At 37.8% G+C, this 115,343-nt stretch carries 105 protein-coding genes and 2 pseudogenes (2 of these 107 running past the window's edge); 51 read left to right on the top strand and 56 right to left on the bottom strand.

Features of this window, described 5'->3' with window-relative positions; all coding sequences use genetic code 11:
* The 4 genes from rnc to A8B79_RS02240 all read left to right on the top strand — a co-directional run.
* A protein-coding gene (rnc, locus tag A8B79_RS02255; protein ID WP_066217450.1) for a ribonuclease III crosses the window boundary here: on the top strand, window positions 1-368 show its final stretch. 379 nt of this gene lie to the left of the window's left edge; 368 of the gene's 747 nt are visible here — the last part of the coding sequence; its start codon lies beyond the left edge, outside the window; the stop codon is at window positions 366-368.
* Window positions 369-835: 467 nt separating this feature from the next.
* Window positions 836-2,218 carry a magnesium transporter gene (mgtE, locus tag A8B79_RS02250; protein ID WP_066217448.1) on the top strand — a complete coding sequence of 461 codons (1,383 nt, stop codon included), beginning with the start codon at window positions 836-838 and terminating at the stop codon, window positions 2,216-2,218.
* Between the two features lie 15 nt (window positions 2,219-2,233).
* Complete coding sequence (locus tag A8B79_RS02245; protein WP_066217446.1) at window positions 2,234-3,082, top strand: thymidylate synthase; 849 nt, start codon at window positions 2,234-2,236, stop codon at window positions 3,080-3,082.
* A complete protein-coding gene (locus A8B79_RS02240; protein WP_066217444.1) occupies window positions 3,079-3,546 on the top strand; it encodes a dihydrofolate reductase in 468 nt (155 codons plus the stop codon). Before A8B79_RS02245 ends, A8B79_RS02240 begins: the two co-directional genes overlap by 4 nt.
* Before the next feature lie 68 nt (window positions 3,547-3,614).
* Here the strand turns inward: A8B79_RS02240 and A8B79_RS02235 are convergent, their stop codons facing one another.
* Window positions 3,615-4,145 carry a DUF421 domain-containing protein gene (locus A8B79_RS02235; RefSeq protein WP_066217442.1) on the bottom strand — a complete coding sequence of 177 codons (531 nt, stop codon included), beginning with the start codon at window positions 4,143-4,145 and terminating at the stop codon, window positions 3,615-3,617.
* A 204-nt stretch (window positions 4,146-4,349) separates the two neighbouring features.
* Between A8B79_RS02235 and A8B79_RS02230 the strand changes: the two genes are divergently transcribed.
* Together A8B79_RS02230 and A8B79_RS02225 are read left to right on the top strand one after the other, a co-directional pair.
* The gene (locus A8B79_RS02230; protein ID WP_066217440.1) at window positions 4,350-5,027 is read left to right on the top strand and encodes a class I SAM-dependent methyltransferase; all 678 of its coding nucleotides are present in this window, start codon (window positions 4,350-4,352) and stop codon (window positions 5,025-5,027) included.
* Between the two features lie 249 nt (window positions 5,028-5,276).
* Window positions 5,277-5,570 carry a GIY-YIG nuclease family protein gene (locus A8B79_RS02225; RefSeq protein WP_066217438.1) on the top strand — a complete coding sequence of 98 codons (294 nt, stop codon included), beginning with the start codon at window positions 5,277-5,279 and terminating at the stop codon, window positions 5,568-5,570.
* A 232-nt stretch (window positions 5,571-5,802) separates the two neighbouring features.
* Here A8B79_RS02225 and A8B79_RS02220 read toward each other — a convergent pair whose 3' ends face one another.
* The 6 genes from A8B79_RS02220 to A8B79_RS02195 all read right to left on the bottom strand — a co-directional run bounded on the left by A8B79_RS02220 (window position 5,803) and on the right by A8B79_RS02195 (window position 10,126).
* Entirely contained in the window at window positions 5,803-6,537 is a 735-nt protein-coding gene (locus A8B79_RS02220) for a DoxX family protein (protein WP_066217436.1), read from the bottom strand.
* Window positions 6,538-6,993: 456 nt separating this feature from the next.
* Complete coding sequence (locus A8B79_RS02215) at window positions 6,994-7,890, bottom strand: hypothetical protein (protein ID WP_066217432.1); 897 nt, start codon at window positions 7,888-7,890, stop codon at window positions 6,994-6,996.
* A 107-nt stretch (window positions 7,891-7,997) separates the two neighbouring features.
* Window positions 7,998-8,639 (bottom strand): MIP/aquaporin family protein, encoded by a 642-nt coding sequence (locus tag A8B79_RS02210; protein ID WP_066217430.1) that lies wholly within the window; start codon window positions 8,637-8,639, stop codon window positions 7,998-8,000.
* The gene (locus A8B79_RS02205) at window positions 8,636-9,280 is read right to left on the bottom strand and encodes a hypothetical protein (RefSeq protein ID WP_066217428.1); all 645 of its coding nucleotides are present in this window, start codon (window positions 9,278-9,280) and stop codon (window positions 8,636-8,638) included. The genes A8B79_RS02210 and A8B79_RS02205 overlap by 4 nt, the downstream gene beginning before the upstream one ends.
* Window positions 9,281-9,298: 18 nt before the next feature.
* The gene (locus A8B79_RS02200) at window positions 9,299-9,766 is read right to left on the bottom strand and encodes a DUF6428 family protein (protein ID WP_066217426.1); all 468 of its coding nucleotides are present in this window, start codon (window positions 9,764-9,766) and stop codon (window positions 9,299-9,301) included.
* Window positions 9,767-9,790: 24 nt separating this feature from the next.
* The gene (locus tag A8B79_RS02195) at window positions 9,791-10,126 is read right to left on the bottom strand and encodes an ArsR/SmtB family transcription factor (RefSeq protein WP_066217424.1); all 336 of its coding nucleotides are present in this window, start codon (window positions 10,124-10,126) and stop codon (window positions 9,791-9,793) included.
* A 332-nt stretch (window positions 10,127-10,458) separates the two neighbouring features.
* Between A8B79_RS02195 and purB the strand changes: the two genes are divergently transcribed.
* Window positions 10,459-11,751: an adenylosuccinate lyase gene (purB, locus tag A8B79_RS02190; RefSeq protein WP_066217422.1), complete on the top strand. Its 1,293-nt coding sequence runs from the start codon at window positions 10,459-10,461 to the stop codon at window positions 11,749-11,751.
* On the opposite strand, the gene A8B79_RS02185 is transcribed toward purB, so the two are convergent.
* The gene (locus A8B79_RS02185; protein WP_066217419.1) at window positions 11,752-12,876 is read right to left on the bottom strand and encodes a sterol desaturase family protein; all 1,125 of its coding nucleotides are present in this window, start codon (window positions 12,874-12,876) and stop codon (window positions 11,752-11,754) included. It lies immediately after the preceding gene.
* A gap of 45 nt (window positions 12,877-12,921) precedes the next feature.
* Between A8B79_RS02185 and A8B79_RS02180 the strand changes: the two genes are divergently transcribed.
* Window positions 12,922-13,989 carry a sensor histidine kinase gene (locus A8B79_RS02180; protein WP_066217417.1) on the top strand — a complete coding sequence of 356 codons (1,068 nt, stop codon included), beginning with the start codon at window positions 12,922-12,924 and terminating at the stop codon, window positions 13,987-13,989.
* 7 nt (window positions 13,990-13,996) lie between these two features.
* Here A8B79_RS02180 and A8B79_RS02175 read toward each other — a convergent pair whose 3' ends face one another.
* Genes A8B79_RS02175 through A8B79_RS02165 form a run of 3 tightly spaced genes read right to left on the bottom strand, consistent with a single transcriptional unit; the run spans window position 13,997 to window position 17,448 of the window.
* Complete coding sequence (locus tag A8B79_RS02175; RefSeq protein WP_066217415.1) at window positions 13,997-15,466, bottom strand: AMP-binding protein; 1,470 nt, start codon at window positions 15,464-15,466, stop codon at window positions 13,997-13,999.
* A gap of 24 nt (window positions 15,467-15,490) precedes the next feature.
* Window positions 15,491-16,564 (bottom strand): o-succinylbenzoate synthase, encoded by a 1,074-nt coding sequence (gene menC, locus A8B79_RS02170; protein WP_066217413.1) that lies wholly within the window; start codon window positions 16,562-16,564, stop codon window positions 15,491-15,493.
* Window positions 16,564-17,448: a 1,4-dihydroxy-2-naphthoate polyprenyltransferase gene (locus A8B79_RS02165; protein WP_066217411.1), complete on the bottom strand. Its 885-nt coding sequence runs from the start codon at window positions 17,446-17,448 to the stop codon at window positions 16,564-16,566. The genes menC and A8B79_RS02165 overlap by 1 nt, the downstream gene beginning before the upstream one ends.
* A gap of 274 nt (window positions 17,449-17,722) precedes the next feature.
* Here A8B79_RS02165 and A8B79_RS02160 point away from each other — a divergent pair, with 274 nt between their 5' ends.
* The 7 genes from A8B79_RS02160 to A8B79_RS02130 all read left to right on the top strand — a co-directional run bounded on the left by A8B79_RS02160 (window position 17,723) and on the right by A8B79_RS02130 (window position 24,198).
* Window positions 17,723-18,733: a glutamine synthetase beta-grasp domain-containing protein gene (locus A8B79_RS02160; RefSeq protein WP_066217409.1), complete on the top strand. Its 1,011-nt coding sequence runs from the start codon at window positions 17,723-17,725 to the stop codon at window positions 18,731-18,733.
* Window positions 18,734-18,832: 99 nt separating this feature from the next.
* The gene (locus A8B79_RS02155) at window positions 18,833-20,542 is read left to right on the top strand and encodes a peptidoglycan DD-metalloendopeptidase family protein (RefSeq protein ID WP_066217407.1); all 1,710 of its coding nucleotides are present in this window, start codon (window positions 18,833-18,835) and stop codon (window positions 20,540-20,542) included.
* Window positions 20,543-20,581: 39 nt separating this feature from the next.
* Complete coding sequence (locus tag A8B79_RS02150; protein ID WP_066217405.1) at window positions 20,582-20,920, top strand: tRNA-binding protein; 339 nt, start codon at window positions 20,582-20,584, stop codon at window positions 20,918-20,920.
* A 15-nt stretch (window positions 20,921-20,935) separates the two neighbouring features.
* Window positions 20,936-22,012, top strand: coding sequence for a tetratricopeptide repeat protein (locus A8B79_RS02145; protein ID WP_235603524.1), 1,077 nt, complete (start codon window positions 20,936-20,938; stop codon window positions 22,010-22,012).
* A gap of 72 nt (window positions 22,013-22,084) precedes the next feature.
* Window positions 22,085-22,537, top strand: a complete 453-nt coding sequence (locus tag A8B79_RS02140; RefSeq protein WP_066217398.1) for a DUF2141 domain-containing protein — start codon at window positions 22,085-22,087, stop codon at window positions 22,535-22,537.
* A 78-nt stretch (window positions 22,538-22,615) separates the two neighbouring features.
* A complete protein-coding gene (locus tag A8B79_RS02135; RefSeq protein ID WP_066217396.1) occupies window positions 22,616-22,867 on the top strand; it encodes a hypothetical protein in 252 nt (83 codons plus the stop codon).
* 116 nt (window positions 22,868-22,983) lie between these two features.
* Window positions 22,984-24,198: an ABC transporter permease gene (locus A8B79_RS02130; RefSeq protein WP_066217394.1), complete on the top strand. Its 1,215-nt coding sequence runs from the start codon at window positions 22,984-22,986 to the stop codon at window positions 24,196-24,198.
* Window positions 24,199-24,208: 10 nt separating this feature from the next.
* Here the strand turns inward: A8B79_RS02130 and A8B79_RS02125 are convergent, their stop codons facing one another.
* From A8B79_RS02125 to A8B79_RS02110, 4 genes are all read right to left on the bottom strand, one after another.
* Window positions 24,209-25,555, bottom strand: a complete 1,347-nt coding sequence (locus tag A8B79_RS02125; RefSeq protein ID WP_066217392.1) for a DUF4097 family beta strand repeat-containing protein — start codon at window positions 25,553-25,555, stop codon at window positions 24,209-24,211.
* On the bottom strand, window positions 25,552-26,046 hold the full coding sequence (locus A8B79_RS02120; protein WP_066217390.1) for a hypothetical protein: 495 nt from the start codon (window positions 26,044-26,046) through the stop codon (window positions 25,552-25,554). Before A8B79_RS02120 ends, A8B79_RS02125 begins: the two co-directional genes overlap by 4 nt.
* The gene (locus A8B79_RS02115; protein WP_066217386.1) at window positions 26,043-26,567 is read right to left on the bottom strand and encodes an RNA polymerase sigma factor; all 525 of its coding nucleotides are present in this window, start codon (window positions 26,565-26,567) and stop codon (window positions 26,043-26,045) included. Before A8B79_RS02115 ends, A8B79_RS02120 begins: the two co-directional genes overlap by 4 nt.
* 101 nt (window positions 26,568-26,668) lie before the next feature.
* Window positions 26,669-27,043 carry a hypothetical protein gene (locus A8B79_RS02110; protein ID WP_066217384.1) on the bottom strand — a complete coding sequence of 125 codons (375 nt, stop codon included), beginning with the start codon at window positions 27,041-27,043 and terminating at the stop codon, window positions 26,669-26,671.
* A 179-nt stretch (window positions 27,044-27,222) separates the two neighbouring features.
* Between A8B79_RS02110 and A8B79_RS02105 the strand changes: the two genes are divergently transcribed.
* Window positions 27,223-27,819 carry a hypothetical protein gene (locus tag A8B79_RS02105; protein WP_153038327.1) on the top strand — a complete coding sequence of 199 codons (597 nt, stop codon included), beginning with the start codon at window positions 27,223-27,225 and terminating at the stop codon, window positions 27,817-27,819.
* 40 nt (window positions 27,820-27,859) lie between these two features.
* On the opposite strand, the gene A8B79_RS02100 is transcribed toward A8B79_RS02105, so the two are convergent.
* Window positions 27,860-28,138, bottom strand: a complete 279-nt coding sequence (locus tag A8B79_RS02100; protein ID WP_066217561.1) for a GNAT family N-acetyltransferase — start codon at window positions 28,136-28,138, stop codon at window positions 27,860-27,862.
* A gap of 46 nt (window positions 28,139-28,184) precedes the next feature.
* Between A8B79_RS02100 and A8B79_RS02095 the strand changes: the two genes are divergently transcribed.
* Complete coding sequence (locus A8B79_RS02095) at window positions 28,185-29,042, top strand: hypothetical protein (RefSeq protein ID WP_066217380.1); 858 nt, start codon at window positions 28,185-28,187, stop codon at window positions 29,040-29,042.
* Between the two features lies 1 nt (window position 29,043).
* Here the strand turns inward: A8B79_RS02095 and A8B79_RS02090 are convergent, their stop codons facing one another.
* The 6 genes from A8B79_RS02090 to A8B79_RS02065 form a co-directional block, all read right to left on the bottom strand.
* A complete protein-coding gene (locus A8B79_RS02090) occupies window positions 29,044-29,553 on the bottom strand; it encodes a hypothetical protein (RefSeq protein ID WP_066217378.1) in 510 nt (169 codons plus the stop codon).
* Window positions 29,550-30,386 (bottom strand): 1,4-dihydroxy-2-naphthoyl-CoA synthase, encoded by an 837-nt coding sequence (locus tag A8B79_RS02085; protein ID WP_066217376.1) that lies wholly within the window; start codon window positions 30,384-30,386, stop codon window positions 29,550-29,552. Before A8B79_RS02085 ends, A8B79_RS02090 begins: the two co-directional genes overlap by 4 nt.
* Window positions 30,383-31,204, bottom strand: coding sequence for a 2-succinyl-6-hydroxy-2,4-cyclohexadiene-1-carboxylate synthase (menH, locus tag A8B79_RS02080; protein ID WP_066217374.1), 822 nt, complete (start codon window positions 31,202-31,204; stop codon window positions 30,383-30,385). The genes A8B79_RS02085 and menH overlap by 4 nt, the downstream gene beginning before the upstream one ends.
* Window positions 31,194-32,915 carry a 2-succinyl-5-enolpyruvyl-6-hydroxy-3-cyclohexene-1-carboxylic-acid synthase gene (menD, locus tag A8B79_RS02075; protein ID WP_066217373.1) on the bottom strand — a complete coding sequence of 574 codons (1,722 nt, stop codon included), beginning with the start codon at window positions 32,913-32,915 and terminating at the stop codon, window positions 31,194-31,196. Before menD ends, menH begins: the two co-directional genes overlap by 11 nt.
* The gene (locus A8B79_RS02070) at window positions 32,902-34,371 is read right to left on the bottom strand and encodes an isochorismate synthase (protein ID WP_066217372.1); all 1,470 of its coding nucleotides are present in this window, start codon (window positions 34,369-34,371) and stop codon (window positions 32,902-32,904) included. Before A8B79_RS02070 ends, menD begins: the two co-directional genes overlap by 14 nt.
* Window positions 34,372-34,480: 109 nt before the next feature.
* A complete protein-coding gene (locus A8B79_RS02065; RefSeq protein ID WP_066217370.1) occupies window positions 34,481-34,756 on the bottom strand; it encodes a DUF4290 domain-containing protein in 276 nt (91 codons plus the stop codon).
* Between the two features lie 146 nt (window positions 34,757-34,902).
* Between A8B79_RS02065 and A8B79_RS02060 the strand changes: the two genes are divergently transcribed.
* From A8B79_RS02060 to A8B79_RS02045, 4 genes and pseudogenes are all read left to right on the top strand, one after another.
* A complete protein-coding gene (locus tag A8B79_RS02060; RefSeq protein WP_066217368.1) occupies window positions 34,903-36,759 on the top strand; it encodes an aryl-sulfate sulfotransferase in 1,857 nt (618 codons plus the stop codon).
* Between the two features lie 27 nt (window positions 36,760-36,786).
* Window positions 36,787-37,293, top strand: a complete 507-nt coding sequence (locus A8B79_RS02055) for a hypothetical protein (protein ID WP_153038326.1) — start codon at window positions 36,787-36,789, stop codon at window positions 37,291-37,293.
* A gap of 76 nt (window positions 37,294-37,369) precedes the next feature.
* Window positions 37,370-38,350: pseudogene (locus A8B79_RS02050) on the top strand (PLP-dependent cysteine synthase family protein); the annotation flags it as partial.
* 9 nt (window positions 38,351-38,359) lie between these two features.
* On the top strand, window positions 38,360-38,680 hold the full coding sequence (locus A8B79_RS02045) for a DUF3467 domain-containing protein (RefSeq protein ID WP_066217363.1): 321 nt from the start codon (window positions 38,360-38,362) through the stop codon (window positions 38,678-38,680).
* Here the strand turns inward: A8B79_RS02045 and A8B79_RS02040 are convergent, their stop codons facing one another.
* Together A8B79_RS02040 and A8B79_RS02035 are read right to left on the bottom strand one after the other, a co-directional pair.
* Window positions 38,681-39,763 (bottom strand): LptF/LptG family permease, encoded by a 1,083-nt coding sequence (locus A8B79_RS02040; protein ID WP_066217361.1) that lies wholly within the window; start codon window positions 39,761-39,763, stop codon window positions 38,681-38,683.
* Window positions 39,756-41,177, bottom strand: a complete 1,422-nt coding sequence (locus tag A8B79_RS02035) for an LptF/LptG family permease (RefSeq protein WP_076782510.1) — start codon at window positions 41,175-41,177, stop codon at window positions 39,756-39,758. Before A8B79_RS02035 ends, A8B79_RS02040 begins: the two co-directional genes overlap by 8 nt.
* A 209-nt stretch (window positions 41,178-41,386) precedes the next feature.
* Here A8B79_RS02035 and sprA point away from each other — a divergent pair, with 209 nt between their 5' ends.
* On the top strand, window positions 41,387-48,589 hold the full coding sequence (gene sprA / locus A8B79_RS02030) for a T9SS outer membrane translocon Sov/SprA (RefSeq protein WP_235603522.1): 7,203 nt from the start codon (window positions 41,387-41,389) through the stop codon (window positions 48,587-48,589).
* A 180-nt stretch (window positions 48,590-48,769) separates the two neighbouring features.
* On the opposite strand, the gene A8B79_RS02025 is transcribed toward sprA, so the two are convergent.
* Genes A8B79_RS02025 through A8B79_RS02010 form a run of 4 tightly spaced genes read right to left on the bottom strand, consistent with a single transcriptional unit; the run spans window position 48,770 to window position 52,003 of the window.
* The gene (locus tag A8B79_RS02025; protein WP_066217359.1) at window positions 48,770-49,693 is read right to left on the bottom strand and encodes an LLM class oxidoreductase; all 924 of its coding nucleotides are present in this window, start codon (window positions 49,691-49,693) and stop codon (window positions 48,770-48,772) included.
* Window positions 49,694-49,696: 3 nt separating this feature from the next.
* Window positions 49,697-50,491 carry an SDR family NAD(P)-dependent oxidoreductase gene (locus tag A8B79_RS02020; protein ID WP_066217357.1) on the bottom strand — a complete coding sequence of 265 codons (795 nt, stop codon included), beginning with the start codon at window positions 50,489-50,491 and terminating at the stop codon, window positions 49,697-49,699.
* On the bottom strand, window positions 50,488-51,342 hold the full coding sequence (locus A8B79_RS02015) for a DUF4437 domain-containing protein (RefSeq protein ID WP_066217355.1): 855 nt from the start codon (window positions 51,340-51,342) through the stop codon (window positions 50,488-50,490). Before A8B79_RS02015 ends, A8B79_RS02020 begins: the two co-directional genes overlap by 4 nt.
* Before the next feature lies 1 nt (window position 51,343).
* Window positions 51,344-52,003, bottom strand: coding sequence for a nitroreductase family protein (locus A8B79_RS02010; RefSeq protein ID WP_076782508.1), 660 nt, complete (start codon window positions 52,001-52,003; stop codon window positions 51,344-51,346).
* 94 nt (window positions 52,004-52,097) lie between these two features.
* Between A8B79_RS02010 and A8B79_RS02005 the strand changes: the two genes are divergently transcribed.
* On the top strand, window positions 52,098-52,454 hold the full coding sequence (locus tag A8B79_RS02005; protein ID WP_066217353.1) for a winged helix-turn-helix transcriptional regulator: 357 nt from the start codon (window positions 52,098-52,100) through the stop codon (window positions 52,452-52,454).
* Between the two features lie 83 nt (window positions 52,455-52,537).
* Here the strand turns inward: A8B79_RS02005 and A8B79_RS02000 are convergent, their stop codons facing one another.
* The 6 genes from A8B79_RS02000 to rsmI all read right to left on the bottom strand — a co-directional run bounded on the left by A8B79_RS02000 (window position 52,538) and on the right by rsmI (window position 57,371).
* Complete coding sequence (locus A8B79_RS02000; RefSeq protein ID WP_066217351.1) at window positions 52,538-53,140, bottom strand: class I SAM-dependent methyltransferase; 603 nt, start codon at window positions 53,138-53,140, stop codon at window positions 52,538-52,540.
* Between the two features lie 25 nt (window positions 53,141-53,165).
* The gene (locus tag A8B79_RS01995) at window positions 53,166-53,573 is read right to left on the bottom strand and encodes a GNAT family N-acetyltransferase (RefSeq protein ID WP_066217349.1); all 408 of its coding nucleotides are present in this window, start codon (window positions 53,571-53,573) and stop codon (window positions 53,166-53,168) included.
* 22 nt (window positions 53,574-53,595) lie between these two features.
* The gene (locus A8B79_RS01990; protein ID WP_082894029.1) at window positions 53,596-54,066 is read right to left on the bottom strand and encodes a GNAT family N-acetyltransferase; all 471 of its coding nucleotides are present in this window, start codon (window positions 54,064-54,066) and stop codon (window positions 53,596-53,598) included.
* A 118-nt stretch (window positions 54,067-54,184) separates the two neighbouring features.
* Window positions 54,185-54,913, bottom strand: coding sequence for a hypothetical protein (locus tag A8B79_RS01985; RefSeq protein WP_066217343.1), 729 nt, complete (start codon window positions 54,911-54,913; stop codon window positions 54,185-54,187).
* Window positions 54,914-54,959: 46 nt separating this feature from the next.
* Window positions 54,960-56,519 (bottom strand): apolipoprotein N-acyltransferase, encoded by a 1,560-nt coding sequence (gene lnt, locus A8B79_RS01980; protein WP_066217341.1) that lies wholly within the window; start codon window positions 56,517-56,519, stop codon window positions 54,960-54,962.
* 168 nt (window positions 56,520-56,687) lie between these two features.
* Window positions 56,688-57,371: a 16S rRNA (cytidine(1402)-2'-O)-methyltransferase gene (gene rsmI, locus A8B79_RS01975; protein ID WP_066217339.1), complete on the bottom strand. Its 684-nt coding sequence runs from the start codon at window positions 57,369-57,371 to the stop codon at window positions 56,688-56,690.
* 101 nt (window positions 57,372-57,472) lie between these two features.
* Between rsmI and A8B79_RS01970 the strand changes: the two genes are divergently transcribed.
* Together A8B79_RS01970 and A8B79_RS01965 are read left to right on the top strand one after the other, a co-directional pair.
* A complete protein-coding gene (locus A8B79_RS01970; RefSeq protein WP_066217337.1) occupies window positions 57,473-57,856 on the top strand; it encodes a VOC family protein in 384 nt (127 codons plus the stop codon).
* A 495-nt stretch (window positions 57,857-58,351) separates the two neighbouring features.
* Window positions 58,352-58,684, top strand: coding sequence for a hypothetical protein (locus tag A8B79_RS01965; RefSeq protein WP_066217335.1), 333 nt, complete (start codon window positions 58,352-58,354; stop codon window positions 58,682-58,684).
* Here A8B79_RS01965 and A8B79_RS01960 read toward each other — a convergent pair.
* Window positions 58,677-59,366 carry a hypothetical protein gene (locus A8B79_RS01960; RefSeq protein WP_066217333.1) on the bottom strand — a complete coding sequence of 230 codons (690 nt, stop codon included), beginning with the start codon at window positions 59,364-59,366 and terminating at the stop codon, window positions 58,677-58,679. The genes A8B79_RS01965 and A8B79_RS01960 overlap by 8 nt on opposite strands.
* 336 nt (window positions 59,367-59,702) lie before the next feature.
* Here A8B79_RS01960 and A8B79_RS01955 point away from each other — a divergent pair, with 336 nt between their 5' ends.
* Window positions 59,703-61,481 carry a DEAD/DEAH box helicase gene (locus tag A8B79_RS01955; protein WP_066217331.1) on the top strand — a complete coding sequence of 593 codons (1,779 nt, stop codon included), beginning with the start codon at window positions 59,703-59,705 and terminating at the stop codon, window positions 61,479-61,481.
* On the top strand, window positions 61,478-62,374 hold the full coding sequence (locus A8B79_RS01950) for an ATP-grasp domain-containing protein (protein WP_066217329.1): 897 nt from the start codon (window positions 61,478-61,480) through the stop codon (window positions 62,372-62,374). The genes A8B79_RS01955 and A8B79_RS01950 overlap by 4 nt, the downstream gene beginning before the upstream one ends.
* Window positions 62,375-62,597: 223 nt before the next feature.
* On the opposite strand, the gene A8B79_RS01945 is transcribed toward A8B79_RS01950, so the two are convergent.
* From A8B79_RS01945 to A8B79_RS01925, 5 genes and pseudogenes are all read right to left on the bottom strand, one after another.
* Window positions 62,598-63,311 (bottom strand): DUF3307 domain-containing protein, encoded by a 714-nt coding sequence (locus tag A8B79_RS01945; protein WP_066217327.1) that lies wholly within the window; start codon window positions 63,309-63,311, stop codon window positions 62,598-62,600.
* Window positions 63,308-63,907: a SatD family protein gene (locus A8B79_RS01940; RefSeq protein WP_066217324.1), complete on the bottom strand. Its 600-nt coding sequence runs from the start codon at window positions 63,905-63,907 to the stop codon at window positions 63,308-63,310. The genes A8B79_RS01945 and A8B79_RS01940 overlap by 4 nt, the downstream gene beginning before the upstream one ends.
* A 134-nt stretch (window positions 63,908-64,041) precedes the next feature.
* Window positions 64,042-64,408: pseudogene (locus A8B79_RS01935) on the bottom strand (nuclear transport factor 2 family protein).
* Between the two features lie 15 nt (window positions 64,409-64,423).
* Window positions 64,424-64,990, bottom strand: a complete 567-nt coding sequence (locus A8B79_RS01930; protein ID WP_442855444.1) for a DUF4256 domain-containing protein — start codon at window positions 64,988-64,990, stop codon at window positions 64,424-64,426.
* A 6-nt stretch (window positions 64,991-64,996) separates the two neighbouring features.
* Window positions 64,997-65,389 (bottom strand): DUF1801 domain-containing protein, encoded by a 393-nt coding sequence (locus tag A8B79_RS01925; RefSeq protein ID WP_066217319.1) that lies wholly within the window; start codon window positions 65,387-65,389, stop codon window positions 64,997-64,999.
* A gap of 72 nt (window positions 65,390-65,461) precedes the next feature.
* Between A8B79_RS01925 and A8B79_RS01920 the strand changes: the two genes are divergently transcribed.
* Window positions 65,462-65,962, top strand: a complete 501-nt coding sequence (locus A8B79_RS01920) for an SRPBCC family protein (protein ID WP_066217317.1) — start codon at window positions 65,462-65,464, stop codon at window positions 65,960-65,962.
* A 218-nt stretch (window positions 65,963-66,180) separates the two neighbouring features.
* Here A8B79_RS01920 and hisI read toward each other — a convergent pair whose 3' ends face one another.
* The 4 genes from hisI to folE all read right to left on the bottom strand — a co-directional run bounded on the left by hisI (window position 66,181) and on the right by folE (window position 69,153).
* Window positions 66,181-66,663 carry a phosphoribosyl-AMP cyclohydrolase gene (hisI, locus tag A8B79_RS01915; protein WP_066217315.1) on the bottom strand — a complete coding sequence of 161 codons (483 nt, stop codon included), beginning with the start codon at window positions 66,661-66,663 and terminating at the stop codon, window positions 66,181-66,183.
* 80 nt (window positions 66,664-66,743) lie between these two features.
* On the bottom strand, window positions 66,744-67,013 hold the full coding sequence (gene yidD, locus A8B79_RS01910) for a membrane protein insertion efficiency factor YidD (protein ID WP_066217313.1): 270 nt from the start codon (window positions 67,011-67,013) through the stop codon (window positions 66,744-66,746).
* Window positions 67,013-68,467 (bottom strand): cysteine--tRNA ligase, encoded by a 1,455-nt coding sequence (gene cysS, locus A8B79_RS01905; RefSeq protein WP_066217311.1) that lies wholly within the window; start codon window positions 68,465-68,467, stop codon window positions 67,013-67,015. The genes yidD and cysS overlap by 1 nt, the downstream gene beginning before the upstream one ends.
* 5 nt (window positions 68,468-68,472) lie before the next feature.
* On the bottom strand, window positions 68,473-69,153 hold the full coding sequence (gene folE / locus A8B79_RS01900) for a GTP cyclohydrolase I FolE (RefSeq protein WP_066217309.1): 681 nt from the start codon (window positions 69,151-69,153) through the stop codon (window positions 68,473-68,475).
* Between the two features lie 237 nt (window positions 69,154-69,390).
* Between folE and A8B79_RS01895 the strand changes: the two genes are divergently transcribed.
* The 17 genes from A8B79_RS01895 to A8B79_RS01815 all read left to right on the top strand — a co-directional run bounded on the left by A8B79_RS01895 (window position 69,391) and on the right by A8B79_RS01815 (window position 94,163).
* Window positions 69,391-69,696 (top strand): Dabb family protein, encoded by a 306-nt coding sequence (locus tag A8B79_RS01895; RefSeq protein ID WP_066217306.1) that lies wholly within the window; start codon window positions 69,391-69,393, stop codon window positions 69,694-69,696.
* An 82-nt stretch (window positions 69,697-69,778) separates the two neighbouring features.
* A complete protein-coding gene (locus tag A8B79_RS01890; protein ID WP_066217302.1) occupies window positions 69,779-70,045 on the top strand; it encodes a Smr/MutS family protein in 267 nt (88 codons plus the stop codon).
* Between the two features lie 129 nt (window positions 70,046-70,174).
* Window positions 70,175-71,989, top strand: a complete 1,815-nt coding sequence (locus A8B79_RS01885) for a MutS-related protein (protein ID WP_066217300.1) — start codon at window positions 70,175-70,177, stop codon at window positions 71,987-71,989.
* A 129-nt stretch (window positions 71,990-72,118) separates the two neighbouring features.
* Window positions 72,119-73,195, top strand: coding sequence for a serine hydrolase domain-containing protein (locus A8B79_RS01880; protein ID WP_066217298.1), 1,077 nt, complete (start codon window positions 72,119-72,121; stop codon window positions 73,193-73,195).
* Window positions 73,196-73,389: 194 nt separating this feature from the next.
* Window positions 73,390-73,953 carry an RNA polymerase sigma factor gene (locus A8B79_RS01875; protein ID WP_082894028.1) on the top strand — a complete coding sequence of 188 codons (564 nt, stop codon included), beginning with the start codon at window positions 73,390-73,392 and terminating at the stop codon, window positions 73,951-73,953.
* Window positions 73,946-74,725 (top strand): zf-HC2 domain-containing protein, encoded by a 780-nt coding sequence (locus tag A8B79_RS01870; RefSeq protein WP_066217293.1) that lies wholly within the window; start codon window positions 73,946-73,948, stop codon window positions 74,723-74,725. Before A8B79_RS01875 ends, A8B79_RS01870 begins: the two co-directional genes overlap by 8 nt.
* Before the next feature lie 13 nt (window positions 74,726-74,738).
* Window positions 74,739-75,617: a DUF4097 family beta strand repeat-containing protein gene (locus A8B79_RS01865; RefSeq protein WP_153038324.1), complete on the top strand. Its 879-nt coding sequence runs from the start codon at window positions 74,739-74,741 to the stop codon at window positions 75,615-75,617.
* A 20-nt stretch (window positions 75,618-75,637) separates the two neighbouring features.
* Window positions 75,638-76,441 (top strand): DUF4097 family beta strand repeat-containing protein, encoded by an 804-nt coding sequence (locus A8B79_RS01860; RefSeq protein WP_066217288.1) that lies wholly within the window; start codon window positions 75,638-75,640, stop codon window positions 76,439-76,441.
* Window positions 76,442-76,562: 121 nt separating this feature from the next.
* On the top strand, window positions 76,563-79,346 hold the full coding sequence (locus tag A8B79_RS01855) for a DUF5916 domain-containing protein (protein ID WP_066217286.1): 2,784 nt from the start codon (window positions 76,563-76,565) through the stop codon (window positions 79,344-79,346).
* A gap of 72 nt (window positions 79,347-79,418) precedes the next feature.
* Entirely contained in the window at window positions 79,419-80,126 is a 708-nt protein-coding gene (locus tag A8B79_RS01850; RefSeq protein ID WP_066217284.1) for a Bax inhibitor-1/YccA family protein, read from the top strand.
* A gap of 351 nt (window positions 80,127-80,477) precedes the next feature.
* A complete protein-coding gene (locus A8B79_RS01845; RefSeq protein WP_066217282.1) occupies window positions 80,478-83,633 on the top strand; it encodes a TonB-dependent receptor in 3,156 nt (1,051 codons plus the stop codon).
* A gap of 16 nt (window positions 83,634-83,649) precedes the next feature.
* The gene (locus tag A8B79_RS01840; protein ID WP_066217280.1) at window positions 83,650-85,845 is read left to right on the top strand and encodes a hypothetical protein; all 2,196 of its coding nucleotides are present in this window, start codon (window positions 83,650-83,652) and stop codon (window positions 85,843-85,845) included.
* An 8-nt stretch (window positions 85,846-85,853) separates the two neighbouring features.
* Entirely contained in the window at window positions 85,854-86,855 is a 1,002-nt protein-coding gene (locus A8B79_RS01835; protein WP_153038323.1) for a PorV/PorQ family protein, read from the top strand.
* Between the two features lie 15 nt (window positions 86,856-86,870).
* Entirely contained in the window at window positions 86,871-88,136 is a 1,266-nt protein-coding gene (locus A8B79_RS01830; protein ID WP_066217278.1) for an IPT/TIG domain-containing protein, read from the top strand.
* Window positions 88,137-88,219: 83 nt separating this feature from the next.
* Complete coding sequence (locus A8B79_RS01825) at window positions 88,220-89,614, top strand: T9SS type A sorting domain-containing protein (RefSeq protein WP_066217275.1); 1,395 nt, start codon at window positions 88,220-88,222, stop codon at window positions 89,612-89,614.
* 72 nt (window positions 89,615-89,686) lie between these two features.
* The gene (locus A8B79_RS01820; protein ID WP_066217273.1) at window positions 89,687-91,675 is read left to right on the top strand and encodes a family 10 glycosylhydrolase; all 1,989 of its coding nucleotides are present in this window, start codon (window positions 89,687-89,689) and stop codon (window positions 91,673-91,675) included.
* Between the two features lie 55 nt (window positions 91,676-91,730).
* Complete coding sequence (locus tag A8B79_RS01815) at window positions 91,731-94,163, top strand: phosphodiester glycosidase family protein (RefSeq protein ID WP_066217269.1); 2,433 nt, start codon at window positions 91,731-91,733, stop codon at window positions 94,161-94,163.
* A 38-nt stretch (window positions 94,164-94,201) separates the two neighbouring features.
* Here the strand turns inward: A8B79_RS01815 and A8B79_RS01810 are convergent, their stop codons facing one another.
* On the bottom strand, window positions 94,202-95,362 hold the full coding sequence (locus A8B79_RS01810) for an acyltransferase family protein (protein ID WP_066217267.1): 1,161 nt from the start codon (window positions 95,360-95,362) through the stop codon (window positions 94,202-94,204).
* Window positions 95,363-95,462: 100 nt separating this feature from the next.
* On the opposite strand from A8B79_RS01810, the gene A8B79_RS01805 reads away from it, so the two are divergent.
* On the top strand, window positions 95,463-96,302 hold the full coding sequence (locus A8B79_RS01805; protein WP_066217265.1) for a BadF/BadG/BcrA/BcrD ATPase family protein: 840 nt from the start codon (window positions 95,463-95,465) through the stop codon (window positions 96,300-96,302).
* Between the two features lie 21 nt (window positions 96,303-96,323).
* Here the strand turns inward: A8B79_RS01805 and A8B79_RS01800 are convergent, their stop codons facing one another.
* Window positions 96,324-97,574 (bottom strand): HD domain-containing protein, encoded by a 1,251-nt coding sequence (locus A8B79_RS01800; protein WP_066217263.1) that lies wholly within the window; start codon window positions 97,572-97,574, stop codon window positions 96,324-96,326.
* A complete protein-coding gene (locus A8B79_RS01795; protein ID WP_066217260.1) occupies window positions 97,567-98,013 on the bottom strand; it encodes an acyl-CoA thioesterase in 447 nt (148 codons plus the stop codon). Before A8B79_RS01795 ends, A8B79_RS01800 begins: the two co-directional genes overlap by 8 nt.
* A 141-nt stretch (window positions 98,014-98,154) precedes the next feature.
* Between A8B79_RS01795 and A8B79_RS01790 the strand changes: the two genes are divergently transcribed.
* The gene (locus tag A8B79_RS01790; RefSeq protein WP_066217258.1) at window positions 98,155-99,237 is read left to right on the top strand and encodes a M20/M25/M40 family metallo-hydrolase; all 1,083 of its coding nucleotides are present in this window, start codon (window positions 98,155-98,157) and stop codon (window positions 99,235-99,237) included.
* On the opposite strand, the gene A8B79_RS01785 is transcribed toward A8B79_RS01790, so the two are convergent.
* From A8B79_RS01785 to A8B79_RS01745, 8 genes are all read right to left on the bottom strand, one after another.
* A complete protein-coding gene (locus A8B79_RS01785) occupies window positions 99,238-99,489 on the bottom strand; it encodes a hypothetical protein (RefSeq protein WP_066217256.1) in 252 nt (83 codons plus the stop codon).
* An 88-nt stretch (window positions 99,490-99,577) separates the two neighbouring features.
* A complete protein-coding gene (locus A8B79_RS01780; RefSeq protein ID WP_066217253.1) occupies window positions 99,578-99,769 on the bottom strand; it encodes a YwbE family protein in 192 nt (63 codons plus the stop codon).
* 39 nt (window positions 99,770-99,808) lie between these two features.
* Window positions 99,809-101,080 carry a DEAD/DEAH box helicase gene (locus A8B79_RS01775; protein WP_066217251.1) on the bottom strand — a complete coding sequence of 424 codons (1,272 nt, stop codon included), beginning with the start codon at window positions 101,078-101,080 and terminating at the stop codon, window positions 99,809-99,811.
* A gap of 160 nt (window positions 101,081-101,240) precedes the next feature.
* On the bottom strand, window positions 101,241-102,167 hold the full coding sequence (locus tag A8B79_RS01770) for an L-threonylcarbamoyladenylate synthase (protein ID WP_066217249.1): 927 nt from the start codon (window positions 102,165-102,167) through the stop codon (window positions 101,241-101,243).
* Window positions 102,168-102,989: 822 nt separating this feature from the next.
* A complete protein-coding gene (mfd, locus tag A8B79_RS01760) occupies window positions 102,990-106,310 on the bottom strand; it encodes a transcription-repair coupling factor (protein WP_066217243.1) in 3,321 nt (1,106 codons plus the stop codon).
* 138 nt (window positions 106,311-106,448) lie between these two features.
* Complete coding sequence (locus A8B79_RS01755) at window positions 106,449-107,078, bottom strand: hypothetical protein (protein ID WP_153038322.1); 630 nt, start codon at window positions 107,076-107,078, stop codon at window positions 106,449-106,451.
* A 116-nt stretch (window positions 107,079-107,194) separates the two neighbouring features.
* Window positions 107,195-108,190: a vWA domain-containing protein gene (locus A8B79_RS01750; RefSeq protein ID WP_066217239.1), complete on the bottom strand. Its 996-nt coding sequence runs from the start codon at window positions 108,188-108,190 to the stop codon at window positions 107,195-107,197.
* Complete coding sequence (locus A8B79_RS01745) at window positions 108,177-109,175, bottom strand: hypothetical protein (protein ID WP_066217547.1); 999 nt, start codon at window positions 109,173-109,175, stop codon at window positions 108,177-108,179. The genes A8B79_RS01750 and A8B79_RS01745 overlap by 14 nt, the downstream gene beginning before the upstream one ends.
* A gap of 165 nt (window positions 109,176-109,340) precedes the next feature.
* On the opposite strand from A8B79_RS01745, the gene A8B79_RS01740 reads away from it, so the two are divergent.
* Window positions 109,341-110,615: a peptidoglycan DD-metalloendopeptidase family protein gene (locus tag A8B79_RS01740; protein ID WP_066217238.1), complete on the top strand. Its 1,275-nt coding sequence runs from the start codon at window positions 109,341-109,343 to the stop codon at window positions 110,613-110,615.
* On the opposite strand, the gene A8B79_RS01735 is transcribed toward A8B79_RS01740, so the two are convergent.
* A complete protein-coding gene (locus A8B79_RS01735) occupies window positions 110,616-111,491 on the bottom strand; it encodes a DUF58 domain-containing protein (RefSeq protein ID WP_066217234.1) in 876 nt (291 codons plus the stop codon). It lies immediately after the preceding gene.
* Between the two features lie 306 nt (window positions 111,492-111,797).
* On the opposite strand from A8B79_RS01735, the gene A8B79_RS01730 reads away from it, so the two are divergent.
* From A8B79_RS01730 to A8B79_RS01720, 3 genes are all read left to right on the top strand, one after another.
* Window positions 111,798-112,277: a hypothetical protein gene (locus A8B79_RS01730; protein ID WP_066217232.1), complete on the top strand. Its 480-nt coding sequence runs from the start codon at window positions 111,798-111,800 to the stop codon at window positions 112,275-112,277.
* Between the two features lie 86 nt (window positions 112,278-112,363).
* Window positions 112,364-115,030, top strand: coding sequence for a DUF11 domain-containing protein (locus A8B79_RS01725; RefSeq protein WP_161485128.1), 2,667 nt, complete (start codon window positions 112,364-112,366; stop codon window positions 115,028-115,030).
* 82 nt (window positions 115,031-115,112) lie between these two features.
* A protein-coding gene (locus tag A8B79_RS01720; protein WP_066217228.1) for an OmpA family protein crosses the window boundary here: on the top strand, window positions 115,113-115,343 show its 5' end (the start). The gene runs 6,945 nt beyond the window's last position; the window shows 231 of its 7,176 coding nt (coding positions 1-231); it begins with the start codon at window positions 115,113-115,115; its stop codon lies off the right edge, out of view.

Here is a 115,343-nt window from a genome sequence, read left to right as displayed (position 1 = left end):
AGGTTAGCATTTCGAAAAGTATTCTGGCTGATGTTTTTGAATCTATAATAGCTGCAATTTATATTACAAAAGGATATGCAAATGCATTTATGTTTGTATCCGAAGTATTTGAAAAACAAGTAGATTTTAAGAAGCTGGTAAACCAAGTAGATAATTTTAAAAGTGCACTTCTTGAATATACTCAGGCTGAAAAAATGAGTTTACCTAGCTATAAGGTTGTGTCAGAATCCGGTCCCGGTCATGATAAAGTTTTTGAGATCATGGTTGTAGTAGACGGCAAAGAATTAGGTACAGGGCAGGGAAGGAGTAAAAAAAGCGCGGAACAGGAAGCCGCAAAAGTAGCCCTTAAAACTCTGGGTGATCGGTAGGTTTTTATCCAAAGTTAATTACTTGATAAGCCTATTAGAAGTTAGATAATTCACATACAAAAATTATCCAATACATAATCCCGACGATTTCAGAAAAAACTTCCAATTACACTGACCTTTAGAATCAATTCCATCACCCCGCTTTCAGCGAAATGATGGATCGCTACTTCTCCGTCTGTCGGGCACTGCACGGCTGACGGCTTTTAGTCGCTGAGATAGGAATGAGATCTTGGAGTTCACGCCAATAATTCTTGTTGGGATTTTTTGGTACTGGCGCCTGAGGGAGCTCAGTATCTGTACAAAAGTACACATAGCCAAGGAACTGAATCCTATAAACTAAATGTGGTATGTGTAAAGCAAGGTTGAATAAAAACCACAAACAAATCATCAATATCTAAACTTGTTTTTTGGTCGATTTAATACGATTCTTAGCCTGCTGAAAGAATCATTTTTTAAGTCCTCTGACTATGCTTGTGCAGCTTATAAAACCGGAATTCGAAGAACTTATCCAGGCAAAAGACTGGGTGGCTCTCAAGGATGTTCTGGCTGATGTTCCGGCTGCTGATATAGCCGACCTTTTGGTAGAACTTGAAGGAGATGTAGCGGTAGTTATTTTCAGGTTACTCAAAAAGCCCCTGGCAGCAGACGTGTTTTCTGCTCTTCCATCTGGTAAAGGAGTAGAACTTCTGGAACTCTTTAATCGCCAACAGTTGAGCGATGTAATGGTAAACCTGGAGCCTGATGAGCAAGTGTCTCTGATGGAAGAATTACCGGGTCACCTTACTCAACGTGTGATGAACTCGATGAATCTGGAAGACCAGAAGCAAGTCAAGAAGTTGCTTGGTTATCCGGAGGAGAGCGTTGGACGTTTGATGACACCAAGATACGTTCGTGTAAAGACAGACTGGACTATCGAGCGGAGTATGAAACACATCCGCAAATATGCAGAAGTAGCAGAGACCTTAAACCGTATTTATGTAGTTGATGACAAAGAATATCTGATCGATGATCTGCGGTTAACAGAATTGATACTTGCCGATCCTGAAGAGACCATCGAAACATTGATGGACAGATCATTCGAAACCCTGATGGCTTATGAAGATCAGGAAGAAGCGGTTAAAATGTTTGCCAAATATGACAGAGCAGCTTTGCCCGTTGTAGATACAGATGGGATCTTGGTTGGTATTGTTACTGTGGATGATGTGATCGACGTTGCTGAGGAAGAAGCAACCGAGGATATGCAGAAAATGGCGGGTATGGACGCGCTGGATGATTATTATTCTCAGACAACAGTTGGCAAGCTTGTGAAGAAAAGGATCACCTGGTTGATCGTGCTTTTTGTTGGACAGATTTTGACTGCACTCACTATGAGTGGTTATGAGGAAGTACTTCAGAAAATAGTTTTGCTATCTTACTTTGTGCCATTGCTGATTGCAAGTGGAGGGAATTCCGGCTCACAGGCTGCAACACTGATCATTCGTGCACTGGCAACCGACGATATTAAATCAGATGGATGGAAAATGGTTCTCAAAAAAGAAGGAAGTTCAGGCCTGATGTTAGGCTCCATACTTGGAGTTTTAGGATTTGCTACTTTGATCGTCTGGGGTTTAATTGATGGCGATCCGATGAATATGGAACTGGTGCTTAAGGCCAGTGTGGTTGCATCCAGTTTACTACTCATCGTTGTATTCGGAAATGTGATAGGAGCGATGCTTCCTTTTATATTATCTAAAGTTGGACTCGATCCGGCTGTTTCATCAGCACCTTTTGTTGCAACAATAGTGGATGTAAGCGGAATCATTATTTATTTTAGCATTGCTGTATTTTTACTCAGTGGAATTTTACTCTAATCGTTATATCAATCAATGAAAGCATATCTGGATCTTGTAAAAAACGTTCTTGAAAACGGCGTACGAAAAGAAAACAGAACAGGTACCGATACCATATCAAATTTCGCGGAATTCTATAAAGTAGATCTCTCAGAAGGATTTCCTTTGTTGACTACTAAAAAAGTATTTTTCCGATCTGTTATTCTGGAATTGCTTTGGTATTTACGCGGAGAAGATCACATTCGTTGGCTACGCGATGAAAACGATTGCCATATCTGGGATGCCTGGGCTGATGAAGACGGACATGTTGGCCCGATCTATCCTGTGCTTTGGAGACGATTCCCTTATCTGGAAAAAGAGAATGTAAATCTTGAAGGAATCGGAGGAGCTGTTGAAAGTGAAACCTGGGTTCGTAAAGAATTCGATCAGGTTCAACGTGCTATCGATATGCTCAAAACTAATCCAAACAGCCGAAGAATTGTGGTAAGTACCTGGCATCCGGGATTGTTGGGAGAAATGGCTCTTCCACCTTGTCATATCATGTATATTTTTAATGTGAGTAACGGAAAACTGAATTGTCACCTTACTCAACGTTCAGGTGATATTGCGCTGGGAATTCCATTTAATCTGGCTTGCTACTCAGCTTTAACGATGGCAATAGCACAGGAAGTTGGTTTAGAGCCCGGTACATTTGCTCACACCATCGTGGATGCTCACATCTATGTAAATCATGTGGACGGACTTAAAGAACAGCTTAAAAGAGAACCTCGTGAATTGCCAACTTTGGAAATAGCCAAAAAACCGGTTGATGAACTCACTTTCGATGATTTTAAACTTCATAATTACGATCCGGATCCGGTGATCAAATTTGAGGTTGCAGTATGATTTTGACCATTGTTGTAGCCCATGACCCGAATTTGGTAATTGGGAAAGAAGGTGGACTACCATGGCGCTATCCTGAAGATCTGAAGCACTTCAAACAAACCACCATGGGCGGAACAATGATCATGGGAAGAGGTGTGTTTGAAGAACTGAACGAGATCCCGCTTCCCGGCAGAAAAAATATCGTTCTCACCAGAACCAAGACCTACGATAATGTCGATACGTATACTTCCTTGCAAATTGCTTTAGATGAATTGGACGAAGAAGAAGTATTCATCATAGGTGGTGGAGTCTTGTATAGAGATGCGCTACCTATGGCCGATAAAATGATCGTAACACAGGTAAACAAAGAATACTATGGAGATACTTACTTTCCGGAATATCGCGATGATATAGGCAAAATCTGGATCGAAGCCGATCGCCGGGAAACCGATGACCTGACTTTTCTGGTTTTCGAGCGGGCCTGATCATACTCAATTAGCACGCTAACCACCATCCAAAGCTATTTGTGATGGATCAGCACGTTTGTTTTCTATTAAGGTTCTTTTCTAACTCCTTCAAGAAGAGCATCGTTAAAACCTTCTGAATCAGAAGTTGAAGATTTATGGAGTACAGAAATGTCTCCGGTTGATTCAAGTACCACTGCTAATACTTGGTTATAGTTTAATACATTAGCTTCCCTAAGCTTAGCAACCAATTGGGATTTTTCAATTCTGGCATATTTTAGATTTTTATCTAATATCTTATCGCCATTCATAAGCAAGAGGGGTTTATTGGATATTATACTGTTCAATGTAGGTACTCGCCTTTGTAGAAATGAGAAAACAAAAGTTAAAACCAACAAGCTGGCGATTGCAATTATTCCATGAACTATTGAAGTACTTGATGTGAGAGTAGATGAAATAATACTGCCAACTGCGATAGTAAAAGCAAAATCGTAAGCGGTAAATTTTGCAAACGATCTCAATCCTATCACTCGAGTCAGTATTATAATTGCAATGAATACTATTACACTACCGAACAAAGTTTCTAACAAGGGGTCATTAGTATTGTAAATCCAGTTCATAGTTCAATTTTAAGAATTGATATTTTAGCTTATTCTGAAGATTAGTATATAGCTAGCAGAGGATTAGAAAGCAAAGAGCTTATATTTTACAAGCAGATTGCCATTCAAGTTTTAAAGAAGACGTACGTCCATCACAATGGATACGATTTATAGAGTATTGTAAATAAATTTATAACTTTACTTTACGAAAGTGAACGAGTATTCATGAGCCAAAAATCTTGCAGAAATAAAAATTCGAAAAAACCATGGCCTACCAAAGCAGCAATGGCTCAGGTTTATGAAATGAATCTTTGGGGAGGAGAGAGTGACGAATTTTATTCAGGGGATGGCTCACATCTTTCTGAGTTAGTAGATCCGTATATCAATGTTGTAAGATCATTTTTGTCTTCTTTTGATAATTCACTAATAGTTTGTGACTTGGGATGTGGAGATTTCAATGTTGGGAAAGAGTTGGTACAACATTCAAAGAAATACATCGCTGTAGATATTGTCCCTGAATTGATCGAGAGAAATAAGCAGATGTTCAAAGCTGATCATTTGGAATTCCGGTGTTTGAATATAGCCAATGAGAACCTGCCTGCTGCTGATTGTGTGATACTCAGACAAGTTCTTCAGCACTTATCGAATTTCGAGGTAAAGAATGTAGTTCAAAAATTGAATGACTATAAATACGTGATTCTCACAGACCATATTCCTGAAGGAGACTTTGATCCAAACACAGATATCATCTCAGGACAGGGAACCAGGCTGAAAAAGAAAAGTGGTTTAAGAATATTGGAGTCCCCGTTCAATTTTAAAGTAAAAGAGAAGCAACTGTTATTATCAATTGTTTTGGATGACGGCAGAGGAATAATAGAAACTTGGCTTTATAGGGTTTTCTAGCATCTCAGAGTAATTCTAAAAGATCTTTTAAATTATACGGATTCAAGTAGGCGGTCTTTAAAGTCCTTCTGGTTAAGTGTATTTACACTAGTAGAGCCTTCAGGCTCGGCTTAAAGCACAGAGGTTAGTCATTCTTGTAGATGTTAGGTAATTCACTGACAGTTTATGAACAGTAAAATATATAAGGGTCATCCCGAACTTGTTTCGGGATCTTTGTAAGGAATTGCTCTTGAAACGGTCTTACTTACTATGAACAAAGGCTATGTGTACTTTCTTACTAACTACCGAAGAACTCCGATTTACATCGGAGTTACCAATAACATTCATTCAAGAGTGTGGAAACATAAACTGGGAGAAGGCTCTTTATTTACTTCAAAGTATAAACTAACCATTCTTATATATGCGGAAGAATACGATACTATAAGTGATGCTATAGCAAGGGAAAAGCAACTAAAGAATTGGCATAAACAGTGGAAATGGAATCTGGTAAAGCAAAACAATCCAACGTTAGAGGATTGGTATGATACCTTAAGAGGATGGTAAACAAGAACAGACTAAAAGTCTTTACGTAAGATCCCGAAACAAGTTCGGGATGACCAGCTTGGAATATTGAGGTTGGTATAAAGAAATTTTGTCATCGAATTATCTAACATCTACAATCCTGAACTTGTTTCAGGATCTTTGTGGTGTTTAGATTCGATTTACCAGACCAAATATTCCCGCACAAGTGTGACGCTTTCGCTAAGAAGGATGGGGATAACAGCCCTTTATTTTATTATTTATTTTCGTCCATTTGTTTCTTTTTCTCAGCAAATTCATCTAAACAATCATCCAAAATATCACCGTCTAAATGAACACATTCACAAAATTCATTTCCAATGTTCTCATATTCAGTACCGGCATATTGTTTATTACAATCAGATAATGAATTCCTTGGCATAATATCAAATCCATGCAGGAATGTTAAAATTGTTAGCGCGAAAGTTGCTGCAACTCCACCAAAGAATAAGAAAGGAAATTTGTTTTCGTATTTCTCCGGTCTTTTTACAATACCGAAATCAGATACTTTCTTGAATGGAAAAATGTACTTTAATCTGTCATAATTCCAAGCGAGTATATATAAATTAGCTAGAACCATTAAAGTTGAAGTGATAAACGAACCTTCAAATCTTAAGGCTATAGAAAGAATACATATATTTAAAATGATCGGGAAATAGAGTAGCGCACCTAAAGTTACTGTCCGTGGTATTAAAAGTAATATTGCTGCAAGAATTTGGGCAATTCCGATAAAGGGATAATAAAAACCTGTATGATGTAGAGCAGTTAAATATGCTCCCATTGGATGGATTTCCGATAAACCTCCGGCAAATCTTTCATCAATAATTTTCACGATTCCGGCAGCAATAAAAGCATAGGCTAAAATTATTCGACAAAAAATAGAGAAGTACCAATACCATCTGTTTTGCTTGACTTGATAATGCAATTCATCAAGCTTTGATCCTAGGCTCATAATTAGTTTATCCTGTAGTTTGATTCCAACTTGCTACATGTTGATCAGAAAGATCGCTTGCATTACAAAATCACCAAGGATTAATACTGAAGATCTTTCTTATCTCGCACTCTAAAAATTTGAAACTCTCAGATAATAGTTAAAAGTGCTTTGAAATACAAAGTGACTGAATAATCTTTATGAAAAAGGTTAATACTACTCCTGCTTCCTCAATAAAAACCAAGTCCCATTGACAAGAAATCAACAAGGATCGTTACGATGACATACATGAGTTAAAGCCCAGGGTCATTCTGAGCATACCTGCGAAGAATCTACACAACTGGTTTTTGATGAGATTTAAAAATCAGGGTCATCCTGAACTTGTTTCAGGATCTTTGTGGTGTTTAGATTCTATTTACTAGACCAAATATTTCCGCACAAGCGTGACGCTTGCGCTAGATTGGTGATTAAACATTGCTATCTTGGCTCAATATTGATCCTACTATCTATTGAATTTGAATGTTGAACAAATGGTACAATATTTTTGATTCCCCATTGGTTGCTTGTAGCAATAATCGAATCGGAAAGTTCAATTAATTCTTCTGGTTTTAAGTAATGTCTTTTATGTCCAGTTCTATCATAAATTTCTTGAGCGTTCTGCTTTGTATCGAAAACACCCATACTACCCTGAAGTACTTGTGGAAAATCTTTTTCAAGCTCTGCATAAGTCAAATCTGGATTTAACTCGACATAATACTTGATGATTTTATTAACAAGTCTTGACTTATTGTAAGTCTTACCTTTGAACTCAAATTTGGAAAAATCTCTATTTGTGTAGTTGTATTTAAAAAAGGTGTCAGTGGTTACAAAAATCTCATTCTCTAAGCTTCTAAAGCGTCGTATTATCATTCCTGCAATCGGAATTCCAGATGCAGTCACATAACCATCTTGAAGCTTTCTTTGTAGTTCAGGTGAAATTGAAGTGCCTACTAAAACTCCTACCCAATTTGGAGGACTTTCATTTTCATTCCAAAAGTCGGGATGATTAGTTAATAATTGGTCTTTTTCATTAAGATAATCCTCAAGTTGAATTAATGTAAGTTCGTTTATTTCCTGTATTTTTAGTTCAACTATTGCTAGATAGTCAAACCCGTATTTCACAAGTATGTCAATTCTTCCGTCTCTGTTAGATGTTTTCCTCCCGCTTTTTAGTGCAATTTCTGCATCCAAAACTTCTACATCTGCGAAATTTTCAGTGTCTAGTTTTAGAATATCTTCGTTTTCTATCAAATAAGCCTCCATGGCTAATTCTTTTAGAAATGGATAATCCTTTAGTTCAATATTGTTTGCTGTAATCTGTCTAAAGATTTCCAATTATTTTGGTTCTTGTAATAAAGGTTGATAATTAAGTTTCATTCACTTTTCTATTAAGAAATGAACCTAAAGTCTAGAATTCCCTACCGATAAGCAAAAACTAAAACCTACTCCTTCTCCCTCAACAAAAACCAAGTTCCACTAGCTAGAAGTGCGCCAATGATAGGTGCAACGATATACATCCAAAGATGAGTAAGATTTCCGGAAACGAGGGCAGGGGCGATGGAGCGGGCGGGATTCATAGAAGCGCCTGTGATCGGTCCGGCAAACATGGCTTCCAGTAAAACTACAAATCCCACAGCCAATCCGGTGAATTCAGTGACGGCTTTATTTTGACTTACAAACAAGATCACCACCATCAAAAAGTAGGTAAGAATGATTTCCAGAATAAAGGTTTGGTGCCATTCTCCGGCCGGGAGGGTAGCGCCCAATCCTTCGTGCTCCTGAAAAAGAAAGGCTAAGATCACGGAAGCAAAAATGGCTCCGCCAACCTGAGCAATGATATATGGAGCAACCTGTTTTTCGTTAAACCGATCGGTAACTGCAAAAGCAATGGAAACCGCCGGATTGATATGCGCTCCCGAAATTTTACCAAATGCATAGATCATCGCCGTAACGATCAATCCAAAGGTAATGGCTACTCCAACATGCGTTACCGTTCCTCCGGTTACATCATTGATCACAATAGCTCCGGTTCCGCAAAAAACTAAAGCGAACGTTCCTATGAATTCAGCAAAATATTTTCTCATTTCAACTCTACATTACTCATTACAAATAGCATTTCTGTACCGATCTGTTTACAGCGTTCATCGTATTTAGCATCCTGAAGATCGGTTCCGTCAAAAGCTTTGGGGTCTTCAAAAGGAAGAGCCAGCCTGAAATCTGTTCCGGGCACAAAAGGGCATCCTTGATCAGCTTCTGAACACACCATAATGGCAGCGAATTCTTTAGTAGGATTCGGAGATTCATCAAACCGGGTTGAGAAAGCTTTATATGCTTCCATTTCAACTTTCCAGGAAATTTGGTACTCAGGATTGGAGGCATCGGGATCTTCGGCTTCTACATTAAATCCGGCTCTGCGGACGGCATTTACCGCATTGGGATGAAAAGCAGTAGCTTCGGTTCCACCGGAAAAAGTTTCGATCTCAGGAAATCCGTAGTGATCAGCTCCAACCGCTAACCACAACTGCCCCAAATGACTTCTTCTGGAATTATGCGTGCAAATGATAATGGCTTTCGGAGTTTGATTCGAATTCCATTTTCCCGAAAGATATTCGCTTAAAGAACGTAATTTGTCTTTTCGCTCTTTGGGAATGGAATCAAAGTTTTGTTCCAGTTCTTTGGTGTAGCTCAATAGCTCATCAAAAAGGGGAGATGTAGTTGTGGTCATTTTTCGATCATTAAAAGATTAACAGCAACCACTTCCGGGAGCGCAGCACTCAGCTGTTTGAAGCTCGGATAGTTTAACTTTTGGTTTGGAAGCCGGAATGCCACAATTTTCCTTAGCCAGACAATCAGTGGCCTTGGAAGTCAGTAGGAAATTAGTTCCGTCAAAATCGAGACCGTATTTGCCAATGGTTTCGCCCTGGTATTCTACTTCGATATCCAGATCGGGAAGTCCTAAGGTCTTTTCAGATAGCTCAATGATGTGCAACAGTTTTTCCGGATGGATGCGGTGATCGTAATCATTAGCACTCCACAGCTGAAAGTTGATCACTTCCTCATTTCTGAGTGTTCCGCCGCAATCGATGAAGTTCTTGGTGATCATTCCAACTTCGGTCACGTGAAAATGTCTTGGCACCAATTCACCATTCGGTAATTGAAAAGCGATAGATTCCAGGTCGACAAGGGTGCGTTTAATTTGAGATAATTTCATGATTCTGTATTGATGAGTTTTAAATTAGCAGCAGTTTAAGTTTGTTCCGTTTATATCCTGATCCAGAAATTGAGCGATGATCGATTTCATCTCTGACCAGTTTTCTTTATTTATGCAATAGCACACACTGGTTCCTTCAATATTTCCCTGGATAAGCCCGAGATTCTTCAGCTCTTTTAAATGCTGAGAGATCGTAGGCTGGGCGAGACCAATTTCTTCAACCAAGTCACCGCAAATGCAGGAATTGGTAGAAAATAATTGTTGTAGTATGGCAACGCGGGCAGGATGAGCAAAGGCTTTTGCAAACACTGCGATCTTGTTTTGTTGCTCTGTAAAAATTTCGGTTTTGGTAAGTCCCATTACTTTTGTATTTGTTCATTGCAATATTACGATTAATTAAATTTTATTCCAACAAGTAATTTCTGATTCAAAAAAAATAATCGAATCGAGGCAATCTGTATTCAGAAACCTTATCTTAAAACAGAGTTTGATCTTAAACATTAGATTGAAATTAATTCCAAAGTCATTCCACGGCGAATGCCTGGAATCTAGATCTCATATTTGGCACTAATTGTTTTTAAATTCGATCCAGATTCCTGCCTGCGCAGGAATGACGAAATAGTGACATTTTGAGCAATTACTAAGATCGAACTCATGTCTCAATCATTTGAAAAACTAAACTAACTACTTTTATGATATCCCGATATTCCCGCAAAGAAATGGAAGACATTTGGACGGAAGAAAATCAATTTCAAGCCTGGTTGGAGGTTGAACTTGCAGCGTGTTGGGCATGGGCAAAATTGGGAACCATCCCTATGGAAGATGTGGATAAATTGTATGAAAAAGCATCTTTCAAGTTAGATAGAATAAAAGAAATTGAAGCCAAAACCCGTCACGATGTGGTGGCCTTTACCCGAGCGGTATCGGAAACGTTGGGCGAAGAAAAAAAATGGATCCATTACGGATTGACTTCCACGGATGTGGTAGACACAGCCTGGGGAGTTCGTTTAAAGCAAGCGAATAAGTTGATCAAAGAAGATCTGGAACGAATTATTTCAGTTCTGGGCGAAAAGGCGAAGGCTCATAAGTACACTGTGATGATGGGCAGAACGCATGGAATTCACGCGGAGCCAACTACTTTTGGGTTGAAGTGCGCCCTTTGGTATGCGGAAATGAAAAGAAATTTAGAGCGCTTCGAAAAAGCAGCTGCTGATGTTGAATTCGGAAAACTGTCCGGCTCGGTAGGAACTTTTGCTAACATTCCTCCGGAAGTAGAACAGTACACCTGCGAGAAATTAGGATTGACTCCGGCTCCGATTTCAACCCAGACCTTACAGCGAGACAGACACGCTTTTTACATATCAACTTTGGCTTTGATCGGTTCAACGATGGAAAAAATGGCGGTGGAAGTTCGTCATTTGCAACGCAGTGAAGTTCGTGAAGCTGAAGAAGCTTTCAGAAAAGGGCAGAAGGGATCTTCATCTATGCCGCATAAAAGAAACCCGATCAGTTCTGAGAATATAACAGGCTGCGCAAGAGTACTTCGTGGTTATATGGTAACTGCTTTTGAAAATATTCCGCTTTGGCACGAACGTGATATCTCACATTCATCTGCGGAGCGTATCATTCTTCCGGATGCGACTACATTACTGGATTATATGCTTTCACGTTTTTCTAATGTGATCGAAAATCTGGTTGTATTTGAGGAGAATATGGAAGCTAATATCTGGAAAACACAGGGATTGGTATTTTCTCAGCGTATTCTGAATAAACTGATTGACAAAGGCATCAACAGAGAAGAAGCGTACGACGCTGTTCAACCACTGGCGATGGAATCGTGGGAAAATCAAAAGTTATTCCGTCCATTGATCGATAACGACGAGTTTATTTCATCACAACTCAGCAAAGAAGAGATCGAAGATGCTTTTGATCTGAAACATCACACCAGAAATGTAGATGTTATTTTTGAAAGGGTGGGATTGTAATCAAGAAATCAGCACATAAGCCAAGGCAGGGATCAAGCTGAGTCTCAAGATTTCTACCCAAAAAACCCATTTACTTTTGGATTCAAACAGTATTCCTAACATAGCAGATGAGAAAATTATCCAGAAGGAATAAAGCGCTTTTCCCGGGATTGAAAAATCCGAAAAATTGAATAGAAAATAAGCGGTAATAGAAATAGCTATTACAAACTGAGCAAAGATATAGGTCTTCATCCATATAAAAGATACATCAGCATTGTACTTCTTAAAGTCACCGGTTACAGCTTCCGGTGTTTGTACTCCTCTAAGATAATCAGGTAACCACCCCGGTTGTTTGAACAACATGTTTTTGGTATCACTCCAGGATCTGGACTGCTTGGTGTAGCGAAAAAGATCTATATAATGAGCAAAATTAGCATATACCGGATTCCAGCTCCCTACGGGTTTGGTAATACCATAATTTGGACGTTCTTCCTCTTCCTTGAAGGTTCCGAACATTTTATCCCAGATTATAAAAACACCGGCGTAATTTTTGTCGATGTATTTCGGATCCCGACCGTGATGTACTCTGTGATGTGAAGGAGTGTTCATAATCTTTTCAAGCCATCCTATTCTGTTTATATGTTCGGTATGAATCCAGAATTGATAAAGCAGATTAAATCCTCCGATAAGCACAAACTGAATAGGATCAAAACCAAGAACAGCCAATGGTAAATAAAAAGGAGTACTCCAGATAAAAGCAGTAGAACTTTGCCTTAGAGCCACCGATAAATTAAAATCTTCACTTTGATGATGTACTACATGTCCACCCCAGAAAAGGCTGATCTGATGTGACATTCGGTGACTCCAGTAGAAGCAAAGGTCATAAAGAAAGAAAAGAATAATGAAAGAGATCCAGTGTTCAGGAATTTTATATACTGCAAAGTATTGGTAGGTAAAGGAATAGATACCGATTGTAACAATTTTGGTAAAAATATTGCTCACCTGATTCAAAACACCTAGATTGATGTTCGTGACCGCGTCATTTAAACGATAGGTTTTTTTCTTTGTAATGGCTTCGTACATCAGCTCTATACTCATAAGCCCGAAAAAGATAGGGATTGCAAAAATTACAGGATTAAAATTCATGGAAAGCTGTCGATAAGATTAGTAAATTCATCAAGTAAGGTTTTCATGGATAGTAAATTATCATTCTATAGTCTAATAAGTAAATTAAAATGGCCAAAAGGTTATACCGGGAAAATATTTCTGATAGCTTTCATCGGTACACATATCCCGTTAATAGGTCTGTTCATTTACCTTACTATTTATTTTCCGGTTGAGGAAAGAGTATCTATTTTACTTGTAGTATTAGTTGCTACAGTGGTTGGAGCTTCGGTAACGCTGTATTTTATTTTCCGTTTACTTGCGCCCATTTTAATGACCAATAAAGCGGTTATCAAATATAATTCTGATAAAAAGATCCCGTCTTTACCAAAGCATTTTGAAGATGAAGCTGGGGTTTTGATGGCTAATACTCAAAAGTGTATAGAGGAACTTGATGATCTGTTGAAGTTGAAAAACCGTTTAATAGCAATGGTTTCTCATGATTCTAAGACACCCATTGGATCCATAAAAATTGCAAATGAGTTGATCAAGGATGAACTGCAGGGAGATGATCCTGACCTGAAAGATATTTTCAAGTATATAGAATTGATTGAGATCAGTACCGATAGCCATGCAAGGTTTTTGGATAATATGCTTACTCTGGCCAGATTTGATGACGGTGAAATTCATCTGAATAAGAAAAAAATTGCTCCAGATATGATCTTTGATAAGCTGGAAAAAAATCATAAGATCTATTTTGAAATGAAGGGGATAGAATTCATTACCAATTCTGAACTTCCGGTTGGATCAAAACTCAATATTGATGTAGAGAAAATGATCTCTGTTTTAAACAACTTAATTCAAAACTCCATAAAGTTTACTAAACAGGATGGAAAGATCGAACTAAACATTAAGGAGAGCGAAGGTAAACATATATTTACGGTAAAAGATAATGGAGTCGGGATAGCTGAAGCTCATAAGGAAACTATTTTCAATGCATTTTCTGATTCATCACAAGGAACAAAAAATGAAATTGGTTCCGGTTTAGGGCTTTGGATCGTAAAGGTATTTACTGATTTACATAAAGGTGAGATCAATTTTGAAAGTGAGGAAGGGAAGGGTACAACATTTACGTTATCGCTTCCTAAACCTTAATTGAAGTTCACTTTTTTATGATCTGTTGGGCAAGTTCCCATCTTTTAACTTTACCCATCACGGTTTTTGGTAATTTATCTACCACCACTAATTCTTTAGGAATCTTGAAATCAGTGAGTTCTGAAGAAAGCATTTTCTTCATTTCATCAATATCCGGAGTTTGACCATTTAATAAAGTAATTACCGCGGTGACTTTTTGTCCCCATTCTTCGTCAGGAATTCCTATTACAACCGCTTCTTTTATCAGCGGCAAACGTTGAATTGCTTCTTCAACCTCAACAGGATTTACATTTTCTCCGCCGGTAATGATCAGATCTTCCCTTCTTGATTCTATAAAAAGCTGATCAAATCCATTTAGATGACCGTAATCTCCGGTTTTAAACCAATTATTTTTATCAAATACATTTTCATTTTCGTCTGTTTTATAATAACCGTCAAACACTTGAGGCCCTTTCAACCATATCATGCCCGACTGATTTTTTCCCAATACTTTTCCGTTAATATCTCTGACTTGTAATTGATTTGGGGGAAACGGTTTGCCTACACTTTTTAGGGGAGTATACATCCCGGAAGGAGTAGTCATTGCATTAGCTACAATTTGAGCACATGTTTCGGTCATCCCATAACTGGACACGATCGGGATACCTCTTTCAACAGATCTTTTCAGCAGTTGATGAGTAGTTGGTCCTCCTCCCAGTAAAATAGCTTTGAAATCTCTGTGGGTTTTAAATAATGGATTCTTTAAAAGTCTGGACAGCATTGTTGGTACAAGTGATGCGGCCTGAAATCTGGGATTTTCCGAAAGAAATTCAGTTACCATCTCTTCATTGAAACGCCCCATTCTGTAAATGGCAGAGCCATAGAGTAACGACCTGAATATTATGGAAATTCCACCTACGTGATTCAATGGAAGGCATAACAGCCAAAAATGATTAGGTTCAGGCTGAAAGTTTTTTGCAGATGCTTTTGCTGCTGAGATCATCTGACGTCTTTTCAACGGTACGATCTTAGATTTGCCGGTAGTGCCTGAAGTCAGGAAATATCCGAATATGGAACTGTCTTTGATCTTGGATGGCGTAGGCAGATCCAGATCTCTGATATCGAAAGTGAATGCATTCAGAAAGAAGTTCTCATCCATATGAATAACGTCTTCGCCCGAAAGTCTGTTTCGGTTTGCTGTGTCACAAAAGATCAGAGAAGGACTTAATTCCTGAACTATATTCTCAAGTTCTTTTTGAGAAAGCTTAGGACTTAATGGAATGATAGGAATCCCCAGGTTCCATGCTGCAGCAATAGAAAATATCAATAAGTCAGAAGATTCAGATAAAAAAGCGATAGGCCATTTAATGGAATCGGACTTTTGTTTGATGATATCAAGGAAAAACCCGGTAAATCTTTCCAGATCGCTATATGTATACATTCCATGTTCGGAAGTAAGAAAAACCTTTTGAGGTTCTGATTTTCCGAATTCAAACATATGTAATCTAGATTTAAACACTATTTATATAATCTCTTTCAAGTATTTATAATTCAAATCAATTCCAATGCCCGGTTTTTGGGGAATAACATAAGAACCCGAATTTATCTCAGTTTCGTCATTCAGATCGTGTGATAAAAGAGAACCCGTTGCTAATCCATGCGCATATTTTTTTGCGCCCCAACCCAGTGCTAAAATTGCCGTAATTATCCTTCCTATTTTACTTTCTAACGATGTGGTAAACACCATATCAATATAATGAGAGTTTGCCTGTTGCTTTGTTACGTAAATTTCCGAAAAACTACCGATCATCATTGGTTTTAAAACGAAAACATCAAACCCATTTTGCACTGATAGTACCCCGGCATCTTTTTTGTTCCGAATAGATTCATCGGCAGCTAATTTAATTGATGTTTCTTTTTTAAGAAGGCTCAGTTTATCAATTTCTTTAGTGATTAATGGCTCTTCGCAGTATTCAATATTTAAAGGCTCAAGTTGTGATAGGTTTGAAACGGCTTCATCAAAACTCCATGCTCGATTGCAATCTATTCTGATCTGAATTGAAGGGTGTTCAGATCTTAAGGCTTTCAGAAGTTGGAATTCATTTTCGAAGTCTCTGCCAACTTTAACCTTCAGAGTTTTAAAACCATTTTGGATCATCTTTGTTGCAGTGTTCAGTGATGATCTTACATCTTTTATACTCAATACTCCATTTGAAGTGACTTTTGATGTTGCCAATTCCGGAAATAAATATTCAGCTAGTGAAACACCTTTTCGTTTTGATAAATAATCATGATATAAAGTATCCAATCCAAATTTTAGCGATGGGATATTGTGTATTTGAGATAGTACATAAAAGAACTGAGGGAATTCACCTTTAATTAGAGCATTTTCTAAGGCCTCTTTATTGAGTTGAAGTACCGATATAACCTGATCTAAGCTAAAGTCAGAAAAGCCGGGTAGGGGGGCTAATTCGCCAAATGCCTGAATTCCGTCGTGATCAAACTCTACAATTATACCTTCTCTGAATTCATAAACTGCCCCTGATATAGAAAAAGGAGTTTGAAAAGGAATTTTATAAGTATAGTATTTGAGCATTATAAGATAATCCCGATAGAAAAAAGTAATCCGAATAAGGTCATAAATTTGGCAGTCTTCTCAAGCTGTTGATTCAGGTTTCGTTTTTCGGTTTCCGTCCAGATAGTTTTGGTATGTAACAACGCAATAGGTAGGATCAGAAATGGAAGAAAGATCCAGACTTCGTAATCAAGCTGAAAATAGAAGTGGGGAGGTATGGCAAATGCAAGTAAAAGCATAAGAGTGTATTCTACTTTAAGCATTGTTTCACCGAAAAGTACTCCCAATGTTTTTTTGCCTGCAATTTTATCTTGTTCAACATCCCTCAGATTGTTAACCACTAAAATATTAGTGCACAAAGCTCCCACTGCCAAAGAAGCCCAAAAAGTATCCACAGACCATGATAAAGCATTAACATAATAGGTTGTCATTACTGCAACTATTCCGAAGAAGATAAAAACAAACAAATCACCAAGCCCATTATAACCCAGCGGGAAAGGGCCTCCGGTATAAAGCACACCAAATAACAATGAAGACAGGCCAATGATCAAGACAACTGCCCCGCCAATCCACACCAAATAAAGACCAAATAAAAACGCCAAAGTCATACAAATGATAGTAGCGTTCAACATGGTTTTGGGAGAGATAAGTCCTTTTGCAGTAGCTCGTTCAAACCCTATTCTTTCTTCTGTATCTGCTCCTTTTACAAAGTCGAAATAATCATTAGCAAAATTGGTTCCGATCTGAATTAAAAAAGCACAGATAAGAGCAACAGTAGTTGCCATCCAGTTAATAAGTTCATGCTGATAAGCAATAGTAGCACCGACAAGAACGGGGACAAAAGCAGCGGCAAGGGTTTTCGGACGCGCAGCTTCTACCCAGATTTTTAAATTAGATGTGTTCAAAAATTAAAAATTACATGAAAATTTATGTGGAAACATTTTGAATATAAGATACCACTTTAGTTGAAGCCTAAAAAAGTGAAGTGAAAATCCTGTGCTGTTAAATTCTTAAGTCTGGAAGCGCTTTTGTTTTATATAAACGTAATTAAATTTGGTTAACGAAATCGTAAACCTTTTTTAATTAATTGTTAATAAAAAGATACCAAAATAATTGAGTCTTTTTTGATAAAGAACTTATCTTAAGCCGTCAATTTAAATTTTAAAAAATCATTACAAAATGTCTGCATCAAAACTCGAATATATTTGGTTAGATGGAACGGCTCCTACACAAGGACTTCGTAGCAAAACAAAAGTTCTTCACGATTTTTCCGGCAAACTTGAAGACGCACCAATTTGGTCTTTCGATGGAAGTTCAACTCAACAAGCGGTTGGTAATTCCTCTGATTGTTTGTTAAAACCTGTGGCAATTTACAGTGACCCAGCTCGTGTAAATGCTTATCTGGTTATGACAGAAGTTTTGAATGCAGACGGAACTCCGCACGAAACCAACGGAAGAGCAACCATTGATGATCACGACAATGATTTTTGGTTCGGTTTTGAGCAGGAATATTTTTTATGGGACCCGGAAACAAATATGCCTTATGGATTTCCTGTAGGTGGATATCCTGCTCCTCAAGGACCATACTATTGTGGCGTTGGAGCGGACAAGGCTTTTGGTAGAGATTTAGTTGAAGAACATTTGGATATTTGTCTTGAAGCAGGTTTGAATGTAGAGGGTATTAATGCAGAAGTAGCCGCAGGACAATGGGAGTTTCAGATTTTTGCAAAAGGTGCTGATGAAGCTGGGGATCAGATCTGGGTTGCTCGTTATTTGTTGGAAAGAACAGCCGAGCAATATGGTTTAACTATAAACTGGCATCCAAAACCACTTGGTAATACGGATTGGAACGGATCCGGAATGCATGCTAATTTTTCTAACTCAGTACTGAGAGAAGCTGGATCAAAAGATATTTACGATAAGATCTGTGACGCTTTTGCTCCCGTGGTTAAAGAGCATATGGCTGTATATGGAGCTTATAATGAAGAGAGACTTACAGGGAAACATGAAACAGCTGCTCATGATGAATTTAGTTATGGTGTATCTGACAGAGGTGCTTCTATACGAATTCCTATTGCCACAGTTGAGAATGGGTGGAAAGGATGGTTAGAAGATCGCAGACCGGCCTCAAATGCAGATCCTTACACTGCTGCAGCAAGGATTATAAAAACTGTTAAATCAGCTTCATAAGTTATTCACTCACTTATTGAAGTTTTCCTTAAAACTCTGTTAGCGAAAGTTGGCAGAGTTTTTTATTGTTAACTACTTTTTAATTTTAGCATTTAAGCTATGAAATACTCTTTGCTTTTCCTGTTTCTGATGACGTTACATTCAGCGTCGGCTCAATTCGTAAAACCGGACGGAGGTGGCTCTATCGATTTACCATCTGATCACCTAAGTACAGAACAGCGTTCAAAAATAATGCAAAACTTAGAGATCAAGTTGGATAGCTTGGAGAGAATAGGTGCTATTTCCAAAGCTAAAGCAATAGATGTTAGATTTTCATGGCCGCTAAGGGCAGAAAGCCATTTGTTCGATTTTGGATATCATGGAATTTCTAATTTTGTGGATCATAACTCTAAATTCCCAAGTGTACTGACAGATTATAATTGTGGAAGAAGAACCTATGATACTAATTCGGGTTATAATCATGCAGGAATTGATTTCTTTACATGGCCGTTTGGTTGGAATAAGATGGACAATAGTGAAGTGGCGGTACTTGCAGCAGCTCCGGGTGTTATCTTAGATGTAGCTGATGGAAATTTTGATAGAAGCTGTTCTTTCAATAATAATAGTTGGAACGCGGTTTATGTAAGGCATTCTGATGGAAGCGTTGCTTGGTATGGTCATCTTAAAAACGGTTCTGCTACTACTAAATCAATTGGTGAAGAAGTTGAAGAGGGAGAGTATCTGGGTATAGTTGGGAGTTCCGGAAATTCTACAGGACCTCACCTTCATTTCGAAGTTCATGATGCAAGTGGAAATGTTGTAGATCCATTTAAGGGCACATGTAATCAAATTGAAAGTAGCTTATGGCAATCTCAGCGCGATTATTATGATTCAGAGTTAAATGCATTGCATACTCAATCCGCAGGACCGGTATTTAATCAATGTCCAAGTCCCGAAACACCGAATTACAAAGATGGCTTTTTGATGGGGGATAACCTGGTGGCCGCAGCATATTACAGAGATCAGCTTCAAGGCCAGAATACAACCTACAAAATAACAACTCCGTCCGGTTCTACTTTCAGGAATTGGAATCATTCATTAAGCGAAATTCCTCATTATTCAGCTTCTTATTGGTATTGGAATTACCCGTTACCCACACAGGCTGAGATCGGGCTCTGGACTTTTGAAGCCGTTTTCCAAAATGAAATATACAGACACAACTTTTCCGTCAGTGATCCGGATACAAGGCCAATTTCAGTGTATCTTGAAAGCCCTCAAAATGGGGCTGAGGCTTTAGAAACTTCACAATTGTTACGATGGGTGCCTTTAGCAGATGCTGATGAATATGAGATCGTTATTTCGAAAGAAGACAACTTCAACCAACCTGTTGTTGAAGAAACCTTGTTGAACAGCAGGGACTTTGATTTTCAAAACCTCGATGAGAATACTGTTTACTTCTGGAAAGTAAGAGCAAGGAATGAACACGGCACAGGTTCTTGGTCAGAGACCCGAACATTTAATACCGGATTATCAACAAGCATAAATGATGAAAACACAGAACTGCCTGCTGAACCCGGACTGTCTCAAAATTATCCAAATCCGTTTAATCCGTCTACACAGATCTCTTACAAGTTACCCCGTTCAACATATGTACAATTGAAGGTTTATAATTTATTGGGAGAAGAGGTTGCAAGCCTGGAAAATAGCCAGAAAAGAGCTGGAACCCACTCAGTAACTTTTGATGCCTCGGGATTATCTAGTGGTATCTACTATTACAGATTACAAACTTCAGATTTTTTAGAAGTGAAATCTATGACGTTAATTAAATAATAATTTAGTCTTTGTTTAAAACCGGAACTTTCTAAAAATATGAAAGAAATATCATGGTCTGACTTTGAAAAAGTCGAATTAAGAGTTGGTACAATTACAGAAATCAAAGATTTTCCAGAAGCCAGAAAACCGGCTTATAAACTGACTGTAGATTTTGGGAAGGAGATAGGGATCAAAGAATCTTCAGCTCAAATTACTGATCACTATCAAAAAGAAGACTTAATGGGGAAGCAGATTATAGCCGTAGTCAATTTTCCTCCTAAACAGATAGGACCTTTTATGTCGGAGTGTTTGGTGACTGGCTTACCCGATAGCGACGGAAAAGTTATTCTGATCAGCCCTGATCAAGCTGTTGAAAACGGATCAAAGTTATATTAATCCTAAATATCTATGATGAAGAAACTCTTATATTTAATTCTTATTCCGATTTTGATCTCTTGTGGAAGTTCAAAATACGCTATTGAACAGCCCGGCGAGTTAATTGAAGATCAGCCATTAAACTCCCAGGAGGAAGGCTGGTTAAAATTAGGGATCATTAGTCATGATGAGGGAGACTACAAACAAGCCAAAGAATATTATAAGCGGATTCTTAAGCAAAAACCCTATTCAGCTTCTGCACTATATGAGATTTCATACTCTTCTATGGAATCAAACAATTTAGAGGAAGCACTCATGTATCTTAAGCAAGGTGAGCGTATTGATAGTGAGAGTTTGTATTTATTTTATCATATGCATGGTATCACACTCGATCAAATGGGAAAACCATATGAAGCTATTAAAGCTTTTAAGAAGGGGATAGAAGTCAATCCTGAATTTCATTTATTGCATTACAGTTTAGCTATTACATCCATAAACGTTGGTGATGAAAACCAAGGAATGCTCAGTTTACAAAATGCTATTTTATCTAACTTTGAACATTCAAGCAGTCATCTTCTGTTAGGAAATATGTACAGAAATCAAGGAAATTCAATTCCTGCAATACTTGCATATACCTACTTCCTTTTTTATGAACAAAATACTGCCAGAAGTGACGAGGTTTTTCAAGCGATAAACGGACTTTTTGATTCAGCTGAGAGAGATACAGCATCTAATGAAATTAATATCACTATAAACTCACTGTTGGGTGGTTCCGGCGATTCAGAGCAAATGAAAGGTCTTGAGATGGTACTTTCTATACATAGTGTAGCATCAAAGTATAGTGAGGATAATAAAAAACTTTCAGAAATTGAGTTTATCGCAGGTAGTTATGATTATATGTTAGGACTTATCGAAGAATCTCAGGATGATTATGAGGAGAAAGGCTTTGTTCGTGAACACTATGCACCGTATTTGATTCAAGTTAAAGAAGCGGGATATCTAGAAACCCTTGTCTATTTGTTATTTGAAAACTCGGGTTATGAAGGAGTGAAGAACTGGATCATTAATGATTGTGTGAAATGTGAAGAGTTTTATGAATGGACACCTGAATAATGAGGATTAGGAAACAATAATCCATTTTTTTGGTAGTAATAATCTGCTTAGTTTCAAAAAAAATAAATCATCATGAGACGATTACAGATAGTAGCGACATTATTTTTAGCAGCTATAATTTCAGGAACGAGTTTGAATGCTCAGGAAATTTCCTACCCTGAAAAAGATGTTTCAGAGTTCAGACTCTATATTGAAGGGATAAATGAATTGAAAGGGGAAATTCGAATTGCAATGTTCGACTCTAAAGAAAAATATACCAAAGATCCCATACATGCTATTGTTTTGCCCGTTGACAGTACCACAATAATATGGACTCAGGAAATGCTCCCATTCGGTGAGTATGCTATAGCTGTATATCATGATAAAAATGAGAACGGAAAAATAGACACAAATCTTCTGGGTATCCCAAAAGAGGATTATGGCTTTTCTAACAATGCAAGAGGGAGATTTGGTCCGGCATCGTGGCAAGATTCCAAATTCATAGTTGAAGACAATTTTTATTCCACTTCCATAAAAATTAAATAGACGTAAAAAGTATTTTGATTTTTGGTTTAGATTATTGATAATCTTCTAACTAGCTAATCAAAAAATTCGAGGTATGATATGGAAAATCACGAAACTGCACCCGTGATGTCAATGAAAGACTGGGTGATAACTCTTCTAATTACTTTTATCCCTTTGGTAGGATTTGTTATGCTGTTTGTATGGGGATTTAGTGACAGTGCAAATCCAAATAAAAAGAACTTTTCAAGAGCAGCATTAATAATGGTAGCAGTGTCTACTGTGCTTTACTTCATTCTATTTGGTTTAATTTTCGGTACCATGATGGCTGCCGGAGGATATGAAGGGTTATAAGGCGCTAACTCTAAACATTAAGTATTGAAAGCTCTGTTTGATGAAACAGAGCTTTTTTTATATCTGTAACTTGCCTGAAGCTCATCCGTAGTTGTGGTTCAAAAATAAAAGAGGATATGAGTCAGTTTTTTAAATCAATTTCTATAGCCCTTCATAATATTAGAGCGAACCCACTTCACACTTTCTTATCCACTTTAGGGATCATCATCGGGGTAGCTGCAATGGTTGGAATACTTGCATTAGGAGACGGGTTGGAACAAACGGGTAGAGAGCAAATAGCGAATACAACGTCACTTAATTTTATAACGGTAAACTCTAAGCGTGTAAAAGTGGTGGATGACATTCGTATTCAAATAAAAGACAGACCGGTATTCACTATAGAAAAAGTAAAAGAGCTAAGGTCTTTGGTTCAAGATAAAGCACTGTTAGAATATACAGGAACCCGAGCTACTGAAATTACTTATAAGGATTCTGTTTCAGGAATATACTTGCAAGGAACAATGGAACTAGGACTACTATTTTTGTCAGATAGTTTGGCTTTTGGAAGATACATTTCAGAAGAAGATGTGATCAATTCCGCAAAAGTAGTTGTTCTATCTTCTGAAATAGCAGAAAAGCTATCACCATCAAGTCAGGAATTAGTAGATAAAATGGTTGAAATTGAAGGTGTTGAATTCCGTATCGCCGGAATTTTGAAAGGGAGTTCTCAAAGTACTCAGAAAGTTTTTATCCCAACTTCAGTTTACACAAAGTTATCTGAGCAATACCCAAACATTATACTAAAAGCCAGAAAAGCTGAGCAGATTCCTGAAATTGAGAATGAAATAACAGAATGGTTAGACGGAAATTTCAAAGAAACCAGTAATGCTTTTATAATTTCCACAAACAGAGCCAGAGTTGAACAGTTTAGTCAGGGGATTTTGCTTTTTAAACTAATAATGGGAGCCATTACCGGTATATCTGTATTAGTAGGGGGAATAGGGGTAATGAACGTTTTGTTGATATCAGTTACGGAAAGAACAAAAGAAATCGGAATTCGAAAAGCCACAGGAGCTAAAAAGAAAGACATCGTACTTCAGTTTATGGCTGAATCAGTTACCATTTCGTTTGTAGGATGTATTATGGGTTGGATAGTTGGTATTGTGGGGATATTTATTTTTGTGCCTATAGTCAATTCGTTCACAGAGATCGGTGAGTTCAGGGCAGCAATAGGTACTGGAACAGTGCTATCTATTTTAGTAATAGCATTATTTGTTGGAATTGTTTTCGGAACCTATCCTGCATGGCGAGCAGCTCAACTAACACCTGTTGATGCTATTCGCCATGAATAGATAAGATCTTTTATTGATTTATTGTCACATTTCCATTTCGGGATTCTATATACATTCGGCCATTTCCATTTCCAACAGTTCCCTCTATTTTGGTTGAATTTCTTTCGTCAACAAGAGTAGCGTCATTAAGTTTGTAAGGATGTGATAGTCTTCCGTATGTCACATGAAAACTTACATTACCGGAAAAGGGAGAAGAAAGATTTAGCTTAATAGGAGTGTAAGACGATTCTATATTTATCAGGTTCAAATCGTTTAAAGCATTTATTTCGATATCTCCTGAACGGTTTTCCATTTGTATTTCGGAGCCTTTGAAATCATCTAGCTTGATCTTATTGTAATCTCCGTTTATGATAAAAGAGCCATCAATATCCTTGGCTGTAATTTTCCCTGAGCGATTTGTGATAGAAACATCATTCGAAATGTTTTCAAGTTCAATATTTAAATACCCTCCATTAACTATAACGCTGCCAAGAACATTACTCAATTCCAGTTTAGCAGATCTACTTTCAATCATTACTTTATCGCCTTTTAGATTCGAAGCTTTTACATTGGAATAGTCTCCCGAGATCAATACGCTTTCTGCATTGTCGATACTAATGGTTCCGTTTTTATTACTAATTTGAATATCACCACGTACATTAGTGAGCTCATAATTTGTATAATCACCATTCGCCCTGAAATCTGAATCCAGGTCAAATGCATTCACAGTCCCACTTTTATTTTCAATATTCAGAATACCTGTGATCTTAGAAAGATTCATTTTTGAGTAGTTACTTCTCACTTTCAGGTTTCCGGTTATATTTTTAGCATCTACTCTTGATGATCTGCTTGCGATATCCACATCACCATTGATCGAATTCACATCAATATTTCCATACTCATTAGATACAGTAACTGATTGGCCTATATTATTTAGTTTTACAGAGCCACTTCTGTTTTCAATTCTAGTGGTTCGTGTAATATTTGATACATCAATTTTAGAGTACCTGCTAACCAGTTCAAGTTCGATTTGAGAAGGAATATTAAGCGTTAGAATATTCTTTTTAATTCGGTAATTGACATTCTTCTTTTTATGAGCAGGAAACTCAATATTCAAATGACCACTACCCCCGTTATTGCTGAACTTCGGGTCAAAGTTTTCAAACAGATGGTTGTACGCTTGTTCGTTACCATCAAATTCATAGGTATATGTGATTTGCTCAGTATCTGAACCGGTTATATTTATGGTCATTCCTGCATCGATCCGAATTGTCAATTGATCAATATTTGGGGCATTAAAGGTTCCATCTTTATCACCACTTTGGGCTAAAAGTGATGTAGGGAGTAGAATGAATAGTAGTAGAGACAGGTATTTCATGATTGTTCCTCTTGGTTTAGTAAAATTTCTTTGTAGAAATCCAGTTTTGTGGCATAAAGCCTTTTCAAGCTGGTTTCCTTTGCAGGAGATGATCCATTTATCAGCATATCTGATTTAATCTCGTTGATGAGTTTATCAATTTCATCAATAGCTTCAGCAGTTGATTGGATGGAGTTTTTATTCTGTTCACTGGCTTGTTGAATCAGTAAAGGAGTAAGATCCTGTAATTGTTTGGTAGCGGTATTTAAAGTCTCATAAACCTGTTCTTCAGTAGAAGACCGGTCAAATAAATTATTGTAGGTAGAGATAATCCCGATTGAGGAAAAGATCAAAAGCACAGCGGCTACGTTTCCTAATGCAAAACTCTTCCAATGAAACAGGATATTGGGTTTATTTTTTATCGGAATACTTGCTTTTACTTTATTCCAGATCAATCCTTTTTGATTGCTGGAAGGCATGTCGTTTTCTGAGTAGAAATTTTCTTTTTTCATGATGAAACCAATGTTCTGAGTTCCTGTTTAGCTCTGTGTAAAATAACCCGTGATGTTCCTTCAGAAATGCCGATCATCTCTGCAATTTCAGCATGACTGTAATCCTCAGCGATATGAAGAAGGCAAATAACTCTTTTATCAGGAGCCAGCTGTCTGATTGCAGCTTTCGCTTTGTACCAAATGCTGGTTTCTTCAACAGGTTCGGAGTCTACGAGATCAATCTGTTTATCATCGATATTTTCAAAGTGGATTTTCTTCCTCATATCTGTCCTCATTTCATTTAACCCAATTGTAAACAGCCAGGTTTTAAAGCTGGATCTTTGACTGAATTGATCAAGTTTGTTAAAGGCCTTGATAAACGCTCGTTGTGTCCATTCTTCTTTTTGGGAGGTATTGTCTGCAAATTGGGATAAAAAGCAGTACAGCTCGTCCACGTGTAGTTCATACAAAGCTTTAAATGCTGATTGTTTTCCAATCAGGGCATTTTCAATAAGTTTTGTTTCGTTTTCTGAATTGATCAATACAAGTGTTTTTTGCTTAGATGCAGAGATACTCTAAAATGTTACAAAAAACTGAAATAAAGTTATTCCATAAAAAAAGGGGCGCTTGCCCCTTTGAAAATTTATTGATTTGGTCTTCTTCTGGAGAAGAGTTCATCTTTTAATTTGTCGTATTTCTTTTTCTGATCTTCAGTAAGTAATTCTGAAAATGCTTCGTCTCTTTGTTTTGAGATTGAATCCATCTTACTTCTGTCAGGTCTGTTTCCTGATGTTCTGAGTTTGTCCATGGATGTATAGAAATCAGTAAATATTTCTTTAGATGATTCCAACTGTTCCTTGGTTAAAGAAAGCTCTGAATTTACTTTTTCTAAAATAGTTTCTACACGTTCTTCAATTGGTGGTGGAGTTGCTCTGTTTTGTCCTTGTCTGTTTTGGGAAAAAACGGTACCTGATATAAGTACCATTAAAAGAGTGATGGATAAAGTTTTCATGGTCATTTAAAATTCGATTTGTTTTGGGTTTCAAACTGTTAGACGAATTTGTCAGGGAAAGCTTGCTTTCAGTTCAGAGCTCCGGCATAGCATAAGTATGCTAACACGAATATGTGGTTACTGAAGTTGTTATTTCACCGTTAATTGATTCAGGCAATAAAGCTTTCACTAAAAAGGGAGTAATCATGAAACGGTTAATATCAATCATCGCACTTATAGTATTTGTTTTTGGATTAGAAAACGTAACAGCACAAAAAGGTATTTCTTTCCAGGTATCCTATTATTCTGATACAAACGCGGGAAGATATGCAAATAAGGATATCAGAGAATTTCACGCATTTCAGAAGGACCTTGATGATTTTTATGAAGCGGCTCTTCGTGATAGAGTTCGAAAATCGAAAAGAATTAAAAAAGACATCCTTCGCAGAATGAGGAATGAAGTTAACGATACCAAAAATAGAATAAGGTATGTAAAGTACGAACTGGACTATTCTAACAACCAAGGATTAAGAAAAAAAGGAACTCGTAGTAATGAGTACAGTAAGAGAAATGGGAATACAGTTCATGTTAGTTATAAAACACTAGCGGCTCTGCAAAGACAATTGAATAAACAAAGCAGAATTGTTGTGAAACTGGAAAATATGTATTTGAATGATGGAAGAAACTTCTTCGCGCAAGCAAGAAGACATCAAAAACTAATGGAAGATTTCGCAGATATATTAAAAGACGATATAAATTATTCTTTTAAGGAATATCGAAATCGTAACAGAAGAGGTAGATAAGTAGCTTGAAAGGAGTTGTTATAAACAACAGCTCCTTTTTTTATGTTACATCCCTAATGTCTTTATTTTTTGAAAATACAGCTCTTGCATAAGGACAAAGAGGAAGAATTTTAAGATTATGTTTTCGTGCAAAATCTACAGAATGATAGACAAGTTTTTTCCCCAGACTTTCACCACGGTGCTTATCAGAAACTTCAGTATGGTCCAGTATAATTTTATCGTTACCTGCTTTAGAATAGGTTAGTTCTGCAATTTTTTCATCCTCTGCTAAAATATAAAATGAGCCTTTTGTTTCAGTTTCTTCGTGTTGTATTTTCATCTTCAATCCTAAAAAAATCATATTAACGGGTAAACGAATCTACTAAATGAATTTCAGAACTGTCTTATTTTTATTTTTAACGTTGAGTTTTGGCTTTAACTCAGATTCTTATTCCCAATCAACGAAAAAAGTAGATCTCGAAAAGTTTAAACGTATTGATGAACCGGCGCGAGATGAAGTATCAGGAATAGTAAAAGATTCAAGATTTAAGGATGTTTACTGGGTTCATGGAGATTCGGGAACCAAAAACCGTATTTATGCCATAAACAATGAAGGGGAAGTGCTTCCGGATAAGGATTCAAAAGGACTGGAGATCAAAGGCATCAAGAACAGAGATTGGGAAGATATCACAATTGATGAAAATGGAGATGTTTTAATTGCAGATGTAGGTAACAACTGTAGTTGCAGGTCTGATCAATCCATTATCAAGGTAAAAGCACCATCAACAACCGATCAATCAACCAAGGATTACGAAGTGTTCGAAATTTCTTATCAAAAACCGAAAGGATTCTTGTATAAGTTTATGAACTACTCTATGGATGTGGAAGCCGTTTTCTGGAAAGAAGGAGAATTATTTGCACTTACGAAAAGGTTCAGAGGACGTGAGACAAATTTATTTAAGCTTTCAAAGCTGGATTCTGAGGCTAATAATGAATTTCAATTGGTACAAAAAATAGACTTTGACGATGAGGTTACAGCGGCTGAGTATGCTTTTGGTAAGCTTGCAGTACTCACTTATAAGTCTTTATGGATCTTCAATGATGATGAAACTGAGGATATGTTTGATGGAGAAATTTCACATTATGAATTTGAAGCTGATCAGGTAGAGAGTGTTACTTTTATAGATTCTGAAACGGTCATGATCGTAGAAGAGAGTGGAGAAATTTACAGGTTAAAGCTATAAACTATCTCAGATCGTATTCCGGATTGTTTAAATTTTGTTGTTCAGAATAGGAGAGGTCTAAAACCTCGATCATTTCTGCTTTTTTAGGAAAAACCCTGATCATTTGTAAAAGACTAAGTGCTGCTATCACCACAAAAATAATATGAGTATTTAGCATTACGAAAACCATAGCTAGTAATGCGGCAGCTTCTAAAGTGACCGCCTGTATTAATTTACCTTCTCTGTAGACGGAAAGTTTTTTAGCAAAGTCCTGACTGCTTTTAACTTTGGAAATTTTCTTATTGAAAATCAATGAACCAAGGTAAGTCATAAGAAGGAAGAAAATGATACTCCCGGCAATAAAGTAAATCATAAGTTCCGGGGCGAACTCAACGAGTGGAAGAACATCCATAAAAAAGAGTACAGTGATAACAATGCCAAAATTGACGACACCAAGGATAAAAGCTCCAAACAGAATCTTTCCGGCTTTAAAATAACCATCTATAGTTGTGTCTTGCTTAGTCTGGTTCATGATGGATTCCTGTCAAATTTATCCCAGTTCGGCTTACGTTTTTCAAGGAAGGCATTCTTTCCTTCTTCAGCTTCGTCGGTCATATAAGCTAATCTGGTAGCTTCTCCTGCAAAGATCTGCTGGCCAACTAAGCCGTCATCAATAAGATTGAAAGCGTATTTGATCATTTTAATAGCAGTAGGGCTTTTACCTAAAATTTCCTGTGCCCATTCATAAGCAGTTGCTTCCAGTTCATCATGGGGAACTACGGCGTTTACCATTCCCATTTCAAAAGCTTCCTGAGCATTGTAATTTCTACCCAGAAAGAAGATCTCACGGCCTCGTTTTTGTCCAACCTGTCTGGCTAGAAGGGCAGAGCCGAATCCACCATCAAAGCTGGCTACATCTGCATCTGTTTGTTTGAAAATAGCGTGTTCCTTACTTGCTAAGGTCATATCGCAGGTAACGTGTAAACTATGTCCGCCACCAACTGCCCAACCCGGAACAACAGCGATCACAACTTTTGGCATAAACCGAATTAATCTTTGTAGCTCCAGAACGTTTAAACGATTTATTCCATCACCGGCCTGATATCCGGTTTTTGAACGCACTCTTTGATCTCCACCGGAACAAAATGAATACTTACCGTCTTTAGAAGAGGGGCCTTCAGCACTTAATAAAACCACGCCAATGTCATTGTCCTCTTTTGCATCAGAAAATGCTTCATACATCTCAAAAAGAGTTTTAGGACGAAAAGCATTTCTAACATCAGGTCTGTTGAAAGCAATTCTGGCAACGCCATTAAGCTTTCTATAAGTAATATCTTCGTATTCTTTTACTGTGTTCCAGTTCATTTGAGTGTATTGGTTTGTATAAATTTCTTAATTGTCTGAACAAGAGCTTCCGGCTGTTCTAAATGTACTCTATGATTCGCTTTTTCAAAAATCTTTAAAGAAGCCGGTTTGATCCGAGTTTGCATTGTACTCATAACGTTAACGAATTTTTGATCCCTTGCTCCGGCAATCAGCTTCACAGGCATTGATAAGATATTGAGATGCTCTTTAACGCAAGGCATAATCCCTGTACCGAAACCCAGCAAGGAATTGCTCATTGATACAGGATCTTGCCTTTTTTGGATCTCATTTATATCGTTTCTCATTTGCTCAGTTAAAAACTCCGATTCAAAAATCGGGAGCTTTTTCCATTCTTTCAGGAATTGATTGAAATTTCCAATTATTGAATCTGCACGCTGTCCATCTAAAGCTTGTCTGGCCTGGCGCTCTTGTTCATTCTCGATTCCAAAAGTAGTGCTTTCAAGTATCAAACCTTGTATCAGATCGGTGCGCTGTAAAGCTACTTGCAATGCCAGTCTTCCGCCCATGCTGTATCCGTAAAGGAAGAGAGGATATTGAAATTGTTCGGAAATTAGTTTGATCAGATCAGCTGATTGTTCTTTTGATGCAAACCGATAGTGCATTTCAGAGCCTTCTGTTTCTCCATGTCCTAACAGATCAATAGTAATTGGATTGCAAAATTCAGAAAGAGAAGGAATCAATTCCCGGAATGATATGTGGCTACCCATAAAACCGTGCAAAAGAACTAAATAAGGTAACTGTTCTTTGTTTTGATGAATTTCGTAGTGATATTGAATTCCTCTGATCTTAATCTTCATTCTGAGAAGATAAAGAGAAATTCCAAAGCTTGTGGCGTTCGATCATGGAATCATCAGCATCAGTTATACATTCAATTACATGAACTCCCGGTTTATCAACATAGCTTTCAAAAGCGTTGGCAAACTGTTCGGGTTTTGATACAAGAGTATGCCCCACATTAAATCCCCGGCATAAAGAAACGATCCGAACATCCTGAGGAGTCTCAAAAAGCTGATTATGTTTCTTTTTGAATTTATACACCGGCAACATTCGAAAAATAGTACCTCCTCCGTTATTCAGCACAACAATGATCAGTGGATCCTTAATGTTTTTTGCAAGTAACAGAGCGTTAATATCGTGTAGAAAAGCGATGTCGCCGATAAATAAAACGCCCGTTTTTTTCAAAACGCTGCTTAATCCTGCCGTTGTAGAAATAATTCCGTCAATTCCTGCAGCTCCACGGTTTACATAAATCTCTTGTCCTGAAAAGTCAGTAAACAGAGCCAGATCCCGAACAGGAAATGAGTTCGAAAGCATAACAAAACTCTTTTTAGGTATCAGATCACCTGCTTCCTTAAAAATGAATCCATCTGTAAGTGGAGTTGAAGGAAGTATATTGTCTACCAAAAATGAAGAATATTTCTTTGAGACTTTTTTCCATTCTTTAAGCCATTTAGGGGACACATTTCCATTAATATCAGGAATGGAAAGAGGACTTTTTAAATGGATGGTTCGGTCAGGTGGAGTATCTCCATCATTTGGCACTTTTATGCTTGCAAAGCTGATTTGATGAATATCATTACATTCTGAAAGTAATTCTTGCACACCTTTTGAAATTGGAAATGAACCCGCCCGAATTATAAGATCAGGCTTGAGTTGATCTCTGAAATCCGGATCTTTAAGAAAACCGGAGTATCCTGAAATAATATGTTTTGAGTTAGTAATGTTAGAACCCGGTTCTGCAATTACAGGAGCGGATAAAGCACGAGCAAGAGGGGTGATAAATCCAAGCTCAGTTCTGCAGGATTTGGGCCCGACAATTATTAAAGGTTTTTCAGCAGAAATTAATTGAGACCAGAACTTTTCTCCTAAAGTTGTTTCGTCTAAATCTTGAGAGTAATCTGTTTGAGCTCGCTTGGAATGATTGAGATTCTCTTTTTCAATAAGTTTTAAAAAATCATCTTCAGGTTCAAAGGGCTTATCAAAAGAGAAATTGATATGTGAGACACCGGTAAATTCAATTGCAGACTGAACAGCTTGTCTTGCTGCAACTTCAACTCTTTTTTGATTATCTGACGCAGGTCTTGGTTCACCGATCTCATGAAAGAAAACCGGTTGAGTACCAAAGATCTTAACTTGATCAATTGTTTGTGAAGAACCTAAGCCTCTTAAGTGAGGAGGTCGGTCAGCGCTGGCTATGATCATTGGTGTACCGGAGTTGGTAGCCTCATGAACTGCGGGACTATAATTGGCTAATGCTGTTCCTGATGTACAAACCAAAACACTGGGAATACCGGTAGCCTTAGCTTGTCCTAATGCTAAAAATGAAGCTGATCTTTCATCAATTGCTATTGTCTTGTTAATTCCGGGATGTGCAGAAAACGCCAAAGTAAGGGGAGTAGATCTTGATCCGGGAGAAATAACAACATCTCTGACACCTTCCGAAAACAGGGATCGGACAAAAAGAGTGCTCCAATAAAAAGCTAAATTTTGAGGCTCATTTTCTTGCATATTCAAGTGCTGAAAGCATTGGGATAAATTTAAGATTCGTTTCTTCCCATTCCTTTAATGGGTCAGAATCCTTCACAATACCACATCCTGCATAGAAATTCACTTCTTCTTTTTTAATAAGTCCACTTCTTATTGCCACCACAAATTCACCATCTCCGTTAGCGTTAATCCAGCCAATCGGTGCAGCATACCATCCACGATCAAAATCTTCAAATTGAGATATATATGGAATAGCCTGCTCCCTTGGATATCCGCCTACAGCGGGAGTTGGATGTAAATTCTTTAATACCTCAGTTTTGGAAACCCCATCCTTAATATGGGCGCGTATCGGGGTATATAAATGTTGAACATTGGTTAGCTTCTTTATGGAAGGTAACTCTGGGATATGTAGTGAGTCAGAATAGGTTTTCAAGCTCTGGTAAATAGCATTGATCACAAATTCATGCTCATTTCTATCCTTCCTGCTTTTAAGCAACTCATTTTCAAGCTTAACATCTTCCGAAGCTGTTTTTCCTCTTGGTGTACTACCTGCCAAACCTTCTGTGAGAATAAAATCTTTGTTGAAAGAAGCGAGTCTTTCCGGAGTACAGCCAATAAAGCTTGAATCTTCACTTTGTCGGATCAAAAAGGAATAACAGTCCGGATATTGGTGTCTCAGTCGATTTAGAATATGAGTATCACAAACCTGATCAGGAGTATCTATTTTTAATTTCCGGGCAAGTACAATTTTACTGTAACGGTTTTCATCGATCTGGTCGGTAGCTTTTGTAATTGAGTATTTCCAATTTTGAAAATCCGCTGAATCTGTATTCGGAAGCATAACAGAATGTTTGCCGTCGAAATCAGGTCCGACTTCATACGCCTCAGAAGAACATAGCTTATTCAGATATTCTAGTCTTTGATAGATCGAGTCGGTTAAACTTTTTTCGGTATCCGAAAAGTGAATATGAAAGGTTGTAGTTAGTAAGCAAAGAGATCCTTCTACAATTATTGACCATTCAGGAAGTGTAAAAGAAGATGCTCCAAACTCTGCCCAGTCCTTACTAATGTTATGGTCGTGGAAAGAAAACCCTCCGAATAAATGTGGAACTGTTTTAGAATGAGATAACTTCGAGTAGTGGAAGATCTCATTAATTAATTTTTTTCCATTCTGAGATGCTTCTCTGAATCTGGATTTACCGGTAGTTTTTACACGCGAAACTTCACCTGCAGCAGAGATGGAGAAATCCTCAGAAGGTTTTTCCCAATAATATTCAAAGTTCGATTTATCCGGGTTTTGTTCTAGAACTGCTAATACATCTACTTTTTGAATAGGGAAGGAAACAGAAAAATATTTTTTAATTCCTTTTTTCTGAAGCTCTATAGCTTTCCTTAACTGTATTGAAAGTTCTTTCCTGCTTATTTGATATTCAAATAAAGATGCTAAAGAATGATTTTGGAGTCGGTTTTGAGGCATAAAAGCCTTATCAACAATTAACTTTCAATTTAAATTGAAAATAAGAATTGATAGACGAAATACAAAGCAAACAATAGAATTTAGAACAAAACTAATTAACTAAGGCAGGCTATTGCGCGTCGTCATCCTCGCCGGATGCGAAAGGACTCTTAATACCTATTTCGTTCATATCATATTCAGCCAGCTCAAAGAAATATTCCCAGGCAGCTTCGCTTTTGCCGTTTTCGTCAACCCAGGTAGGGTGGCTTTGTTTAATTAATCCAACTGCTCTTTTAGCATATTTAATTCGCTCCTGATCATCTTTGATACGGGGAAGTGCAGCAATCATCAGGTCTAAGTTGTAGCCGCAGTCAAAGTCTTTTGGTTTTTTCTGGTCGATGAACATAAAGTAAAATAGATTGGATTTTGTTGTACCAATGATATGGATAAATAATCATACTGTAAATCAATAATATTAATGAGCATTAAGCATCTTCAGATATAATTTTATACATTTAAAACAATCATTTACAGTCAATTCTATATCAAAAAATGAATTTTAGCAGACTCTTAATAGGTTTATCTCTCATACTTTTTATCAGTTGTAAGAACAACGTTGTTAACGATCAAAATACAAATGCTTTACTTACCGAGTTTAGTATAAAAGAAATACCGAATGGCATGTTTGATATAGATAATGAAACCGGAATCGTAAAACTATCAAACAGGAATTCAGTTCAAATTCCTTCCGATATCTCCTCACTAACCGCGGTTTTTACAGTCTCTGGTGGAGCGGAATTATTCGTAGAAGATCAGGTTCAAATTTCAGGAGATGATACTAATTCTTTTGAACGTGGGTTGTTTTATAAAGTAGTATCAGAAGACGAGCTAACAAGTAAAGAATATTTTATATATCTGGACAAAGACTTGCCGGCAAAATACTTTCATGAAGATGATTTTGATCTTATCTATAACCCATCAGGATTTGCACCATTATCAGCAGCATTAGGTGTTGTTACAAGAGTTCCAACTTCTGTAAGATTTAAAGTATTAGGAGATATTCCGATCGAAAAAGAACTGGGTAGTTTCTCAATACATTTGATAGGTTTACACGGTTTATATGCTGATACAAATAATGAAGTTGAGATTATTTACGATGATGGAAACGGACTGACAGCTACAGATACTTTAGAAATTCAGACAGATCCGCTTCCTGATTTTTTCCCTGAAATAGAAATAGATGTTTTGGATGAATCCAGAATGGAACCGGGAATGCATTTCAGTGAAGTACATATTGGTAATCAAGGTACTTTTAATTCTTACCCGATGATATTTGATAATAACGGAGAAATCAGATGGTATGTAGATCTCAGTGACAGAAATGTAATTGTTTGGCCTATTCAATTTAATGATGATATGTCTTTTTATTCAGCCTCAGGAGTTACAATTCATGAATTCAATATGTTCGGAGAAGCGACCAATAACATCATTGTTGACTTCAATAATATGCATCATGAAATCATAAAGTTGCCTAATGGAAATTATCTGGCAGCAGTTTCAAAAGAGGACGAATATATAACTGATAGTGACAGTGTGGAATTTCGAAGTGTTGAAGATTTTGTCATAGAAGTGGATAAAAACAGCGGAGAAATATTAAGAGAATGGGACATGGCAGAGTTACTCGATATTGACCGAAGAGATTTTAACGATCCGGGAAATGGAGATTGGTTTCATATGAATGCAGTTTGGTATCATGAAGCGGATTCATCATTAATTATTTCGGGTAGAAATCAGGGAGTGGTAAAAGTGAGCTGGGATAATGAATTAGAATGGATTTTGGCTCCACATAAAGGATGGGGAAAAGCAGGCAGAAAAGGTGGAGGACCTGAGACTACTCCATTTCTTTTGACAGCTGTGGATGATAACGGAACACCCTTTAATCAAGATATACAAGACGGCACACTGGCAAGCAATGATTTTGATTGGACGTGGGGACAGCATGCACCATTAATTTTACCGAATGGAAATGTTTTGGTGTTTGATAATGGTGGATTCAATAGAAATTTCGGGAATTATACTTCAATTTTTTCTGCAGCTACAGAGTATGAAATAGATGAAGATAACAAGACTATTAAAGAAGTCTGGTCTTACGGTAAAGAACGAGGAGAATCTACTTATTCATTGATCATTAGTGATGTAGATTATTTGTCAGAAACAGGAAATATACTTTTTGCACCCGGAAATATTACCGAAGGTAACGGGAAGTCAAAAATTGTTGAAGTTACCTATCCAAGTAAAGATGTAGTTTTTGAATCTACTATGATCTTTAAAAACCAGCTAGGAAATGGAGCCGGTTTTGGGAATGTAGATATTTCTTACAGAGCTGAAAGAGTTTCTATATACAGATAACTTAAGTAGGACTTAACTACTTTAACTATGAATTATCTAAAGCTACCATATCAAATGAAGTTCTGTTCGGTATTTATATTGTTGACTGTATTGATTTGGGAGCCGGTCCATTCACAGGATAATTCAGACGACTCCGGAAAGCCTCTGCATGTACTTCAGTTTGAGATTTTAGGCCATGGCGGAATTTATTCATTGAATTTTGAACGAATAACTAACAGGCCGGCTGTTTTAAGAATGGGAATCTCATACCTGAATACCGATGGACATTTGGCTATCAAGGGCTTTACTTTTCCGATGTCTGTTACAGATCTACTTGCTATCGATAAAGATTCATTTGCAGAACTTGGTGCTTTTATGACATTAAGCACAATGGATCAGAAATTTGATGTATGGGTTGGTCCAACTTTTGGTTTTCGGGAGCAAAACATTCAAAGAGGAGATGGGATGGTCAGATTTTTCTTTTCTCCGGGTTATTCCATAAGACATAATGAGTTTTTCATTACCGGTGGTTTGTCTTTCGGAAAAGGATTGTAATAAAATCTGATGAGCTGTTCATTTCACTCCCTAATATTCCTTAGTTTTAAGGAAATAAATAATCTGGAAGAAACGAATGTATTATAACTCAGTAATTGAAGCGGTAGGGAATACTCCTCTGGTGAAACTTCAAAAAATAGCTAAAGATGTTCCCGGAACGGTATTAGCTAAAGTAGAGTATTTCAATCCCGGACAGAGTATTAAAGATCGAATTGCAATAAAAATGATCGATGATGCCGAAGCAAAAGGATTGATAAAACCCGGCGGAACTATTATTGAAGGAACTTCAGGAAATACAGGAATGGGGTTGGCTCTGGTTGCCATTCAAAGAGGGTATAAATGTATTTTCACTACTACAGATAAGCAAAGCCAGTCGAAGGTGGATATTTTAAAAGCGTTGGGTGCGGAAGTGATCGTTTGTCCGACCAATGTGGAAGCAGATCATCCGGATAGTTATTACTCAACTTCTAAGCGTTTAAGTGAAGAAACTCCTAATTCTTATTACCCTAATCAATATGATAATCTGAGTAACACTCAAGCGCATTACGAGAGTACGGGACCGGAACTTTGGGAGCAAACTGAAGGAAAAATCACTCACTTTGTGGCCGGGATGGGAACAGGAGGAACTATTTCAGGAACTGCTAAATTTTTGAAAGAGAAGAATCCGGATATTAAGATCATTGGTATTGACAGTGTAGGATCTGTGTATAAAAAGTATTTTGAAACAGGGGAGTTTGATGAAAATGAGATCAAACCTTACATGACGGAAGGGATAGGTGAAGATATTATCCCTGAAGCCATAAATTTTGATTATGTGGACGAAGTAATTCAGGTGAATGACAAAGATTCTGCATTGATGACCAGACGCTTGTCAAAAGAAGAGGGTTTATTTGTAGGTTGGTCTTGTGGTTCTGCTGTAAAAGGAGCACTGGATTATGCAAAAGAATATCCGTTAGGATCGAACGATGTAATGGTAATTATACTTCCTGATAGTGGAACCCGTTACATTGGCAAGATCTACAACGATGAATGGATGAAAAAACAAGGATTTTTAGATTAAAATATTATGGCTGAACAAAACCAAACGATGAACCCGGGACAAATGGAGATAGAACTCAAAGAAGAAGAGGCTACCGGGACGTATTCAAATCTCGTAATGATCACTCATTCTCCATCAGAATTTATTTTAGACTTTATCGCAGTAATGCCGGGTGTTCCAAAAGCAAAAGTAGTGAAGAGAATGATCTTAACTCCTGATCACGCTAAGAGATTAGCCGGTGCTTTAAACGATAATGTAAAGAAGTTTGAAGAGGAACACGGCGCTATTTCCTCTAGCAAAGAGAAGGTAGATATTCCAATGTACCGAGGACCTGTTCCGGAAGCTTGATCATTTCTTTGCTGAAATCAGCAGAAATACTCCTACTATAAAAAAGCATATGTGAGCTATTGAAGCGGCTAACAGAGGACTGATGGTTCCATAGTATCCGAATGGTTCTGCGATTTTCATGAATGCAAGATAAAGAAAGCTGATAGCGAGACCTGATGCAAGATAGATCCCTTTTCCCCCACGTCGTTTAACGGAAGCAACGGCAAAGCCCACAATGATTACAATGATAATTGAAAGGGGATAAACCAATCTGCCGTAAAATTGTACTTTAGGCAGGTTGATGTTACCTGCACCACTCCGTTCTATGGAGTCAATATATTCTACAGCTTCTTTGTAAGTGAGTTGATAGATATCTGATGTTGATCTGGAAAGGTCTCGTGGATAGATATTTAAAGTGGTATCTATTTCAGTGACTGAAGTTTCGGTATATCCGGTCTTTGAGAAATCGCGAATTTGAACAACTTTCAACTTCCAGAATTGCTCTTCATCATTCCATGCCATTTGTTGAGCAGTCATTGTTTTTTTTACGCCAGAACTATCACTATTTGTAAGCGTAATTCTATAAGCAATATTCTGCGTGTCATCGTAATAATTTACGCTCAAAATAGAATTCTTAGAAACTTGCCTGAAAATATTATTGCTGTCGATAGAGTCACTGCTTTTTCTGAGGTATTTAGATTCAAAAGCAGTTTTCTTCTTATTTGAGTTTGGGATCACATTTGAGTCCAGATAACTGACGGCGGCCGCACACAAGAAAGCGAATAACAAATAAGGCACGATCAATCTGTAAAGACTAATACCAGCTGCTTTCAAAGCGGTTATCTCTAATCTCTCGGTTAATTGACCGGTTATAAAAAGACAAGCTGTAAATACCGCTACGGGTAGTATAAGCCGGATCATTTCAGGAGTGTAATTCAAATAATAGTCACCCCAGATCTCAGCCATTGTGGCGCCTTTATCCGAATAATCATCACTATTCTCCGAGAAATGGATCATAATGAAAATGAATACTAGTATTACTATCACGAATAATGTGATTGATAACAATCTTAGTATAATATATCTGTCCAGCTTATTAATCATTTTTAGAGAATAAATCCTTTAATCGGAACTCAGTAGTTAGTCGAATCAAAAGCAGAATTCCAATGAAAGAGAAAACTACATTAAAGGTCCACATTCCTATGAAAGGAGTTACAAAAAGTCGGTCAGCTAGTTTCTCTCCCTGAATTAGGGATATCCAATAGAAAGTTAAAATAACGGTGCTGATAATTGCTGCTACTCCAAAGTTTCCTCTTTTTGTCATGATACCAATTGGTGCTCCAAGTAGGATAAAAACAATACACGCAAAAGGAATTGAGAATTTTTTATGAATCTCTACAAGGTAACGGTTTCTGGCTTTTTTTCTGAAATTGATGCTGGCCTGTACATTTTGGAGCGATGCTTTGTAGTTATTTAGATCAGTAACAGTAGCCTGAAAGAGTGATTTTTGCTCAGCAATGTTTTCCAGATTATTGGCTACTAATGAATTTGTGTTAAGAACTGTATCCTGTACATCATCATTTTGAACTGCTTTGCGTTCAGAACCCAACTCCGAAACATCTAAACTGGGAAGAGTATTTCTGAGTTCCAGCAGATCTTTAAAGTGATTGTTTATGTCTCTGCTCAATGAGTCTACTATGATCTTCATAGACTGTATGTTCATTGTACGATCACTTCTGTTCCGTCTTTTGGGATCCGATTTTTCAAATGCCAGATCAGCAAGATCAAAGGTGATCCTGTGCTCCTTGAATGTAGATATTTCAACGGTGGTTTTGCTTCGGCTGCGGGTAGCCGGAAACTTCTGCATATTTCCATCAAACAGGTATAATGAAAGCATCTCACTGTTTTCTGAAAGTAAAAAACCTTTCTCAGCTTTAATAAATGCTTCATCAGCGCTTCTTGTAGGTTCCTGAAATAACGTTATTCCGTACAGGCTATCTGTTTCACTATCAATGTTATCGACAAGGAAGATATATCCTTCTATACCATCGTAAAACTCGTTTGGTTTTAGATCGAAGCCCGGTTTTTTAAGCCTTATATCGATAAACAGGGATCTTGACTTATGATTTGCTTCCGGGAGCAGATCATTTGAAAACCAGGCAAGCCCAATACAAAGTGTAATACTTGTTATCAGAACAGGAAGTATAACTTTCATTGGATGTATACCGGATGCCCTGATTGCTGTGAGTTCCTGCAGCTCTGAAAATTTACCGAACGCCATTAATGTGGATACCAGTACAGCCATGGGAGCGGCAAGTACAACCATGTATGCCAAGTTTGTTATGATAAGCTCAAAAATAACCCGTAGTGGAATATCTTTTCCTATTAACTGATCTATATGCAGGATCAGGAATTGCATCAACAACAAAAACATCAAGGTAAGAAAGCAAAATAAAAATGGCCCTACATGCTTTTTAAGAAGGTCTATTTGTAGAGAGTTGACAAATTTTTTAAGCATTGAAAATTTTTGAAGTACTATTCTGTAATCCTACACGTAAAGAAAAGGAAATTATTGGACGAAAATATATAAAGGTTTGTAGATTTATACTTTTAAGATAAGTGAATATATGTTATTATCGTTGCCAATTCGAATACTAAAAGAAGTTGAACGGCCTATAAATAAATTGCTACAAAACTAAGTTTTAAATCCACAGTTTTAGCTGTCTTTTGAATCTATCTACCAGGCTTTTACTTACTTCAACGTTCTTGCTTTTTGCCGGGGTACTTTTAAATATACCCGCTGGCTATGCTCAGCAAAGAGCGGTTATTGACACCTCGAAAGTTGTTGCTGATACTTCTCTGACCGGGATAAAATTCTACTATCCTTTTAAAAGACAACCTTTTAGTAATTTTACTACCAGAAAGGTTCCTAAGATATACAGATTATCAGAAGGTGATTTTAATCAGGAAGTCACATGGGATTCTGTTTCCACTTACAAAGTTCAGCAAAAGATAAGCGGTACTTCAGTACTAATACCCGGTTACTATAATTTTGATAGTTTTGCAGAACAGAAAAAGGAAATTCAGAAAAAAGAACTCGCCTTACTACTAATACAAGAGGGAAAAAAAGAAGAACAACAGGGTAGAGGATTGTTAGATTTCAGTCTTAGAATACCCGGAGGTGAGAATTCTGCTTTTACAACGATATTTGGAAAACCGGAAGTAAATCTTCGTGTTAATGGTTCAGCCAATATGAATGTTGGAGCATCGATCCAAAAAGTGGAAGATCCAAACATTCCTGAGGATCAGCAAAAGAGAGTAGATCCTACTTTTAATCAGAATCTGCAATTAAATATTCAGGGTACCATTGGTGATAAACTTACCATTGCTACTGATTGGGATACAGAACGTGCCTTTGACTTTCAAAACAGGCTTAAGATCGCTTATACCGGTTATGAAGATGAGATCATCAAAAGTGTTCAATTAGGAAACGTTTCTATGGAAACGGGAAACTCCTTAGTAAAAGGTGGTGGTTCTCTTTTCGGAATAAAATCTGTAGCTGAGCTAGGCCCTTTGAGAGTTACTTCTGTGGTTTCTCAACAAAAAGGTGAAAGCAAAACTCAATCCATTACTGGAGGATCACAGGAAGTTCAATTTGAATTGAGGCCAACAGATTATGACGATGACCAGCATTTCTTTATTGATTTCTACAATCGGCAACGGTACGAAAGCAATATGCTTGACAACCTTCCAAGAACCGGTCAGGATTTTCAGTATCCACAAATGAATGTATGGATTGAAGACGCAACCGGAGCCGCGGCAAGTGAATCGTTCAGAGCCTATGCTTTTGTTGATCTTGGAGTTGTTGAAAACCCCGACGGATCTTTTGACCCGCCGAATCCTGAAAATGACCGAATTGATGATCAGAAATTGGAGGACAGAAGAAACAATACTTCTGTTCAAACCGATGATCTTAATTTAAAAGGAAGCGTTCAGCCGGGTAGTTATTATGTTAAGTTAGTCGAAGGAGAAGATTATGAATTTAACAGGGCTCTGGGAATAATAAGCCTGAAAAGAAGAGTGGGTAGTAATTCCACCCTTGCTGTTTCATTTTCTTATACTTCATTAGATGGCTCCGGAGAAGTTGTTCAGGTGGGGGATCTTGAGCCAAAAGATGGTGGTATTACATACCTGAAGTTACTAAGACCAAGAAATTTAACTCCTGATAAGTTTGCCTGGGACTTAACCATGAGGAACATTTATTCTTTGGGTGTTACTAATATCACAAGAGAAGGGTTAACTCTGGATTTTGAAATAACCAAAGACAATCAGTCCATAAACAGAATTCCTGGACGAACCCCAACTCTTTTGGAAGATCTGGGTTTAGATCTTCAGGATTCACAAGAAGCATTAGGAAAAGATGGGCTTATAGATTTTGATGGACTAAGATTCGATCCTTTTACCGGGCGTATTATGTTTCCGTATCTCGAGCCATTTGGTGCCCGAATCGATACTCTTATATCAGATCTTGCAACTGATGAATCTGAATTGGTTTTTGATTCTTTGTATTCAGCTAAAAAAGATATCGCATTTGAAAGTACTCAAAACAGATTTTATGAAATAAGTGGTAGTTCTAAAGGTGGTGTTTCCAGTTCTTTTTTCCTTGGGGATTTGGTTGAAGGATCAGTAAAGATTTTTGCTAACGGGGCTGAGTTAATAGAAGGGGTCGATTACGAGGTTGATTATTCTTTTGGAAGTGTGAGTATATTAAATGATCGGTTTTTAGCTTCCGGTCAAAATCTGAGAGTTGAGTATGAAAATAATCAGTTCTTTTCGATCGGTCAGAAAAACTTTACGGGGATAAGAGCCGAATATTTGCTCTCCAACAATATCAGTTTTGGAAGTACATTTTTCAGATTAAACGAACAAACTCTCTCTGAAAAGATAAGAATAGGTAACGAGCCGATTAACAACACTGTTATTGGTTTGGATGCCAATGCTAAATTTGATACTCCATGGATAACCCGATTCATTGATAAGATCCCGTTGTTGCAAACAAGAGCGGAATCAAATTTTAGTGTAAGTGGAGAATTTGCTCAATTACGTCCCGGAGTTGCAAATACGAACGCTGTAAGAGACGCCATTGACAATGGAATACTATTCGAAGACGAAGAGAACGGACTATCTTTTATAGATGATTTTGAAGGAGCTGAATTTAGTATCCCATTTAAATTCGCATCACGATGGAATTTACCTAGTGCACCGGCGGCAGTTCCTGGTCATGATGAAAATTTTGAAACGGATACTAATCCGGCATCTGATGCAATGTCAAAAATAGCAAGGTCAGATCTAAGAGCTCAATTTGTGTGGTACGAAATTCCCCGAAATGTATCTAGTATAGTCGGAAATGTGGAATATACACCTGAATCCCGTCCTGTATTTGTGAGAGATGTATTCAAAGGAAGGGAAACAACCAATCCGCAGGAAGAGATCATTACTCCGCTAGATGTTTATTACAACCCAACAAAACGAGGTCCATACAATTATAATCCGGACCTTAAAAATAAACTCGAGAACGAACCCGAAGATATGTGGGGTGGTATGACAGCGGTTCTTCCTACCGGACAGGAAGATCTCACTCAGAACAATATTGAATTCTTAGAATTTTGGGTTCAAAGTATTTTACCGGAAGGCAGAGATCCTGATGCACAGGATATAAATGAAGACTATGCAGGGAAGATATATATCGATCTCGGAATTATCTCTGAAGATATAGTGCCAAACGAAGTTTCAAACTCAGAGGATGGTTTAGCTCAAAATATTGCAAGTTTAGAAAAAGATGCTGCCGGTAGATCATACATTCCAACCATTCCAACACCTCCGCAAGGTCAATTTTCTAATGAAAACAGAGATCTGGAAGACGTTGGTCTGGATGGTGTTCCTAATGAAGATGGGTTCAATCCGGAAACTACCGAAAAAGTACTTTTTGCAAGCTTTCTAGCTGACATGGAAGCTGCATATGGGCTGAATAGTCCTGAGTATCAGGAAATTGAATCAGATCCATCCAATGATGATTATGTGTACTACGGAGAATCAAAAGTTGATGGACTAAAACTGCACGAGCGCTTCCATAGAGTGCGGGGTTATTACGATGGTAACACGCCAATAGCCGGTGGTGATAAGAGAGCCGTAACCAACAAACCTGATAAGGAAGGTTTAATCACACCTTCAAATGTTGAAATTCAAAACACCTACTATCAATATGAGATAAACTACAACCCGGCCGATTTTGATAATCTTCAGATAGGTTCTGATAGTACTTTTATTGTTGATAAAGTAGGAGGTGGTTCACAGGATAGAACCTGGAGATTGATCCGAATTCCACTAAGCGAGTTTACCAGAAAGGTTGGAAATATCAATGGCTTTCAAAACATTTCATATATGCGTGTTTGGATGTCAGGATATAAAGAGCCATTTACGTTGCGTTTTGCAACTTTTGAATTTGTTGGTAGCCAGTGGAGGGAAGCTGAGAATATTACGGAGTCAAGAGGATCAGCATCAGATTTTAAAGTTGCTACAGTAAATATCGAAGAGAACGCAAGCAGATCTCCAATTCCTTATCGTCAACCGGAAGGTGCGATCAGAGCGGTAAACAGAGGAGCACAGTCACAAACTCTGGCTAACGAGCAATCTCTTGTATTACAAACAGAAGGACTGGGTTCTCAGGAGATCAACTTTGTTAAAAGGGTTTATCCGGGTGGATTGAATTTCCTTAATTATTCTAACATCAGAATGTTTGTTCATGGTGAAGGCTATGAGGATGCCGAAGATGCGGAGCTGGTAATAAGAATGGGAACAGATCTGGATAACGATTTTTATGAGTATCGCCAGCCCGTTACCCCTACGGATCCGGACTTTAACTTTGGGAGTTATGATCCTGCAGAAGGTGGCAGATTAAACGCTGAAGCTGAAGAGATATGGAAATATGATGAGAATAGCATGAATATCATTATCTCAGCTTTTAATGTACTAAAGCAGGAAAGAATTAATAATAACGGAGATCCCACTCAGATCTATGAAGGAAGGACAGCTCTTCCTGCAGGTATGACTCCCGGCGCCAAAATAGCAATAAAAGGAAATCCGTCTTTAGACAGAGTATCTGAACTTGCGATCGGGATCAGAAACCCGCACGACATGAACGATATGGATTCGCCCGGCACTCCGGTTCTGGATGCAGAGTTTTGGGTGAATGAGCTAAGAATTTCAGGATTTGATAACGAAAATGGTTGGGCAGCGAATGGTAAAGCAAGTTTAAAACTGGCTGATTTTGCAACAATGAATGCAAACGTAACTAAACAAACTACAGGATTTGGTGGATTAGATTCTAGATTGGGGCAGCGAAGTGTATCCGATAACTTGGGATATTCAGTCAGCTCGACGGTTAATTTGCATAAACTTATTCCTGACCGTTATGGATGGTCATTCCCGGTTACTGTTTCTGCCAGAAGGAATTCATCTACTCCAAAGTTTTTACCGGACAGGGGAGATATCAGACTTGATGATTTTATAAGCGCTGAAAGAGCTAAAACTGATATTCCTCAATCGGAGATAGAACAAAATATTGATGATAAGATCAGGGAGATCCAAACAGTATCAGAAGGGTACTCTTTAAATGTATCAAATATTTCTAAGTCGAATTCTGAAGGCAAACTAGCCCAGTATACGATCGACAAGCTTAAACTAAGTTATGTTTACAACGAAGGATTCTCCAGAAATCCACAGTTGGATGAACAGAATAACTGGAATTATTCTTCATCGCTTAGCTATAATCTTACATTCCCCAGAGTTAAACTGTTCAGGCCTTTTAAATTTACGGAATCGTTACCCGGTTTAAATGTTTTATCAGGCTTAAGAGTAGGATACATGCCTTCAAGTATCAGCGCTTCCACCAGTGTATCCCGCAGCTATGACGAAAGGAGAAGAAAGATCTTAGGAGATGAAACCATCCTGCCAATACAGCAAACGCATTCTTTCACGCAAAAATCGAATTTTGGGTTTAACTATCCTTTAACTCCATCTATAAATACTTCCTTCAGATCTAATACCAACTTTGACCTTTCAAATATTGGTATTGAAAACTCAAATCAAACGGGAGTTGATAGTCTCAGGTTTAATGTAAAACCTACTTTTAGTGTTTTCAATGATATTATCACTCAGGATTCTGTTTCAGGTAGAAGGTCGAGCTATTCTGAATCTTATACAGCAAGCTGGAGACCTAAGCTCAATAATATAAAAGCTCTTAACTGGATCTCTTATAATGCATCCTACTCAGGTGGATTTCAGTGGAATAACAGTCCGCGCGGATCTAATTTAGGTGCCAGAATATCCAACACTTTTGATCTTACTAACACTGTTAAATTTAACGTTGGAAAAATTATTGATGGAATAGGTTTTGTGAATTCTATGAGGGATACTGATAAAGAAGAATCCACCAGAAGAAAAAACAGTAAACCTGCTGCCGATGATACCACATCTGCCGGAAATATAAATATCTTTAAAGATGCTCAGTTTGTAGGTAGGAAGGTAGTTTTGGCACTTTTTAGTATGAAAAATGTTGATTTGAGCTATAGAAAAGGGAAAAGTTCGAGTCAACAAGGCTATGGAGGGCAATCTCAAATTTTTTATGCTTTTGGAGACCAGGGAGTCGGTTCTTATTCCCCTCCACTTGGATACAGAACAGGATTTAGTGAGGATATTACCAGAGATCAATTGATACGAAACGAGAATAACCCTCTGGCGATAAATAAAACGTACACTGATAATTTGACGCTGGGTACTTCGCTCAAACTATTTAACAATATTTCCATCGATCTGGACTGGGCTACCAGGTGGGATGAAAGAAATACAGAAACACTGACCTTTTCCGGAGCAAGTGATATAAACTCAGTGAATATTTCTTCGGGAGATATAAACTCCTCGGTTTGGGCTTTTGGAGTTGGTTACGAAGACTTTTTCCGATCACAATTAAGTACAGCATTTCAGGATCTTGATGGGGGAGTGATCGATGATTCAAATGGAAACAATGACGGCAGAACGGTATTGAACAGGGTTACACTTCAGGATGACTTCAGGAGTTCTTATTTATCAGGAAACACAGCCGGAGTTGGGCAGAAGCAGTTTACACCAATCCCAAAACCAAACTGGAGAGTTACCTGGCAGGGTTTTGAGAAAATCATTCCGTTTCTTGGCGATAAAATGAATCGTGCATCCCTGACCCATAGCTACAAAGGCACCTACCGACTTGGGTGGCAGTTTATAAATCAATTTGGTGATGAGACTTCTCAGAACATTGGCGGAATTACCATAAACGATAACAGAGATAAATTTGAACCAGCTTCCATAACTATAGATCAAAGATTCAGTCCGCTGATCCAATTAAATGTAACCTGGAAAAATTCTTTAAAAACTGATTTTGGCTATGAGACAAGTAAACTAACCAGCTTTGCTTTATCCAGTAAAACAGTATCTGAAAGACGATCAAAAGGCTTTAAAGTAAATCTGAATTATACCTTCCGTAAAGTATCCATTCCAATCTTTCCAAATATTAAAAACAATATTGATCTGGCAGTAAGCGGAAACTTCAGTGAAGATGCAGATCAAAATTTTATTCTGGTAAATGATCTTATTACAGCATTCCAAAGCTTTAATGAAAATGGTACAGATGTAGATGCTTACGACTTTACTCCTCAAAACGAGACAGGGCAGAAGCGGTATAATGGTTCGCTAGTGATCGGTTACCGGATATCCAGTACTATTAATTCTAACTTTGAGTACACCTACAACAGAGTGATACCAAAAGGCTCTTCCATTCCGCCAAGAACCAATCAGGAAATTAGATTCAATATTAGAATTGCTATTCAGTCCAGATAAATGATTGTGAATAACGGATATTGAATATTTAATAATGAATGTAGAGTTAATCCAATACCTCTTTCCATTTATCTGATTCAGCAAATTCCTTTACGATTTGATTTCTTTTCTCCAGTAAATCAGTCATAAGGTTTTATACACATTGTTTGCTACTAGCTTTATTTTCTTTCTTCCATGAGTTTAAGAAAAATTTGGAATCACATGTTCTCCGATTTCTTCAATCAATTCATTTGCTGGTCTTGAGCCATACTTTAAATTTAAGATCACATGATTGACACCATACGACTCTAACGATTTCAAGTGAGCATTTAAATATTCAGTTCCTGATCTGAATCCAAGATGAATAGGGGTCGGCGCACTTTTTGGATCTATAGTCACGTCTACATATAGGGACTGCATAAAGGGTTTCCAGTCTATTTGTATTTTAGAAAGTGAATTTCTCCATTGTTGCATCACCAATTCCAAGGTTTTGAAATCTCTAGGATAATAGAGCCAACCATCAGAATGTTCAGCAATCCAGTCTAATGACTGACCGGAATGACCGGTTACAAGCATAGGTGTTTTCTTGTAATACTTTGGCAGTAGATCAATTCCTCCATTTGTGTTGCCATAAAATTTTGAATTGTAATTGGGAAAATCTCCTTGCAATGCTTTTATGTAATGAAAACTATCTCTAAAGAGTTCTGATTTGTTTTCTAATTGCTGATTAAATGCAGGATATTCAATAGGACGATCTCCAGAGGCTACACCCAAAATTAGTCTTTCGTTTGATAGTATTTGAAGACTGTTTATTGATTTAGCAGTATGCACAGGATGGCGCAAAGGTAGAATGATGCTTGCAGAACCTAAAGCAATTTCCTTGGTCTGATTCATTATGTGAGTCATATAGATCCAAGGATCATAAAGTTGCCCGACATCACCAAAATTTGGGTCATTGAAAGGAACATCCCTAAACCAAAGTGCTTTAAAGCCCAACTCTTCTGCTCTTTTAGCGAGTAATTCTTGATTTTCCATTTTTGGGATAGAGCCGCTATATGCTTCTAATGGGAATACCAATCCTAAGGTTAATTTATCTTTGGATGCTATTTTAGAATAAACATTCATCTGTTATTTCAAAATATTGTTGGTTACAGAGATCAATTGATCGATTTTATCTTGATCGTACGCATCAGTATGAGCATCAGAAAAATCTCCATGGTCATTATCAAAGTATTTCCCATTGTTTGCTGCGTGCTTTTCTGAAACCACTAATTCAACTAAAATATCGGCTCCTTTATCTGCCGATGACCAATGTCTGCCATAAGCTTCTTTCACCATTTTGGTATTTAATAGTGAACCCGGATTTACAGCAATAGTAGTTATTTCAGGGTGATTTTGTGCAAAAGAAAAACTCCACATCGTCAATGCTAATTTACTTTGAGCATAGGCTTCATTGCTCGAAATATGTTCTTTTCCGACTAATGCATCCATTGAAACGGTTGCTTGTGCGGCCGAACTTAAATTGATGATTCTTGGCGAGTCGCTGTTTTTAAGAATAGTCAACAAACCATGTGTAAGGAGGTAAGGGGCAAGATAATTGACGGCAAAACGCATGTCTAATCCATCTTGGTTTTGTTCAATGCTACTCTTGAGAACTCCTGCATTATTGATCAATACATCAATAGATGAAAACTCATTGGATATGTTGGCTATCATTTTCTTGATGCTATCGAAATCAGATAAGTCAGATACAAAACCACTGACACGATCATTATTTGTTATTTCTTTGATTTCTGAAATCGTGTTTTCCAGTTTCTCAGAATTTCTTCCGTGCAAGATTATTTGATGTCCATTTTTAGCTAGTTTAGTTGCAGCTAGTTTACCAATACCATCTGTGCTTCCTGTGATTAGTATTGTTCTCATCTTTGTTGGATTTTAATGTTGCCGTTGGTTCTTATGTAAAGAAGAACATAGTTATTAGTAGCTGAAAGGGTATGAATGGCTTTGCTTGTTGAGCTAAAAGAACTTCCGGCGTCTAACAGTTTTGTTTCTTGATCTTGGGGAAGCGTATAATTCAGATCACCTTGAATTACAACTGAATGTAAAACCGATCCATCTGATTGTATGTCACCCTTAAATCCTTTTGGGAGTTTTACAAAAAGTCCTTTTGAACCATTGGCATTCCATAGAAAACTCATTTCAGCTTGACTATTGGCATCTATCCAATTAGTCTTTTCACTGTCTAACCAAACTACATTTGAAGCGTCAATATTGATGGAGCGTTCTCCGTTGTCGTATGCTTCCTCGATGGGTTGCACCAAATAAGGTCCTCTATAAATTTCTACTAAAGCTATATTTTCCTCTCCTTGAGCAGCGGTAATATGAGATTCTCCTTTGGGTTGTGTCCAGAAACTGCCAGATTTCATCCACATGCTTTCTGCGGCAGGATCGTCGTTGTGGATGCTGCCTTTGATAACAACTGCTCTATACGTTGCATTATGGATGTGAGGAGGGGAAGAGAAGCCGTTAGCAAACTTTGCGAGGAATCCTGTTGCAACTTCACCATTTCTATCTCCCCAAATAGTTCCGGCTTGTGGACTTTGATCTCCTCTTGCAGGATTTAACTTTTCCCACTCAATTTCAGAACTTAACAAAACGGTATTTGTTGGATTTTCGATGTTCTCTGAAACCGTTTTTTGTTGTTCCTGTTTTTTATTTGTGCAAGAAACGAACACTCCGAGTATTACTAGTAAATAAGCTATCGATTTATACATGTTATTGAATTTGAGTGGTTTCGTTCAGGTTAATTTTTTCAAGAGATTCTTTTTCTGTTCCTATAATATTTTCTATTACTGTATCAAAAGCTCTTCTTGATTTCGGATTTTTACTTGGTTGATTGAAATCTTCTGTATCTCTATAGCCAATGGCTACTGCCATTAGGGTAGCGTAATCAGTTTGGTTAAGGATGTTGTCGTAATTTTCAGGTTCAATACCTTCCATTGGTGTGGCATCGATACCCATTTCGGCACATGCACTCAAGAAAACTCCTAAAGCCAAATAAACTTGTTTATCAAACCAAGCTTTTATTTCTGCCTCAGGTTTAGGTTTAATAAACTCTTTGTAATAATTAACTGCTCCTTCCGGAAGTTCATGTTCTATTTGTTTCTCGAATAAGTCAAGGTTGCTAATTCGGCTAAAAACGACAACGGTATCACTATCAAGAACCTTATCGGTATTCAACCAAGAAACTTTTGAAAGTGCTTGTTTTGTCTTTTCGTCAGAAACAAAAATAAATTTCCAAGGTTGGCTGTTTATTGAAGAGGGGCTCAGTTGCAGAATTTCTTTTAACGCATGAATTTTTCCTTCTTCAATTTTTTTTGTGCTGTCATACTTTTTGGTTGTATAACGATTTTTCATTGATTCTATAAAGCTCATATTCTTTTTTTCTTATACTATAATTATTATAGTTGCAAAACTATGTATAGTTATCTATCATTGCAATAACGGTCAAAAAGGATAGTATAGATTTATGGAAACGAAAGAGCCTAAAAAGTTGAAATTTAAAGGTAGTGAGTACCCTTGTTGTACAAGTCTCACTATGGGAATTATTGGTGGAAAATGGAAAACGGTAATTTTATATCATTTAATTGATAAAACGCTTCGCTATAATGAGTTAAGAAAAGAGATGCCTACTGTTACAGAAAGAACTTTAAGCTTACAATTAAAGGCGATGGAAGAAGATGGGTTAATTGATCGCAAGGTATATACGTCAAAGCCACCCTTAAAAGTAGAGTATTCATTAACAGACTTTGGAAAAACTTTAATTCCCTTAATTCAATCAATTGCGGAATGGGGAGATTTTGCGGTTGAAAACTATTCCGACTGATCTTTTATAGTTTAGGTTGCTGTATGTATCCTAGCATCCCCATGGATGGTATTTTATATAGGTTTTGATGAGTACAGTATTTTTTATTCATTTTTGCATTTTATCAAATACATTGGCTGATTCTCATTTACTTCGCTGATCTCAAAAAGCCCAAAGGCGTTAAATTCTGTTTTCACGGATTCTTGGTCGTAGTAAAATATTTTGGCACCTTCGTGAAATTCGTAACGGTCTTTTCCAACCAGTTTTCCCTTTCTAAAATTCGGTGCTTCTTTAGTTATGGCAGTAAAAACCATAAATCCGTTTTCGGTCAGTTGGTTGTAGCAGTCTTGTATTAGCTTTTTCCTTTCTTTGCCGTCCAATAAATGGATAAGAGCATAACAAAAAATCCCGTCATATTTTTTATCTCCAAAAGGCATTTCGGTTACAGAACCATGAAAAATGTTTATTTTATTTCCGTAATGTTTTTTTGCAAGTTCAATGGCTGTTTTTGAAATCTCAACTCCACTTACGTTCATTCCACTTTCAATAAATGGTAGAGCATTTCTCCCATATCCAATTCCTGGAATTAGAATGTTCTTTAATGATTTTTCTACGAAGAAGATTTTTGTCAATTCAGCAGATTTTGCAGAGTTCATTCCCCACATTTCTTGTTTGTCGTTAAATGCTGATTCCCAAAATTCTGTCATTGGTCTTTGTGTTAGTAACTGGCTTTTATTTCAATTCAATTACGTCGTCTATTACATAACATTGGTCCCATTTCTTCATTCCTATTTTAGGATAATAGTCTACTGCTTTAGGTGCAGCCAATAAGATTAATTTTGCTTTGGGTGATTCCAATTTAGTACGTCTTATTAGTTGTTTACCGATTCCCTTTTTTTGATAAGATTGGTCAACTGCTAAGTCAGATAAATAAGTGCAATACATAAAATCCGTTAAAGACCTTGCTACCCCGATCAATGCATTGTTTTCTCTGGCTGTAACAATCAAATTTCCATATTCTAACATTTTGGTAATTCTTTCGGGTTCCTTTACAGGTCTTCTTTCTCCTAAAGTTGATTTATTTAGTACTTCAATAAATTCTTGAGGCGATAGGTTGTTTTCTATTTGATAGGTTATCATAAAATATGTGGTGAATAGCTGGTTATCTCATATTGAGGTCTTTTTTGTAAAACACATCATCAATAGGGTTCTTTATAAAATTTAGCGGCAGTTTACTTTTTCCTATTTTCTGAAATTCATTTTTTTCATAGAATTTATGAGCGGCTTTAAATTGATCCATTGTTCCTAAATAAATACGGCTAATACCTTCTTCAATTGACCAATCAAAAACGCTATTTAACAGCAGTTGGGCTGTTCCAAAATCTTTACCTCTATACTTTTTCTTTACAAACATGTTTTTCAGGACAGAAAAATTGCTATCTGTTTTCAAAATGCCAACTGTTCCGACTATTTCACTTCCATTAAACGCAACCCAATATTTATCAAGTAAGACGCTTGTGGATTTTCTCCCGCTAGAAATTGGAACAAGAAACTCGTTTGAAATTTCATTTATCATGACATCTATTTCGTTTTGATGGACAGCATGATATGGACGTATTTCTATTTTAGGCATTCACGTTATTTTTTAGCTTTTGCCAACGGTTTGTATATAGCTTGTGACGGTTTCGGAGCTAAAACTTTGCTGACAGCTGTTTATCTGGCATAAGCTGTATTCGTTGATGTGGGGCTTTTTATTTTTCCATTAATTTACTGTCAATCAGCACCCATTTATTTGAGTCCTTTTTAAACATATAATTTATTGTAATTCCTTCCACAGGATAATGTAGTTGAAGGCTGAGTTTTTGATTTACAATACTCCAATCACCTATGCTCAAGTAATCCCTTGTTTCTGATTTGTCAGCTTCATTTTTACTAATAACAGAAACAGGTTCGTTAAATTTTTGTACTCCCATTAGAGTTGTTCTATTAATCATGTCAGATTCTATGATTTTCAATGGTTTTCTGCTAGAGTCACTGTCGATATGAAAATATTTCTGAAGTTCTTTTAAGTCAATTGCTTGCTGTAAAACTTGTCTGATTTCTGTAATTGAAAATCGATCGTACAAACTTGAGTCGAGTTTTGTCAGTGTTATTCCAACACTTTCAGCGTAATCTCCATTGGTGTAGTAAACCGTGTTTTTGTTATAGATCGCTAGACTTCCTGCCTTAGGAATTGAGTCGTTGTAATTAAACGAGATTTGGTATTTGTCAATTTTAGCTTTCCCTTTATAGACTGTGGAAGTTCTTAAACCACGAGATTCGAATTCAAATGTACTGTCTTGATAAATTCTCAAATAAATCCATCCTATTGGTGCTTCTCTGTCAGCTTGAAGAAGAAGCTCCTTTTCATTCTCCTTGTTTTTTGTCGAGCAAGAATTAATGATAAGCAATGCAAATATGAGTTTAATCGTCAGTTTCATTTTTTAAATGCCTTACAATTTATATAAACACACATTACGTATATACTTAATTATCCTGATTAAAGCGAGAGTTTTGGAACTTAGTAAACGAGATGAATCCCAACCCACCAACACTTAAAATCAAACACAAATATCCAAGCCAGTCTCCGAATTTGGTATAAAAAGTTTTGGTGGATTTTGATGGAACGTCAAAAGTGAATCCGGTTCGTTCCCAGTAGTTTGTTTTCTGGAGTACATTGCCCTCAGGATCTATGATGCCGGAAAATCCGTTGTTTGCACTTCTCACGATCCAGCGATCAAATTCAATGGCTCGTAATCGGGCGTACGCAAAATGCTGATAATGCCCGCTGGTATTTCCCCACCATCCGTCGTTGGTTATAATGGTTATAAAGTCAGCTTCGTCCTTTACAAACTCTCTGATCCACGATGGATACACAGAATCATAACAGATTAATCCCTGAGTGGTAAAACCGTTTGTCTTGAGTGATGTGGCTTCTAACCCTTTACCAAATCCTGCAATGTTTCCCCAATCCAACCAATCAAATATATCAATGGCATTAAAGAATTCCACGAATGGGAAGCGTTCTACAATGGGCACCAAGTTATGTTTGTCGTAACGGGTGCGTTCACCATCAGCATTTACATAAAGAGTAGCGTTAAAGTAATTTCTTGCCCTTCCATTAACCATATCTCTGTACAAAGTTGGAGGCTCTTCATACAGTTCAAATAAACCGGTTCCGGTAATCAACGAAGCATTCCAAGCTTGGGCTGAATCTGAGATACTGACAGCCGTTCTGGAATTCATGTAAATTCCTGCATCAACCGCATTTTCAGGCCATAAAATAAGTTCGGTGTCATCGGTTATCACTTTGTTCGTGATGCTGAAAAGACTGTCCATCAACACAGAATGACTGCCTAAACCACCATGACTTTCATAAGAATCATGATTGGGCTGAATGACTGCTACACTGGTTGTTTTGGCTGCCGGTTCTTCAGTAGAGCCTAAAAACATCATGAGTGAAATTCCGGATGGTAACAACAGGGCAAAAGTAGCGGCCAGAGCAATAGATTGCTTTTTATTTTTGAACGCCAGAAAAGCTAATGAGCTGGTAAAGATCACCCAAAAAGAAATCCCAAGATGTCCCGTAGCAGAGATGTACTGGATCAGAGAAACCTGATTTGCCCATGCATTTCCAAGTGTTAACCAGGGCCAGGAAAGATCCCAGTTGTGGTGCAGGAATTCATAACTCACCCAAATGGAAGCATGCAAAAGAGCGATCAGCCAAGCTTTATCAAATCGCTTTGAACAAATCCGAAATAGAACAAGCGGAATGGTCATTATAGCTGCGTTTGCCAGTACGGCTGCAATTCCTGCGACCAGACTTGCCATCATCAACCAGTACGTTGTGATCAAGTTCCAGATTACAAATCCTGCATAACTGTAATAAGCCAGTTGTTTGTTAGAATCACATTTATCAGCCAGTAAAAATAAAAGTATAAAAGCGGGGAAGCTCAGAAATGACAGATCAACAGGAGGGAAGCTTAATCCGAGCAGAACTCCGGCTGTGATAGATAACGCCCATTTGTTTTCGAGAAATTTGTTCATCAATTATTTCTTATCGAATTTTGGAAATTAGTACAATATAAGTCATCCAGAGCGATAGCGAGGGATATTCACGACTATAATTTGCTTCTACAAATACTTGAAGATTCTTCGCTATCGCTCTGAATGACTCTTTAATTTTAGATAAATTCAAATTTAAAAATCCACCTATCATTCCGAATACCCTTTTCCTGCAACAACAACGGCAATTTCACCTTTGATGGAGGCTCTGTTTTCAAAGTCTTCTTTCAATTCTGAAATAGGAGCTCGTACCACTTCTTCAAATTTCTTGGTGAGTTCACGGGCAACGGCTGCTAATCGTTCCGGTTCAAAATGTTCTTCCAATTCTTTGAGTAATTTCACAATGCGATGCGGGCTTTCATAGAACACGATCGTGCGTTCTTCTTCAGAAAGTTCTTTGAGTCGTTTTTGTCGTCCTTTTTTGGGTGGAAGAAATCCTTCGAAACAATATTTATCGCAGGGAAGTCCGCTTGCCACCAAAGCTGTAGTAACGGCATCAGGTCCGGGGATAACGGTAACTGTAATTCCTTCTTGTTTAATAGCCCGAACAGCTAAAAAGCCCGGATCAGAAATCCCCGGCATTCCTGCATCAGAGATTAAAGCAACCGATTGTCCACCTCTCAAAATATTTAATACGTGTTCTACTTTATGATGCTCATTATGGAGATGAAACGAAAATTTCGGAGTGTTTATCCCAAAGGCGCTTAATAATTTGCCGGAAGTACGGGTGTCTTCACAAGCAATATGATCTACAGATTTTAAAACTTCTACCGCCCGGGGCGAAAGATCACCAAGATTACCAATCGGAGTAGCTACAATGTAAAATGTTGACACGAATAAAAATGATTTGAAAGAATTTCGGAATGAAATTATACAATTTAGAATTAACTTAAGATATTGATTATTGAACAATACTTAATTTTTAATTGAACAAAATGAATTTTACGCCTTCAGGTTTAAATCACATTACTATTCGGGTAAACAGAATTGATGCATCCAAAGAATTTTACGGAGATATTCTTGGCTTTGAAGTTATAAGAACTATGGGACAAAGTATGGCTGTGTATGACATCGGAGGAGGAGATACCATGGTGATCGTTGAAGCGGAAACCAGTTACGACCCAACTTCCAGAGACTTTCGAGTAGACCATTTTGGTTTTTATGTTGATTCGGCTAAAAAAATAGATGAGCTGGCTAAATATTTCAGAGAAAAAGAAGTAACGATCATGAGTGGTCCGGCAAACAGAAAAAAGGGAAGGTTCTTATTTATAGCTGATCCTGATGGGAATATGATCGAGTTTATGTTTGAAGAAGAATAAAAAGGCCACTAAAACAAGAAATCACTAAAAATTTTGTGCATTAGTGATTTTGTGGCAATCCTGATTGCTCTAGTTCCATAGCCCAGCTGTGGAACTAGCAGAATAGTTGCCGCTCAGGGTCATCCCGAACTTGTTTCGGGATCTTTGTAAGGAATAGTTCTTGAAGCTGTCTGAATTACCCTAAACAAAGGCTAGATATACTTTCATACTAATAATCGAAGAATTATGATCCAGTGTTAAAGGATTGGTATGAAACATTAAAAGATCAGGAATTAAGAAAAATATTAAAGCCTTTTCGTAAGATCCCGAAACAAGTTCGGGATGACCTGGCTTTTTAAAAGAGATTACTTAAAAACCATGGGTATGAACTGAATTTTTATTATTAGTCCACTTTGTTATTTTGGGATATGAGCAATAAAAACAATATAGATCATCCACTAAAACACAAAATCTATAAAAATTTTGTGCTTCAGTGATTTTGTGGCAACCCTGATTATGAAAAACAAGATAGAAAGAGAATTAGGGCAGAAGGAATTTGAAAGTGAGATAGAGTTAGATCTCCGCAACCAAGAGCTTGATAAAGAAAAACAGAAAAAGCTCGATGAAGAATATCACCCTGCTGTGCTATTAGTGTTAAATTTCGTTGGTAATTTAGTTGTTGGCTATATTATTTTTTTTCTAACTATATCTTTTTTAATTCAAGTATTTCAATTTTTTCCGGATAGTATAAATAGGGTATACTTTCTGGTATTTCATTTGATAATTTGGATATTTGCGATCATTGGGGCTTTTACAAAAAAATCGCCTTGGGACAAATTTCTTAAGTAAGTTCGATCACTTCTGAATTTCTGATATCGAAAAAATCTTCTTCGTCCCAATTGGTGTTGATCACAATTCCACCCATCAGGTATAATTTTTTGCCTACAAGTGCATCTTTGCAATCATGGATAAGCTCTTTCACTTGGGTATGAATTTTTTCATAAGCTTTTTCAGTCACTTCTTTGATCTGATCGTCTGCGCTTAGAATTTGATCTCTTTCGGCATTCAGCATCTTAACAACCTGAGCTTGTTGATAATCAGATGCGGTTTCTTCACCAATAGTAGAAGGATTTTGAATTGCAGATAATCCGGCAATGAGAGAGCCGCAACAAGTGGAGTTACTATCTTGTCTTTGGCGAAGGATTTCTCCGGCTGTACCTTCTTTGGATACTCCAATATGTGGACCGTATAAAATAAAAGCTCCTCCTTTATCCGGAATATGACTGGCAAAAGCCATTACACCCGTTTTCCCGGTAAAAGGTAGTCCCGAAATTCCACCAAACCTGAAAGGACCCGGTCCAACAAACAATCTGCTGAAAATATTAAATGAGTTATTTACTTCATCAGAGCAGATCGAAGTTCCCCAAATAGTTCTGGATAAGATAAACCCCTGAAGATTTAACTCACTTGTGATCTTCTGTTCCAGTTCTCTTATTTGCAGTGCTTTTGGATAGTGTGCTTTAACAGACATGTAATTTTTGATATCCGGTTTAAATTTCCTGAGCCAAAATAAAAAAAATCTTTAGGAATGTTCGAGCATATATTCAGTAAATCTTACATTAAAAAGAATTATAGTAGGAATCTCATTATTGGTATAATTAATCCGTATATTCAGAGCTTACTGAATCGTGAGTTCGCGATAAGACTGGAAATGTAACAACCTTCAGGTTTATAGATCATTGCTGGCTTTTATGAATCAAGCAGTCCCGCTTGCCTCTTGTCATTAGCTCACCTCTAATAATAAAATGACCCGGGCAGGAATACTCACAGCACAGTTTTTGGACGGGATAAAAACGGTTAAAAATATATGCCAACGTTCAAAGAACTAGGTTTAAAACAAGAACTGCTCGACGCAGTTGAAAAATTAGGGTTTACAGAACCCACAAAAGTACAGGAATTAGCAATACCTACTATTCTCGCTTCTCAGCGTGATCTTATTGCACTAGCGCAAACAGGAACAGGTAAAACCGGTGCATTCGGACTTCCTGCTTTAAATCAAATTGATACAAATTCTGATAATGTTCAGGTTTTGGTGCTTTCACCAACTCGTGAACTAGCCATTCAGATCGCTCGTGATCTTAAGGATTTCGCAAAGTATCAGAAAGGAGTTAAAACAGTAGCAGTTTACGGTGGAGCTAATATCTCTACTCAGATCAAAGCGCTTAATAACGGTTGTCAGGTAGTGATCGGAACTCCGGGACGTATGCTGGATCTCATCAACAGAAAAAAACTTGATGTTCGCAATGTAAGAACACTTGTATTGGATGAAGCCGATGAAATGCTGAATATGGGTTTCCAGGATGATCTGGATGCAATTCTTGCTGATACTCCACGTGAGAAACAAACACTTCTATTCTCAGCAACGATGCCGAAAGCAATTGCTAAGATGTCAGCGAAGTACATGAACAATCCTGAAGAGATCGAGGTTGGTGAGCGTAATGCGGGTGCAAAGAATGTTGAGCATCATTACTACATGGTTCACGCAAAGAACAGATTCGAAGCTCTTAAGAGAATTGTAGATATGAACCCTGATGTGTATGGGATCATTTTCTGCAGAACACGTCGTGAGACCTCTGAAATTGCTGCTAAACTGAACAAAGACGGTTATGACGTTGATCTGCTCAACGGTGATCTTTCACAGGCTCAGCGTGATGATGTGATGAATCGTTTCAGGACAAAAGAACTTGAATTATTAGTGGCAACTGATGTAGCTGCTCGTGGACTGGATGTTAACGAATTAACGCACGTAATTAACTACAATCTACCTGACGATCTGGAAGTATATATCCACAGAAGTGGAAGAACAGGTCGTGCCGGTAACTCAGGTATTGCAATTTCTATTATCCACACCAGAGAAACTCGCAGAATTCGCGACCTGGAAAAGATGTCCGGTAAAGATTTTATCAAAAAAGAAGTACCAAGTGGTGAAGAGATCTGCGGAATTCGAATGCTGGATCTTATCGATACCATCAAAGACACAAAAGTTAATGAAGATCAATTACAGAAGTTTTTGCCACAGGCGATGGAAAAGCTCGCTGAAATGGATCGTGAAGCGTTGATCAAGAAATTCCTGTCTGTAGAGTTCAATCAATTTCTGGATTATTATTCTAATTCCAATGATCTGAATGCTCAAGGCGGTAATGATCGAAAAGGAAGCAGAAATAACGATCGCGGCGGAAGAAATGATCGTGGCGGCAGAAGTGGCGGTAGAGATCGCGGAATTACCGAAGCAGGTTATGAGCGTTTCTTTATCAATGTTGGCCGACGAGACGGACTTAATCCTGTTCGTTTGATGGGATTGGTAAATGAGCAACTAAATGGTTCTAAGCCCGATTTTGGTAAGATCGATCTTCAGAATAATTTCTCATTCTTTGAAGTTGAAACCGGATATGAAGGTGCGTTGACAAACGGTGTAACCGGTGCTAAATTTGAAGGCAGAGATGTTGCTGTTGAGCGTGCTCAGGATGATAAAAAGAGCAATTCCGGTGGTGGTGGAAGAAGCGGCGGCGGAAGAAGAAAAAGTAACGATGGCGGTTTCCCAAAAGGAAAGCGTAAAAGCGGTAATCGAAAAAGAAGCAGAAAATGAGTGAATTTGATGTAGTCATTTTAACAGAATCCAGATATTTGAATCCGGAGAAAGTGAATGACTACATTCAAAACATTTTAACGGAAGAGGAACTGATCAAAAAAGCTTTAGAGAAACACGATCTAAAAGTGATTCGTAAAGATTGGGCAGATCCTGATTTCGATTGGGCTTCTACCAAATGCGCCATTTTCAGAACTACCTGGGATTACTTTGATCGATTTGAGGAATTTCAACAATGGCTGGATCATGTTGAAACTAAAACAAAACTGATCAATCCGGTTTCTACCATCCGCTGGAATATGGATAAGCATTACCTCCGGGATCTGGAGAAAAAGGGTATCAGAATTGTAGAGACGTTGTACATCAAAAGAGGGGAAAGTAGATCTCTCTCAGATATTTATAACGATGCAGGTTGGAAAGAGGTGATCTTAAAGCCAACCGTTGCCGGAGCCGCTCGCCATACTTATAAGCTCAATTCAGGTAATATCGTTGATCACGAAGCAGTTTTTGCAGAACTAATTGCAAAAGAAGACATGATGCTTCAACCATTCCAGTATAATATTGCCACAAAAGGCGAGGTTTCGTTTATGGTGATGGGAGGGAAGTTTACTCATGCTATTCTCAAAAAAGCAAAATCAGGAGATTTCAGAGTACAGGATGATTTTGGTGGAACGGTCCAGAATTACGAAGCTTCATCAGAGGAAATTTCTTTCGCAGAAAAAGTTGTACATGCTTGTAATCCATTACCTGCGTACGCTCGTGTAGATGTGATGTGGGATAATGAAAATCAACTAGCTGTTTCCGAAGTTGAATTAGTTGAGCCGGAATTATGGTTCAGAGAATATCCGGAAGCTGCGGATGTGTTGGCGGAAGAGGTTTTAAAGAGAATTTAGTACTTTGTTAAGCCCAGCGGACTGAAGTCCTTGACTCGAGAACTTGAATAGGGCTGATTTTAGTCAAGTATTCCTGCAAGGAATTTATTCCATATCTAAAGTAGTTAATTATGGTTTAGAGAATATCGTGAAGCTGCAGATTATTTAGAGAGGGAAATTGTAGAGAGTTTATTAAGAAGTGTGAGTAAAGTTTTTTAATGTTCTTCAACTTAATAGATTATTTTTATAGGCTTACAAAATATTTGAAAGCCATACCAATTGTTATTGCTAATCCAAAGCTTAGCAAAGTGCCAATTAAGATATATTCGGTAAGCTTTCTATCTTTTGCTCTTGAGAGATCTCCGAACCGAAATACGGATTTAGCTGCTATAAGTAAACCTATTGCCTGCCATTGATCTAACAGAATAAATCCGAAGACAAAAAGGCGTTCTAAAATTCCTATATATTTTCCGGCACTTTGCAACGAGTTTTTAAGATTATCTTCCTCAATTTCCCATGTACTCATTATCATTTTCATAACTATAGCTGAGACGTAAGTTAGGCTTAGTAATGATAGAATCAGAATCAGAGATTCATATGAATACAGAATTGAGAGATTGATCTGAAAAGGTTCATACCCATAGACAAGCGCTGCAATAATCGAAAAATGTGCTAATTGATCAGTCACAAAAAGCAATCGGGGACTTATCTTTCCATCCAGTTTTAATTTGATAAGATCGATCAAGAAATGGCTCAAAATAATCGTTACAAAAATGAACCAATAATTCCATTCAAGTTCCAATAATACCAACAGAGCTAATGCATGAACTCCAAGATGCAGATACAGAAATTTAGATTTCTGCTTTTTTTGCTTTTTATCCTTTACCCATTTATCAGGTTGAAAAGTGAAATCACCTATCAGATGAGCAATTATTAATTTTAGAGCAAGGATGTTCATAAAACTGAAATTTTGGCTTGATAGAATTTATTCATATTCATTATTTCTTCGAAGCCTCCTCTTTTAAGTGCTTCGCTTACGTTGCTTTGAGATTTGTTTAGAATCTGGGCAATCTCTTGCTGATTTTTTTCCGGATGCTCGATAACTGTTTTAATTACTTCAGCAACTGTATTACTCCATCTGTCTGCAGTTAAAAGTAAAAGCGCCAGCATTAGATTTAATTCCTGTGTTAGTTCTTTATTATGCAACTTAAAAGCCAAAGTTTGCTTTTTTAGTAGATCAAAACCTTCACCCGATAATTGATAAGCAGATCCATTTGATTCTGTGATTTTGTCTGCTTTATGAGTTTCCTCTCCCAGCCCAATCCCAAGTCTTACATCCAGAGAAGTTGTTGTTTTGATTTCAGCTTTTATGTGAATAGCAGCAATAAATGCATTTTCAGGTTTTACACTTAACTGAAAGCTATCGCCTCTGTATATTTCCCAATCTTTTGGCTCTGCTCCGTAGTGACTGAGAACATTTTTGAGGGCGGTTAACCAATTCTTTGTTTCACCCTTGCGAGAATTTACAATATCGCCTGTAAGAACAGCAATCATATCTTTTTAGTAAGCAGTATATCTGTTCTAGAGCAGATAATCAATAATATCGGTTCTAAAGCAGATAATTATAAATATCTGCTGGAAAAGGGATATTTATAGTTTTTATCAGAAATGTACGTAGCGGGGTTGCTTTAATACATTGTATTTGGGTTAGCCGACTCTTTCGGAATTTGCTGAATGGCATCCCAATGTTCACAGATCTTTCCATTTTGATCAAACCGAAAGAAATCCATCGTCACATATTGATCATTTCCCGGCCAAGTTTGATGTGTATGAAGTGCTACTAAGTTTCCTTCAGCAATGCATCGTACAAACTCAATAGATTTATCAGGGTATTCCTTCTGCATTCGTTCGAAATAATCTATAAAGCCTTGTAAACCATCAGCTACATTGTATGTATTCTTTACCAGCATAGTCTTTAATGGCTTTGGTAGGGTTCCCTTCATAAGCTGTTCTGTAGAAGGAAATGGCATTCTGTTTATTCTTTTCAAGATTCATGGTTAAATGTAATTCTTAAACTTTCAAACATCCACGAAACCCTCTTGCTGCATAATATGAATCTGCACCATTATGGTACGTAAAGACTTGATTATAACGCCGATCACAAAATAGTGCACCGCCTAGTTCTCTTATCACGGAAGGAGTTGATATCCAGCTGGAAGTTTTGGTATCAAATTCACCATAAGACTGTAATTTGTAATATTGTTCTTCATTCAAAAGCTCAATTCCCATTTCATTAGCGACATCGATCACAGAACTTTTAGGAGGATATTTTTTACGGGATTCCAGTGCTTCTCGGTCGTAGCATAGACTTCGTCTGCCTTTCGGACTTTCAGGGGAGCAATCCACAAAAAGATACTCTGAATCATTATCACCAAGTTTTACAATGTCCGGTTCACCGCCAGTGACTTCCATTTCATTCAGAGACCAAAGCTTATCAGAATCAGCTTCCAGTTTGGATTGAATTTTATCCCATTCATAACCTTCATGGCGATGCATATTTCCCTCAAAACGGGTTCTCAATGTATTGATCAATTCTTCCTTTAGTGCAGAACTCAATTCTTTTTTAGTAGCCATTATCGGATCTTATTTTAGTCGTTCCAGCTTTCCTTTTCGTTTAACGATGTTTTTGTAATCCCATTGAATTTCTCGTGATTTTTCAAGCCATCGTTTCAGATCTTTAGTATTGATCTGATTAACATCTGTATATCTGATTGAAGCATCTTTGAACTTTCCGGTTCCGGGCTTTAGTTGATCTTCTTCAAAGTCCATACCGCTCCAGAACATCAATCTAATGCAGTCTTTCAGTTTACTATATCCCACAATCGGGTTTCCATCCAAAAACCAAACAGGATGGGCATGCCACATCTTATTTTCTGCTTCAGTAAGGGTTTTATTGATCTCCTTGTAAAGTAGATCGCAGATCTTTTTATCTGATTCAGTCTGCTTGTCATGATATGCTTTGATTTTCGAATCCATGATTTAAAATAATACAACTTGCACATATTTACAGATTCAACTTAATTACTTGTTCACCAATTTATTAGCACTATGAATGATCAATGGAAAAGCTTTACTAAAAAAATAGCTATCAAAGCACCAATGCAGAAAATTTATGATGCATGGACTACTCAGGAAGGACTTGAAAGTTGGTTTCTGAGAAGTGCCGGAGCAACAAAAAAGGATGGAAGTAAACGTCCTGCAGATGAACACTACGAACCCGGAGATATGTTTTACTGGATGTGGTACGGTTATCCTGATTCTGTATATGAAGAAAGAGAAGTGCTGGAATTAAATGGAAAAGATTACTTCCGTTTTATGTTTACGGATCAGTGTGATGTGGAAGTAAAACTATCGCAGATCAATGATGAGCATGTGATGGTGGAGCTGTCTCAGCATAATATTCCAATAGAAGAAGACCCGAAGAAAAATTTGTATGTAGGTTGTGGAGAAGGATGGTTGTTCTATATGACCAATTTGAAATCAATTCTGGAGGGAGGAATTGATCTTCGAAATAAAGACGAGAGTTTGAAAGGAGTTTTTAATGCTTAAGTAGTGATTAGAGATTTAGTTATTGGTTATTCTCAATCAACAAACAACGGCTAATTTCGGAAACATAAATTATAAGGCAAGAATAAAAATCCTCCTTCGAAGGAGGTGTCCGCCGACTGGCGGACGGAGGATGTTGTGAAGTTTAGAAACTCATAAACTTCACAACATCACTCTGATATCACACAAGTGTTCGATCGGTCTCCCTTCGAAGGGAGATCTTAAAGCTTCGTTGGATTCGGTGCATCACCATAAACTTCCTTAGGATCGAATACTTTTTCTGATTCTTCAAAGGCTAACTCGCCGTTTTTTTCAAAGAATGCATCACCGGTTGGTACGCTTCTGTAAAAACAAGAACGATATCCAACATGACAGCTGGCACCATTTCCCTGAACTTCAACACGTAGCCAAACACAATCCTGATCGTCGTCGATTCTCATTTCTTTAACGATCTGTGTCAAACCGGAAGTCGCGCCTTTATGCCATAAAGTTTTTCTGCTTCGGCTGTAATACACGGCTTCGCTTAGTTCAATGGTCTTCTTAAATGCTTCTTCATTCATATAACCATGCATCAACAATTCACCGGAAGTATAATCAGTGGTTACTACAGGAATTAATCCATCTTCCTGAAATTTTGGAGCCAGATCGTTGGCTTCTTCTACTTGTTCTACGGATAGTCTTTCTTTGAATGTGATTTCTGACATTTATTTACTTTTAGGTCATTCAGAGCGATAGCGATGAATCTTCACAAATAAATATAAGTGCAGATCCTTCGGAAGTATCCTCAGGATGACGAATCGTTAATTATTTTCTTCTCTGGCTTTTCCGGAACCGGATCATGTCCATCGCCGCCCCAGGGGTGACACCGGCCAATTCTCTTAATTCCCAGCCAAAATCCTTTTAATGGTCCCCATTCCTTCACAGCATCAATCATATACTGAGAACAAGTGGGGGAGTATCGGCAGCTACTTCCCAACCATGGAGAAATAGCAAGCTGATAAAAACGTACAAGTCCGATGAGTAACTTGCTGAATATGGTTTTCAGCAGGTTCATCAGTCAATTTCGAAGGAAGTACCTTCTTTTCCATCCATGAGCTGTACGCCAAGCTCTTTCAGGTCATCCCGGACTTTATCCGAGAGTGCAAAATTCTTGTTTTCTCTGGCTTCTTTTCTGATTTCGATAAGAAGTTCCACAAGTCCTTTGGTCAATTCCTCATTGCCACCGGCGTTTTCCTGCGGCCAGATACCAAGTACATCATCAACCAATGTTTTGATCACAGACTTAACTTCTTCTATATTTGAAGGAGTCTTCTGGTCGTTGATCAATTTTCTGAGTTCTTTCAGTTTTTCAAAAACAACTGCAATTGCTTTTGCTGAATTGAAATCATCATTCATTACTTTCTCAAAAGAGGACTTAAAGCCTTCGATATCGAACGATTCTCCGGAAGCATTTTCTACTTTCTCAATAGTTGAGATCATTGAATGAAGATTCTTCAGCCCTGTTTCTGAAGCTTCCAACGCATCTTCAGAAAAATCTGTAGTACTTCTGTAATGACTTTGAAGCAAGAAGAATCGGATTACCTGAGAATCCCATGCTCTGGTTAAAAGCTTGTGTTCTCCAGTAAAAAATTGATGGAGGTTGATCGCATTCCCTAATGACTTACCCATTTTTTGTCCTTCAAGGGTAACCATGTTATTATGCATCCAGTACTTTACAAACTGAGAATCATGTGCACATTCTGATTGTGCGATCTCACATTCATGATGCGGAAATTGATTCTCTAATCCACCACCGTGGATATCAAAGCTTTCACCTAAATATTTGGTACTCATAGCAGAACACTCAATATGCCATCCGGGATAACCAACTCCCCAGGGAGAGTCCCATTTCATTAAGTGATCATCTTCAGCTTTTTTCCAAAGAGCGAAATCAGCTGGATTCTTTTTGTCTGAAGCGGTTTCTACACGAGTACCGGATTCAGCTTCGTCAGTTTTTCTGCCACTGAGTTTTCCATAATCTTCATCAGAATGCACATCAAAATAGACGTTGCCATCTACATTGTAAGCGTGTCCTTTTTCAATGAGTTTCTGAACCATAGCAATTTGCTCAGGAATATGTCCGGTTGCACGTGGAGCAATATCAGGGCGGAGGACATTCAAAGCATCCATATCACGGAAATAAGTGTATGTGTACTTTTCAGCGATTTCCATTGGATCGACTTGCTCTAAACGAGCTTGCTTACCAAGTTTGTCTTCGCCTTCTTCACCGTCGCCAACTAAATGTCCTACATCTGTAATATTCTGAACGTAGCGAACTTTATAACCGAGATAACGCAGGTAACGCAAAACCAGATCAAAAGAAACATAGCTCTTGGCATGACCGAGATGGGCATCACCATAAACGGTTGGACCACACACATACATCCCCACAAACGGAGGGTTTAGTGGCTCAAAGTCTTCTTTTTTTCTGGTAAGTGTATTGTAAACTTGAAGTTTTTGTTCAGACAAAACAATCAGAGTTCAGTTTCAGTTTTGATGAAATCAATGAATTTTCTTTGAGTGGCTTCTTCTTTAAAAGCACCTCTGAATTCGGTAGTAATGGTGCTGCTGCTTACATCACGAATTCCACGGGTTGATACACACAAATGTTTACTGTCGATAAAAACAGCTACATCATCGGTTTCCATTGCTTCAGAAAGAGCATCGGCAATTTGTAGCGTCAAGCGTTCCTGAACCTGTGGTCTGCGTGAAAAGTAATCTACCAGACGATTTATCTTGGACAACCCGATCACTTTTCCTGATGCAATATAAGCTACATGAGCCTTGCCGATAAACGGAAGAAAATGGTGCTCACAGAAAGAAGTCACCTGAATGTTCTTCTCCATCACCATATCGTTGTAATCGTAATTATTACTAAAGGTGCGGGCTTCAGGTTTGTTTTTCGGATCAAGTCCGTTAAAAATTTCTTTCACAAACATTTTAGCAACCCGATATGGAGTTCCTTTAAGGCTGTCGTCATTGAGATCTAAACCAAGAGTTTCCATGATCTCTTTGAAATGATCCTGAATGATGTCGATTTTTTCTGAATCTGAAAGATCAAAAGCATCATCACGGAGCGGAGTAAGTTCTGAAGTACCAATGTGCGCTTCGCCAAGGTCTTCAGCGGTAATTTTGTCTAAGTCTAAGTTATCCAAGTGTAAAGGGATTTTCTTTATTGATTATTAAGCCGTTTAGGTTGCTTAAAACCGAATTTTAAAGTTAAGGGTTCCTGTGGTTAATTACGAATAGTTGAATTAGGAATAATTGAGTAATTGGGAATAAGTAAATATGGGAATTAGGAATTTGTGTAAATGGATATTGGCTATTCCCTGATGGAAGTTGGATATTCTGAAGTCTAACATCTTATATCTAAAATCTAACTACTATAAAATATGATAAAACACATTGTAATGTGGAAACTGAAACCGGTTGCTGAAGGGAAAACCAAACAGGAAAACGCTGAGATCATGAAAGAATTACTGGAAGGATTACCTGCAAAAATCGAAGAATTGGATTCGGCAGAAGTTGGGATCAATATTTTGAGTGGTGATGATGAAGCTATTTGTGATGTAGTTCTGACAACGATTTGTAAAGATGCGGAAGCTTTAAATGCGTATGCAGAACATCCTGACCATCAAAAAGTAGTCCAGTTTATTAAGAAGGTGGTGAATGAGCGAAGAGTAGTTGATTATGTATAAAAGTGAAAAGTGAAAAGTGAAGCGAGAACTCAACACTAAAAACTCATAACTCATAACTCATAACTCATAACTCATAACTAGAATGGAACCTGTTGAATTGCCTATTGACGGAATTTTAGACCTGCATCTTTTCAGTCCTAAAGAATTGGGAGACTTGATTCCGGATTACATTGAAGCTTGTTTAGAGAAAGAGATCTATTCCATTCGGATCATTCACGGAAAAGGGAAGGGGGTGCTTCGCAGAACGGTTCATAGTTTGTTGGATAAAAATGAGTTTGTTGTTTCCTATCGTTTAGCGGATGACAGAAGTAGTTGGGGAGCTACATTGGTGGAGCTTAAAAATAGTTAATAGTTATTTGGGAGTAGTGGTGAGCAAAAAACTAATAACCAATAACTATTAACTTTGGTTAAACCTGTAATCTTTAAAAAATAGGGTCCTTAAATTTGAAAAGTGATAACTATCTAAATCTATCCAAAGTTGAAGAAATTATTTGAAGAACATATAGCTCGTATTGACAGAAAGATCGAGTTGTATACTAAGTTGAGCAGTAGAATATCAGGAGCACGGTTAACTATCTTTATGTTGACTTTGCTTTTCGCTTTTCTGGCAAGTGGTCGTTTACATGATTTAGTTTATTCGGTGATCTTGATCGGAGCAGTAATTGCATTTCTGAATCTCATGGGCAGACATAAAAAAGTTGAGCAATTCATTGAGAAACTTGGGTTTCTGAAGCAAATCAAGAAAGAGCAAATTGCACGTCTGGAACTGAACTGGGATGGAATACCCTTCAGAAATATAAACAGAGATAAATATTTGAACCATCCTTACTCCCAGGACTTAAATATAATCGGGAAAAGATCATTGTTTCAGTTGATGGATACATCGATCTATGAAGGCAGTTCAAATGTGCTTTCCGGTTTGCTGTTGAATCAATCCAGAGAAGTAGAATCAATAAAAAAACGACAGCAATTGATACAGGAATTAGCTCCACTGCAATTATTCAGAGACAAACTGAGAGTAGAGGCTTTATTTACTAAAAGTAAAACCGGTAGATATGAATGGAGTATGGAGCAAATGTTGGACTGGCTCCGACTTCCAAAGAAAACGGGTTTTATTCTTCCCCTAGTAATCATGGTTATTCTTTCGGTATCAAATGTGACACTAGGAATTTTAGCAATGGTCGGTAAACTCAGCAGTGTATATGTTGTGATCTCGTTTGTCAGTTATCTTACCGCTCTTAAGTTTACCAGTGATAAGGTAAAAGGATTGTTTGACGCTGCGTTCCAAATGGAAAAGTTATTAGGAAGCTTTAGTAATATTCTGAGTCATGTTGAACGATTTAAAGCGAGTGATGACAAAGAAATATCACAATTCTTAAAAGTATATCAGAAAGAGGATGAAAAGCCGTCTGTGATCCTGAAAAAAGTGAGGAGATTTGCTATCGCAGCCTCTGTACAAAAAAATCAGGTATTAGGTCCGCTTATGAACTTAGTTATTCCCTGGGATCTGTATTTTTCGATGCGTTTGGAAAACCTTAAAGTGGAACTGGAGCCAAAAATCACAAAATGGCTCGATAAATTTTACGAACTTGAAGCCTTAAATTCGATGGCTAATTTTGCTTTTCTTAATGGCGATTATTCTTTCCCAACATTCGATAAAGATACCGGGGCTTTGTTTAAAGCAGAAGAACTTGGTCATCCGTTGATTCCTGAAGACCAAAAAGTAGCTAACGATTTCGAAGTGTATCCAGGAAAAGATCTGTTTTTGATAACAGGCTCGAATATGGCCGGTAAAAGTACATTCCTCAGAACGGTGGGAATCAATTTAGTTTTGGCTTATTCCGGAGCGCCTGCAAATGCTAGATCATTAAACACAGGTTTATACAGAATCTTTACCAGCATCAATGTGAATGATTCGCTGGGTGACGGTTTGTCTCATTTTTACGCTGAAGTAAAGCGTCTTCGGGAATTACTGGACGAGCTAAACAAAGATGAAGATCAGCCATTGTTCTTTTTTGTGGATGAAATCTATAAAGGCACAAATAACAAAGAGCGTTACGCCGGTAGTGCAGCTTTTCTAAGGGAAGTAGCGGGGAAGAATGGAATTGGAATGGTTTCCACACATGATCTGGAACTTGCTGATCTGGAATCTGAAATCGAGGCATTGAGCAATTGGCATTTCGTGGAATCTATAGAAGGTGGAAAAATGAGTTTTGAATACAAGCTGAAATCAGGTCCATGTCCAAGTACAAATGCTCTGGAAATAATGAGAATAGAAGGGTTGCCTGTATGATAGCTTTTAGTACTTAGTATTTAGTATCGAGTTACTAAATACTAAGTACTAACAACTCGATACTAAAAAACATGTAACCTTTCCCAAAACTGTAAGTAGGTAGAAGCTGAACCTAAACTTTTATTTGTAATGACATTTTTTCGCGCATCAATTCTATTTCTCGTATTTCTGATCTTTGCTTGTACAACAAACCATGAAAAATATACCTTTGAATATGCGGAGTCGGAGGATCTTGGGTTTTCACAATCAGGATTGGATTCTTTATCTGCTTTTTTAGAAGACAAAGGCTCATCATCCATGATCTTAATGATTGATGAAAAGATCGTTTTTGAATGGGGTGATACCGAACAAGTTCATACGATTCACTCAATCAGGAAATCAATGCTGAATTCCATTTTTGGAATTGCTGTACATGATGGTTTGATAGATACCAATGCTACACTCTCTGAACTTGGAATCGATGATATACAAGGGTTAACTGAGCTAGAGAAAAGTGCACGGGTCGCAGATCTGTTGAAATCAAGATCAGGAGTTTATCATTCTGCAGCTGCCGTTTCTGAAGGCATGCTAAGAGGGAAACCGGAAAGAAATTCTAAAGAACCCGGATCTCATTATTACTACAACAACTGGGATTTTAATGTGCTGGGATATATTCTGGAAGGGAAAACCGGAGAAAGTATTTTCGAATTATATAATGAACAGATTGCAAAACCATTGGGTATGCATCATTTTGATGGGCGTTATGAGTCTTTTGATGCGGATACCATTCAAAATGAATATGATTTTAAACTACCTTTAACGGGTGGATTCTATCAGTACGAAAGATCTAAATCAAAATATCCGGCGTACCACTTTAGGATGTCTGCAAAAGATATGGCGTTGTATGGACAACTTTATTTGAACAAAGGAAAATGGAACGGTACTCAGATCATTCCGGAATCCTGGATAGAAGAAAGCACAAAACCACATTCCATTTATAATGAACGATTTGGTTTAGCTTACGGAATGCTTTGGAATGTTCTTGCGCCAACAGAAAACAGATCAGGCGGTTCTTTTTATCATACAGGAACAGGAGTTCATATGCTCGGAGTGTACCCGTCTTCAAAAATGGTGCTTGTTCACAGAGTAGATACAGAAAAAGAATACACCTTTACCGGAAATGATCTGCTTACAATGATAGATCTGGTTTTTGAAGCTAAACTTTAATAACAAGTCCGGATGAGTTTGAAATAATTATATAGGAGGGGTTGCCTGTTTGATTGTTTTGAGTACTTAGTATTTAGTATCGAGTTGCTAAATACTAAGTACTAAAAGTTCGATACTAAAAACATGTAACCTTTCCCCAAATACCAAGTGTAACTAACAGAACACGAAACTTCGGGCATTGAGACGGTAAATAAGTGAACTCAACTACAGATAAAGCTTTAATGATGAAAGTGAAGGATGGAGACCTGGATAAACTGGGCCTTTTATTCGAACGCTACAATCGACCGCTTTACAGTTTTTTTTACAAGAAAACGTTTCAAACCGATGTGAGTGAAGATCTTGTTCAATCGGTGTTCGAGCGCATGCTCAAATATCGAAGCACCTATTCAGGATCAGGGGCATTTACAACATGGATGTTCAGCATAGCTCGTAATGCGCATATTGATCATTATCGCCAAAACAAAAAGCATAATGAAAAAGAAGAGCTTGATGAAGATCGAATGGGTGGTGCCTCTCCTGAATTTGGTGAAATGGACGAGCGAACAAAACGAAAGAAGATACTTGAACAAGCACTCGATCAACTTGATGAAGATAAAAAAGAAGTGGTGATCTTAAGCCGGTACGAAGGTTTAAAATATGCAGAGATCGCCGAGATCCAGGGAGTGACCGAAAGCGCAGTAAAAGTAAGATTCTTTAGGGCAATGAAAGATTTAAAAAACATTGTACACACATTAAGTGAGGAATACAGTGATGAATAAAAAATATGAAGAACTGATCGCCGAATATTTGAACGGCGAATTAGATGAACAAGAAACAGCAAGAGTTGAAGCTCTTATTGCCGGCGGTGAGATTGATATGATCGATTTTAAGGCGATGGAACAATTACACAATGAGTTGGAAATAGTTTCTACTCCGGAGCCATCTTCGGAAATGAGTGATAGGTTTTATGCGATGTTGGAAGAAGAAAAAGCTTCCGCCAAACCAACGTTCAATATTTCAGAAAAGTTGAACGAACTGTTTGCAGCATTAACAATGCCAAGATTGGCATATGCCTTTGTGCTGTTGATAGTCGGTGGATTTATCGGTGCACAAGTAGGCAGCAACGATTCTCAGATCAATGAATTAACAGACCAAATGCAGGATATGAGAGAAATGATGATCGTTAGTATGCTGGAAGGCGCATCCACAACAGACCGGTTAAGAGCGGTGAATATAAGTGCAGAATTACCGATAGCTGATGAAAAAGCGGTAAGAGCTTTGTTATTCACACTCAATAATGATGAAAGCGTGAACGTAAGAGTTCAAACCATCGAAACCTTAAAGAAGTGGGGTGAAGATGAGACTGTTCGCGAAGGGTTGGTTAGCGCCATCGGAGCTCAAAACTCTGATGTGGTGATCATTGCCTTGGCAGATGCCATGGTTGAAATGGGATTACAAAACTCAAAGTCTGAGTTTGAAAACCTGATACAGGAAAGAAATTTAAACATCAATGTAAAAGAGAAACTGGAAAGCACCATTGCGTCGCTTTAAGGAAGGAAGAATTATGAAAAAGATCATAGGAATACTATTGGTTGGACTATTAACAGTTCAGGTAACGGCTCAAAATAAAAGAGTAACTGAAGGCATCGACATTCAGATCAAAAAAAGCGCATTGTCATCCATTGATGGGTTTATCATAAAAAACATAAATGGTGATCTGAAAGTATCAGGTTATGACGGAGATGAGATCCTTATTACAGGCTCCAAAACCATCCGAAAGAAAAGAGGAGAGCTGGACCAAAAAACCATAGACGAGATCTACCTTCGCCAGGAAGAGCATGAAGGAAAAATTTATGTATATGTTCAGGCTCCCGGAGTTGAAGTAAAATTCAGAGATGGGAAAATGAGACATTCCATGAACTGGAATCGAAACAGATGGGATGATTACGACGAGATTCACTTTGAATTCAATATCGAAGTAAAGATGCCGGAAAGCATGATGGTAAAAGCATCGACTGTAAACGGAGGAAAGCTCATCGTTGAGAATATGATGAATGGAGTGGACGCCGGAAATGTAAACGGAGATGTAGTTTTAAAAGAAGTGGCGGGTAAAACTAATGCTCATACTGTAAATGGAGATATTGAAGTATATTTTGCTGAAAGCCCGACAGATGATTCACGATTTAATACTGTAAACGGAAGCATGGAAATTTATTCCCCAAATGATTTAGGAGCTGTAGTAACTTTTGAAAGTTTACACGGTGATCTCTATACAGATTTTGAACAAGTAACTCGACTTAAAGCCCAATTGAACAAGGAAAAAGACGGAAAAGGTTACAGATATCGTATCGGTAAATCCACTCCAATCCAAATTGGAGACGGTGGTGCAAAAATGGAATTCGAAACGGTTAACGGAAGTGCCTACATCCGAAAAAGAAACTAAAATCAAGAAATAAGAGAATCATGAAAAAAATAATAATTACCCTATTTAGTGCATTGCTTGTGTTGATTGTATCAAATCCTTTAACAGCTCAGGATGATATAACTGTTCCTTTATCCAAACCCGGACAAAAGGGCATGTTGCGAATCGATCTGGTTTATGCTGACGATATAATAGTACAAACGCATGATCGTCAGGATGTTATCGTAAAATATAACGGTGATGACGACGACGATAACTGGAATAATCGTAAAAATGGTTTGAGGAGAATATCATCAGGAGGTTTAAGCCTGGAGATCACAGAAGACAATAACGTGGTTAAAATAAATAGTCAGCCACAACACAATGACCTTGAACTAACCGTCTACGTTCCCAAAAACTTTTCTCTAAAACTGAATGCTGTTCATGGTGACGTGGAAGTAAGAGGTCTGGAAGGGCAAGTGGAGATCGAATCTGTAAATGGTGACGTAGAAGTAATGGATATATCCGGCTCGGCATTAGTAAACAGTGTAAACGGAGATATCGAAGTCAGTTTTGTAAAGATCGATCCCAATGCACCAATGTCGTTTACAGGTGTAAATGGAGATATTGAGATCGCATTACCTGAGAGCGCTAAGTTCTCAGCGAAAATGAAAACAGACTGGGGAGATGTGTATACCAACTTTGATATGGATATCGAACGTAACCCAACGGATACTCAAGTCTCGTCTAAAAAAGGTCAGTACAAAGTATCTATTAATAAATGGGTTTACGGTACAGTTAACGGAGGAGGTCCTGAATATTTATTCAAAACACTCCATGGAGATATTTCAATTCGTAAAAACTAGTAAATCAGAGTAACGAATTAAAATTACGCTCGTCTAACTATCAGAGTTTAATAAAAATACTGCAAATCGTTTGGAGAGAATGATTTGCAGTTTCTTACCAAAGCCTTAAAACACTACTGTCATGCGGAAATTTACCATTACCTTACTATTGCTATGTCTAAATTTTGGAGTTCAAGCACAAGAAAATGAGCCGGAAGAAAGAGAAGAACTGAGAAGCATAAGTCTTAAAAAAGATAATATAGACTATCGTTTCGGATACGCACAGAATCCTACAATGGAAGCTGTAAGAATTTCCGGACAAAATATTCAACTGGATGGGGTACTTAGTGAAGCTATTTGGGCCACGGCTCCGGTAGCCACGGGTTTCACGCAAAGATCTCCACGTGACGGAGGAAACCCATCCCAGAAAACAGAAGCGAGGATCTTATATACAGATAATGAAGTTTATGTAGGTATAATGGCTTATGATACATCTCCTGATTCCGTGATTGCCTCATTATTCAGAAGAGATGGAAATGAAACCAGTGACTGGGTGTATGTGAGTTTAGACAGTTATAATGATAAGCGAACTGCTTTTACTTTTGCAGTAAACCCACGAGGTGTTCAAAAAGATATCCTGTATTTTGATGACAGAGGCGAGGATGTGTTATGGGATGCCGTTTGGGAAGCTGAAGCAAAGATGGTTGAAGGTGGCTGGTCTGTAGAAATGAGAATCCCAATGTCACAATTACGCTTTAGCTCCAAAGATGATATAAAATCATGGGGAGTTAACTTTCAACGGAGAATAGCGAGACATCAGGAGTATAATTATTGGGCACCAACTTCACAATCTGCTTCCGGTAGTGTTTCTTTATTCGGACGATTAAATGGTATCAGAGATCTGGAAGAGCCCAGAAGATTGGAAATCACACCTTATGTATCATCCGTTTTAGAAAGAGCACCCGGTAATCCAAACAACCCATACTATAATGAAAATGAATTGGACGCCAATATTGGTGGAGATATTAAATATGGTGTTACTTCTGATCTGACATTGACAGCTACCATAAACCCCGACTTTGGACAGGTTGAAGCAGATCCGGCTACAATAAATCTTTCTCAATTCGAACAGTTCTTCTCAGAAAGAAGACCATTTTTCTTAGAAGGAAATGAGATATTCAGATTTGGGGGCACAAAGTCATTTAACAATTACGGTAATCCGAATACTTTTTACTCAAGAAGGATAGGCCGTTCTCCTCAGGGTAATTTATCAGAAGCTAATCGGTTTAGTGGAAATAATTTATATGATCCCTCTCAAACGAATTCAATTTTTACAAACACACCTAATCAAACGAAAATTCTAGGAGCTGCTAAATTAAGTGGTAAAACAAAGTCGGGTTTATCAGTTGGAACTCTTTATGCAAGAACATTGGAAGAAAGATCAAATTATACGGCAAATCTGGATAATGGGAATACCACAAAAGGTAATTTTATAGCTCAACCTTCCAATAATTTCCTTGTGAGCAGATTAAAGCAGGATTTTAACAGTGGGAATACTGTGGTAGGTGGGTTCTTTAGTGGAATGAATCGGGATATTGATGGAACCTATTTTGAAAACAGACTTCATAATTCAGCGTTTATTACCGGAGCCGATTTTGAGCATGGTTGGAATGACCGTTCATGGATCGTGAGTGGTACGGCATCAGTTAGTTCTGTATTCGGTACAACCGATGCGATCACAAGAACCCAGAATGCTCCTCAAAGATACTATCAAAGAATAGACTCCGAGGGTCTTTCCGTTGATACCAATAAAACGAGTTTGAATGGATTAGCTTCAGAGTTGAGTTTACAAAAAGCGAGTGGGGAACACTGGACATGGTCTGTAACCGGATCTATGGTTACTCCGGGTTACGAAACGAATGATATTGGTTTTCAGAACAGAGCGGATTACAGGGCTGTGTCAACGGGGATTCAGTATCAGGAAAACGACCCCAAATTCTTACAGTTTATTAATTTATGGAGCTATACAACTCACGCATGGAACTTTGATAACGATCTGATTTCTCGTGGTTATAATGCAGGTGGGTATTTCCAATTTAAAAACCTGTGGTCTTTCAATATAAATGGTAATGCAAACTTTGATACTATTTCAGACAGAGTAACCAGAGGTGGGCCAACTTTTCTAATGCCCGGAAGCTGGAATTTTAACTTCAATATTAATTCGAACAGTTCAAAGAGATTGTCAGGTGGAATAGGGCAATTTCACAGAGAAGACAGGGTAGGAGAATACGATCATTATTTCTGGGGGTATTTGTCTTACAGACCTACAACATTTATTCAGATTTCAGTTGAACCTGAGTTTGGTTATCAAAATGATGTGGATCAATTTATTCTTATCAGGGAGCAATCTGAAAATGCTTTAGATGAGAATCAAACGTTTGGAAACAGATATGTATTTTCTGATATAAAACAGACTGATTTCTCTACTTCACTTAGATTGAACTGGACATTTAATACTAAGATGAGTTTGCAAACTTATATAAGGCCATTCATTGCATCAGGTAAATATTCAAAACTTAAAGAGTTTAACAACCCTGGCGGTTTCGGTTTTGATGTATATGGTGAGGATAAAGGTTCGGTTACTCAAAACGCTGACGGAAGCTATAGCATTGACCCCGACGGAGCCGGTGGTGAAGATGAGTTTACGGTAAGACCGTTAGATTTTAACGTGTCATCTCTGCAAGGTAACGCCGTATTCAGATGGGAGTACAGTCCCGGGTCGACTTTCTTTTTAGTGTGGCAACAACAAAGAAGTGGATTCAGACCTAATGGTGAATTTAATTTTGGAAACGATTTTGGGAACCTGCTAGATCCGGAGCCAACCAATGTATTTTTAGTTAAATTTAGTTATTGGTTCGGTGGGTAAGCTACTTACTTATTGATATCGGATTTTGTATTTTGGTAAAGTAGTTTAAATATGAAATTAATTTTATCGTAAATGCAAAATCAGGTTCAAAATCTTACCGCTGAAGAAGTAAAAAGTATACAGACAAGTTTTGTCAACAAAGTATATGTCTGGATGGGACTGGCTTTAACCATCACCGGAATTGTAGCAATGAGAGTTGCAGATTCGGGTACATTTATGGGGATGTTTACCGGCGCTTCTAGTGCAATGCCGTTTTATATACTCATTGCTATTGAATTGGGGCTTGTTTGGTGGATGGTGTCCAGAATAGATTCAATGAGCTCGGGTTTTGCCACAGCTTTATTTATTCTATACTCTGCGTTAAATGGAGTTACTTTATCAGTGCTATTTTATGTGTACACCAGTGCGTCCATTGCTTCCACATTTTTTATTACGGCCGGTACTTTTGGTATTTGTAGTGCTTATGGATATTTCACAAAGAAAGACCTGACTTCAATAGGTGGATTTCTATTTATGGGATTGATTGGGGTTATCATAGCAACCATCGTTAATATTTTCTTGGCCAGTTCAACCCTGTATTGGATCATTAGTTATGCAGGTGTAGCCATTTTTATTGGTTTAACAGCTTACGATACTCAAAAGATAAAGAATATGAGCCTGGAGTTAGATGCAGATTCTGAGCAAGGTAAAAAGGGTGCGGTGATGGGAGCTTTAGCTTTGTACCTGGACTTTATAAATATGTTTATTTTTCTGTTGAGAATTTTTGGAAGCAGACGATAAAAAGTTTCAGATTTAAAGCCCTTTTTAAAGGGCTTTTTTTTGATATGAATATCGGTTCCTAAAAAAGTAATCGAATAATTTTCTTAGAACATTTGTTGGTCACACTCTCAAAGAAAATAGATTGTGTTTATTATGTACATATGTATTTGAATAACTCGAAAAGCGTATTTATCGGGTTTTATAGTAAAAAAAGGGTCTCAATTTTGTTCTAAGAAGGTTTCAGTGTTTTCTATCAAAAAATGTTATCCGATCACTAATTTTTTTTAACAATAAGTTTTTTTTATTAAAATGTTAACTCAATGAAAAAAGCCCTTCCAAGGGAAAGTTTTCTTTTATTCAATTTGAAAATATATGGGTTTAAAACAGCTACTACTTCTTTTAATCTTTACTTTACTTTCATCAACCCTTTTTGCTCAATCAGGTAAGATAAATGGATTCATTAAAGATTCATCCGGTGAGCCTTTACCGGGAGCAACGGTTGTAATTGAAGGTACTTTACAAGGATCAGCGGCTCAGGCAGATGGGTTCTATCAAATTCTGAACGTTAAGCCGGGAACGTATACATTAAAAGCTACCTACATTGGTTTTGCTCCGGTACTGATCGAAAACGTTGAGATCAATATTGATCTTACGACCAATATCGATATTACAATGAGGGAGGAGACTTTTCAAGGTGAGGAAATTGTTGTAATAGCAGAGCGCCCGGTTGTTCAAAAGGACGTTGCTTCAAGTCAGTCTAATATAAGTAAGGAAAGTCTGGATGCACTACCTATAACAAGTGTAACAGCTGCGGTTGGTTTACAAGCCGGGGTTGAAGGATTGAGCGTTAGAGGTAGTGGAAGTGATGAAGTATCCTTTAATTTAAATGGATTTACATTACGTTCAGAAAGAAGTAACTCTCCATTTACAGGAATAAGTATTACTTCAATTGAAAATGTTCAGGTACAAACTGGTGGTTTTAGCGCAGAGTATGGAAACTTAAGATCCGGTTTGATAAATGTAACTAGCAAAGAAGGAGAAAGAGACCGTTACACCCTTGATGGTTTAGTTAGAATTACTCCTCCCCAGCAAAAAAATGTAGGTCAATCTGTTAACGACCCAAATTCTTATTGGTTAAGACCTTATTTAGATGATGAAGTGGCTTGGACGGGAACCGATAATGGAGCTTGGGATTCTTATACCCAAGAGGAATATCCAAGCTTTCAAGGATGGAATGCTTTTTCACAGTCTACACTAGCTAATAATGATCCTAATGATCCTTCTACCTATGATGATGATCTTTCCCCAGAAGCAGCACAACAGGCTTTCTTATGGCAGCATAGAAAGAATTTTGCAATTTCAGATCCTGATTATGAAATAGATTTTACCTTTGGAGGCCCTGTTCCATACATTAGCAAAAGATTTGGGGATCTGAGGTTTTCAACTTCTTTTAGAGAAACTCAAACTATATATATGGTTCCGTTATCTCGCGATCGATACAAGCAAACAACTTTTCAAAGTAAAGTAACGAGTAATGTCGCTTCAGGGATGAAATTATCTATTGACGGACTTTACAGTAGGGAAACAGGAACATCAGCAAGTCAAGCTGGTAACCCCGGATTCTTTGTTTCTCCATCTGGTATTGCGTCAAATATGGATAATGTAAGTTTCATTGAATCAAGAATTTTTGCGACAGATTATTGGGCGCCAACGGAGCAAACTACTTTTAACTTGGGTGCTCAATTCACGCACTCCATTTCGAATACTACTTTCTACGAAGTAAAGGTCAATAATTACATTTCTACAAATTCTACCAACCCAAGTGCTTTAAGAGATACATCAGATGTAATGTTCTTTGGTGGAGTTGGATTTGATGAAGGGCCATATGGCTTCTTTGATGAAACTTCATTTGGTTTGGCTTCAGGAATGAGGATGGGAGTAGGTATGAGTACAGCGAGGGATAGTAGTGAGGTTTCTGTATTAAGTGCCAGCTTTAAAATTACAAGTCAGTTAGACAGAGTAAATGAAGTAAAAGCAGGATTTGAGTTCATCCGAACTAACAGTATGGTGAACTATGGCTCATTTGATAAAGTGTTACCTTCCGGTAGAACAAGGTCAGTCTGGAATACTACCCCTATCAGAATGGCAGCTTTTGTTCAGGATAAGTTGGAGTTTAATGGTATGATCGCAAATCTTGGATTACGATTAACCTATTCTGATCCTAATATAAGTTGGTATGATTACGAACCATTTACCGATCTGTTCGATACTGGAAATGCATCAGCATTAGATACAGCAGCAACATCAGATGTAAAACCACAAATTATATTACAGCCAAGATTAGGTGTATCATTCCCTATTACTGAACAGAGTAAATTTTTCTTCAACTACGGTCATCAAGTTCAATTACCTGATCCTGAAAACCTCTATTTAACTCGAGTAGAGCCTTTTACAAATACAGTAGTAAGAGTGGCTTCTCCTAGTAATAAGCTTCCAAGAACAGTTAGTTATGAGTTGGGCTATGAGCATAATATTCTCGAAAACTATTTAGTTAGAATAAGTGGTTATTATAAAGACTTAAGTGATCAACCAATTCAAGTTGGATTCACAAGTAGAGATAACAACAGTTACACGGTAAGCAGACCTTTTCAATATGAAGATATTCGTGGGTTTGAATTTACTTTCCGAAAACAAAGGGGAAAATATTTCTGGGGAGAAGTAAACTATACCTATAGTATTGCTTCAAGAGGTCTGTTTGGTACTCTGGAAAACTATGAGAACCCATTCGATCAACGTAACTACGAAAGAACAACCAGCGATAATGATATATTCCGACCTGTTCCACAACCATTTGCAAGATTGCAATTATACTTACAGTCTCCGAGGGATTTTGGACCGGAACTATTAGGGACAAAACCATTAGCTAATTGGCAGATTGTACCTCTTGTTTCCTGGAGAGCCGGTGCTAAAATAACCTATACTGGTGGTGGTTCCATACCGGGAGTTATAGATAATTTACAGCTTAGAGATTCATGGGGCACAAGCTTAAGAATCACTAAGGATATTAGATTAAATAGTGGAAGTTCGGTTAAGTTCTTTGCAGATGTCTCAAATGTGATCAACAGAAGAGACTTTAATCCATATAATTCCGGATCTATTGACGGTACTGACTTTTTAGATTACATGGGTTCACTTCACCTCCCTAAAGATGTTTTAGACGAAATAGGACTATTGAATCAAAGAGTTCCGGGAGATGATAAGCCGGGTGATTACAGACCGGCAGATGTAACATATGTTCCTATTGAAGTGGCAACAACGTTACCTGCGAGTGGAAATACAAGAGCTCTTTATTATAATACTACAGAAGGTAAATATTATCAGTGGGATGGGGGTGCATTTGTTGATGCAGACAGCAAATATGTAAATAAAGTATTAGATGAGAAAGCATATATTAATATGCCAAATCAAAGATTTTTTAATTTCTTAGATCCAAGAACAATAAGATTTGGAATCAGATTTTCATTTTAAGAGTAGTTCGTTAAATATGTCAAAAAAATATTTTTATAAATTTAGTTGGTTACTGCTAATAGCATTGTGTTTTTATCCTTTTAAGGATAGTAACGCTCAAGTCGAGTATAGATGGCTGTCAGCAGGTTCATTTCATAATTTCTATTCCAGTTTGGGCTCGGAGATAGAAGAGGGTTTTATTAATGAGCAACAAGGTGGTTGGCAATGGCCTGCTATTTACAGAGGGCAGGATGCTCAGGCAATGAAAGCTCTTTGGTTAGGTGCAACCAATTTTACTGACGAACAACAAACCTGGAATTATCGTGTAGTTCACGTTGGCCCTAGAGTTACCGGTCTTGGAGAGTTCTATCCGATATCGATGGAAACAGTTAGTAAGTTCGATCCTCCTGAAGTTAGTGTGGATGGATTGGTCTCCTTTAGCAAAAGTGTTACTAATGATGAAGTAGATCCAAGTATGAAAGCTGACCGAAAGATTGTTGCAGTAACTAATACTTTATTGGGAATTACAGTGCAAAGAACTGCAATGCAGTTCAGTCAGGAATATCATGATAACTACCATGTAATCGAATATATATTTACCAATACCGGAAACGTGGATGACGATGCCGAAATAGAGTTTCCAAATAGAACAGTAGAAGGGTTTGTGCCTTATTTCTTAAATCGTATGGCTCCTGTTAAGGCTTCCAGACATACCATTGGTAATGGTACAGGTTGGGGAGTTAATACAATGAATGACAGAAGAGGAGACGGTCAAAGACCCGAAGAGACTGAAAATTTCAGAGCTCAGTTTGCATGGCATGGTTATTTTCCCGGCTTCGCCACAGCTAATTACGATAATATCGGGGCACCGATTTATGAACCTAGTCCATCTACAGTTGCAGATGGTTACTTAACAGCAGATGATACTACCGGCCGATTAGAAGCATATCATTTTGTTGGAACTGTTACCCTACATGCGGATGCTTCAGCAAATGATGATTCCGATGATCCGGCACAGCCATTTACCATGGCCGAAGAGCATAATGATGATGCTTTGTATGCCAATAACAGTGCATTTAATGCAACCAAAATGGCCGGAGAATATAATATGATGACTAAAGGGCGAGGTTCTACCCGGCATGCATATCAGGTTGAGCCTTCAGGTTATGATGGGTTTATTCAACCAACTAATGACCCTAAGCTAGGAAACAATGACGGAGGTTTCGCTTACAATTATGGATACGGACCTTATACTTTGGCTCCGGGAGAAAGCGTCCGAATAGTAATAGCTGAGGCGTCTGCAGGTATTTCTAGAGAATTAGCAGAGCAAATAGGCAGAAGTTTTAAAGAGGATGTATTAGATCCCGGTTCTGGTGATTATGAGGATATTGATGCAGAGGTAAATGGTCAGACTTTGAGTATGACAAAAAATGAATGGGTTTTCACAGGACGAGACTCTCTTTTTCAGACATTTGAAAGAGCAATTGCTAATTTCAATTCTGGTTATTTAATACCTGAAGCACCACTACCACCAAGCTTTTTTGTAGTTACATCAGCAGGAGATGGAATAACATTAGAATGGGAATACGGCGATGAGGCTGGAGTACAAGGTTTTGAGATTTATAGAGCTTCAAGTCGAGTAGACAGCACATATAGATTATTAGCCGAGGTTCCGGCAACCGGTGATCAACTTTATACATTTAGTGATGGAGATGCCGCCCGAATCGGAAATGAAGCTCAATATCTGTTAGACACTCCGATCCGAGGAAGAGATTACTACTATTATATAGTGAGTGTAGGAGAGCCTAATAATGATGGAACAGGATTAACGCCAACAGGCACAAGCCTTAAAAGCAATCGTTATTACTCACAGTCTTATGATCCTGCCAGGCTATTGAGGGCTGCAGGAGAAGTAATGGAAGATATCAGAGTAGTTCCTAATCCTTACAACCCAAATGTTGACAGATCTTTATTGCTGGATCAGGATGGAAGAGACAGAATTGCTTTCTATGAGATTCCGGGTATATGTACTATAGAAATATATACTGAAATTGGTGAACTGGTCCGAACTATTGAACATGATAATGGGAGTGGTGATGAATTCTGGGATCTTAGAACAGATTTCAGACAACGAGTAGTTAGCGGAATTTACATTGCAAGGATCATTAATGAAGATCCTAACGACGACGATTTTGGTAAAGTAGCGATAAGAAAAATTGTAATCATTTTATAGGTGAAACAGTGAGAATAAGTAAGTTAATTTTATTTGGTCTGGCTTTACTTCTAACAAGTACTCAGGTACATGGCCAAAAGAAGAGAGCACAAACAAGTATGAAGTTCTTAAGTGTTTCTCCATCAGCTAGGGCATCGGGATTATCAGATGCGGTTACTTCAGTTGAGATGGGTGCATACAGTGCTTTTTATAATCCGGCCACAATGGTCAATATTAAATCAAAATATTCTGCTTCCGTTGGTTCAGTTCAATGGATCACTGATATCAATCATAATTCAGCTTCACTTATATACAGGCCTTCTGATGGTAAGTATGGTATTTTTGGATTAAATGCTATTTCAGTAGACTATGGAGATATCATTTCTACAGTAGTAGATGAAAGTGAAGACAAAGGATATAGAGATATTGGCTTCATTAATCCAACTGCAATGGTATTTGGACTTTCTTACGCCAACGCAATAACGGATCAGTTTTCTGTTGGAGCGAATTTCAGATATGCTACTCAGGATCTGGGTTCAGTAACTACAGGTTCTGACGGAGCAGGTGGATTTACCACTCAATCATATTCGGCATCAACCACGGTTCTGGATTTCGGGATTTTGTATAAAACGGGATTTGAAAGTCTGAACTTTGCAATGGCTCTCAGAAATTTTTCTCCGGAAGTATCATATGACACTGAAAATTCAGAATTACCTCTTACGTTCAAGATTGGTATTTCCATGGACGTGTTAGACTTAACTGATCTTGAGGATCATTCATTATTGGTAAGTATAGATGCCAATCGTCCAAGAGATTATGATGAACAACTACTGTTTGGATTAGAATATACATTCATAGATCGCTTTATATTGAGAGGTGGATATGGATTTCCAAAAGATGAGGAAGAGATTGCACTTGGTATAGGTATAAAACAACCACTTGGAGGTTTTGATCTGGGTGTAGATTATTCTTATACACAATTCGGTGTATTTGGTGAAGTAAATAGAATAAGTGTTCAATTAGGATTTTAAAATTTTAGAAGAGTAATGAAAGTCAAAATTAAACTTTTACCTGTTTTTTTACTGCTATTTGCTTTAGTGTTTACCACTTGTAAGGATGATAATAGCATTTTTGATCCCGACTATGAATCTCCGGAGGCTAGACCTGTTATTACCGGTATTTCTCCTGTAAATGGATATTTAGCAGGAGTAGATTCTGTAATTGTTACAGGGGAAGGATTCTCAACCGAAGTTGATGAAATGACAATCAATTTTGGGGGTTCCCCGGGAGTTGTAAAAGCTGCTTCTGAAACTCAGCTAATAGTAAGACCTGGTGTTATTTCCGGAACGGACCTTCCTGTAATAGTTTCAAGAAGAGGAGCTGAATTTTTAAGCGAGAGTGTTCCATATACTTTAATACAGCCTCAGGGATTTTATCCGGGTACTGATAACAATTCTGTTCCTACAACACCAATTGCAGTTGATGGTAATAACAATGTATACACTATTATAAATCGCAACGGTGTAATTAGATATACCAGAATTGCTCCGGATGGAACCATTACCAGAGATCAGGTTAAATATCCGGGTGAACCCAGACCTGATCCTGAAGACACAAGACCTTATCCGGGAGATAGTACTATGAGATTTACATCTTTCAGTGACCTTGAAATAGGTCCTGGAGGGAAAATGTTTACATCCCAGCAAAGTATCAGAGCTATATTCTTTAAAACTTTTGGATCAGATGTAAGAGATTCAGTATGGGCGGCATCTTCATCAGGAAATCTTAAAATCAATGACATGGTTTTTGATGATAACGGTTTTCTTTGGGTAGTGGGACTTGATAGTGATCAGATTCACAGATTTGATGCTGCATCAAGAGCAGAAACCAAGTTTCCATTTACCGGACAATTCAATTCGGTAGCCTATTTTGATAACAACAATGAATTGTTTGTAGGAGGGCTTATAAATGGTAGCCAACAAATTTGGAAGTTTAGTATTAATGGCGGTGGTAATTTAAATGCCGGTGAACTATACTTTGATTACGGAGCAAATTATGATGGTGCTATTACTTCCTTGATTTTAGCTTCAAATGGTGAATTATTGGTTGGCAACTCCGGTGAGACTAGTATTGTCAGAGTTTATCCATCATTGAGCCACGAACCGTTTTATCCCGGTATGATTAAACAAGGAACTTTTGGAATTACTTGGAGAGATGACGAAATTGCTGTGGTAGTAACTGAAGGAGATGACGCCAGTGTGAATTTTATGGATATGTATGATCGCACGCGGGCTGGAATATTTGGGTTTTAAGAAAACTTACACAGTGCAGACTGTTTAACAACACTAAACAATTAAATAATACTTATAGAAACACGGATACAAAAAGGAGAACTATGAAAAACAACAAACTATTAATTCTTTTGGGTTTTTTGCTTGCACCTATGTTAGCAAATGCTCAATGGACATTCGATAATACATTTTTACCGGATACTGCTAATACAAGTGACTTATTTTTTGAGGTACACGGTGTAGCAGTAGATCCTGATGGAAAGGTTTGGGTTCAACCATTTTCAGCTACTGAAACTATAATTACAAGTAGAGACGGAAACAACGGAGACCCTGATACTCTTACTACAAGAGTAGTCTATGTATATAACGCAGATGGTACTCCAGCCAGCTTTTCACCACTTAGTGTTATAGAATACGCTGATGGAACCACTCCAAATGATACTTTAGGTCAAGTTTGGACAGGTGATGCTTATGAAGGTTATTCCGGTAGAGGAATTGAAGCCAGTGTAGCAGACGGAAATATTATTATTTCTCAGTTCAACAGACTCTATAAGATCGATTATAAAACCGGTCAGGGACTTGCAATGGTAGATCCTACATCAGGTTGCTCATTAGGAGAAGCTACTACTGATGCTGAAGGAAATATTTATGTAGGATGTGTGGTGGGAACCGACGCTCCTATTTATAAATATGACAGCAATCTTGAAAACGAAGAAGTGGTTATAACTACAACTGCTAGTTTCTCAAGAGATGTACAAGTTTCAGCTGATGGACAAACTATTTGGTGGGCTGGTTATACAAATGGTTTTGTATTAAGATACCAAAAGCCGGACGAGTTTAGTGGATTCGGTGTACCTGATACTGTGTTAAGAGGAATCAGAGCAGAGAGTTTTGATCTTCATCCTAAAACTAAGCACCTATGGGTTGGAGCAGGTTCATTAAATGATGTTCCTGATGCACCATATACTCCACAAACATGGTATGCTTTTGATTATGATGCTCTTGGAACAGCTAGCGAAGAACCTTTGGATAGTATCCGTTGGTCTGCCGGTGCATGGAACCCTGATTTCACAGGTGAATTTGATGCTGGTCGTCCTAGAGCTCTGGACTTCGAAGCAGAAGGTACAGTTGCTTATGTTGGTGTTTTTAGTGGTGGAGATACTCCATATGATCTTCAGAAGTTCACTACAACACAAGTTTATACTTCAAATGAAGGCGACATAAATGAAATTCCTGAAGGATTTAAATTGGGTCAGAACTATCCTAATCCATTTAACCCAACTACTAATATCAACTACACAATTGATCAAGCTGGTTTAGTGACATTGAGAGTTTATGATATTACAGGTAGAGAAGTTGCAACTCTAGTTAACAACAGAAAGAATGCAGGTGATCATACTGTTACTTTCGATGCTACAAATCTTGCTTCCGGTGTGTATATCTATACACTACAAGCAAATGGCGTACGTTTAACTAATCGTATGACTTTAATCAAATAAGCAATTATTTAACACAAAAGGCAGCCTTGTGCTGCCTTTTTTTTATCCATATTAGAGAGCACAACACGTTTTATGAAAAAGCTATTTATCCTGTTATTTATTTTAGCTCCGGCTATCGCATTCTCCCAAGAAGATGTACCTAAATATGAGTTCAGAGGTACATGGATGGCTACTGTTATTAACCTGGATTGGCCCCAAGCAGGTGGAGTACCGGTTAGATTTCAAAAAGAAGATCTTATCAACAAATTAAATAAACTTGACGAGATAGGAATTAATATAGTTTTTTTCCAGATCAGGACAGAAGGAGATGCACTTTATGATTCTCCAATCGAACCATGGTCTAAATATCTTACTGGTGAAGAAGGGAAGGCCCCTGATCCATATTGGGATCCATTAGAATTTGCTATTGATGAAGCTCACAAAAGAGGAATGGAATTACATGCATGGTTAAATCCATACAGAGCAATGAGAACTATACCAAGTGACTTCACACAAAAGTCTTTACCCGGAAATGCGACAGAAGAAGATGTAGATGAAAGTTTAAAGCCATTTCTTCAAAAAGAATATGAAAAGGGTAAAAGAAAACAGTTTGATACCAGCCAGAGAGATGAAAAACATGTTTCAAATACACATCCTGAATGGCTGTTTGTAATGAACGATAATATTGCAATTATGAACCCGGGTTTACCGGAAGTAATTGACTACAATATTCAGGTTGTAATGGATGTAGTGAACAGATATGACGTTGATGGGATTCATTTCGATGATTATTTCTATCCTTATCCGCCAAATCATATGGCATCCAATAATAATGAATCCTTAGATGATAGCACTTTTATAAAATATCCCAGAGGTTTTACTGATAAAGATGACTGGCGACGAAATAATATCGATATTTTTGTAGAAGGGCTTTATGACAGCATGCAGGTTGTTAAACCATGGGTCAAGTTTGGGATCAGTCCGTTTGGAATTTGGAAAAGTGGTACCCCGGACGGAATAAGTGGAATGAATGCGTATGAAGTTATTTACGGAGATGGAATTGCGTGGCTACACGATCGAACCGTTGATTATATAACCCCTCAACTCTATTGGGAGATAAACAGATTTGGTCCATTCGGTCAGGATTATAAAGCTCTTGCAAATTGGTGGGCTGATAGTGCAGCGGCTAATGAGAGACATATGTATCCGGGACACGGTTTATATCGCTCAGATTCAAACACTTACTCGAACAGTTTATTTGCAGCAAATGAAGTTCCAAAACAGGTTCGAATTAACCGGGGTAATCCTAAAATTCAAGGAAGTGTATTCTTCAGAGAAAAAAATCTAACAGGGTTTTCATCTAAAGGATTTGCAGATTCATTAAGAAATAATTTTTATAAGTATGACGCCCTTCAGCCTATTATGGATTGGAAAAGTATGGCTAAGCCGGAAACTCCAGAAAACCTCGTAGTGAACAGAGATTCGGAGACAGAGTATATTTTTAATATTTCCTGGAGTCCTTCGTCTATAGATCAGATTGCTAAATCCAGCGCAAGTAGTCATACAGACACATTGGTTAAATATGCTGTTTACAGAGTAGATTCAGGAACGGCTCCAGATGAAACAGAGGAAATGACTAAGTATTATAACCTTATTGAAGTTACCGGGGATACTACTTTTACAGACATTACTCCGCCATCGGAAAATGGGTACTGGTATTTTGTAACCGCTGCGAGCAGAAATAATGTAGAAAGTGATCCTACCCCTGCAGAAGAGGCCGGAATAGTTGTATCAAATGAGGAAGAATCTGAAATGGTAAAAGAATTTCAGTTATCTCAAAACTATCCTAACCCATTTAACCCAACCACAGTGATAAATTTCAGGTTGGCGGAAAGTGGATTTACTACACTGAAAGTATATGATATGTTGGGTCGGGAAGTATCAACTCTGTTGAATGAGAATATGACCTCAGGGACACATGATGTTTCTTTTAATGGTTCTAATCTCTCTTCCGGTATCTATATTTATCAGTTGAGTTCCAAAGGGAATACAATTACCCGAAGAATGACTTTGATCAAATAGTTTCTCTGACGAATTCTATTCTAAATGAAGCTCTTTAAATTCTTATTTCATAAATATGAATAAATTTCTATGCCTGTTAATTTTCTTATTGATTCCTGCATCTGTTTTTTCGCAGGTTAAATTCGATACTGTAAACGTTAAGCAAATTGGGGAAGGAGCATTTCATTACTCTATTATTGCTTCATCAGTTCCATGGACTCTGGAAGTAATTGAGTTCGACCTGACTAATGGTATTTATAGTTTGGAAACTGTAAAAGCCCAGGATAGGTTGGCAGCATATGAGAAAACAAGCTCTATGTCTGCCCGAAAGTCTGTTTCAGGCCATGAAGTAATTGCGGCTATTAACGGAGATTTCTATAGTGGTGGAACTCCTACAAATTTACAGGTTCTGAAAGGTGAAATCCTGACAAGACCTATCAATAGAGAAGTATTCGGTTATTCAGGCAATTCGGAAATGTTTATAAATACCACTAGTTATGATGGTGTTTTGAAAATTGGTGAGGCCACTAATTCTATCAGCAATGTAAACAGAGTAAGAAATAGCAATCAAATAATTTTCTACAATCATTTTTTTGGATCTAGTACTGCTACTAATAATTTCGGAACGGAATTAACTTTAAAGGCTATTGATCCCTGGATCGTTAACGGAGAAGTACGTACAGTTGTAGTTTCTAAGTCTGTAAATGAGGGAAACTCTAGTCTCACGGATTCTACTTTCGTACTTTCGGGACATGGAGCCGGTGCAACTACTTTAAATGGAGTTTCTATCGGAGATACATTAACTATCAATCACAAAGTTTCTCCTGCTACTGATGCTATAACAGAAGCTGTTGGTGGAAGTGCTAAGTTCCTGAACGACGGAGTAAATCAAGGAAACTGGCCGGAAAGACATCCCAGATCTGCACTCGGGTTTAATGCGGATACAACCAAGTTCTATTTGGTTACTGTTGATGGCAGGCAATCGACCAGTGCCGGTATGACACTTACAGAACTAGGTGATTTTATGTTAGGTATTGGAGCTCATAACGCTCTGAATCTTGACGGAGGGGGGTCAACCACTTTGGTAGTTCACAATGAGGTCGCCAATTCACCTTCAGATGGAGCCGGCGAAAGATCGGTAGCTAATGCTTTGATGTTAGTTTCGAATAAACAAAAAATTGGGAGCCTTCATCGGTTAAATATTGACCCTTCAATCAAAAAGATATACAGAGATCAAAGTTTCACATATAAAGTGGAAGGTACAGATGAAAACTACTTTCCGGTGAACTTAAATACAGAGGAACTCACATTTTCTCTAAGTGAAGGTTTCGATGCTGAAATTTCTGATACAGGTCTCTTTACAGCCGGTAACAATCCTGATACAGGTTATGTGTTTGTGGAATACAATGGCTATAAAGATTCATCGTTGGTTGAGATCAAAGGGATAATGAGTTTTAATTTATTTCCGGAAAAAGCTGTAACTGATGATAATCAGGATCTTGTATTTTTTAATAAATCATATGACAGCGATGGGATATCCCAATCCGTTTCTAATGCTAATGTAAATTGGGAAGTTGAGGATGAGAACATAGGAACCATAGAAAATGACGTTTTCAAAGGGTTAGCAGAAGGAGTAACAAATGTTATAGGCACTTTTGATGGTGTCTCGGATACATCTCAAGTTGAGGTACAGATCGGGAGCGGTATAACACAGATCGAAGACTTTGAAAGTATTGAAGGGATTTCACTAGATGGCGAAAATATAGACCTTTCTAATTCATCGGTCAGTACCGCAGAAAACACATTTTCAGAAGGCGAGAAAGCTTTAAAAATCGATTATCAGTTTACATACGCAGGTACGCCAAGCACATGGGCGTATGTAAGAACCAATATCCCTGTTTTTGGAGTTCCTGATACGATTATAATTGATGGGCTTACTGATGGAAAACAGCACTTGATCGACGCTATCCTGACTGATGATAATGGTGAAGAGTTTACGATCAGGCTTAAAAGATATGCAGATAATACAGATTTTGAAGAGTATTACCTTTCTATGGAAAGTGTTCAAGCTACGGATCCTTTTAGCAGCTATTACTATCCTATTACAATTACGGGTATTGGAATCAAATTAAAGTCTGAGCAGCAAACAGGAGAAACCTATTCAGGCTCGATCTATTTTGACAATATGAGGTTAAGCTATCCGAAAAATTTAAACGTGTCGATAGAAGAAATACCAGATATTCCTTCGGAAAGCAGATTAGACCAAAATTATCCAAATCCATTCAATCCAACTACTGTGATCAGTTTCAGTATTGCGAAAAGCGGGTTTACTACACTGAAAGTATATGATATCCTGGGGCGAGAGGTTGCAACACTTCTGAATGAAAATATGAGCTCAGGATCACATGATATTTCTTTTGATGGCTCTAATCTTTCATCCGGTATTTATATTTACCGGCTGAGTTCCAAAGGGACTACCATTACACGAAGAATGACTTTGATCAAGTAGTGTTAAATAGAAAAGTGCTTAATCCAAGTTTTCAATATCTATACTTTAATAATAATATTCTTTTTCTTCATCCAGTGAGCTAATCCCCAAAAAAGAAGTATCCACATGATGGCATATAAGATTGAAGCATTTATTGGTGAAGCAATTGACTTGAGTACAACTTCATAGATCCATCCTTTTACAGAATAAGTGGTCTCATTGTAAGTAAAAGTGATCATGCTTAAAACACGAGCTATTACACCACTCAGAAAGAAAACGGTAATCGCATTTAAACCAAAAGCGACTCCCCAGTCAGTGAATTTTTGATTTTCTTTCACATCTAAAAACCAGTAGCATAATCCAAAAATACACATTGCCTGTCCACCGGTGAAAAGTGCATAAGAACTGGTCCAGATATTTTTATTGATAGGGAAGACCCAACTCCAGATGTATCCAATTATGATTAGAACAAATCCCCAAATAAAGAACTGAAGTGTTCTTGAACTTTCGGATTCGTGATCGTTCATCAATATTCTGCCTGTCCAAATTCCTATCAGAGTAGTTCCAATTGCAGGAAGAGTGCTTAGTAATCCTTCAGGATCCCAGTTTTCTTTCCAGGTATGTCCGGATAAAGTAAGTTGATCAATGTAAGCTGCAAGATTTCCTTCGGGGCTGTCAATGGCTCCGGCTCCGAATCCCGGAACAGGTATACCGATCATTAAGATCCAATAGCCTATCAATAGCCCTGCTAGGGTGTACATTTGGGTTTTTGGTTTGGTATAAAGAAATAAAACACTTCCGATAGCATAACAAATAGCAATTCTTTGCAAAACACCGGGAACTCTTATATCGATCAGGTTTGAATGAAGTCCGAAATCAGGTAAAAATGTCAAATAAGGAAATGCCGTTAAAGCCAGACCTAATCCAAATATTTTGGCAGCTCTTATTAAAGTCTTTTTTAAAAGGTCAGAATCTTGAGCTCCTTTATTTTTGGCTTTGGTAAATGCCAGCACAATGGAAACACCTACTATGAATAAGAAAAAAGGAAAGATCAGATCTGTTGGAGTCCAGCCATGCCAGGGTGCATGCTTTAAAGGTCCATAGATATGAGACCATGATCCCGGATTGTTTACCAGTATCATGGCAGCTACCGTAGCACCTCTGAAAAAATCCAAAGAAACTAATCGTTTACCCGAAGAAATACCGCTGATTGAGGTCATATAAATTAAATTATTTTCGGAATGTACTTAAAAATTATTCTTAATGTGGTAATGAAATATTGTGTTAAGTATCTTCAATAAAATTTAACAAAAAATATAAATGAGCATTTTAATAGCTGACAGCGGTTCCACAAAAACAGAATGGGTTTTAGTAAATAAAGAGAGTAAAGAATTCTTTAAAAGTGATGGCTTAAATCCTTATTTCAGGACACACGGGCAGCTTTCTGAAGCTATTAAAAACGGGGTTAAAAACAGTTTAAAAAACACTCAGGTTGATGAGATCTTCTTCTATGGCTCAGGAAGTGGGAATGAATCCAGAAAGGCAATACTTCAGAATGCAATAAGAGAGAATTTTCCTGAATCTGAAATTCATATTGAAAGCGATATGTTAGGCGCAGCTATTGCTTGTTTTGGTAAAAAGGAGGGAGTTGCATGCATAATGGGAACGGGTTCTAACTCATGTGTATATGATGGCGAAAAGATCGTGAAGTCAATTCCTTCGCTTGGATTTGTTTTTGGAGATGAAGGAAGCGGTGGATATTTCGGAAAACGAATTCTGAATGCATATTACTATAAAACTATGCCGGAAGATCTGAGAAACGCTTTGGAAGAAACAAGCGATATGTCGTTAGAAAGTGTTCTTCATAAGATCTATGAAGAGCCTCAGGCCAACAGATTCGTGGCATCCTTCTCAAAGATATTAGGTGATTACAGGGATCATCCTTTCATAAAGAATATGGTAAGAAAAGGATTCGAAGCTTTTGCTGATAAACAACTTGGCTATTTCGAAGAATCAAAAGAAAAGGAGATAGGCTTTGTTGGCTCAATAGCTTCGGTTTATCAGGAAATACTTGAAGAGGTACTATCAGAGCGGGGGATGGATCTTTCCATAGTAGTACGCAAACCCCTTGATAGATTGGTTGATTTCCATACATCCTGAATTCAACGGAGACAGATTGGTCTAGATCTTAACTTGTTTTAAGTGAACACAATAGTTTTTGACAACAGGTTCAGTTAAAGCGATTATATTTTTAGTGTCCGCAGCTTTGGAAAATTCAACTGCATTATCGTTTTCCAAGATCCAGATGCTCTCATTCTGATATTTATAAGCTTCGGAATAGCTTTGATCAAAACTGTAAAAATAAGATGCGGACACATCATCATGTGGTAAACCCAGTTTTTTTAAACTCAATTTAGTCTGTCTTTTTATTTCCTCATGATCTTTTTCAGAGGGGGTATTTTCAAAGAAAGTGGTTCTGAACAAACTCCGATTCAAAAAGCGGTTACAGAGTTCAGCAAGGATCTTATCATTGCTTTGAGTCCAGAACTTTATATTTAAGTAGATATCGTAGTCATCAAGGGAAGTATATGCTTTGATCATCTTTCCGGTGATCTGTTTTTTAGCAGAAGGCTGATCTTGCATAAAATATCGCAGACTATCAGAGGCAAAATCCAGTTCGTAACCAGAATCTAGCAAATCTCTGATCCTTTTAAATACAGCTCTGATTAAGGCATCAGCACTTAGTACTGTTTTGTGCAAATAGACCTGCATGTACATCAATCTTCGGGCTATGATGTAGTTCTCAATCGCATAAATTCCCTTTTTCTCTATTACAATGTTTCCTTTATGGACACGCATCGTTTTCAGAATTCTATTTATACCAATACGTCCTTCCGAAACACCAGTAAAGAAACTGTCTCTGCTCAGATAATCCAACCTGTCCAGATCAAGCTGGGAAGAGATAAGCTGGTGTAGAAACTTCTTTTTATACTGATTCGTGAATATGGCTATTGCGGTATCGAGCTCTCCGTCGAATTCTTTATTGAGTTCTTTCATGATAGCCAAACTCATTTGCTCATGATTGAAATCTTTGATCAAAGTGTGTTCTAAAGTGTGGGATAAAGGTCCGTGACCAACATCATGAAGCAATATCGCAATTAAAGTGCCTTCATATTCCTTTTTGGTGATGGTAGTGTCTTTTTCCAGTAAATTATTCAACACTCTTTTGGCAAGTTCAAGTGCTCCCAGTGCATGAGAAAAGCGGGAGTGTTCCGCTGCTGGAAAAACCAGGTACCCAAGTCCAAGCTGACGAACTCTGCGCAATCTCTGGATGTAGGGATGATCGATCAGTCTTAGAATGATCCCTTTTGGTACAGTGATGAATCCGTGTACAGGATCATTGAAAATTTTGTACCTGGTGCTTTTATCCATCTTGATCAGTTTTTATGAGCATGGCTTCGAGATTCTGAATTTCAGGTAGTTTTACCGGTCTTTGTTTGTTCAGATCGAACCAAACGCCTGTAGTTTGAGCAACACTCAAGAGCTTTTTAGATTCTTTGTTGTATATAGCTTGATAGGTATCCAGGCTGGAATTACCGACTTTCAGAATGCCGGTTCCGATCAAAATAGAATCCGGAAATTTGATCTGACCGAGATATTCAATTTCAGAACGAACCATCACAAAAGAACGCCCTTCGTAATATTCCTTACTCATCTCGAAATATTCACCCAGAAAACGTAATCGGGACTCTTCGTAATAAGTACTGAATGTTGCATTATTGACATGCTGAAGTGAATCTACATCGCTGAATCGTACAGTTAGTTCATGCCAATGGTAAAAGAAATCGGAATCGTAGTCAGGTTTGATCATACTTTTAAATTAGGAATAAGGGAATTAGGAATAAAGGAATATAATTCCTGTCTTTTATTCTATTATCCATATTCAATATTGTATACTTCTTTCGTTATATTCGATGCCTAAATAATTTAAGATAATTACAACGATACAGGCATGGCTAACAGTTCCAGTAAACAATTTTTAGAAGATCTACTCATCACTCCGAGTCCAACCGGATTTGAAAAAGCAGGAGTTAAAGTATGGAAAGATTACGTAGATCAGTTTTCGGATGAAGTGGTAACGGATGCCTACGGATCTGCTGCAGGAAAAATTAACACAAGCGGTGATGTAGCTACGGTTTTATTGGAAGCTCATTGTGATGAGATCGGAATGGTGGTTCAGCATATCTCTGATCAGGGATTTGTATATATCAACAAGCTTGGGGGCAGCGATTCTACTATAGCTCGTGCTAAGAAAGTATTCATCCACAACAAAAGAGGCAGAGTTGTTGGGGTGACAGGAAATACAGCTATTCATTTGCAAGACACTAAAAACGGTGGTGGCAAACAGCCTGCCTGGAAAGACATCTACGTTGATATCGGCGTTAGTTCAAAAGAAGAAGCTCTTGAGTTGATACAAGTGGGTGATCCGATCACGTATTCTTCGGATCTGGAATATCTGAACGACGATATTTTAACAGGACGCGCACTTGATAATAGAATAGGTGGGTATATTATTGCAGAAGCACTTCGAAAGATCAGCGAGAGAAAGAAAGATCTTAAAGTAAATGTAATTGCATTGAATTCTGTGCAGGAAGAAGTGGGCGGATTTGGTGCCCGAATGATGAGTTACCGGTTTATGCCGGATGTTGCATTGGTAACTGATGTAACGCATGCGACTGATACTCCCGGAATTGATCAGAAACAGCACGGAACAGTAGAAATGGGTAAAGGTCCTGCTATTCAACACGGAGGGGCTAACCACCCGAAGGTCGTCGATTTCTTAGAAGATGTTTGTAAGAAAGCTAAAATCGAAGTTCAGCATGAAGCTACCAGTGTAAGAACAGGAACCGATACCGATAGTATTTTTTATCAGCAGACAGGAATACCAAGCGCATTGATTTCACTTCCACTCAGGTATATGCATTCACCTGTAGAAACTTGCAATGTGAATGATGTAGAAGACTTGATCAATTTAATGGTTGAAGCTGTACTAGCTATGCGACCGGATCAGACGTTTGGAGTTTTTGAAGATTGATCAAATAATTGAAAGTATCCAGAATACAAATGCAGAAATAGCAATTGGATAAATAAGAAGAAAGAATATTAGATTTCTTCTGTTCTTTCTTTTTTGAACAAAATCTAATCCGAAGTTCATTTTTTCAGGATCAATTTCGGATTGAAGGATGTTATATCTGGAATTTTCACTCAATGTTTTGAAGAGGGTTTTTCCTCTAAGCATTGAATTATTGAACTTAAGTGTTTTTGCAGATTCAGCCCAAATACCCATTTTTCCTCCTTTTTCGTGTCTGTTCTACACGGCTAAATCAACATAAAGGTTTCGCTTTATTTTGGTTACTGAGAGATAGTACAGAACTCTAATTTACTTTCTTAACTCTCCCAACAATTCCGGATTCCAGCATCACTTTAATACCATGAGGATGGGTTGGGGATTTGGTAAGCAATCGTTTTACCACCCCTGAAGTTAGTTCTCCACTTCGTTGGTGGTGTTTCTGAACTACTTCGACTGAACTACCTACTTGAATGTCTTTTCTTTGAGTTCCGTCCATATTTTTTTAATTCAGCTATCAGCTATCAGCTATCAGCTATCAGTTTCTATTTCGTGATCTCGAGTTACGGTTATTTCGGCTACTAGTGTTTTTCCTTCTGGAATTTCTACTACCATTGCTCTTAGATCTGCTTCTGTTAGATCCTTTTGATGCAGGTTTAGCCGGTTCCTCTGAGTCATCAGGATAAGGATGTTCAGAAATTACTTCAATTTTCTGATTAATTAATTTCTCAATATCCCGTAAAAACGGACGTTCATCAACAGCACAGAAGGAGAGAGCTATACCACTTGCATTGGCTCTGCCTGTTCTTCCAATACGATGTACATAGGTTTCCGGAATATTTGGAAGATGATAATTTATAACATGAGAGACATCATCTACATCAATTCCACGTGCAGCAATATCTGTAGCTACCAAGATTCTTGTAGTTCCATCTTTAAAATTTTCCAATGCCCTTTGACGGGCGGGTTGAGACTTATTTCCATGAATAGCCTCTGCACTAATTTCAGCATTTAATAGCTGTTTCACGATCTTATTCGCTCCATGCTTAGTTCTGGAGAAGACAATAGAAGAAGTTATTAGATCTGTTTGAAGAAGATTGATCAGCAATTTGATCTTATTTCCATTGCTGACATAAAAAAGATGCTGTTCTACTTTTTCTGCTGTTGCTTTTTCAGGAGTTATAGTCACTCGTTCGGGGTTTCCCAGAATGGATTTAGAAAGATTCACAATAGCAGCAGGCATGGTTGCCGAAAAGAATAGTGATTGTCGTTTTTTGGGTAATCTGGCAATTACTTTCTTGATATCGTGAATAAATCCCATATCCAGCATTTGATCGGCTTCATCAAGTACAAAATACTCTACATCTTTTAGCGACACGAATCCCTGATTCATCAGATCCAACAATCTTCCGGGGGTGGCTACAAGTATATCAACGCCTGCTTTAAGCCGTTTAACTTGCTTTTGCTGCTTAACTCCTCCATAAATAACGGTATTTTTGATGTCAGTATATTGTCCGTATGTAGTAAAGCTGTCAGCAATTTGAATCGCTAATTCTCTGGTTGGAGTGATCACCAGAGATCTTATTGAGCGCCTGGGATTATCAGGTTCATGAGAATCAGATAAATGTTGAAGGATCGGAATTGCGAAAGCAGCAGTTTTCCCGGTACCGGTTTGCGCACAACCCAGAAGGTCTTTTCCGGCCAGTAAAATTGGTATAGATTGTTCCTGAATTGGTGTAGGCTTATCATAGCCCTGTTCTTTAAGAGCCTTTTGGATAGGTTCAATAATTTGAAGATCGCGGAATTTCATATGTATATGTAAGAAAGAAGGGGAGAAAGTTGAAGATAGAGCTCAGAAAAGTTTCTCAGTTTAATTTGAAGATAGCATACATGTGCCTTAGCAACCCTATTCCCATACACTACTTAAGTCCGAGCAATATACGGTTAATTAAATCGGTAAATGCTATTCATTAAAGGGAAGTTGCCTTTTCAATCCTGTTCAGTAATGCGGGGATAACAGAAGAATCATATCGATCATCAAAGGGCTCTATAATCACTTTCTTATAGCCATCTAAATCAGCCTGACGAAATCTATCGTATAATTCACGAGCTAGTTTTTCAAAGTCCTGAGTATAATTTATGATGTTTTGTTGTTCGGTTTCTGCATTCAAAAGTAAAAACAGGGAAGAGGTATCCTCAAATTCATCTTCAGAATCCAGCCATTTTACATCGGCTTTGGGCTTGTAATGTGAATATTTTTGCCCTGGACTTTTAGGCTTTTCAGAACTCTTATCATCAATAAGAACTGTTTGGTTCAAGACTTGTTCTATTTGATCTTTTCCGATCACACCGGGCCGCAAGATCATTGGTTGTTCTCCAGAAATATCCAGTACAGTGGATTCCAAGCCAACCTGAGTTGAACCTCCATCAATAACTAAAACTGAAGAACCAAAATCAGCCTTTATATGACTCGCTTTTGTAGGACTGGGAGCTCCGGATCTGTTAGCACTTGGGGCAACAAGAGGATTAGTTTCTAAAATAAGTGATAATGCTATTTCATTGGCAGGCATTCGGATAGCAATGGTGTCCAATCCTGCTGTTACAGCATCCAATACTTCAGGCTTTTTTTTGAAAACCAACGTTAACGGTCCCGGCCAGAATTCCTCAATTAGTAACTGAGCAGCTTCGGGTATTTCCGCTGCAAAATCATTGATCTGGTCAAAGTCTGATACATGAACGATCAACGGATTATCAGAAGGTCGCCCTTTGGTTTCAAATACTTTAGCAATCGCTTCAGAGTTCCATGCATCTGCACCAAGCCCATAAACCGTTTCGGTTGGGAAAGCTACAACATCGCCATTTTTTATGGCTTGTATGTATTTTTGGTCAATTGGCATTTTTAAAGTTAATGAATGCTTAGAAATGGAGCTATTTAAATTTCTAAATCCATACCAGTATAAAAAACTAGTTATTCCTGCGAAGGCAGGAATCTAAATCTTAATTATAAACTCGCCCTTACAATAGATCCAGATCTCGGGCATACGCTGCGAGATGACTTTGCTGGATGTCTTTTGATATTTCCTTCAAAAATTATTCTAGTTATAGTCCTGAAGATTTCAGTAAAAGCTTCCACATCGACCGACCTTTAGAATTATTGGCGAGAGCTTTTGGTACTGGAGCCTGTATTGAGGAAGCTCAGTAGCGGTACAAAAGTACATTGTAAGTAAATGTACACATGATCCTTAAGAAAGACCTCCTCTGTCTCATCCTGCAACAGGAGGAGGACTCGTTGATAAAAATTAGAATTAACTTTGGAATTCCCCTCCTTATCCAAGGAGGGGCGAGCTACTCAGAATCAAAGAATCTATTTCTTAGCCGGGGAGGTCCGTTTCCAGCGCATAGAATTGGGACAAAAGATCAATCCTGCATACGCTGAATAATCCTAAAGGTCTTCGTTCATTCTGAGGAAATTACTAAACTTCGCACCAGAAAGGATTAATCCTGCTTCGCAGACGCATCCGGATCATGCTCACTTTTCCGTCTTAAATACTAAGGGCGAATTTTTCTTAGAACTGTCACATTAAATCGTCAAAGAAATACCTAAGATCTGCAGAGATGACTATCCATCACTTCGTCGAGCCTGAAGGCTCTTCTGGCTTAAGCAGCATTTTAAACTAGGAGGACGTTCACGTCCGCTTGAATTATTACGGGATTAATATTTAGACATTCTCACTCAATTCTTTCAAAAACTCAGTAGCGCCAAAAATATCTGGGATATCCTGTATAGCTAATCGAACAGCTTCATTTTTTTGGATGAGTTGGAATTTATTAGGGCGTAAAGTCTCTAATTGCTTCAGAATTACTTGAAATTTGCCTTGTTCATAAAATGCTTCAGCCAGCTTAGACTCAGCTTTAGGACAAACCGCCCACATGCGTTGAGACCGAATAGTCACTTTTTTGAATAAGCACCTGGAAGCAAACAGTTTGATCTTGCTAGCCTCAATCAGATACAAAGCTGGTTTTGGAGCAGGACCAAAGCGATCTTCGATCTCCTCTTTCCAATCTTCAATCTCTTTTTCGGTTTTAGCCTGAGATAGTTTTCTGTACAGGTTTAATCGTTCCACATTATCACTTACATAATTATTAGGAAGCAGTGCAGATTCATCAAACTCAACTACTGTTTCCGGAAGCTCTATTTCTGCTTCAATGCCTTCAAACATATCGCTGAACTCAGATTCTTTAAGCTCCCGCACGGCATCATTCAGGATCTTGGAATACAATTCAAAGCCAATATCATTGATGAAACCACTTTGTTCACCGCCCAGAATGTTTCCTGCTCCCCGAATGTCCAGATCTCTCATAGCGATGTTGAAGCCGGAACCTAGATCCGAAAATTCCTCAAGTGCTAATAATCGTTTTCTGGCTTCAGGAGTAAGTGTTTGGATAGGACGGGTGATCAGATAACAAAAAGCTTTGCGATTGGAACGCCCAACACGACCTCTGAGCTGATGCAGTTCTGCCAGACCAAAATTATCAGCCTGATTGATAATGATGGTATTAGCATTGGCAATATCAATTCCATTTTCAACGATATTAGTTGATACCAATACATCAAATTTATGTGCGTAAAAGTCCTCAATGATCTTTTCGAGCTGAGATGCTGTCATTTGCCCATGACCAAAACGAACCCGAACGTCCGGAACCAATCTTCGGATCATTTCAGCTACTTCTTCGATATTCTTTACTCTGTTATTGATAAAAAATACTTGTCCGCCCCGACTCATTTCCTGCAGGATGGCATCTCGTATTAATTCTTCATCAAAGCTGTGTATTTCGGTGTATACTGGCTGTCTGTTAGGTGGGGGAGTGTTTATGACACTCAGATCCCTCGCGCCCATAAGAGAAAATTGCAGTGTTCTTGGTATTGGTGTAGCGGTAAGAGTGAGCACATCAACCGCGGCTCTGAATTCCTTAAGCTTTTCTTTCGCGCTGACTCCAAATCTTTGCTCTTCATCAACCACGATGAGCCCCAGATCTTTGAACTTTATGTCTTTTGATAGAATTCGATGGGTTCCGATCAGTATATCTACATCGCCGGCATCCAATTTCTTTAATACTTTTGTTTGTTCTGCTTTAGATCTGAACCTGGAAAGAGCTTCGATATTCACCGGAAACTTTCCCATTCTTTTTTTGAAGGTCTTTGCATGTTGCTCAGCCAGGATAGTAGTAGGAACCAATACTCCGACTTGTTTATGATCCATCACTGCTTTGAATGCAGCTCTTACCGCTACTTCAGTCTTGCCAAAGCCAACATCTCCGCATACCAACCGATCCATGGGTTGTTCGCTTTCCATGTCCTGCTTTACGGCTTGAATTGCAATATCCTGATCAGGAGTTTCTTCAAATTGGAAGTTGGCTTCCATCTCGGTTTGCCAGCTGGTATCTTCGCTAAAGGAATAAGCTTTTTGCGCTTTCCTTTTGGCGTACAACAAGATAAGCTCTCTGGCTATATCTTTAACTTTCTTCTTCGTCTGAGCCTTTTTACGAGCCCACTCCCCGGAACCAAGCTTTGTAATTCTTGGTGCGGTTCCTTCTTTCCCTGAATATTTTTGAAGTTTATGGAGGCTGCTGACATTCACATAAAGAACGGAATCATCTTTATAGCGAAGAACAACCACTTCCTGCTCAGCCTCTTTTACTCTGATCTGTTTAAAGCCGGCAAATTTTCCGATTCCGTAATCAACATGAACCACAAAGTCACCGATGTTCAGATCCTTCAGTTCCTTAAAGGATATTCCGCCTTGATGCTTTCTTCGTTTTACTTTAGGTCGATAGTATCTGTTAAAGATCTGATGATCAGTATATACACAAATGTTGGAGGGAGGATAAACAAAACCTTCGTGAAGGGATTCAATGATTAACGAATACTTAAATTCATCACTTGGTTCTCCTAGTAGTTCTTCAAATCTTTTTTGTTGACCGTCATTGTCACAACAGATCAAAACATGATTTCCGGATTCACTTTGTTGCGTGATCTCCTTTCGCAGAAGCTCGAAGTTTCCATGGAAATCAGGTTGCGGTTTTGAACCGAAGCGAAAGGCTTTATTCGGAGGTGTTGAAGAACCAAATATTACATTATTATTAAATTCGGTGATACTTGTAATGTATTCTTCACCAGATAAATAGAGATCTACAGGTTTTGATATTTCCTGATCATCCAGTTCATTGAATGCACTTTCTGTTTGCTCATAAAACTCTTCAATATTTGATCGAATTAATTCGGGATTTATAAGAACCAGTACAGTACTTTCATCAAAGTATGAGAGAAAACCTGATTTCTCTGAATCGGGAAGGTTTGTCAGATCAGGTATAAATCTGGCTTGGTTGAGAAAAGAAACAGATCGTTGGGAGTCTGCATCAAACTCTCTTATTGATTCGAGCTCATCGCCGAAGAATTCCAGACGGACAGGGTATTCTCCTGCAAAGGGATAAACGTCAAAGATTCCACCCCGGACTGCAAAATCGCCGGGTTCATCTACAAATCTCGTTGGGTTGTATCCCTGATCCACTAGCTTTTCTTTTAATCGGTCGATTTCTATGCTGTCGCCTTTTGCAATCGTCAGGCTTACTTTTTCAAGGACCTGAGGAGGTGCTACCTTTTCTGATATAGCTTGAGCGGATGATACAACGATCTTTTTTGCTCTGCTTTTGATTCCTTCCAGTGCTTCAGAACGAAGAACCAATGCACTTGAATCAACAATTTGATCATTATCATAAGGTTTATGATTGGTTGAAGGGAAGCTGATGAGCTTGGATTTTGAAATTACTTCCAGATCAGCTTTTAAAAAACGCAGATTTTCATCAGAATCAGTAATACAAACTATGTTCTGATAAGACTTACTTAATTCATTAATTGCGAAAGAGGTTAGTGATCCAACACTTTCTTTAACATGTAGTTTTTTCTCTTTTTCTAAGGTTGATGAGAATTCCGAAAACAGATCAGTTTCAGAGATCTTCTTTAGTAAATGGCTTTTTTTCATGAATAGGTTAGGAAGTTCGGATCGCTAATTTCAGGAAAGGTACGAAAGAAGACAGAACAATGAACGTAAGAACAGTTGAATAATGAATATCCAAAATCCAACAGAGGAACATTCAACTTTCATATTATTAAAAGAAAGTCATCGAGCTGAAAAATGATACCAACTATTATTAAACCGGTAATAATCCTCATTATTTAAATTTACAGAATCCATTCTTGCTCTACATTCTTGGTTATCACACAAGATAAAGCCGCTTCTATTATCAAGAAACCGACGATAGATTAACGCTATTCCATTTCTTTCATCAAAGATTTCGATATAGTAATTATCTTTCATAAAATTTTTAATCGAATTTAATTCTTTAGTAGTAAAATTCGATTTAAAATCTCCAGGGTTTGTTTGTAGTGAATCTCCCTGTTTCTTATATGTTATGATAGTAAAATGTTCTTTTTTCTCAAGAGTTTCTACGATTTGGGAATAATCATTTTGGATACCGGATAAATAAATATTGGCTTTTAATTTCCAAAAAGGAATCGAGTAAGTTGAAATGATTAGTATTAGATATAAGAGGGAAATTGCGATTTTATGTTTTCGTTTTTTATCAAAGCGAGAAATGTAAATAGGAATTGAAACGAATATTAAAAACTTTCCTATTCCAAAGATCCAAGGGAAATCGAATGGCTGAGGAAAATCCAAAATTTGAAGAAATATAAAAACAAAGAATAAGGTGTTTAAAATCCAGAATTGTTTGCTCTTGAAGAACTTCATTGAAATAGACGTGATTTTAATAAACAGTTGAATATCCAAAATCCAACAGAGGAACATTCAACTTTCAAATAAAGAATTTGGAATTTGAGTGATGGAAATTGATTTTTGCATTTCGCTTATGCTTCTACAACACTTCTTAACACAAAACGATCGGTTGTGAATGCCAATGCGAGTAACAAGAATGAAAGCCCTAAATACAGAGGATACTCCTCCTCATAATCAGTGTAGATCAGCTCTTCAACTTCTGACTTTTCAAGTTCATCAATTTCATTATAAACATTGATCAATTCTTCCGTATCCGTTGCGCGATAATATTTTCCACCTGTTAGCTGAGCAACAGACGTAAGCATTTCCTCATCAATATTAACTTCGATGTTTTGGTAACGTCTGCCAAAGATCGGGTCTTGAATAGGGTAAGGTGCAGTGCCTCTTGTTCCTGCACCTATCGTATAAATTTTGATACCATAAGTAACGGCAAGATCAGCTGCAGTAACAGGATCGATTTCCCCTGCGTTATTTTGTCCGTCTGTCAAAAGGATAATGACTTTGCTTTTGGTTTCGCCGTCTTTTAGGCGATTGATCGCTGTGGCAATTCCCATTCCAATAGCTGTTCCATCTTCGATAATTCCCATTTCCAGATCTTCGAGAAGCTGAGTAAGTAATTTGTAATCCAGAGTGGGAGGGACAACGGTGAAACTTTTCATTGCAAAAGTAACAAGACCGATACGATCTGATACCCGTTTATCCACGAATTGTTTTGCAACTTCTCGTGCCGCTTCAAATCTGTTGGGTTGCAGATCTTCAGCTCTCATTGATGAAGAAATATCAATAACCATTACGATATCGATTCCTTCGGCATTTCTTTCAATGGTAGTTAGTTTTTCCTGAGGTCGTGCTAAAGCTATTATCAACAGGCTAAGTCCTGCCCAGGAAAACAAAGCCGTAAGCCAATGAAGATGAGATTTCCAATTACCGGGTAATCTCTTTGCATCATCCAGTGAAGAAAAAGAAAGTGCTGCTCGTTTCTTTCCAAAAAACCTGTACAAATATAACCCGATAACTACCGGGAGTAATAAAAGTGCCCAGAACCATTCAGGATTAGCCCATTCCATATTCGTCCTCCTGATCATTTTTAAATTGAGCTTCAAATTCATTTTTAATTCTCTGAATTCTGGCGCTATCTACGATCTTAGCTCTTTCTAAAAACAATAATCCTTCATTATAAGCTTTCCATGATTGATCGAGTGTTGGTTTGAACTTAGCGAATTTTGTCATATCGGCTTCATTAAGCACTATTCTGGAGTGTTTCACTATTTGAACATCCACACCGAAAGCATCCATATACCGCAATACTTCTCTTGTAGTAGATTCTAAAGCAGGAATTTTATAGAGCTCTTCAACATACCATCGTAATGCATCTCCAAGTTCACTGTAGAACCATTTGTAATCTTTTTCGACCTGATCTGAATGAGTATCCTTGATACTGATCAATCTGGATTCTAATTCGTTGACCGGGTTTTTAAATTCAGGAACCGCCTTAGTCTGAATTTCTTCAGTGGTTCTATTTCTGAAATACTTCCGCCAAATAAAGAATCCGGCTGCAAGTAAGAGTAGCAGACCAACTATGTACGGCCATATAGTATATGGGAAAGTGAAGTTGGGTTTCAGCGGTTTAAATTCATCGTCTACAGAAGAAATCGTTTGTTTATATAAAAGAATGTGTGGGTCAGTAAAAACTAAATTAGTATCACCGTTAGACACAATCTTAACCGGAAGAGGAGGGATCGTAACATCCTCTACCGCAAAAAACTGAAGATCGTATTCTGTACTATCAGTAGATGAACTGACTTTGAAATGTCGGGAGGACAAAAATTCAAGATCACCACCAAAAGAATTAGAATCAGGGAAAACAACTTTCTCTGCAGCAGTAGAGTTCTTAATTGTGATGGAGAAATTAAAAACTTCCCCAACCGTCAAAGAGTCAGAGGGAGCGCTTACTGAAATAGTTTGTGCGGATATTTTTCCGGATAACAAACAAAAACAAGCGGTAAGTAAAACGAGACTTTTATTAATCAGTCGTGGTTTAAGCTCAACCATCAAAGATTTTTTAGCTTTTAAATTTTTTTGATGAATATAAAATAATGATCGCAATATAACGGCTTTTACAAGTATTGTTTAATCAAATTTACATCTCAAAGATTTTATGAAATAATCATAAATAGTATTAGTTTTTCACAATCATCTGCAAAGTAAAACTTATACATGATTTGGGTTAAAAATTTTATTTTTGGAATAGCATTTCTATGTCTTTTTCAGGCATGTTCGTTATTTCAGGATCAAGAGGTAGTAACTGAGAATTCAATTACGCTACAGAATTTAGAAGAGATTGAGGAATTACCGGGATATGACTCTTATGGGTTCATCAAAAACGAAGCCACGGTTAAAGAAGCAAGAGTTAAAAGAAACGAAAGCTTGTATGTTATTCTTCGTTCGTTGGATGTAACTCCCGAAGATATTTATACGATTCAGGAGAAATCAAAAGGGAAGTTCAATACAAGAAGAATAAACCAAAATCAGAAGTACTATACATATCATGACCCTGATACTGATATCCCATTGAGAATGGTATTTCATCAAACCGCTACAGATTATGTGGTTTTTGATTGGAGTAATGGAATTGAAGTGGCTCTTGGTTCTAAAGAGATCAGAAAGGAGATCGCAACAGCATATGGTACTATAGAATCTTCTCTGTATGAAAGCCTTGTTGATCAGGGAGTAAATATTCTGGTAGCAAATGGATTGAGCGAGATTTTCGGTTGGGAAGTCGATTTTTTCAGACTTTATAAAGGAGACAAGTTTAAAGTTATTTATGAAAAACGTTTTGTAGATGACAAACCCTACGGAATTGGTCAGATAATTGCCGCCGAATTCGAACACAGGGGTGAGGTGCATGAAGCTTATTTTTATGAAAGTGATGATGCTTACGGGTATTATGACGAAGTAGGGAATAGTGTGCAAAAAGCTTTGCTGAAAGCTCCATTCAAATATTCTCAGCAAATCAGTTCCAATTTTTCCTATAACAGATTTCATCCGGTTCTAAAGCGACCATTGCCACATTATGGAGTAGATTATGCTGCACCACTGGGAACACCGGTTATTTCTGTAGGTGATGGAGAAGTAATAGAATCTCAATACCGGGGTCCAAGTGGAAATATTGTTAAGATCAGGCATAATGCCACGTATACAACTGCGTACTTACATTTGAATGGTTTTGCCAGTGGAATTAAGAAGGGAAGGCAAGTTAAGCAAGGACAGGTAATTGGGTATGTAGGAAAAACAGGAAGAGTAACAGGGGTGCATTTGCACTATAATGTGATGAAGAATGGAAGACCTGTTAATCCCGTTAAATTGGTTTTGCCACCATCAAAAGGAATTTCTAATTCTGAATTGGAAGTGTATAAAGATGCGATCTCTTCTTTAAGAGATCAATTACAGTTCTTAACTGACGAAGAAAAAATAGTTAAAGCAACTTATTAATTAATATCTGTTTACTCTTCTTAAAAAGAAATTCATAAGAGGTTGTACATAGGATTGATTTGTACTTACTTCAACAGAATCGATCTTCATTTTTAAGAGTTTATCTGATAGAACTTGCCTGTTCATTGATCTCTTTTTACGGTACGATTCTCTTACCTTTTTGCTGGAAGTATCGATCAAAATTTCCTGTCCAGATTCGGAGTCTCTGAAAGGTATCAAACCCAAATTTGGTAAAGTTTCTTCATGTTCATCGTTTACAATAATGCTTACAAGATCATGTTTTTGATTTGTGATTCTTAGCGGTTTGTCAAAGTCACTGTCCTGAAAATCTGAAGCTAAGACAACTATTGCTTTTCTATCTAACAACCTGTTGATGTATGACAGGGCATTAGCAATACTCGTTCCTTTCCCTGTTGGTTTAGTAGTATAAAGTTCTCGGATTAATCTAAGTACATGGGTTTTTCCTTTTTTAGGAGGAACGACCTTTTCGATGTGATCGCTGAATAAAACCAAACCGACTTTATCACTGTTTTTGATAGCACTGAAAGCTAACACAGCACAAATTTCGATAGCAAGGTCCATTTTTGTTTGGTTGATGGTACCAAAGGTTCCACTTGGTGAAATATCAACACAAAGCATTAAGGTTTGTTCACGTTCTTCTTCAAAAATTTTGATGTAGGGATCGCCGGTTCGGGCAGTAACATTCCAATCAATTTGGCGAATATCATCACCATAATTATAAGCTCGCACTTCTGAGAATTCCATTCCACGTCCCTTAAAAGCAGACTGATATTCCCCTCCAAACAAGGTATTGACAATGCCTTTTGTCTGTACTTCCAGCTTCCTGATTTTTTTAAGAACCTCTTTTGATACCATAAACAGTGATCGTAGTTAAAAATTCAATAGCTAATCTAAGCATATTAAATACATTAAAAGATATATTTTAACGAATAATAAAGCATTAATTAATTAAAGTTAATAGTTGGATGTTTAAATATCTGACAAATTTCCAAAATCATTTCTTAAAGTAATGCAAACGTAACTTTAAACATTAAAATACTCTAATACTAAAATAGATAATTAGATGCTTTTCATTAAAGCTATCTAACGGGGTTTAAATGATGGGATGGGTATCTTTTTACCAGCGCAAATAGCGCGAAATAACTAAAAATAAACACACTTATGAAATATAAGTATCTATTTTTATTCGTTTTATTTCTGGGTTTATCTGTAAATACATATGCACAAAATGGGGAGTTGTCTTCAGTTCTGAAGGCCTACAAGATCTCATTGGATGCAGACAGTAATGAGGTTGCAACTGAAGTAACCGAAGTTAAGCCGGGAGATATTATTGAATATCGACTAACTTACCAGAATGGAACAGGTGGAGACATTACTCAACTTATGCCTGTTTTGCCAATACCACCCGAGATGTTCTATCTCGAAAGCTCTGCATCTCCGGAGCTGAGTGGGGCAAGCGTTAGCACCACTGCTAATGACTTCAGACAACTACCATTGACTCGTCAGGTTACACAACCGGATGGATCACAGGTAAACCGCGTCATTCCTGCTCAGGAATATCGACGCTTACAATGGCTAGTTCCTGCTCTTGCGGCTGGAGAAAGCATAACTCTTACCGCAAGAGTTGAGGTCCGATCATGATCAGGACTAAAACGGGATTTCAAAATTCAAATCTAAACAGTGTTCAAAAAAACAAACAATTGAACCATAATAATAGGATTCAAACAATGAAAACAACACATAAACTACGACAAAGGGTACAAGCTCTTGTTGGGTTGCTTATGGTTTTCGCTGTGGTATTGGGTACATCTACGGATGTATTCGCTCAGATACCACCTGCGTCTTCTTCCATTGGTAACCAGGCAACTGCTACGTACATCGATAACGGGAATAACAGTCAGTCCGTTACGTCCAACACTGTTGTTACTACGGTACAACAGGTAGCAGGTGTTACAATCACTGCCGGAGTAACCAAACAGGTTAGTGTCGGTGGTCAGGTAACATTCAGCCACATTATTACCAACACGGGTAATGGATCTGATTTTTTTGCCGTTACAGCTGTTGATGCTAATAATGGAGCATTTAACTTCACGAATATCAGGATATATCCCGATGCGAATGAAGATGGTATTGCCGATAACTTTACTGAGATATCAGTAACTCCCAATATTGACAGATCAGGATTAGCCGATAATACTTATGGTATTGTTATTGTAGCTGATATACCTGCTTCTGCTCAGGATGGTCAGTTCGAAGATATCACGGTTACAGCAACAAGTGATTTTGATTCTAACGAATCAGCAACAGCTACTGATAAAGCTCAGGTTGATGAAGATGCTGTAATTACAGTAAGTAAAGGAGTTAGCCAAACTACAGCAGATGTAGCTGACACTCTTACTTACACAATTAACTATTCTGAAAATGGTAATGCTGCGGCAACTAATCTTGTATTAAAAGATCCAATTCCTTCGGGATTAACCTACGTACCAAACTCTGCAGTTTGGAGTGGAGGTGGTGCACTTACAGATGCATCCGGTGGGGACCCTTCAGGTATTACTTTTGAAAGAATAACCGGTGGTTTACAGGATACACTTTCTGCTGTTGTTGCTAACGTAGCTAACGGTTCTTCCGGTACTCTTTCTTTTAAGGTTACTGTTAATACAGGTCAGGAAGGTGAAACTATCACTAACACGGTTGTCACAACTCATGATGATATACCAAATGAAAGTACCATTCCCGGTCAGCCTGTTACCATTAATGAGAATTATGATATTGAATTGGTAGATGCTCAAATTGTTGAGATAGATTCTACTCAGCAGGGAACAACTATCAATTTCATTAACCGCTATGTAAACACAGGTAGTACTACTGATACTTATAATATTACCCTAGGTACTGATAACTACCCAAGTGGGAGACAGTTCTTTCTTTACAAAGCGGATGCTAACAACAATCCTACAAGTACTTATCAGGATACCGGAGTAGACGGAATCCCAGATACAGGTAATATTCAACCGGGAGATACAATAGTTGTAATCTTACAGGTTCAATTACCTTCAGGTGCAAGTGGAACCGGTCCTTACTCTGTAGACAAGACGCTTACCTCTTTGGGAGATCCTAACGAGAGCGCTACGCATACTGACCGATTAAATACAATTGTAGCTCCTACTGTTGATCTTACTAACAATGCTGCGGCAGGAGATGCAGGCGCTTTAGGTGAGGGTGATGGTCCGGAAACTAATGCAGTTGTTAACCAAACAACAAATCCTGGTACTACGGTTTCTTTTACACTTTATGTTAAGAACACTAGTCAGGGACAAGATGCTTATGATCTAGACTTTGCTGCTGATACTACTGCAGGAGGAGATCTTCAAAATGTTGGATCAGTGCCAACAGGATGGACGGTTACATTCAAAGATCCTAACGCAGGAAACAGTGAAATTTCACAAACGGGTAATCTGGCATCTGGAGCAAGTAAGCTAATTGTTGCAGAAGTATTTGTACCGGCAGGTTATCAACCAGGTGTGCAAGCAGTTTACTTCCGTGCTTTTTCACCTACTACAAATGCTGTTGATATTATCCATGACCAGGTAACTGTGAATACTCTTCAAAATATGCAGTTAACAGCTAATGGATCAGGCCAAATTGCACCGGGTGGATCTCGTAACTATCTCCATACGCTTACTATTCTTAGTAACGTAACGGAAAACGATACTACCAATTCTAACTTGGAGATCGAGTTAACGAATTCGAAACCAGTTGGTTGGACTGCTAACGTTTATTGGGATACAAATAATAACGGTACTATTGATGCTAATGATTCACTATTGACAACTGCAGCATCATCAGGAACTTATAATTTACCTGAGCAAGTAGGAAACCTTGGTTTTAACGATCAAGTTAAATTCATAGTAAAGGTTACAGGTTTAGCCGGACTCGATGATGGCGAAACTAATACAACTACAATTACAATTAGTGATACTCAGTCAAATCTTGCTTCCAAAAGCAATACAGATATCACAGAAGTTCAAGCTGGTTTAATTGTAGTAGATAAATTCCAAGCTCCGGATGCGAGTGGTACAGCGGGTACTTTTACAAAGAACCCATTCAATGTACTTCCGGGAGATACAGTCTATTACAAGCTTGTTATCCGAAATGATGGTTCTCAACCTGTAACTACTGTTTCAGTTACTGATGATACTCCATCATTTACGAAGATGCTTGTAGCAGTATCTACAACTATTACTTCAGGAGCAGGAGCAACAACTCCTCCGGTAGTAACTATCACTTCTGAGCCTGTGGCCGGTGCTACAGGTACTATTCAAGTAGATATCGATGAATTGGATTCTACCGAAGAGATAGAAATAACTTTCGCAGTGAAAGTAGACAGTTGAAGTAACTAAATATTCATAACCCAGAATTATGAGAATGAGGTTGACCCCTCATTCTCCTTTTAAAAAGTTTTAAAAATAAAAAGTGTACAAAATTAACTCTCTCATATCGTTTCTGATACTGCTTCTGTTAGCAGCGATGGGAGAGGTTCGTGCACAAAACGCGCCAACCAGCGGAACTTCAATTAAGAATCAAGCAACTACAACTTATTCCGAAACTGGCGAAACTAATCCAATTGAAATATTTTCAAATGAAGTTAATGTTGTTGTTGATGCAACAGTCGATTTTGCTCTGGAACTCAATAATTCATATAAA

Source organism: Balneola sp. EhC07, from assembly GCF_001650905.1.
Classification (GTDB): Bacteria; Bacteroidota; Rhodothermia; order Balneolales; family Balneolaceae; genus Balneola.
The sequence above is the reverse complement of the archived record's forward strand: the minus strand, read 5'-3'. Positions and strand labels throughout refer to the sequence as shown.

What these genes read in the sequence shown, in the direction of transcription:
- mgtE (WP_066217448.1), top strand. Translation starts at nt 836, where the DNA reads ATGCTTGTGCAGCTTATAAAACCGGAATTCGAAGAACTTATCCAGGCA.
- A8B79_RS02245 (WP_066217446.1), top strand. Translation starts at nt 2,234, where the DNA reads ATGAAAGCATATCTGGATCTTGTAAAAAACGTTCTTGAAAACGGCGTA.
- A8B79_RS02240 (WP_066217444.1), top strand. Translation starts at nt 3,079, where the DNA reads ATGATTTTGACCATTGTTGTAGCCCATGACCCGAATTTGGTAATTGGG.
- A8B79_RS02235 (WP_066217442.1), bottom strand. Translation starts at nt 4,145, where the DNA reads ATGAACTGGATTTACAATACTAATGACCCCTTGTTAGAAACTTTGTTC.
- A8B79_RS02230 (WP_066217440.1), top strand. Translation starts at nt 4,350, where the DNA reads ATGAGCCAAAAATCTTGCAGAAATAAAAATTCGAAAAAACCATGGCCT.
- A8B79_RS02225 (WP_066217438.1), top strand. Translation starts at nt 5,277, where the DNA reads ATGAACAAAGGCTATGTGTACTTTCTTACTAACTACCGAAGAACTCCG.
- A8B79_RS02220 (WP_066217436.1), bottom strand. Translation starts at nt 6,537, where the DNA reads ATGAGCCTAGGATCAAAGCTTGATGAATTGCATTATCAAGTCAAGCAA.
- A8B79_RS02210 (WP_066217430.1), bottom strand. Translation starts at nt 8,639, where the DNA reads ATGAGAAAATATTTTGCTGAATTCATAGGAACGTTCGCTTTAGTTTTT.
- A8B79_RS02205 (WP_066217428.1), bottom strand. Translation starts at nt 9,280, where the DNA reads ATGACCACAACTACATCTCCCCTTTTTGATGAGCTATTGAGCTACACC.
- A8B79_RS02200 (WP_066217426.1), bottom strand. Translation starts at nt 9,766, where the DNA reads ATGAAATTATCTCAAATTAAACGCACCCTTGTCGACCTGGAATCTATC.
- A8B79_RS02195 (WP_066217424.1), bottom strand. Translation starts at nt 10,126, where the DNA reads ATGGGACTTACCAAAACCGAAATTTTTACAGAGCAACAAAACAAGATC.
- purB (WP_066217422.1), top strand. Translation starts at nt 10,459, where the DNA reads ATGATATCCCGATATTCCCGCAAAGAAATGGAAGACATTTGGACGGAA.
- A8B79_RS02185 (WP_066217419.1), bottom strand. Translation starts at nt 12,876, where the DNA reads ATGAATTTTAATCCTGTAATTTTTGCAATCCCTATCTTTTTCGGGCTT.
- A8B79_RS02180 (WP_066217417.1), top strand. Translation starts at nt 12,922, where the DNA reads ATGGATAGTAAATTATCATTCTATAGTCTAATAAGTAAATTAAAATGG.
- A8B79_RS02175 (WP_066217415.1), bottom strand. Translation starts at nt 15,466, where the DNA reads ATGTTTGAATTCGGAAAATCAGAACCTCAAAAGGTTTTTCTTACTTCC.
- menC (WP_066217413.1), bottom strand. Translation starts at nt 16,564, where the DNA reads ATGCTCAAATACTATACTTATAAAATTCCTTTTCAAACTCCTTTTTCT.
- A8B79_RS02160 (WP_066217409.1), top strand. Translation starts at nt 17,723, where the DNA reads ATGTCTGCATCAAAACTCGAATATATTTGGTTAGATGGAACGGCTCCT.
- A8B79_RS02155 (WP_066217407.1), top strand. Translation starts at nt 18,833, where the DNA reads ATGAAATACTCTTTGCTTTTCCTGTTTCTGATGACGTTACATTCAGCG.
- A8B79_RS02150 (WP_066217405.1), top strand. Translation starts at nt 20,582, where the DNA reads ATGAAAGAAATATCATGGTCTGACTTTGAAAAAGTCGAATTAAGAGTT.
- A8B79_RS02145 (WP_235603524.1), top strand. Translation starts at nt 20,936, where the DNA reads ATGAAGAAACTCTTATATTTAATTCTTATTCCGATTTTGATCTCTTGT.
- A8B79_RS02140 (WP_066217398.1), top strand. Translation starts at nt 22,085, where the DNA reads ATGAGACGATTACAGATAGTAGCGACATTATTTTTAGCAGCTATAATT.
- A8B79_RS02135 (WP_066217396.1), top strand. Translation starts at nt 22,616, where the DNA reads ATGGAAAATCACGAAACTGCACCCGTGATGTCAATGAAAGACTGGGTG.
- A8B79_RS02130 (WP_066217394.1), top strand. Translation starts at nt 22,984, where the DNA reads ATGAGTCAGTTTTTTAAATCAATTTCTATAGCCCTTCATAATATTAGA.
- A8B79_RS02125 (WP_066217392.1), bottom strand. Translation starts at nt 25,555, where the DNA reads ATGAAATACCTGTCTCTACTACTATTCATTCTACTCCCTACATCACTT.
- A8B79_RS02120 (WP_066217390.1), bottom strand. Translation starts at nt 26,046, where the DNA reads ATGAAAAAAGAAAATTTCTACTCAGAAAACGACATGCCTTCCAGCAAT.
- A8B79_RS02110 (WP_066217384.1), bottom strand. Translation starts at nt 27,043, where the DNA reads ATGACCATGAAAACTTTATCCATCACTCTTTTAATGGTACTTATATCA.
- A8B79_RS02105 (WP_153038327.1), top strand. Translation starts at nt 27,223, where the DNA reads ATGAAACGGTTAATATCAATCATCGCACTTATAGTATTTGTTTTTGGA.
- A8B79_RS02100 (WP_066217561.1), bottom strand. Translation starts at nt 28,138, where the DNA reads ATGAAAATACAACACGAAGAAACTGAAACAAAAGGCTCATTTTATATT.
- A8B79_RS02095 (WP_066217380.1), top strand. Translation starts at nt 28,185, where the DNA reads ATGAATTTCAGAACTGTCTTATTTTTATTTTTAACGTTGAGTTTTGGC.
- A8B79_RS02090 (WP_066217378.1), bottom strand. Translation starts at nt 29,553, where the DNA reads ATGAACCAGACTAAGCAAGACACAACTATAGATGGTTATTTTAAAGCC.
- A8B79_RS02085 (WP_066217376.1), bottom strand. Translation starts at nt 30,386, where the DNA reads ATGAACTGGAACACAGTAAAAGAATACGAAGATATTACTTATAGAAAG.
- menH (WP_066217374.1), bottom strand. Translation starts at nt 31,204, where the DNA reads ATGAAGATTAAGATCAGAGGAATTCAATATCACTACGAAATTCATCAA.
- menD (WP_066217373.1), bottom strand. Translation starts at nt 32,915, where the DNA reads ATGCAAGAAAATGAGCCTCAAAATTTAGCTTTTTATTGGAGCACTCTT.
- A8B79_RS02070 (WP_066217372.1), bottom strand. Translation starts at nt 34,371, where the DNA reads ATGCCTCAAAACCGACTCCAAAATCATTCTTTAGCATCTTTATTTGAA.
- A8B79_RS02065 (WP_066217370.1), bottom strand. Translation starts at nt 34,756, where the DNA reads ATGTTCATCGACCAGAAAAAACCAAAAGACTTTGACTGCGGCTACAAC.
- A8B79_RS02060 (WP_066217368.1), top strand. Translation starts at nt 34,903, where the DNA reads ATGAATTTTAGCAGACTCTTAATAGGTTTATCTCTCATACTTTTTATC.
- A8B79_RS02055 (WP_153038326.1), top strand. Translation starts at nt 36,787, where the DNA reads ATGAATTATCTAAAGCTACCATATCAAATGAAGTTCTGTTCGGTATTT.
- A8B79_RS02045 (WP_066217363.1), top strand. Translation starts at nt 38,360, where the DNA reads ATGGCTGAACAAAACCAAACGATGAACCCGGGACAAATGGAGATAGAA.
- A8B79_RS02040 (WP_066217361.1), bottom strand. Translation starts at nt 39,763, where the DNA reads ATGATTAATAAGCTGGACAGATATATTATACTAAGATTGTTATCAATC.
- A8B79_RS02035 (WP_076782510.1), bottom strand. Translation starts at nt 41,177, where the DNA reads ATGCTTAAAAAATTTGTCAACTCTCTACAAATAGACCTTCTTAAAAAG.
- A8B79_RS02025 (WP_066217359.1), bottom strand. Translation starts at nt 49,693, where the DNA reads ATGAATGTTTATTCTAAAATAGCATCCAAAGATAAATTAACCTTAGGA.
- A8B79_RS02020 (WP_066217357.1), bottom strand. Translation starts at nt 50,491, where the DNA reads ATGAGAACAATACTAATCACAGGAAGCACAGATGGTATTGGTAAACTA.
- A8B79_RS02015 (WP_066217355.1), bottom strand. Translation starts at nt 51,342, where the DNA reads ATGTATAAATCGATAGCTTATTTACTAGTAATACTCGGAGTGTTCGTT.
- A8B79_RS02010 (WP_076782508.1), bottom strand. Translation starts at nt 52,003, where the DNA reads ATGAGCTTTATAGAATCAATGAAAAATCGTTATACAACCAAAAAGTAT.
- A8B79_RS02005 (WP_066217353.1), top strand. Translation starts at nt 52,098, where the DNA reads ATGGAAACGAAAGAGCCTAAAAAGTTGAAATTTAAAGGTAGTGAGTAC.
- A8B79_RS02000 (WP_066217351.1), bottom strand. Translation starts at nt 53,140, where the DNA reads ATGACAGAATTTTGGGAATCAGCATTTAACGACAAACAAGAAATGTGG.
- A8B79_RS01995 (WP_066217349.1), bottom strand. Translation starts at nt 53,573, where the DNA reads ATGATAACCTATCAAATAGAAAACAACCTATCGCCTCAAGAATTTATT.
- A8B79_RS01990 (WP_082894029.1), bottom strand. Translation starts at nt 54,066, where the DNA reads ATGCCTAAAATAGAAATACGTCCATATCATGCTGTCCATCAAAACGAA.
- A8B79_RS01985 (WP_066217343.1), bottom strand. Translation starts at nt 54,913, where the DNA reads ATGAAACTGACGATTAAACTCATATTTGCATTGCTTATCATTAATTCT.
- lnt (WP_066217341.1), bottom strand. Translation starts at nt 56,519, where the DNA reads ATGAACAAATTTCTCGAAAACAAATGGGCGTTATCTATCACAGCCGGA.
- A8B79_RS01970 (WP_066217337.1), top strand. Translation starts at nt 57,473, where the DNA reads ATGAATTTTACGCCTTCAGGTTTAAATCACATTACTATTCGGGTAAAC.
- A8B79_RS01965 (WP_066217335.1), top strand. Translation starts at nt 58,352, where the DNA reads ATGAAAAACAAGATAGAAAGAGAATTAGGGCAGAAGGAATTTGAAAGT.
- A8B79_RS01960 (WP_066217333.1), bottom strand. Translation starts at nt 59,366, where the DNA reads ATGTCTGTTAAAGCACACTATCCAAAAGCACTGCAAATAAGAGAACTG.
- A8B79_RS01955 (WP_066217331.1), top strand. Translation starts at nt 59,703, where the DNA reads ATGCCAACGTTCAAAGAACTAGGTTTAAAACAAGAACTGCTCGACGCA.
- A8B79_RS01950 (WP_066217329.1), top strand. Translation starts at nt 61,478, where the DNA reads ATGAGTGAATTTGATGTAGTCATTTTAACAGAATCCAGATATTTGAAT.
- A8B79_RS01945 (WP_066217327.1), bottom strand. Translation starts at nt 63,311, where the DNA reads ATGAACATCCTTGCTCTAAAATTAATAATTGCTCATCTGATAGGTGAT.
- A8B79_RS01940 (WP_066217324.1), bottom strand. Translation starts at nt 63,907, where the DNA reads ATGATTGCTGTTCTTACAGGCGATATTGTAAATTCTCGCAAGGGTGAA.
- A8B79_RS01925 (WP_066217319.1), bottom strand. Translation starts at nt 65,389, where the DNA reads ATGGATTCGAAAATCAAAGCATATCATGACAAGCAGACTGAATCAGAT.
- A8B79_RS01920 (WP_066217317.1), top strand. Translation starts at nt 65,462, where the DNA reads ATGAATGATCAATGGAAAAGCTTTACTAAAAAAATAGCTATCAAAGCA.
- hisI (WP_066217315.1), bottom strand. Translation starts at nt 66,663, where the DNA reads ATGTCAGAAATCACATTCAAAGAAAGACTATCCGTAGAACAAGTAGAA.
- yidD (WP_066217313.1), bottom strand. Translation starts at nt 67,013, where the DNA reads ATGAACCTGCTGAAAACCATATTCAGCAAGTTACTCATCGGACTTGTA.
- A8B79_RS01895 (WP_066217306.1), top strand. Translation starts at nt 69,391, where the DNA reads ATGATAAAACACATTGTAATGTGGAAACTGAAACCGGTTGCTGAAGGG.
- A8B79_RS01890 (WP_066217302.1), top strand. Translation starts at nt 69,779, where the DNA reads ATGGAACCTGTTGAATTGCCTATTGACGGAATTTTAGACCTGCATCTT.
- A8B79_RS01880 (WP_066217298.1), top strand. Translation starts at nt 72,119, where the DNA reads ATGACATTTTTTCGCGCATCAATTCTATTTCTCGTATTTCTGATCTTT.
- A8B79_RS01870 (WP_066217293.1), top strand. Translation starts at nt 73,946, where the DNA reads ATGAATAAAAAATATGAAGAACTGATCGCCGAATATTTGAACGGCGAA.
- A8B79_RS01865 (WP_153038324.1), top strand. Translation starts at nt 74,739, where the DNA reads ATGAAAAAGATCATAGGAATACTATTGGTTGGACTATTAACAGTTCAG.
- A8B79_RS01860 (WP_066217288.1), top strand. Translation starts at nt 75,638, where the DNA reads ATGAAAAAAATAATAATTACCCTATTTAGTGCATTGCTTGTGTTGATT.
- A8B79_RS01855 (WP_066217286.1), top strand. Translation starts at nt 76,563, where the DNA reads ATGCGGAAATTTACCATTACCTTACTATTGCTATGTCTAAATTTTGGA.
- A8B79_RS01850 (WP_066217284.1), top strand. Translation starts at nt 79,419, where the DNA reads ATGCAAAATCAGGTTCAAAATCTTACCGCTGAAGAAGTAAAAAGTATA.
- A8B79_RS01845 (WP_066217282.1), top strand. Translation starts at nt 80,478, where the DNA reads ATGGGTTTAAAACAGCTACTACTTCTTTTAATCTTTACTTTACTTTCA.
- A8B79_RS01840 (WP_066217280.1), top strand. Translation starts at nt 83,650, where the DNA reads ATGTCAAAAAAATATTTTTATAAATTTAGTTGGTTACTGCTAATAGCA.
- A8B79_RS01830 (WP_066217278.1), top strand. Translation starts at nt 86,871, where the DNA reads ATGAAAGTCAAAATTAAACTTTTACCTGTTTTTTTACTGCTATTTGCT.
- A8B79_RS01825 (WP_066217275.1), top strand. Translation starts at nt 88,220, where the DNA reads ATGAAAAACAACAAACTATTAATTCTTTTGGGTTTTTTGCTTGCACCT.
- A8B79_RS01820 (WP_066217273.1), top strand. Translation starts at nt 89,687, where the DNA reads ATGAAAAAGCTATTTATCCTGTTATTTATTTTAGCTCCGGCTATCGCA.
- A8B79_RS01815 (WP_066217269.1), top strand. Translation starts at nt 91,731, where the DNA reads ATGAATAAATTTCTATGCCTGTTAATTTTCTTATTGATTCCTGCATCT.
- A8B79_RS01810 (WP_066217267.1), bottom strand. Translation starts at nt 95,362, where the DNA reads ATGACCTCAATCAGCGGTATTTCTTCGGGTAAACGATTAGTTTCTTTG.
- A8B79_RS01805 (WP_066217265.1), top strand. Translation starts at nt 95,463, where the DNA reads ATGAGCATTTTAATAGCTGACAGCGGTTCCACAAAAACAGAATGGGTT.
- A8B79_RS01800 (WP_066217263.1), bottom strand. Translation starts at nt 97,574, where the DNA reads ATGGATAAAAGCACCAGGTACAAAATTTTCAATGATCCTGTACACGGA.
- A8B79_RS01795 (WP_066217260.1), bottom strand. Translation starts at nt 98,013, where the DNA reads ATGATCAAACCTGACTACGATTCCGATTTCTTTTACCATTGGCATGAA.
- A8B79_RS01790 (WP_066217258.1), top strand. Translation starts at nt 98,155, where the DNA reads ATGGCTAACAGTTCCAGTAAACAATTTTTAGAAGATCTACTCATCACT.
- A8B79_RS01785 (WP_066217256.1), bottom strand. Translation starts at nt 99,489, where the DNA reads ATGGGTATTTGGGCTGAATCTGCAAAAACACTTAAGTTCAATAATTCA.
- A8B79_RS01780 (WP_066217253.1), bottom strand. Translation starts at nt 99,769, where the DNA reads ATGGACGGAACTCAAAGAAAAGACATTCAAGTAGGTAGTTCAGTCGAA.
- A8B79_RS01775 (WP_066217251.1), bottom strand. Translation starts at nt 101,080, where the DNA reads ATGAAATTCCGCGATCTTCAAATTATTGAACCTATCCAAAAGGCTCTT.
- A8B79_RS01770 (WP_066217249.1), bottom strand. Translation starts at nt 102,167, where the DNA reads ATGCCAATTGACCAAAAATACATACAAGCCATAAAAAATGGCGATGTT.
- mfd (WP_066217243.1), bottom strand. Translation starts at nt 106,310, where the DNA reads ATGAAAAAAAGCCATTTACTAAAGAAGATCTCTGAAACTGATCTGTTT.
- A8B79_RS01755 (WP_153038322.1), bottom strand. Translation starts at nt 107,078, where the DNA reads ATGAAGTTCTTCAAGAGCAAACAATTCTGGATTTTAAACACCTTATTC.
- A8B79_RS01750 (WP_066217239.1), bottom strand. Translation starts at nt 108,190, where the DNA reads ATGGAATGGGCTAATCCTGAATGGTTCTGGGCACTTTTATTACTCCCG.
- A8B79_RS01745 (WP_066217547.1), bottom strand. Translation starts at nt 109,175, where the DNA reads ATGGTTGAGCTTAAACCACGACTGATTAATAAAAGTCTCGTTTTACTT.
- A8B79_RS01740 (WP_066217238.1), top strand. Translation starts at nt 109,341, where the DNA reads ATGATTTGGGTTAAAAATTTTATTTTTGGAATAGCATTTCTATGTCTT.
- A8B79_RS01735 (WP_066217234.1), bottom strand. Translation starts at nt 111,491, where the DNA reads ATGGTATCAAAAGAGGTTCTTAAAAAAATCAGGAAGCTGGAAGTACAG.
- A8B79_RS01730 (WP_066217232.1), top strand. Translation starts at nt 111,798, where the DNA reads ATGAAATATAAGTATCTATTTTTATTCGTTTTATTTCTGGGTTTATCT.
- A8B79_RS01725 (WP_161485128.1), top strand. Translation starts at nt 112,364, where the DNA reads ATGAAAACAACACATAAACTACGACAAAGGGTACAAGCTCTTGTTGGG.